The 115343-nt window shown below is 48.5% G+C and carries 99 protein-coding genes and 1 pseudogene (1 of these 100 running past the window's edge); 34 read left to right on the top strand and 66 right to left on the bottom strand.

Annotation, left to right across the window (positions count from 1 at the left end):
- Positions 1-229: 229 nt before the first annotated feature.
- Positions 230-379, bottom strand: coding sequence for a hypothetical protein (locus ADIS_RS22935; protein WP_010853936.1), 150 nt, complete (start codon positions 377-379; stop codon positions 230-232).
- An 828-nt stretch (positions 380-1207) separates the two neighbouring features.
- On the opposite strand from ADIS_RS22935, the gene ADIS_RS22285 reads away from it, so the two are divergent.
- A complete protein-coding gene (locus ADIS_RS22285) occupies positions 1208-1564 on the top strand; it encodes a winged helix-turn-helix domain-containing protein (protein WP_262493038.1) in 357 nt (118 codons plus the stop codon).
- A 32-nt stretch (positions 1565-1596) separates the two neighbouring features.
- Here the strand turns inward: ADIS_RS22285 and ADIS_RS08105 are convergent, their stop codons facing one another.
- Positions 1597-2493: an IS982 family transposase gene (locus tag ADIS_RS08105; RefSeq protein ID WP_035805222.1), complete on the bottom strand. Its 897-nt coding sequence runs from the start codon at positions 2491-2493 to the stop codon at positions 1597-1599.
- A gap of 242 nt (positions 2494-2735) precedes the next feature.
- Between ADIS_RS08105 and ADIS_RS08110 the strand changes: the two are divergent.
- A pseudogene (locus ADIS_RS08110) lies at positions 2736-3230 on the top strand (IS630 family transposase); the annotation flags it as partial.
- A gap of 216 nt (positions 3231-3446) precedes the next feature.
- Here the strand turns inward: ADIS_RS08110 and ADIS_RS08115 are convergent.
- From ADIS_RS08115 to lepA, 8 genes are all read right to left on the bottom strand, one after another.
- Positions 3447-6902, bottom strand: coding sequence for a S8 family serine peptidase (locus ADIS_RS08115; protein WP_010853943.1), 3456 nt, complete (start codon positions 6900-6902; stop codon positions 3447-3449).
- A 71-nt stretch (positions 6903-6973) separates the two neighbouring features.
- Positions 6974-7789, bottom strand: coding sequence for a DUF4843 domain-containing protein (locus ADIS_RS08120; protein WP_010853944.1), 816 nt, complete (start codon positions 7787-7789; stop codon positions 6974-6976).
- Positions 7790-7791: 2 nt separating this feature from the next.
- Positions 7792-9231 carry a RagB/SusD family nutrient uptake outer membrane protein gene (locus ADIS_RS08125; protein WP_010853945.1) on the bottom strand — a complete coding sequence of 480 codons (1440 nt, stop codon included), beginning with the start codon at positions 9229-9231 and terminating at the stop codon, positions 7792-7794.
- 5 nt (positions 9232-9236) lie between these two features.
- Positions 9237-12212 (bottom strand): SusC/RagA family TonB-linked outer membrane protein, encoded by a 2976-nt coding sequence (locus ADIS_RS08130; RefSeq protein WP_010853946.1) that lies wholly within the window; start codon positions 12210-12212, stop codon positions 9237-9239.
- A gap of 184 nt (positions 12213-12396) precedes the next feature.
- Positions 12397-14316 (bottom strand): OmpA family protein, encoded by a 1920-nt coding sequence (locus ADIS_RS08135; protein WP_010853947.1) that lies wholly within the window; start codon positions 14314-14316, stop codon positions 12397-12399.
- 3 nt (positions 14317-14319) lie between these two features.
- Positions 14320-14946: a 7-carboxy-7-deazaguanine synthase QueE gene (locus ADIS_RS08140; RefSeq protein WP_010853948.1), complete on the bottom strand. Its 627-nt coding sequence runs from the start codon at positions 14944-14946 to the stop codon at positions 14320-14322.
- A 61-nt stretch (positions 14947-15007) separates the two neighbouring features.
- Positions 15008-15892 (bottom strand): bifunctional methylenetetrahydrofolate dehydrogenase/methenyltetrahydrofolate cyclohydrolase FolD, encoded by an 885-nt coding sequence (gene folD, locus ADIS_RS08145; RefSeq protein WP_010853949.1) that lies wholly within the window; start codon positions 15890-15892, stop codon positions 15008-15010.
- A gap of 108 nt (positions 15893-16000) precedes the next feature.
- Positions 16001-17794 carry a translation elongation factor 4 gene (lepA, locus tag ADIS_RS08150; RefSeq protein WP_010853951.1) on the bottom strand — a complete coding sequence of 598 codons (1794 nt, stop codon included), beginning with the start codon at positions 17792-17794 and terminating at the stop codon, positions 16001-16003.
- A gap of 138 nt (positions 17795-17932) precedes the next feature.
- Here lepA and ADIS_RS08155 point away from each other — a divergent pair, with 138 nt between their 5' ends.
- Both ADIS_RS08155 and ADIS_RS08160 read left to right on the top strand, forming a co-directional pair.
- Positions 17933-18535: a hypothetical protein gene (locus ADIS_RS08155; protein ID WP_035805225.1), complete on the top strand. Its 603-nt coding sequence runs from the start codon at positions 17933-17935 to the stop codon at positions 18533-18535.
- 12 nt (positions 18536-18547) lie between these two features.
- Positions 18548-19066: a DUF4924 family protein gene (locus ADIS_RS08160; RefSeq protein WP_010853953.1), complete on the top strand. Its 519-nt coding sequence runs from the start codon at positions 18548-18550 to the stop codon at positions 19064-19066.
- 191 nt (positions 19067-19257) lie between these two features.
- Here the strand turns inward: ADIS_RS08160 and ADIS_RS08165 are convergent, their stop codons facing one another.
- Positions 19258-21192 carry an AAA domain-containing protein gene (locus tag ADIS_RS08165; protein ID WP_010853955.1) on the bottom strand — a complete coding sequence of 645 codons (1935 nt, stop codon included), beginning with the start codon at positions 21190-21192 and terminating at the stop codon, positions 19258-19260.
- A 61-nt stretch (positions 21193-21253) separates the two neighbouring features.
- On the opposite strand from ADIS_RS08165, the gene ADIS_RS08170 reads away from it, so the two are divergent.
- Together ADIS_RS08170 and ADIS_RS08175 are read left to right on the top strand one after the other, a co-directional pair.
- The gene (locus tag ADIS_RS08170) at positions 21254-21853 is read left to right on the top strand and encodes an acyl carrier protein phosphodiesterase (RefSeq protein WP_035805227.1); all 600 of its coding nucleotides are present in this window, start codon (positions 21254-21256) and stop codon (positions 21851-21853) included.
- Positions 21850-22299 (top strand): hypothetical protein, encoded by a 450-nt coding sequence (locus tag ADIS_RS08175; protein ID WP_010853957.1) that lies wholly within the window; start codon positions 21850-21852, stop codon positions 22297-22299. Before ADIS_RS08170 ends, ADIS_RS08175 begins: the two co-directional genes overlap by 4 nt.
- 16 nt (positions 22300-22315) lie before the next feature.
- Here ADIS_RS08175 and ADIS_RS08180 read toward each other — a convergent pair whose 3' ends face one another.
- The 5 genes from ADIS_RS08180 to ADIS_RS22940 form a co-directional block, all read right to left on the bottom strand.
- Entirely contained in the window at positions 22316-23368 is a 1053-nt protein-coding gene (locus tag ADIS_RS08180) for a M42 family metallopeptidase (protein WP_010853958.1), read from the bottom strand.
- A 78-nt stretch (positions 23369-23446) separates the two neighbouring features.
- Entirely contained in the window at positions 23447-25330 is a 1884-nt protein-coding gene (locus tag ADIS_RS08185) for an amidophosphoribosyltransferase (RefSeq protein ID WP_035805229.1), read from the bottom strand.
- A gap of 172 nt (positions 25331-25502) precedes the next feature.
- Positions 25503-26309 (bottom strand): glutamate racemase, encoded by an 807-nt coding sequence (gene murI / locus ADIS_RS08190; RefSeq protein WP_010853960.1) that lies wholly within the window; start codon positions 26307-26309, stop codon positions 25503-25505.
- Positions 26310-26508: 199 nt separating this feature from the next.
- Complete coding sequence (gene recQ, locus ADIS_RS08195; protein ID WP_010853961.1) at positions 26509-28653, bottom strand: DNA helicase RecQ; 2145 nt, start codon at positions 28651-28653, stop codon at positions 26509-26511.
- 97 nt (positions 28654-28750) lie between these two features.
- Positions 28751-30421: a hypothetical protein gene (locus ADIS_RS22940; protein WP_010853962.1), complete on the bottom strand. Its 1671-nt coding sequence runs from the start codon at positions 30419-30421 to the stop codon at positions 28751-28753.
- A 581-nt stretch (positions 30422-31002) separates the two neighbouring features.
- Between ADIS_RS22940 and ADIS_RS08205 the strand changes: the two genes are divergently transcribed.
- Positions 31003-35196, top strand: coding sequence for a DUF7507 domain-containing protein (locus ADIS_RS08205; protein WP_010853964.1), 4194 nt, complete (start codon positions 31003-31005; stop codon positions 35194-35196).
- Between the two features lie 91 nt (positions 35197-35287).
- Here the strand turns inward: ADIS_RS08205 and ADIS_RS08210 are convergent, their stop codons facing one another.
- The 3 genes from ADIS_RS08210 to rho form a co-directional block, all read right to left on the bottom strand.
- Complete coding sequence (locus tag ADIS_RS08210; RefSeq protein WP_010853965.1) at positions 35288-35689, bottom strand: hypothetical protein; 402 nt, start codon at positions 35687-35689, stop codon at positions 35288-35290.
- Between the two features lie 108 nt (positions 35690-35797).
- The gene (locus tag ADIS_RS08215; protein WP_010853966.1) at positions 35798-36781 is read right to left on the bottom strand and encodes a hypothetical protein; all 984 of its coding nucleotides are present in this window, start codon (positions 36779-36781) and stop codon (positions 35798-35800) included.
- A 502-nt stretch (positions 36782-37283) separates the two neighbouring features.
- Positions 37284-39131, bottom strand: a complete 1848-nt coding sequence (gene rho / locus ADIS_RS08220) for a transcription termination factor Rho (protein WP_035805240.1) — start codon at positions 39129-39131, stop codon at positions 37284-37286.
- 333 nt (positions 39132-39464) lie between these two features.
- Between rho and serS the strand changes: the two genes are divergently transcribed.
- Positions 39465-40742, top strand: a complete 1278-nt coding sequence (gene serS / locus ADIS_RS08225; protein ID WP_010853968.1) for a serine--tRNA ligase — start codon at positions 39465-39467, stop codon at positions 40740-40742.
- A 104-nt stretch (positions 40743-40846) separates the two neighbouring features.
- Here the strand turns inward: serS and ADIS_RS08230 are convergent, their stop codons facing one another.
- Positions 40847-41896: a dihydrodipicolinate synthase family protein gene (locus ADIS_RS08230; protein ID WP_010853969.1), complete on the bottom strand. Its 1050-nt coding sequence runs from the start codon at positions 41894-41896 to the stop codon at positions 40847-40849.
- A 185-nt stretch (positions 41897-42081) separates the two neighbouring features.
- Between ADIS_RS08230 and ADIS_RS08235 the strand changes: the two genes are divergently transcribed.
- From ADIS_RS08235 to ADIS_RS08280, 10 genes are all read left to right on the top strand, one after another.
- Entirely contained in the window at positions 42082-42747 is a 666-nt protein-coding gene (locus ADIS_RS08235) for a heme exporter protein CcmB (RefSeq protein WP_035805282.1), read from the top strand.
- 287 nt (positions 42748-43034) lie between these two features.
- The gene (ccsA, locus tag ADIS_RS08240) at positions 43035-43709 is read left to right on the top strand and encodes a cytochrome c biogenesis protein CcsA (protein WP_010853971.1); all 675 of its coding nucleotides are present in this window, start codon (positions 43035-43037) and stop codon (positions 43707-43709) included.
- A 5-nt stretch (positions 43710-43714) separates the two neighbouring features.
- Positions 43715-43963 (top strand): CcmD family protein, encoded by a 249-nt coding sequence (locus tag ADIS_RS08245; RefSeq protein WP_010853972.1) that lies wholly within the window; start codon positions 43715-43717, stop codon positions 43961-43963.
- A complete protein-coding gene (locus tag ADIS_RS08250; RefSeq protein WP_010853973.1) occupies positions 43960-44376 on the top strand; it encodes a cytochrome c maturation protein CcmE domain-containing protein in 417 nt (138 codons plus the stop codon). Before ADIS_RS08245 ends, ADIS_RS08250 begins: the two co-directional genes overlap by 4 nt.
- A gap of 38 nt (positions 44377-44414) precedes the next feature.
- Positions 44415-46943, top strand: coding sequence for a cytochrome c biogenesis protein CcsA (gene ccsA, locus ADIS_RS08255; RefSeq protein WP_010853974.1), 2529 nt, complete (start codon positions 44415-44417; stop codon positions 46941-46943).
- A gap of 77 nt (positions 46944-47020) precedes the next feature.
- On the top strand, positions 47021-47794 hold the full coding sequence (locus ADIS_RS08260) for a Rossmann-like and DUF2520 domain-containing protein (protein WP_035805242.1): 774 nt from the start codon (positions 47021-47023) through the stop codon (positions 47792-47794).
- Between the two features lie 80 nt (positions 47795-47874).
- Complete coding sequence (locus ADIS_RS08265; protein ID WP_010853976.1) at positions 47875-48363, top strand: cytidine deaminase; 489 nt, start codon at positions 47875-47877, stop codon at positions 48361-48363.
- Between the two features lie 4 nt (positions 48364-48367).
- Complete coding sequence (locus ADIS_RS08270; RefSeq protein WP_010853977.1) at positions 48368-49030, top strand: alpha/beta hydrolase; 663 nt, start codon at positions 48368-48370, stop codon at positions 49028-49030.
- A gap of 87 nt (positions 49031-49117) precedes the next feature.
- Positions 49118-50323 carry a CehA/McbA family metallohydrolase domain-containing protein gene (locus tag ADIS_RS08275; RefSeq protein WP_035805244.1) on the top strand — a complete coding sequence of 402 codons (1206 nt, stop codon included), beginning with the start codon at positions 49118-49120 and terminating at the stop codon, positions 50321-50323.
- Between the two features lie 41 nt (positions 50324-50364).
- Positions 50365-51492 (top strand): amidohydrolase family protein, encoded by a 1128-nt coding sequence (locus ADIS_RS08280; protein ID WP_010853979.1) that lies wholly within the window; start codon positions 50365-50367, stop codon positions 51490-51492.
- Positions 51493-51557: 65 nt separating this feature from the next.
- Here the strand turns inward: ADIS_RS08280 and ADIS_RS08285 are convergent, their stop codons facing one another.
- The 6 genes from ADIS_RS08285 to ubiE all read right to left on the bottom strand — a co-directional run bounded on the left by ADIS_RS08285 (position 51558) and on the right by ubiE (position 56488).
- Complete coding sequence (locus tag ADIS_RS08285; protein WP_010853980.1) at positions 51558-52136, bottom strand: FlgD immunoglobulin-like domain containing protein; 579 nt, start codon at positions 52134-52136, stop codon at positions 51558-51560.
- 502 nt (positions 52137-52638) lie between these two features.
- On the bottom strand, positions 52639-53409 hold the full coding sequence (locus ADIS_RS08290) for a ThuA domain-containing protein (protein WP_010853981.1): 771 nt from the start codon (positions 53407-53409) through the stop codon (positions 52639-52641).
- A 40-nt stretch (positions 53410-53449) separates the two neighbouring features.
- Positions 53450-54106 (bottom strand): M15 family metallopeptidase, encoded by a 657-nt coding sequence (locus ADIS_RS08295; protein ID WP_010853982.1) that lies wholly within the window; start codon positions 54104-54106, stop codon positions 53450-53452.
- A gap of 110 nt (positions 54107-54216) precedes the next feature.
- Positions 54217-54978 carry an SDR family NAD(P)-dependent oxidoreductase gene (locus tag ADIS_RS08300; RefSeq protein WP_010853983.1) on the bottom strand — a complete coding sequence of 254 codons (762 nt, stop codon included), beginning with the start codon at positions 54976-54978 and terminating at the stop codon, positions 54217-54219.
- A 65-nt stretch (positions 54979-55043) separates the two neighbouring features.
- Positions 55044-55817 (bottom strand): type IX secretion/gliding motility protein PorT/SprT, encoded by a 774-nt coding sequence (porT, locus tag ADIS_RS08305; RefSeq protein WP_035805246.1) that lies wholly within the window; start codon positions 55815-55817, stop codon positions 55044-55046.
- Positions 55763-56488, bottom strand: a complete 726-nt coding sequence (ubiE, locus tag ADIS_RS08310) for a bifunctional demethylmenaquinone methyltransferase/2-methoxy-6-polyprenyl-1,4-benzoquinol methylase UbiE (protein WP_010853985.1) — start codon at positions 56486-56488, stop codon at positions 55763-55765. Before ubiE ends, porT begins: the two co-directional genes overlap by 55 nt.
- Before the next feature lie 118 nt (positions 56489-56606).
- Here ubiE and yihA point away from each other — a divergent pair, with 118 nt between their 5' ends.
- The 3 genes from yihA to ADIS_RS08325 are packed head-to-tail and all read left to right on the top strand — an operon-like array spanning position 56607 to position 58017.
- Positions 56607-57209, top strand: a complete 603-nt coding sequence (yihA, locus tag ADIS_RS08315) for a ribosome biogenesis GTP-binding protein YihA/YsxC (RefSeq protein ID WP_035805249.1) — start codon at positions 56607-56609, stop codon at positions 57207-57209.
- 44 nt (positions 57210-57253) lie between these two features.
- Complete coding sequence (locus ADIS_RS08320; RefSeq protein ID WP_010853987.1) at positions 57254-57694, top strand: DUF5606 family protein; 441 nt, start codon at positions 57254-57256, stop codon at positions 57692-57694.
- Between the two features lie 8 nt (positions 57695-57702).
- Complete coding sequence (locus ADIS_RS08325; RefSeq protein WP_238325410.1) at positions 57703-58017, top strand: hypothetical protein; 315 nt, start codon at positions 57703-57705, stop codon at positions 58015-58017.
- A gap of 54 nt (positions 58018-58071) precedes the next feature.
- Here the strand turns inward: ADIS_RS08325 and fbp are convergent, their stop codons facing one another.
- On the bottom strand, positions 58072-59082 hold the full coding sequence (gene fbp / locus ADIS_RS08330; protein ID WP_035805285.1) for a class 1 fructose-bisphosphatase: 1011 nt from the start codon (positions 59080-59082) through the stop codon (positions 58072-58074).
- 54 nt (positions 59083-59136) lie between these two features.
- Between fbp and ADIS_RS08335 the strand changes: the two genes are divergently transcribed.
- Positions 59137-60402: an aspartate kinase gene (locus tag ADIS_RS08335; RefSeq protein WP_010853990.1), complete on the top strand. Its 1266-nt coding sequence runs from the start codon at positions 59137-59139 to the stop codon at positions 60400-60402.
- Positions 60403-60406: 4 nt separating this feature from the next.
- Here the strand turns inward: ADIS_RS08335 and ADIS_RS08340 are convergent, their stop codons facing one another.
- Both ADIS_RS08340 and ADIS_RS08345 read right to left on the bottom strand, forming a co-directional pair.
- A complete protein-coding gene (locus tag ADIS_RS08340; protein WP_010853991.1) occupies positions 60407-61279 on the bottom strand; it encodes a fructosamine kinase family protein in 873 nt (290 codons plus the stop codon).
- Positions 61263-61757, bottom strand: a complete 495-nt coding sequence (locus ADIS_RS08345) for a low molecular weight protein-tyrosine-phosphatase (protein ID WP_010853992.1) — start codon at positions 61755-61757, stop codon at positions 61263-61265. The genes ADIS_RS08340 and ADIS_RS08345 overlap by 17 nt, the downstream gene beginning before the upstream one ends.
- Positions 61758-62044: 287 nt before the next feature.
- Here ADIS_RS08345 and ADIS_RS08350 point away from each other — a divergent pair, with 287 nt between their 5' ends.
- Together ADIS_RS08350 and ADIS_RS08355 are read left to right on the top strand one after the other, a co-directional pair.
- A complete protein-coding gene (locus tag ADIS_RS08350) occupies positions 62045-62254 on the top strand; it encodes a YgaP family membrane protein (protein WP_010853994.1) in 210 nt (69 codons plus the stop codon).
- A 169-nt stretch (positions 62255-62423) separates the two neighbouring features.
- Positions 62424-63143: a thioredoxin domain-containing protein gene (locus ADIS_RS08355; protein WP_010853995.1), complete on the top strand. Its 720-nt coding sequence runs from the start codon at positions 62424-62426 to the stop codon at positions 63141-63143.
- Positions 63144-63277: 134 nt separating this feature from the next.
- Here the strand turns inward: ADIS_RS08355 and ADIS_RS08360 are convergent, their stop codons facing one another.
- The 5 genes from ADIS_RS08360 to ADIS_RS08380 all read right to left on the bottom strand — a co-directional run bounded on the left by ADIS_RS08360 (position 63278) and on the right by ADIS_RS08380 (position 67929).
- On the bottom strand, positions 63278-64318 hold the full coding sequence (locus tag ADIS_RS08360; RefSeq protein WP_010853996.1) for an aldo/keto reductase: 1041 nt from the start codon (positions 64316-64318) through the stop codon (positions 63278-63280).
- Between the two features lie 321 nt (positions 64319-64639).
- Entirely contained in the window at positions 64640-65074 is a 435-nt protein-coding gene (locus ADIS_RS08365) for a hypothetical protein (RefSeq protein WP_035805252.1), read from the bottom strand.
- A 312-nt stretch (positions 65075-65386) separates the two neighbouring features.
- A complete protein-coding gene (locus ADIS_RS08370) occupies positions 65387-65824 on the bottom strand; it encodes a hypothetical protein (protein ID WP_010853998.1) in 438 nt (145 codons plus the stop codon).
- 169 nt (positions 65825-65993) lie between these two features.
- The gene (locus tag ADIS_RS08375) at positions 65994-66428 is read right to left on the bottom strand and encodes a hypothetical protein (RefSeq protein ID WP_010853999.1); all 435 of its coding nucleotides are present in this window, start codon (positions 66426-66428) and stop codon (positions 65994-65996) included.
- Between the two features lie 205 nt (positions 66429-66633).
- Positions 66634-67929: a UDP-N-acetylmuramoyl-tripeptide--D-alanyl-D-alanine ligase gene (locus tag ADIS_RS08380; RefSeq protein ID WP_035805255.1), complete on the bottom strand. Its 1296-nt coding sequence runs from the start codon at positions 67927-67929 to the stop codon at positions 66634-66636.
- Between the two features lie 129 nt (positions 67930-68058).
- Here ADIS_RS08380 and ADIS_RS08385 point away from each other — a divergent pair, with 129 nt between their 5' ends.
- Positions 68059-70173 (top strand): T9SS type A sorting domain-containing protein, encoded by a 2115-nt coding sequence (locus tag ADIS_RS08385; RefSeq protein WP_010854000.1) that lies wholly within the window; start codon positions 68059-68061, stop codon positions 70171-70173.
- A 5-nt stretch (positions 70174-70178) separates the two neighbouring features.
- On the opposite strand, the gene ADIS_RS08390 is transcribed toward ADIS_RS08385, so the two are convergent.
- Genes ADIS_RS08390 through ADIS_RS08405 form a run of 4 tightly spaced genes read right to left on the bottom strand, consistent with a single transcriptional unit; the run spans position 70179 to position 72737 of the window.
- Positions 70179-70973: an amidohydrolase gene (locus tag ADIS_RS08390; RefSeq protein WP_010854001.1), complete on the bottom strand. Its 795-nt coding sequence runs from the start codon at positions 70971-70973 to the stop codon at positions 70179-70181.
- Between the two features lie 44 nt (positions 70974-71017).
- On the bottom strand, positions 71018-71569 hold the full coding sequence (gene def / locus ADIS_RS08395) for a peptide deformylase (protein ID WP_010854002.1): 552 nt from the start codon (positions 71567-71569) through the stop codon (positions 71018-71020).
- The gene (gene ruvX, locus ADIS_RS08400) at positions 71566-71979 is read right to left on the bottom strand and encodes a Holliday junction resolvase RuvX (RefSeq protein WP_010854003.1); all 414 of its coding nucleotides are present in this window, start codon (positions 71977-71979) and stop codon (positions 71566-71568) included. Before ruvX ends, def begins: the two co-directional genes overlap by 4 nt.
- The gene (locus ADIS_RS08405; RefSeq protein ID WP_010854004.1) at positions 71979-72737 is read right to left on the bottom strand and encodes a hemerythrin domain-containing protein; all 759 of its coding nucleotides are present in this window, start codon (positions 72735-72737) and stop codon (positions 71979-71981) included. The genes ruvX and ADIS_RS08405 overlap by 1 nt, the downstream gene beginning before the upstream one ends.
- 181 nt (positions 72738-72918) lie before the next feature.
- Between ADIS_RS08405 and ADIS_RS08410 the strand changes: the two genes are divergently transcribed.
- Together ADIS_RS08410 and ADIS_RS08415 are read left to right on the top strand one after the other, a co-directional pair.
- A complete protein-coding gene (locus ADIS_RS08410) occupies positions 72919-74547 on the top strand; it encodes a S41 family peptidase (protein ID WP_010854005.1) in 1629 nt (542 codons plus the stop codon).
- Between the two features lie 109 nt (positions 74548-74656).
- A complete protein-coding gene (locus ADIS_RS08415) occupies positions 74657-75103 on the top strand; it encodes a VOC family protein (RefSeq protein WP_010854006.1) in 447 nt (148 codons plus the stop codon).
- A gap of 179 nt (positions 75104-75282) precedes the next feature.
- On the opposite strand, the gene ADIS_RS08420 is transcribed toward ADIS_RS08415, so the two are convergent.
- On the bottom strand, positions 75283-77238 hold the full coding sequence (locus tag ADIS_RS08420) for a M1 family metallopeptidase (protein ID WP_010854008.1): 1956 nt from the start codon (positions 77236-77238) through the stop codon (positions 75283-75285).
- A 178-nt stretch (positions 77239-77416) separates the two neighbouring features.
- Here ADIS_RS08420 and ADIS_RS08425 point away from each other — a divergent pair, with 178 nt between their 5' ends.
- Positions 77417-79243 (top strand): TonB-dependent receptor plug domain-containing protein, encoded by a 1827-nt coding sequence (locus ADIS_RS08425; protein ID WP_035805287.1) that lies wholly within the window; start codon positions 77417-77419, stop codon positions 79241-79243.
- 113 nt (positions 79244-79356) lie between these two features.
- Here the strand turns inward: ADIS_RS08425 and ADIS_RS08430 are convergent, their stop codons facing one another.
- From ADIS_RS08430 to ADIS_RS08465, 8 genes are all read right to left on the bottom strand, one after another.
- Complete coding sequence (locus tag ADIS_RS08430; protein ID WP_010854010.1) at positions 79357-80130, bottom strand: DUF6503 family protein; 774 nt, start codon at positions 80128-80130, stop codon at positions 79357-79359.
- 162 nt (positions 80131-80292) lie between these two features.
- Positions 80293-81774, bottom strand: a complete 1482-nt coding sequence (locus ADIS_RS08435) for a cellulose synthase family protein (protein WP_010854012.1) — start codon at positions 81772-81774, stop codon at positions 80293-80295.
- Positions 81774-83312, bottom strand: coding sequence for a 4Fe-4S binding protein (locus ADIS_RS08440; protein ID WP_010854013.1), 1539 nt, complete (start codon positions 83310-83312; stop codon positions 81774-81776). Before ADIS_RS08440 ends, ADIS_RS08435 begins: the two co-directional genes overlap by 1 nt.
- Before the next feature lie 8 nt (positions 83313-83320).
- The gene (locus ADIS_RS08445) at positions 83321-84688 is read right to left on the bottom strand and encodes an NAD(P)/FAD-dependent oxidoreductase (RefSeq protein WP_010854014.1); all 1368 of its coding nucleotides are present in this window, start codon (positions 84686-84688) and stop codon (positions 83321-83323) included.
- Positions 84681-85439 carry a DUF547 domain-containing protein gene (locus ADIS_RS08450; RefSeq protein WP_010854015.1) on the bottom strand — a complete coding sequence of 253 codons (759 nt, stop codon included), beginning with the start codon at positions 85437-85439 and terminating at the stop codon, positions 84681-84683. The genes ADIS_RS08445 and ADIS_RS08450 overlap by 8 nt, the downstream gene beginning before the upstream one ends.
- 38 nt (positions 85440-85477) lie before the next feature.
- A complete protein-coding gene (locus ADIS_RS08455; protein WP_010854016.1) occupies positions 85478-85972 on the bottom strand; it encodes a rhodanese-like domain-containing protein in 495 nt (164 codons plus the stop codon).
- A 66-nt stretch (positions 85973-86038) separates the two neighbouring features.
- Positions 86039-87025: an alpha/beta hydrolase gene (locus tag ADIS_RS08460; RefSeq protein WP_155907284.1), complete on the bottom strand. Its 987-nt coding sequence runs from the start codon at positions 87023-87025 to the stop codon at positions 86039-86041.
- A complete protein-coding gene (locus ADIS_RS08465; RefSeq protein ID WP_010854018.1) occupies positions 87015-87884 on the bottom strand; it encodes an alpha/beta hydrolase in 870 nt (289 codons plus the stop codon). Before ADIS_RS08465 ends, ADIS_RS08460 begins: the two co-directional genes overlap by 11 nt.
- A 186-nt stretch (positions 87885-88070) precedes the next feature.
- On the opposite strand from ADIS_RS08465, the gene ADIS_RS08470 reads away from it, so the two are divergent.
- On the top strand, positions 88071-88355 hold the full coding sequence (locus ADIS_RS08470) for a TIGR03643 family protein (protein WP_010854019.1): 285 nt from the start codon (positions 88071-88073) through the stop codon (positions 88353-88355).
- Here the strand turns inward: ADIS_RS08470 and ADIS_RS08475 are convergent, their stop codons facing one another.
- The 9 genes from ADIS_RS08475 to ADIS_RS08515 form a co-directional block, all read right to left on the bottom strand.
- Entirely contained in the window at positions 88356-89432 is a 1077-nt protein-coding gene (locus ADIS_RS08475) for an agmatine deiminase family protein (protein WP_010854020.1), read from the bottom strand.
- Positions 89422-90297 carry a carbon-nitrogen hydrolase gene (locus ADIS_RS08480; RefSeq protein ID WP_010854021.1) on the bottom strand — a complete coding sequence of 292 codons (876 nt, stop codon included), beginning with the start codon at positions 90295-90297 and terminating at the stop codon, positions 89422-89424. Before ADIS_RS08480 ends, ADIS_RS08475 begins: the two co-directional genes overlap by 11 nt.
- A 232-nt stretch (positions 90298-90529) precedes the next feature.
- Positions 90530-91663, bottom strand: coding sequence for a 1-acyl-sn-glycerol-3-phosphate acyltransferase (locus ADIS_RS08485; RefSeq protein ID WP_010854022.1), 1134 nt, complete (start codon positions 91661-91663; stop codon positions 90530-90532).
- A 297-nt stretch (positions 91664-91960) separates the two neighbouring features.
- Positions 91961-92557: a 3-keto-disaccharide hydrolase gene (locus ADIS_RS08490; protein ID WP_010854023.1), complete on the bottom strand. Its 597-nt coding sequence runs from the start codon at positions 92555-92557 to the stop codon at positions 91961-91963.
- 56 nt (positions 92558-92613) lie between these two features.
- The gene (locus ADIS_RS08495) at positions 92614-93963 is read right to left on the bottom strand and encodes a Gfo/Idh/MocA family protein (protein WP_010854024.1); all 1350 of its coding nucleotides are present in this window, start codon (positions 93961-93963) and stop codon (positions 92614-92616) included.
- Between the two features lie 235 nt (positions 93964-94198).
- Positions 94199-95215: an acyl-ACP desaturase gene (locus tag ADIS_RS08500; protein WP_035805290.1), complete on the bottom strand. Its 1017-nt coding sequence runs from the start codon at positions 95213-95215 to the stop codon at positions 94199-94201.
- A gap of 174 nt (positions 95216-95389) precedes the next feature.
- Positions 95390-96277, bottom strand: coding sequence for an NHL repeat-containing protein (locus ADIS_RS08505; protein ID WP_010854026.1), 888 nt, complete (start codon positions 96275-96277; stop codon positions 95390-95392).
- A 47-nt stretch (positions 96278-96324) separates the two neighbouring features.
- Complete coding sequence (locus ADIS_RS08510) at positions 96325-97932, bottom strand: M1 family metallopeptidase (RefSeq protein WP_081634890.1); 1608 nt, start codon at positions 97930-97932, stop codon at positions 96325-96327.
- Positions 97933-97966: 34 nt separating this feature from the next.
- Positions 97967-98470: a GNAT family N-acetyltransferase gene (locus ADIS_RS08515; protein ID WP_010854028.1), complete on the bottom strand. Its 504-nt coding sequence runs from the start codon at positions 98468-98470 to the stop codon at positions 97967-97969.
- Between the two features lie 229 nt (positions 98471-98699).
- Between ADIS_RS08515 and ADIS_RS08520 the strand changes: the two genes are divergently transcribed.
- The 3 genes from ADIS_RS08520 to ADIS_RS08530 all read left to right on the top strand — a co-directional run bounded on the left by ADIS_RS08520 (position 98700) and on the right by ADIS_RS08530 (position 102766).
- Positions 98700-100148, top strand: coding sequence for an aldehyde dehydrogenase (NADP(+)) (locus ADIS_RS08520; protein WP_010854030.1), 1449 nt, complete (start codon positions 98700-98702; stop codon positions 100146-100148).
- A 10-nt stretch (positions 100149-100158) separates the two neighbouring features.
- On the top strand, positions 100159-101967 hold the full coding sequence (locus ADIS_RS08525; protein ID WP_010854031.1) for a glycoside hydrolase family 9 protein: 1809 nt from the start codon (positions 100159-100161) through the stop codon (positions 101965-101967).
- A 160-nt stretch (positions 101968-102127) separates the two neighbouring features.
- Positions 102128-102766, top strand: coding sequence for a hypothetical protein (locus ADIS_RS08530; RefSeq protein WP_035805261.1), 639 nt, complete (start codon positions 102128-102130; stop codon positions 102764-102766).
- Here ADIS_RS08530 and ADIS_RS08535 read toward each other — a convergent pair.
- Positions 102749-103489, bottom strand: a complete 741-nt coding sequence (locus ADIS_RS08535) for a hypothetical protein (RefSeq protein ID WP_010854033.1) — start codon at positions 103487-103489, stop codon at positions 102749-102751. The two genes, ADIS_RS08530 and ADIS_RS08535, sit on opposite strands and share 18 nt — an antisense overlap.
- A gap of 250 nt (positions 103490-103739) precedes the next feature.
- Complete coding sequence (locus ADIS_RS08540) at positions 103740-104564, bottom strand: helix-turn-helix domain-containing protein (RefSeq protein WP_010854034.1); 825 nt, start codon at positions 104562-104564, stop codon at positions 103740-103742.
- 312 nt (positions 104565-104876) lie between these two features.
- Here ADIS_RS08540 and ADIS_RS08545 point away from each other — a divergent pair, with 312 nt between their 5' ends.
- A complete protein-coding gene (locus ADIS_RS08545; RefSeq protein WP_010854035.1) occupies positions 104877-105785 on the top strand; it encodes a dienelactone hydrolase family protein in 909 nt (302 codons plus the stop codon).
- A 344-nt stretch (positions 105786-106129) separates the two neighbouring features.
- On the opposite strand, the gene ADIS_RS08550 is transcribed toward ADIS_RS08545, so the two are convergent.
- From ADIS_RS08550 to ADIS_RS08580, 8 genes are all read right to left on the bottom strand, one after another.
- A complete protein-coding gene (locus ADIS_RS08550) occupies positions 106130-106597 on the bottom strand; it encodes an RES family NAD+ phosphorylase (RefSeq protein WP_155907288.1) in 468 nt (155 codons plus the stop codon).
- A gap of 3 nt (positions 106598-106600) precedes the next feature.
- Entirely contained in the window at positions 106601-107146 is a 546-nt protein-coding gene (locus ADIS_RS08555) for an antitoxin Xre/MbcA/ParS toxin-binding domain-containing protein (protein WP_010854037.1), read from the bottom strand.
- Between the two features lie 166 nt (positions 107147-107312).
- Positions 107313-107480: a hypothetical protein gene (locus tag ADIS_RS22945; protein ID WP_010854038.1), complete on the bottom strand. Its 168-nt coding sequence runs from the start codon at positions 107478-107480 to the stop codon at positions 107313-107315.
- A gap of 239 nt (positions 107481-107719) precedes the next feature.
- On the bottom strand, positions 107720-108247 hold the full coding sequence (locus ADIS_RS08560; protein ID WP_010854039.1) for a hypothetical protein: 528 nt from the start codon (positions 108245-108247) through the stop codon (positions 107720-107722).
- A gap of 24 nt (positions 108248-108271) precedes the next feature.
- Positions 108272-109393 (bottom strand): membrane protein insertion efficiency factor YidD, encoded by a 1122-nt coding sequence (gene yidD, locus ADIS_RS08565; RefSeq protein ID WP_155907290.1) that lies wholly within the window; start codon positions 109391-109393, stop codon positions 108272-108274.
- A 180-nt stretch (positions 109394-109573) separates the two neighbouring features.
- A complete protein-coding gene (locus ADIS_RS08570; protein WP_010854041.1) occupies positions 109574-112795 on the bottom strand; it encodes an error-prone DNA polymerase in 3222 nt (1073 codons plus the stop codon).
- Positions 112796-112832: 37 nt separating this feature from the next.
- Positions 112833-114326 (bottom strand): Y-family DNA polymerase, encoded by a 1494-nt coding sequence (locus ADIS_RS08575; RefSeq protein WP_035805267.1) that lies wholly within the window; start codon positions 114324-114326, stop codon positions 112833-112835.
- Complete coding sequence (locus tag ADIS_RS08580; RefSeq protein ID WP_010854043.1) at positions 114319-115065, bottom strand: ImuA family protein; 747 nt, start codon at positions 115063-115065, stop codon at positions 114319-114321. Before ADIS_RS08580 ends, ADIS_RS08575 begins: the two co-directional genes overlap by 8 nt.
- Positions 115066-115271: 206 nt before the next feature.
- Here ADIS_RS08580 and ADIS_RS22950 point away from each other — a divergent pair, with 206 nt between their 5' ends.
- Positions 115272-115343 carry the 5' end (the start) of a hypothetical protein gene (locus tag ADIS_RS22950; RefSeq protein WP_202900562.1) on the top strand. It continues 84 nt past the right edge of the window, so the window shows 72 of its 156 coding nt (coding positions 1-72); it begins with the start codon at positions 115272-115274; its stop codon lies off the right edge, out of view.

Below are 115343 nucleotides of genomic sequence, written 5' to 3' on the forward strand. Positions count from 1 at the left end.
AACTCCCCATCCAGGGTATAGTAAAGGACTTTTGACAAGCCATCATCGTGAATGACCAACCTATTTTTATATCGGTCTACGGCGATACTACCCGCCCTTCCAAATTCACTGTGGCATCTCCCAAAGGATATTTGGCGTACAAAAAATTTCCATTGGTCTAAATGACATAGACCTGCTTTTGCGTCGCATCCCTCATAAAGATCCTGCCGTCATGAATCTCCATATTTTGTTAAAAATCTGACATGAGGTCGGGCGGTGTATCCCCAAGCTTTACGTACCAGACACCATCTATTACATCGGACATATTCACCAACCCGGCGCTATCTTCGGGAATACGGGTTTCGATCGGATAGATGTCTACCTTCTGCCATGACAACATGTCCGGAATAGTTTGGGACAGTACTTTTCCAGATCCGTGCCAACAAATATAGCCTCGGCCCGAGATCTCTCTTTCAATCTACGGGAAGCGACAGGGATACTCATAGATAAAAATAACAAAACAGATTTTGAGTTGGTCCGCATTGTAGCTTGATTTTTAACCCGGTATCTTTTTATCAGGCATGCCCAGCTTATCATATATCCGACGCTGATCCGCAGGGGAAATTAATCCATTGGGTAAAAAAATTTCGTGATACTCAAGCTTCTTCCGAAACGTTTTGCGGTCCATGCCATAGGCTAGGGCCATCTCTAATCTCGATTTAAATTTTGACGTGCTACCCATAGAGAAAAGTTAAAGATTGACGCGAAAATATATTAACTAACAAATGATTTAATAGCTTTTGTGACAGATACGCACGGCTCACTATTTCTGAAAGCCACAATAGAAAACAATTTACTCTGGGCCGTCAAACCTACCATCCCCTCAATACCTAAAAAAACCGCTATCATCCTAGGTAAAACCATGATCATCTCAAATATAGCTTTTACGCTTAAAACGTGCAAAAACCCTTGTCTTTTTTTCTAATATTTTTACCTATATAAAGCCTATTTATAAATTACACAAATTATCATTATCTTCCCGAAAAGACAAAAAATCATGGGAAGACCAGTGCTTAAAGTCAAGGGGTATTATCCGGAGGAGATAAAAGCCCTGATCAAAAAAGATGAACGCTACACCATTGGTTTGAGGCTTTATGCCGTTTACTAGGTCGCCCTCGGTCAACCGAGCCGGAAACTTGAGGAGCTGTATCAGACAAGCTTCAAGCAGATCACCAACTGCGTCCACCGGTTCGAGCTTGAGGGCACAGACGGGTTGAGGGACAAACCGGGAAGGGGGAGGAGACCATCTCTGTCCCCCGAGCAGATGGGGGCTTTATCGGATCTTTTGTTGGGCGAGTCTCCTGTCGGCCATGGCTATAACACGGAGACCTGGACGGGCCCTGTTCTCATAGACTGGGTTGACAAGAACTTCGGGGTCAGATTCAAGAAGGCCCAGATATACAATATAATCAAAAAGCTTGGGTTCAGCTACCAGAAGGCAAAGGGGTTCTATCCTGAGGCGGACCAAGAGGCCCAGGAGGATTTCAAGGACAGTCTAAAAAAAACTCCTGGAAAGCCCGGCTGACACGGTTTTGCTGTATTAACCTGAGTTCGATTTTAAAATAGGGCAATTTGGGTTGTTTGGACGGCGTCATACTTGATTGCCGGTTTTTTGGGGAAGAAGCAGTATGCGATCAGTCTGGATATCAAGTTGGTGATGAAATTGCCGAAGCACCTGTGTCTGGAATGTTCGATCTGGCACATGTTTTTGAGTTCGTCGTTGACCGTTTCTATGACAGACCTTTTGCGGAGCATAATCTTGTCCTTTAGTTCCATCAGCGTGTTTTTCATGTTGTTTCTGATGTTGGTTATCAGGTGAAGGCCATCCATGAACAACAATTCGGTCAATTCTTTTGAAATATCCCCTTTGTCAGCGTAAAGTTTTCCCTTAAGCTGGTTCACGAACTTTTTGCTCTTCAATGGTTCCCTGTCGTCTACATTTCCCTGGGTTATGACAAAGTTGAGCAGCTCACCTTTGTCGTTGATTACCAGGTGGAGTTTAAAGCCAAAGAAATAGCCCATCGTCGACTTGCCCACCTGGGCAATGCCCTTGAAGACCCTGTTTCTCTTGATCCTCTTGTTCTTGCATACCCTGATCGGGGTTGAATCGGCAAAGGATATACCGGTCCCCTCTCCCAGGCAACAGGTTTTCAGGAATATGGCCATGGGCAGGGAAGCCGCCTGCATGAGTTCAACAAACCGGTTGTAGGAGACAGTGTCGGGAAACAGGTGCGGCATGTGGACTTTAATATAATAGAGATAGAAATGCTTCATGTTCCTGAAACCGCCGGAATGGAACATTACCATGATGGTGATGACCTCGCTGTGGCTCATCCTAGGGGTTCTCTTGGGTTTGTTTCCCAGCAGGTGGTTTCCGACGGGTTTTTGAAATTGGATGTGGAATTCGTCGATAAGATAGAAAATTTCGGTAATTTTGTCGTCAGTTAAAGCCATGCTTGAGTAGTTAAGGAGTTGTTTTTCAGAACCTTAAATAAACAAAAAAACATGGCTTTTTCTAATTTTGGACGGATTTATTTTAAATCTAACAAAGAAAATATATGGTTAATATATTTGAATTTACCAATTGTAGATATTATTCAAATTAAATTATTCACTACTTTCACACACCTTTAAGATCCCCTCAGAACGACGGATTGGCAAGGATTTATTAATCGAACTCAGGTTATGAGGATGAGTTCTCCCTTTCAAATACCGCGACCGTAGGCTACAAATGGGGCATGGTGGGCAGCCGGCCAAAGATCATTGCCAAACAGAGGGGTACGGAAAGGCTGAGCGCCATGGGCAGCTACAACTTCGACACCGGACAGATAACGGTGTCGTTTCACAAAAAAGGCAACTACAAAAGCTTCAAGAAGCACCTCAAGAAGGTGAGGGACACATACAGTGATCAATCACGGATAACAATCGTCTTGGACAATGTCAGGTACCGCCATGTCAAGCTGCTGAAAAAATGGATGCTGAAGAACACTAAGATGGAGCTAGTCTACCTGCCGCCCTATTCCCCGGAGCTAAACCCGATCCAGAGGGCATGGTGGTATATGAGAAAGAAAATTACGCACAACAGGTATGTCCATACCATGGAAGAGAGGTTGGTGGCATTCTGGAAAATGTTCTCCCATTTTCAGAAGCCAAACGAGGAACTGAAAAGGTTTTGTGAAATTAATTATTAGACTTTATATTACTTAGTATCTTGAATCTTTGAATATCCAATCGACGTGGTAAATGGCAAACTTCTTTAATTAAAAACGAATACTTCACATCAGGTAGGCATTTCCTTTCCTCGCTAAGCAGATCGATCCGCCATACTCACATTCCTTGTAGCCAGGAAAGTGCCTTTTTACTTTTGGCTGGCTTCATTTCCCTCCAACTCCAAAAACCGATCAGCTCTACTGTTTTACCAACTTATGCTGCACGACTTCCGAACCAGCCCGAATGATCATCAAATAAAGCCCTTTTGCCTCTGGCATCTCGAGCTCATGTGTAACCTGCTGCTGGTTTTTCATGAGCTCGAAGCTGCTGACCAAGACCCCTGAACTGGAGTAAAGCCCGTAATGCACCATTCCCCGGTGACCGTTATTGATCGTGACGGTGACTTGCTTATCAAATGGATTGGGGCCTATCGAATACCCCTGTCTGGCCAGTTCCGGTTCGGGGGCTGGTTCCAGACTGGAAATCACCACCGCACTGGAGAGGCGGTTGCACTGATCGTCTATCACGGCTACTTGGTACGAACCTCCGTCGGCTGCCATCAACGTGCGGGACGTGGCATTGGGCAAGCGAACCCCATTTCTGTACCATTGGTACCTAGCTGCCGGCACCAGAGAGGTGAGTTGCGATCCGTTCACCACAATCTCTGGCTGGCGGAGGGAATTGGGTGTGACGGTAATATTTCGCTGAAAACTTCGCTGTCCTCCCGGACCACGCACCACCAAGGTAACGCTGTAAGTACGAGCGGTATTGAACATAAACGTAGGATTTTCAGCCGTAGAGGAACCAAAGTTGCCGAAATTCCAACTGTAGGAAGTCACATTTCCTTCGGTGAGGTTGACAAACTCAGTAAGTCCACCCACACAGGTAAACCTGGCTTCGAAGTTGGGAAAGAGCACATTATCGCATACTATATTGAGCCAATTTTGGCTGTTCGTAATGGTGGCACCCGGCCCCAAGTTAACAATCGCATCCCCCGCTAAGTCAACGTTGGTTACGCTCACCTGTCTGAAACAGTACTTTCTGTAAACGGGATGGGATAGGGTTGCCTTACCGTCAGACCGGATACGGGTAACCCCAGTGCCGACCTCGTCATGTAGCAGATTGGTGGCCACCCTCAAGATCGCCCCATCTGCCAGCACCAACTCAATGCCTCGGGACAGCGAAAGGGTCTGCACCTCGGTTTCTTGCTGATCCATCCTCACCGCTCCGGATCGAATTTGAAAATCCCCGATGGTACCGATGGACTCCAACACCAAGCTTCCTCCCTCTGCAATAAATCCACCGAGGGATTTCCTAGACAGGTCGCTGAAGGATCCCGAAGACCCGGTAAACCTAAACGTAAACTGGCCATCTATCTCAGCCCCCGAGGCAATATCCACGTTGCCGGCGAAATTGATCCGATCTAATCTCCCCCGTACGGAAGCATTTTGCTGCACCGATAAATTCTGTAATGATATCGCCGTTAGGTCAAAGTTAACCGTGGCATCCCTAATTTCCAGATCCTGTAGGGTTGGCGAAGAGATCACCCTCCAGCTTCCACTTTGGATACGAACACCCAACTGCTCAAAAGTTACCTGCCCAAAATCAAGTACGTTTTCATTGGTTCCTGTATTGGCCAGCACCACGCTGCCACCTCTTACCCGAGTCTGTGGGTTACTTGAACGAAAGCCGCTTTCAAGTACCAGTTCATTACCTGCCAAATCCAACTCCAGGGGATTGGTACCAAATACATTAAGGCTAAAGACCCGGGTATTTGCATTCAATACAATGCGGTTGCCCGGTACGGGACGATCGATCACGACGCGGGTTCCTGCGCCCGGCACTAATCCCGCCGGGGGACCATTGCTGGTAAGCGACCAATTGGTAGGGCTATTCCATGTCGAATTCTGGCCGATCCAGTAGAGGGTATTGACCTGGCCATCAACAACGCCTGCGGACAAGACCAAGCTGAACGGCTGCCGAGCATGCTGCAAGGTTCGTTTATGCGTAATCCGCACGGTAAACCGCTGTGGCAAGGGTGCTCGAATTTCAATCTTCTCTACGTTGTCACGGGCATTGTCCACGTTTCTTGCCGCCACAGCACTCACTCCATTGGCGGGATTTAATGACCAAGGAAAAAAAACCGTGCCATCCTCACTGATAATACGCATATCCAAGTCGTTGACCAACATGGGCGTACGGGGGTTAAGGGACGGTGCGGGAGGAGTGCCAGGCGGATCCGTCCAGGCAAGAGTTGCTACGATAGGTTCCACTCCGTCTGAAATAAAATCGAACTCATAGGATTGGCCATTCTCCAAGGTCACTTCCCTGATTACCCGAGAGGTACCGTTTTCATCGATGATCATTCTGGCAGCGGCTTCCGCATCCAGAAGACCCCAGCCAAACATGTAATCAGGCCCATCGTTCATACCTGCCTCCCTTGCGGTATGAATTGCCAATGCCTTGACGGTAGCCGACCGCATGAAACGTCCCGCATTTCGGTTTCGGTAAAGCTCTTGCAACAATAAAAAGGCTCCAGAGACATTGGGAGCTGCCATGGACGTCCCACTTAAGGAGGCATACCCGTCTCCTGCTCCGTCGTTGATGATAGAAGAACTAAATACATTCACCCCCATGGACACCAAGTCCGGCTTGATTCTACCATCGTCCACGGGCCCCCAACTTGAAAACGGACTCATAACTACTGACTGAGGCCCGGTATAGTTGGTCACCGAATTGACAGCCCCGACCACAATGTTGTTTTTTGCCACGCCCTCCGGACCAATGGAGTCTCCCGGGCCATCCGAGTCACGGGTTCCATCCCCCACGTCGTTTCGATCGTTACCGGCCGCCCACACCACGGTATAGAAAGGTTTTGCAAACGTTACCTCATCAATCTGTCTCGTTCGGTTCGTATAAAAACCGAAACGGTAGTCTTCCCTAGGACTTACGCTTTCATTGCCGGACCAGGCCCAATTGCCATTGTTATCTCTAAACCAACCCACTAGTATCCCGTAGGAGTGGTTGGATACCAAATGACCTGTCGGCAGCATATCCGGATCGTAGCCATTTTGCAGCATCTTGGAGATATCCGCATCCCAGTTGAATGCCCAACCGGTAGCTTCATTGGCCATGCCTCTTGCATTGGGATTATTACCTCGTGCGAGGATAGTACCCGTTACGTGGGTTGCATGGTTACTCAGTGTTTCGGTAGAGCCGTCAATCTGCGTTACCCGATTGCCAAATTCATTGTGGTTTGCCCTTGGGCGGGTCTGATCGTATATTCCTATCACCATACCCTGACCTGCCAAGCCAAGATTCAAGCTTCCCCCAGCCTGCAGGGCACGCGCGCCGTTCGTTATGGCCGCTGCGACATTGTGGGTGGTAAAATAGACGGGGTGGGCATTGTCGTCCAGGTATTGAAAACGGGCCTGTCGTTCAGAATCCAAATCGATGACCATGGGAATACCCAACCGCCGGGTTATCGCTGTTTTCTCCTCAACAGTCAAATTATACTGGCGCGCTTGGCGGCGTAGTCCTTCCACCACCTCCCGGCGCACTTCCAGCAGCTCGGAACGCTGTGCGTTCGGGTCTTGGGCAAAGACCTGCAGGGAGATCATCAGCAATACCCCACCTAAAATTCCTATTCTCATAACTGTCTTATGTCATTCCGCCGGCAACTATATCATGCAGGCTGGTTATCCTTCTTCGCCTAAGCCACCTCTTATGGTATTCTGGTAAGGGTGGTGACACCACTTTCCTCCGCGTCATTCCTCCAATTGATGCGAAGGGTTCCGTCAGCATTTACCCTACCGGTACCATTGAATACGCCACCCCCAAACACCACGTCGGGCTGATCGGTAATGGTAATCACACCGCACAACTCGGTGAATATCGCCGGATTATCACTCGCACCGAATACTTGGGCGTATACGCCCCCTGTAATGTCGGAGATACGGTACGTGAATGGCTCGATTTCGGTAATCGTAACTTGGGAATTGGTTGTCCCTCCTGTGCCGACATTCACTGTACTGTATCTTCCAGCCAAAGCAGAGGGACAGGATAGGCGAATTTCCACCGTAACCTTATTGTAGTTTGCACTGATCTTTGTATTTCCCGCATCCAGTATCTGAAGCACCAGGTTTGGCTCCTCGCCAGAAGCCAAGTTGCCGGTCAGGATCTCAATGGGCACCTCCACAAAGCTGGTGTTGGGCGCGATGGTCACCTGATTTTGGGGCAGACGGAAATGTACGTTGCGCACCGCAGTGGAACTTGGATCCACCCCAATGGTTACCTGAACCTGTTGGTCTATGTGGGCCCCTACCAGATTGACCCTAACAGTAGTTTGATCCACCTGATTGGCCGAATTTTGGGTAACCACTCTTCGGACGGAACCATTTGGCCTGGATGCCTCCTCAAACTCCACCTCTAATCCGGTCCAGATAATGGTAAACCCGGATTCCTCCATACAGGAAAACCCAATCAGCCCGATGAGGAGCAGTATCCCTCCCTTCGTTATGCCTTTTAATACCTGTTTCATAGCTAATATCCGGGATTTTGAACCAATCGATCGTTTAACTGAACCTGTGCCAAGGGGATATTGGACAGTATCCGGTAGTCCGTATAGGGCACTTCTTCGAAATTTGCGTGCTTTGTGATATTCAAGCCATTTCGCTTGAGATCAAAAAACCGGTGTCCCTCAAGCGCAAATTCAAGCCTTCTCTCCAGCAGGATCCGGTTAAAAAGAGCCTGTCCAGAAAGTAAATTATCAATAGGACCTAGCCCCCGCTTGGATCGCAGCGCGTTGATATCGGCACGGGCACCTGCCGGATTGGATTGATACCTGGCTTCTGCACGGATCAAATAAAGCTCGGCAGCCCGAATGACCGGGATATTCTCTAGGAAATCCCCTTTGAAGCCGGTCCACTTTCTGCTGGCGAAAACCGGCCCCTCGATCCCATCCCTGGTCGTTTCCGCCCAGCAGTTCCTACGGACATCCTGTGGTTCGTAAGCAGCCATCAATTCATTGGAAGCTGCGATGATAAATTGCGCACTCGGATCTGTATTGGAAGTAAGCGAGTTCAACGAGTTATTCACTCCATCCACACTACTCCAGTCCACCACCCGAAGCTCGAGCTCAAAAACAGACTCGGGATGGGGAGCTCTGGAAAAACCCTGTACGTATTGTCCCGCCTCCAATAGCCCATCACCGTTCGACCTGAGCCCCAACGCATTCATGATCGTGGTGGCCGCTGCCTCCGCATCCTGCATCCTGCCCCAATACAGGTATAGTCGTGCCAACAGCGTCAATGCCGCACCGGCATTTGCATAGTATACGCCCTCGGATCCTACCGGCACAAGCGGTAACAGTGAGATCGATTCCAACAGATCCGACTCGATTTGTTCGTAAACCTGGAGTACGGTAGAGCGGGCCCGGAAATCTGCATCAGAGGCCGCTAGGGTCGGCGTGGTCCTCAAAATAGGCCCCAAATCAAATCCGTTGACCTCCTTCCCCGGCTCGTATCCATACACCCGGCACAAATCGAAGTAAAACAATGCCCGCATAAAAAAGGCTTCGCCTTTGATTATGTCCTTATCGGCTTGTTCTCCCCGTACGTTCTCGTCGTCGATTCCGGCCAGTATGATATTGGCATCATTGATTCCGCCGTAAACGATACCGTTCCATAGCCCAATATGGTCTCTGTCGCCATTGGCCTCCTCGCCTTGGTAGCGTCCTGTATTCGCCACCAGCCGCAGGTTATCAGCCAAGATCTCCGGGGCGATCATCATCTGCTGGCCATAATAAGTAAATGTATTAGCCAGGCTATACATGGAATTGGCCACGGCCTGATAACCCGCTACGTCACTGAGTGCCACTTCAGGTGTCAAGCTTTGGCGGGGGGTGGTCTCCAAATCTGTACAGGAAAGCGTAGATGCCGTACAAATGATGGAAAATAATAATGCGCTCGCTTTCATCTTCATACCTATCAGAAATTCAAATTAACGCCTGCTGTTATCTGTCTTGAGTTGGGATACGTACCATAGGTATTTCCCAGCGAATTGACCTCCGGATCCAATCCGTTGTACTTGGTCAAGGTCCATAGATTGATGGCCTGCACAAAAAACTTGGCCGATTCGATCTTCGCTTTTTGGGTAATTCGCAGAGGCAGCGTATAATCCAACGTCACCTGCTTCAGACGTATATAACTTCCATCGGAAATCTGCTTGGTGGAAAACTGCTGATACCCCGAATGTCCAGGAATCCTGCCTCCTTCGTAGGGCCTGGGAACATTGGTAATATCTCCGGGTCTGCGCCAGAAAAAGGTCTGATCCACCGACTGATTATCCTGCCCGATGGATCCTGCCTGGGCGATATTATATAGGTCTTGGTTAAATGCCAGGTTACCGTATTGGTATTGGAAAAATACTTCCAAAGAAACGGGGCCGTAGCTTAGGGTATTCGATAGTCCGCCAAAGTTCCATGGCAGGGCGCTTCCTATGTACTTTTGATCGTCGTCTGAAAGGAGGTAAGTATACTCTCCAAATTGATCGAAGTACATCGGAGAACCATTTGCCGGGTTGACACCTGCAAACTCATAGGCATAATAAAAATCAACGGGCTTCCCCACAATCAGGTCGTTGCCGATCCGATCGAGCCCCTCGTACAGTTCAAGGAGTTCATTGGAGAAAATGGAAATGTTAAACGCGGTGTTCCATTTGAACTTGCCCCAAACCACATTTGTGGTTTGTAGGTCAAAGTCAACCCCTTGATTTCGAAGCTTTCCGGTATTGCGGGTAATGGCCCCGAAACCGGAGTCTATAGGGAGCTGGGTTTCAAACAATAGCCGTCTGGAATCCTTGCGCCAAACATCTACCGTGGCAATTACCCTACCGTTAAAAAAGGTACCATCTACGCCAATATTTGTAGAGGCCGCTTCTTCCCAGGTCAACAAATCGTTTCCAAGCTGGGAAAAGCGCAGGGCTCCCAAGCCCAGGTATTGACCCGAGGTGCCGACCAATGTTCTGGCGGCAAAGTTGCCAATATCCGAGTTGCCCGTGATCCCATAGGAAGCCCGTAACCTAAGGTTATCCAACCAAACCTTGTTTTGCAGGAATGCCTCCTCCGAGAGCCGCCAACCGGCAGATACGGCGCCAAAATTGCCCCAGCGGGTATTGGCACCAAATCTGGATGACCCATCCCTACGGGCGGTGATATCAAAGGTATATTTGTCTGCGTAGTCGTATTTCGCCTGTGAGAAAAATCCTGCGCGCTTGTATTCCGTAAAAAATCCCCCTACGTCAAATGGCTGTGCCGCGTTCTGTAAATACCGGAGAACAGGGTTCGGGAATCCCCGCCCGGTGGCAGAAGTTGCCTCCGATGTTTCCCCTTTGTATTCATAGCCCAAAATCCCCGAAATGGAATGGACGCCGTTGAATCGTTTGTTCACATTGAAGTTACCGTTGGCATTCGAGTTCACGACCCTCCGGTCTGTGTAGGTAGAGGAACCCCCATACGCTGAAAAGACAGGTATGGTAGATGGTCGGTTGTTTTCGTCTCTGTTGTCTGAAAAGTCTATACCTCCAAAAGCCGTAAAACCAAGCCAGGGCAGGATCTGATAGGTCATCTGCAGATTTGATACCGATTGGTAGGTCGTAGCCCTACGGAGCTCCTGGTTTACTCCCTGCACAATGTTGTATCCAAATAAATGTTCGCTTGGATACTCCGCAAACGTGCCGTCCTCATTGTAGATCGGTACATTTGGCCTGGATACAAACCCGGAAATAAAAGGGCTATTGACAAAGTTCCCCCGGTCGATAGTACCGTTTGTGATTTGTCTGGAGAGGGAAAGGTTGGCATTGATGGTGAATCGTTCGTTTGCGCGGTGGGTAAGGTTTAACCTTCCTGTAGTCCTGGAATAATCCGATCGGATGATCTGTCCCTGCTGAAAGGTATGGGATCCCGAAATAAAAAACTGGGTCCGATCATCCCCTCCTGACATGGACATATCGTAAATCTGCAGCCGACCGTCGCGGTAAAGCGCGCCGAGCCAGTCGGTGGTCTGCAACTGACGGTCACCCGGACTGCCAAAGATCTGTTCCGCTTCTGCAGGATTCAATCCCGCATTGATGTATGCTTGCCGTTTGATGGATGCCAACTGATTGGCGTTCATCATATCATAAAAAGCAATGGGCTGTACAATCCCTTCCTGTGCACTTATCCGGACATTTGTCTTGCCCTGCTTGCCTCTCTTAGTGGTAATCAAAACGACCCCATTGGATGCCTGTGCCCCATAGATCGACGCCGCTGCTGCGTCTTTGAATACTTCAATGGACTCAATGTCATTGGGATTGATGGAGGCCAAGGCATTTTGCGACCCCTGCCCGGATAGTCCCCCGGGAGCTAACTGAACGCCGTCTACGATGTAAAGAGGCTGGGTACCCGCGTTGATGGAACCCACTCCGCGGATACGAACGTTTAGGGTGCCTCCAGGCTGTCCCGACGCAGCGGTTACCTGTACTCCGGCAACACGCCCCTGCATGGCCCTATCGAATGACTGCATGGGGAGGTCTTGAAAAACTTCTCCCTTGACTGAGGCGATAGCCCCGGTCACTTCCCTTCTTGTCTGATCTCCATAGGCAGTTACTACCACTTCACTTAGAGAGGTAAGCTCCGGCTGCATCGTGATATTCAAATTGGCACGGTTGCCGATCGCCACCTCTTGGGTCTGCAAGCCCACAAACCTGAATACCAGCACATTTCGATCCTCCGGTATGGAAAGCTCAAAATTCCCATCCAGGTCGGTAATGGTTCCCTGGGTTGTGCCTCTGATTACCACGGTAACCCCAGGTATGGGCTCTCCGTCTTCGGAAGAAACCACCACCCCACGAACCGTCCTGGTTTGAGAGAACACAACCGTAGAAGCTGAAAAGAGAAAGAGCAACGCCAGTAAAGCTATCCTCATAGTGTGTTTTTTAAGGAGTAAGAATCCTACCAATATATCAAAATTAACCGCATTAATTAAAGTGTTTCAACACTTTATTTACGAGATAACTTTAGATAAAACTCAGGAAGGCAAATTGGGTTTAAAAAAAAGATAAAAGAATGTAATCGGCAAAACAAAAGAATAGCGAGACTGTTCAAAGCCACTATTGAATTACCACTTCAATTCTTCGGTTTAGTGCCCTGTTTTCATCCGAATCGTTGGGAACCATCGGGGACTTATCGCCTTTGCCAACGACGATCACCCGATCGGAGAGGATGCCCTTTTGTACCAAAAAATCCTTCACACTTTGGGCTCTTTGCAAACTGAGCCGCTCATTGTAGCCCGGATTTCCCACATTATCGGTATGCCCTTCTATGCGAATACGTATCTCTGCGTTTCTTTCCAAAAAATTGACCAATCGGTTGAGAGAGGAAACCGAGCTGCCCTGAAAGTCCGACTTATCGAATTCAAAAAAAACATTTTCAAAAATAAAGTAATTGCCACTTTCGATCGGATCGAGTGAAATCACCAGGTTATCCCGGTTTTTTAAGCTATCCTTCTCCACGTTAAAGATCTTGGGAATAAAGCCATCCCGCTCGACATATAAGCCCGTCTGTGCCTTATCCGGATATAACATCACAAACTCTCCCGTTTTTCCGTCGGACCGAAATTCGTACAGAGTACTGTCGTTATCCAGGCGAACCAAGGACAGTCGAGCATCAATAGGTAGTCCTGTCTTGCCATCCCTGACCAGCCCCTCAGTGACCAAAATCATCTCCCCTAGGTAAATCTCTCTGGGAAAATTAAACCTATACAGGAAGCTGCTGTCCAGCCGTCCCGACTGAAACAAATTTTGGGTGTAATAAGCGTAGTCCATTTGGGCCGTGATAAAAAGGGCCAATTGATCATTTTGATCATTGATCGGATACCCCAGATTTTCTGGCTCACCAAACGCGCCTCCCTCAAATCTCGACAGAAACAAATCCTTTCCCCCAAAGCCCAAATGCCCATCCGAAGCAAAAAACAGCACTTCGTTGTTGAAAAAAATGAAAGGAGATACTTCGTCTCTTTCTGTATTTATGGTGGGGCCAAGGTTTTCAGCCACTCCCCAGGAGCCATCTTCCTTCCTTCGGGAAAACCAAATATCGTTTCCACCAAATCCATCCCTGCGATTGGAAGAGAAGAAAAGAACCCGGCCATCGGCAGACAACGAGGGCTGCGAATCCCAAAAACGGGAATTGACGTTTTTGCCCATATTCACGGGCCGCTGCCAAACCCCTTTTTCCTTCTGCGATATATACAGATCGCAGCTGCCAAAGGAATCCGGCGTATCGCAAGAGGTAAAAATCAGCATATTCCCATCGGCCGAAATCGTGCAGGTACCCTCGTTAAATCGGGAATTGATGACTTGGGATATCGGCTCTGGCTCGGCCCAAGACGCATCCTCCTCCAAATAGGACACAAAAATGTCTTCATGCTCGTGATTCAGTATCCCGTCCCGCTTCGTAAACAATATTTTCTTGCTGTCCGCAGTCAAAACCGGAAAGTACTGCAGCCGAAACCGATTTAATGGGTCGGGAAGCCGCTCTTTTGTAATGTCTTTTGGCCTCAACAGCTGCTCTCCTATAAAATCCATTTGCTTGCTCCGTAGCTTAAAATGCTCGGAGCTGGTGATCGTCTCATCCAAAAACGGTAAGCTCTGCTCCATCCTCTCAATGGCAGGCTGAAAATCACCCTTTTGAAAATAGATCTCCGAAATCAAAAAACCGAACTGACCCTTGAAACGCTGCTGACCCTTTATCCTGCGCTCTCCCTTTTCGGCGATTTCCAGCGCGGCATCCGGGCTGCCTTTTCTGAGTAAAACCTGCGCGTGCCTAAGGTAAGCTTCAAAAAAATCGCTGCTCCTCTCATAGGCTGCCCGATAATTGTGCGCCGCCTCGTCCCATTGCCGCTGACCCAAAAACCGCTCTCCCTCTTCGTAGAAACGTATCGCCCGCTTGTCTATGATGGAATACTCCTGCTGGCCGATAAGTATCAACGGACAAACAAATACCGTAACACAAAGCAATAGGCGGCGTAGCATACCTTAGGGAATATTCATAAATTTATGCGTCTGTAGCGAAATCTGCCAAACGGGGTGATTTTTCGCATAAGTTATTATTTTTTCCAGTATTTCGCTAGATTTTGACCATTCAGGTTGGAGTAGCTTTACACAATTTTCCGAAACCCTCGCCGCGTGCTGCTCGGCAAAAGCAAAATCACTTCGATGATACACCACCACCTTGAGCTCATTGGCTCTTTGGTAGATATCAGGGTGCGGGGCTTTGAATTTCTTGGGTGATAAACACACCCAATCAAACTCTCCCGAAAATGGATGGGCACCCGATGTTTCCAAATTAACCTGGAATCCCTTTGCTCTAAGCAACTTGGTCAAGGGGCCCAACTCATGCATCAACGGCTCCCCACCCGTGATAACTACGAGCCTTCCCGGGTACTGAAGTGCTTCCTCGACCATGTCCTCAATACGAACCAACGGCCAACGGGAAACATCCCAAGAATCCTTAACATCGCACCACACACAGCCCACGTCACAACCGCCCAACCGTATGAAGTAAGCCGAATGTCCGGTATACCTGCCCTCGCCCTGAATGGTGTAAAATGCTTCCATCAAAGGCAGTGCAAGCCCTTGCTTCAATAATTCTGATTCCTGCATCAAATTTTTGGTAAAGCGGGTGATCGAACCGCTGTGGATACTTATTTTCTAAACGGACGGACTAGGAATAAATTTTATTCTCCGCAGCTAACAAGGTGTTATACAGCAACGAAGCAATCGTCATAGGACCCACACCGCCTGGCACCGGTGTAATAGCCGCCGCCTTGGGCGCCACCTCGTCAAACTTCACATCTCCAATCAATCGAAAGCCACTCTTTTTGCTTTCATCCGCGATTCGGTGTATGCCTACATCGATGACCACGGCACCCTCCTTGACCATATCTCCGGTAACAAATTCCGGCTTGCCCAGCGCAACAATCAGAATATCCGCCGATCTGGCAATTTCAGGAAGGTTTTGTGTGCGACTATGAGTCAGGGTAACGGTACAGTTGCCCGGATTATCGTTTCTGGCCATCAAAATACTCATAGGAGAACCTACTATATGGCTTCTTCCAATAACCACGCAGTGTTTGCCGGCAGTCTCAATACCATACCGCTTTAGCAGTTCCAAAATACCATAGGGAGTCGCGGAAACATAGGTGGGCCAATTCAACGCCATCCTCCCGACGTTTGCCGGGGTAAAACCATCCACATCTTTCTCCGGCTTGATTTTGGAGGTCACCTTTTCCACCGAAATATGCTTTGGTAGCGGCAACTGAACGATAAGTCCATCAATAGCAGGGTCTTCGTTGATACGCTGCACCTCACGGAGCAGCTCCTCTTCGGAAATCGTTGCATCCAATCGAACCAGCGTGGACTGGAAACCAACCTGTTCACAGGCCTTCACCTTGGCGCCCACATACGTTTGGCTTGCTCCATCATCCCCTACCAGCACGGCTGCCAAATGAGGGGTTTTGCCCTTCGCTTCCTTGATCTCTGTCACCCTGGCGGCTATCTCAGATTTTATTTCCTCAGCGGTTTTTTTTCCGTCTATTAAAATGGCCATCTTGTTTGTTTTTTGTCAAATGATTCAAAAAAAAGCTTCGGCGGAAGATCGGACAACGATGATTTCCCAAGTATTACCAAATAAGCTCGAAACCTTAGTGAATGATGCTTAATCCAGTTTCAGAACCGCCATGAAGGCCTCCTGTGGCACTTCTACGTTTCCAACCTGCCGCATGCGTTTTTTCCCTTTCTTCTGTTTTTCCAAAAGCTTCCGCTTACGGGAAATATCGCCGCCATAACATTTCGCCAACACGTTTTTGCGCATTGCCTTCACCGTTTCACGGGCGATAATCTTGGAACCGATCGCTGCCTGAATCGCTATTTCAAACATTTGCCTAGGCACCAACTCCTTTAGCTTCTCACAAAGCCGCTTTCCCCATTCATACGCTTTATCCCTGTGAACGATCGCCGAGAGAGCATCAACGGGTTCACCGTTCAACATCACGTCCAGGCGAACCATGTGGGATTGCTTGAAACCGATCAGCTCGTAATCCAGGGAGGCATATCCTCGGGATATCGTTTTTAACTTGTCAAAAAAGTCAAATACAATTTCCACCAATGGCATTTCAAACGCGAGTTCCACCCGTTCCGCCGTTAAGTATACCTGGTTTTTTATCTGGCCACGCTTTTCCATACACAACTGGATGACGGGCCCTACATAGTCTGCTGCGGTAATGATGGAAACCTTCACAAAAGGCTCTTCGATATGCTTAAACAGGTTGGGCTCAGGCATATCGGAGGGTGCGTTTACGATCTTGTACTGATCGTTGTTCATCAAAGCCCGAAATTGCACAGACGGCACGGTAGTAATCACCGTCATGTCAAACTCACGCTCCAACCGCTCCTGAATGATCTCCATGTGGAGCATTCCCAGAAAGCCACATCGGAAGCCAAATCCAAGTGCCGCAGAGGTCTCGGGTTCCCAAACGAGGGATGCATCGTTAAGCTGAAGCTTCTCCATCGAAGCCCTCAGCTCTTCGAAATCGGTCGTATCCACTGGATAAATACCAGCGAAGACCATGGGCTTAACGTTTTCAAAGCCTTGGATACTGGAAGAACAAGGTCGCTTTACATGGGTGATGGTATCCCCGACCTTTACTTCTTTGGCCACCTTAATACCGGAAATAAGGTAACCCACGTTACCTGCCTTCATGGTCTGTTGCGGCTTCTGCTGTATCCCCAAAATACCTATTTCGTCGGCCTCATATTCCCTTCCTGTATTAACAAACTTGATGCGATCTCCCTTGTTAATGGTGCCATTGAAAATACGAAAAATTACCTCTACCCCCCTGAAAGGGTTATAGACCGAATCAAAGATCATTGCCTGCAAAGGCTCCTCCTCATCTCCTTTGGGAGCCGGAATGCGATCCACGACGGCATTGAGGATATCTTCTATCCCGAGGCCTTCCTTGCCGGAAGCCAAAATAATATCTTCCCGGTCGCAGCCTATCAGGTCCATTACTTCATCGGCAACCACTTCCGGGTCTGCCCCGGGCAGATCGATCTTGTTCAATACGGGTATAATCTCCAAATCATGCCCAATAGCCAGATAAAGGTTTGAAATGGTCTGCGCTTCCACTCCCTGTGAGGCATCTACTATCAACAAGGCTCCCTCGCAAGCGGCAATAGAACGGGACACTTCATAAGAAAAATCCACATGGCCCGGCGTATCGATCAAGTTGAGGGTGTACTCCTCCCCCTTGTAGGTATATTTCATTTGGATGGCGTGGGATTTTATGGTGATTCCACGTTCCCGCTCCAAGTCCATATTATCCAATAGCTGATCCTGCATCTCCCGGTCTGAGACCGTGTTGGTAAACTGTAACAGACGATCTGCCAGTGTACTCTTCCCGTGATCAATATGGGCAATGATACAGAAATTTCGAATTTTTTGCATATCCATAGCGGGTGCAAAAATAGTAAATAGTTAGGGTTTTAGAATGCTAGTAAGAATTATATTCTTATCGCATCCCTTGAGTGGCAAACCTAAAATCCTTTTATTCTGTTTACAGAAAAGGCAAAATTACCCTAAATTTGACCCATGCGTTTCAGTAAGTTGAGCTATGCGATCTTTTTGTGTATGTGGGTCTGTTGCTTCCTCGCTGTAGGAGCCGAACCACTTGACAACGACGACGAAAAGGTGGCTATTACACCCAAACGAACCCTGGAATGGAAGGATTTTAAGACCGTAAAGGTAATACAGGGCAAAACCAGTATCAATGCCCTCTGTCTTAGTACCTGCGATATAGAGATCCTTAAGGTAATCCCAAAGGGAAACCACGTGATGCTGGACGTCAAGGCCATTGTAAAACACCAAAACGACCTATCACTAGTAACCGAATCCTTCTTGTCTTCCAATGACAGTGATACAAAATCTCAGGTATTGCACCACGAAAACGGCCATTTTCTGATTGCCCAGATCATCGGGTACCGCATCGTCAAAGAAGCCCAGGACTACCAGTTTCACCCCACCAATTACAAATCGCAGCTCAACCAAATCATAAACCGTCATTTTCGGTCATGGAAACAGATGGATCAACTCTATGACTTGGAGACTACCAAGCCCAGGAATCCGTCCATGCAGAAAAAGTGGGATGACTATTTTAAAAAAGAACTGGAAAAGCTGAAATCAGCCATCCGATAAACCGCCTGTTCCGTGGAATCTATTGCACATCAAAAATACACCGAGAGAATCGGCGAATACCTGCTTTACATGTACCAGATGGAGGATCTCATCCGGTCGTATCATTTTAATCTAGAGGATATCCGACAGTATGTGGTATCCCAATACCCCGTTTCGGAAGAAGAAAAGGCGAAAACCATGGAGTGGTTTGGGGATTTGTGTTCCCAAATGATAGCGGAAAACATCGAAAGGACCGGGCATTTGGCATACGTACAAAAGCATGTAGACCAACTTGCCGAACTTCATTGGCAGCTACTAAAAACAGACAGGGAATACTTCGCACTCTATCAGGATGCCAAACCCCACGTGGTCAGCCTGGTATTGGAAGCCGGTACAGCCGACCCAGGACACGAGATCCAAGTGTGCGTCCATGCGCTTTACGGCCTGTTGCTGAGCCGACTGTATGGCAAGGAAGTGCCCGAATCTATTTTAGAAGGCTCTACGCATTTTGGAAAAGTCCTTCAATACCTAGATAAGGCATATATCAGGTGAAAGTTTTATTGGCGAATAACGGTAAGGGCTAATTAGGTGGCCTTGCAATTTGACCTATCTTTGAAATGTCTACGTCGAGACTCTAGTCAAATGCGAACAAACCTCTTCTTTTTCTTTTGGCTCGCGAAGAGTTATCTCCGAAACCTCGACCGTGGAATCAGTGAGGCGATTTACGAAGGGCAAAACGCCACTCAGCTTTCGATCCATTCGTATACGCTACTGTAGCATTCTTTTTCGTCGATATAGTCGAAAAAGCGTTCGTAGAAGGGGTGGCTTGCAAGGGTTGAACTGTCCCCCACCACAATCAACTGGCGCTTTGCACGGGTTAGGGCCACATTCATCCGGCGAACATCCGATAGAAATCCGATTTCCCCTCCGGCGTTGCTCCTCACCAAACTTATCAACACGAGATCCCGCTCCTGCCCCTGAAACCCGTCTATCGTATCGATGGTCAGCTGGGACTGCAAAGAACGCAGCACCAAAAACGCATCATCTCCCGCAACCAACTCCTTTAGGTACTCTACCTGGGCACGGTAGGGAGAAATCAACCCAATATCCCGCCCTTCCTGAACAAATACCTTGGTGCCCAATCGCTTGACCAGGTCTGTCAGCAACTGAAGAATAAATCTCGCCTCTTCGTTGTTCCGTGTGCTCAAGGTCTCCTTATCGGTAAATTCCGTATAGCCGCTTCCTGCGGTGTCAATAAAGGTAAGGATTGGCTCTTCTCCTAACCGGTGAAATGCTGTATTCGGTGCGGCAAGCAGCCTGTCTTCATAGAAATACCTGCTGGAAAAACCCATGATTACTTCCGGCATACGGTATTGCATCCAAAGCATCTGGGATACCTTGGGCTGGCGCAGAATCACCTTTTCAAAAAGCGTTTCACGCAGTCCCCTTTTTGCCGCCTCTGAAGACTTGATCGTGGGTGGAAGCTGGCAATGATCACCAGCCATCACCACCTTATCGCTTACCAGCACCGGAATCCAAGTGGCAGGTTCCAGCCCCTGTGCTGCTTCGTCTATAAACACCACTGGAAAGTGCATCCCCTTGAGTACAGCCGATGACGCACCTGTCAGGGTAGTGGCAATGACCCTTGCCTGCTGCAACACACCAAAGCGGATATAATCTTCCAAAAGACCTATTTCATCCCATACCCTGCGGGCTTCATCGAAAAGCTGTTGTTTTTGGCTTCGCTCACGCACTCCGTAGTTGCGCTTGTATTTACCTGCCTGCCGTTTAAGGTCCGCGTGGGACTTTTTAAGCCGCTTCAGGTCTCGATAGGCAGGGTGCTGACCGACTTTCGCATCCATCGTCTGATCGATAATTTGATCATCCACCCTGGCCGGGTGACCGATCCGGACTGTCTCTATGCCGGTTGTCGACAATTTTTCCACCAATAGGTCAACTGCTGCATTGCTGGGAGCGCAAACCAATACCTGTACGTGACGTTTGAGCACTTCCTTCACAGCGGCTACCAACGTGGTGGTTTTTCCGGTTCCAGGAGGGCCATGAATAACCGCCACATCCCTTGCCTGAACCACGAGACGTATGGCTTCCAATTGCCCCTCATTCAAGTCAGAGGGGTATGGTTCCATAGGGCTCTCTTGCTCAAATTTCCCGGGCTGAGCACCCAGCAACACCTGTTTCAATTCCGCCAAACGTCCCGACTCCGCCCTGGAAATCCTATTCAACGCGGATTCCATCTGCCTATATGTACTTTCGTCAAACAGCAAATCTACTCCCAGCTTGCCCTCGTAAAGCCAAGCCGGCATTTCCTCGACATGGAGCGTCATCATCATGGTATCGCCTTTCACAAAGTTTACCACACCATTTATGCTATTCTTTGCCGAATCACCCTCGCCAGAGTTACAAAAAAAACACACTGATTTGCCAGATTGAAAACCATGCCCATGTCGGCTACCCAACTGCCTGACCTCCACCATGATCTTATCCGCCAATCCCGTACGAACCCGCTGTATTTGAAGCGGATAGAGACAGGTGCCCGCGTCTATCCGCTCGGCAATCGATTTACCACGCGTTTTGCTTTTGTATTGCTCCAGATCCTCCTTCCACTCTGCTTTTAAAAGATTTTTAGTGTTTAGTAATTCTTCCTGTATATTTGCCATGTTGTTTGATTACCCATCCTTTCAGTACTAGCTGTATCCAAAGTTAATTGTTTTATTCTTTGTGAATTTTCTGGCGCATGCATATTTGTCTTTTGATCATCCAGAAGTACTGGTTGGCAATTTTATAGGTGATTTTGTCAAAGGGGATCTATATGCGCAGTTTGTACCGGAAATAGTAATGGGAATCAAACTGCACCGGGAAATTGACCGTTTCACCGACCTGCATCCGTTGGTAAAGGAATCACAGCTTTTGCTAAAACCGGTTTTTGCCAGGTACTCGTCTGTGATCACCGACATGTTTTTTGACTATTTCCTCGCCAAAAATTGGCATCAACACCATACGGTGCCGTTGGAAGAGTTTGCCGAAAACACCTATAGGCTCATGGAAGCTCACAGAAACATCTTGCCAAAAAAATTCAGCGAAGCATTCAAGTACATGCAAAAAGAGAACTGGCTCGTTGCCTATGGTACCGCGGCAGGCATAAAGCGGGCCCTGACCGGGATTTCCTACCGCACTACCTTCAAATCCAATTTGGAAAAAGCCCCCTACTACCTCGAAAAACACCACAGTGAGTTTGAAGGTTATTTCAATGCCTTTTTTCCGGAATTGACTATCTTTTCTGAAAACAAATTGAAAGAACTTAAAACCCAACTACTATGATCCATTGCAGGCCCAAGACGAAAACCTATATTTCTTTGATCCTGATCGTATTGGTTTTGATTGCTGGATTGGTCTATCTTCTGTTTGATTTTTCGCGCCATCAAACCTACGGCCTCTGGTTTTATCTGATTGCCTGCCCACTGTTGACCGTCGTGTTGCTCCTGCTCCTGGTAAAAATGATGGCCGGATTCAAATTCATCTCGGCGGGAAACAACGAACTGGTTGTTCGTATTCCGCTGAAATCGCTGCGGGCCAGCTATCCCATCTCTGCCATACTTGGTTGGCAAGAGGAAGTGATAAAGGCAAATAAACGGGAATTCAAACACCTGAATATCTTGCTCGACCGCAACAACTCTTTTTCCATCAGCAACCACGAACACGAGAAGTACGAGGAACTGGCAAAATACCTCCAGAAGAAAGTCCCGAAAAAACGGATCAAAACCTGATCAGAATGCTCCTTCTTCAGTGGCTCCAGTCGAATCGGTCGACTTCTTCCAAACATGCCCGCAGCAACTCGATACTGGCGTGTATGTCCTCTTTATGGGCCATTTCGATAACCTGGTGCAGATGGCGGGTAGGGATGGAAATAGCCCCGGCTATCGCCCCTTGTTTCCCCATTCGTTGCACCCCCGCGGTGTCTGTTCCTCCCGCAGTTAGGATTTCAGGTTGCCATTTTATCCCACGCGCGGTCGCCGTCTCTTTCATAAAGGATACCATCCGGTAATCGCATATAGCTGAGGCATCCATGATTTTTATCGCCGTTCCTTTGCCCAGCTCGGTGATTTTTTCATGAGCAGCGGATCCAGGTACATCATAGGCGATGGTCGTATCCAAGCCTATGCCAAAATCCGGGTTGATCAGATGGGCAGATACATTGGCTCCGCGAAGCCCTACCTCTTCCTGTACCGTAAAGGTGGCGTAAACATCGTAGGCTGGATTATCGAGCGATCTCAATGCCTCCAACAAAATAAAAACGGCTACCCGGTTATCTATTGACTTGCAGTTAACACAGTCCCCCATCTCTATCAAGGCCCGCTCCCGGGTGATAGGATCCCCGATGGATACGTATTTTTCCACTTCTTCCTTGCCCATACCCAAGTCGATGAAAAAATCAGTGGTCTTTGGCAGCTTTTGGCGTTCTTCCTGAGTCATAACATGGATGGGCTTACTGCCCATCACCCCTATCAGATCCTGCTTTCCATGAACAATAACCCGCTGGGCGGTCAGTGTTTTGGGGTCAAAACCTCCCAAGGTATGAAAACGGAGAAATCCGTCCTGATCGATATGGGTCACGATGAAGCCGATTTCATCCATGTGCGCGGCTACCATGACGCGCTTTTTTTCGGGATTACGCTTTCCTTCTTTTACGGCGATGACATTGCCCATATTATCGACCTCAACCGTGTCCACCAACGGGCTTACCTCAGCCAAAATGAAGTCCCTGATCTGCTTTTCAAAACCGGGAGCACCGGGCAATTCACATATCTTCTTCAATAAGCCTACGTTAATACTCATGCTGTGTGTGGGGTTATGTTTTGGGAAAGCACAATATGCCAGTCAAGCCAACTACTCTTTGGGCGAACAACTCGCCGCTTATAAATAAGCCCTCACTCCCTTTCCTTCCATGTAATTCACAAAGGCCCTGTTGACCACCTTCATACCTCCATGGGTAGGGAAATTTCCCGTGAAATACCAGTCGCCCAAATGGTCTGGGCAGGAAACATTAAGGTTGGCCACGGTTTGGTAGATGACATTGACCTCCGCCTGTATCTCATCAGAGGTAATGATTTGGGCAATTTTATCGGAAATTTCCTGATCAGTGAAATTGGCGTAGATCTCTTTAACAAAGTTCTCTTCTGCATTTGGATTCGCCACGCACTTTTCATAAACCTGCTCCAGTACATACGACAAACCCCGCTCCCGAAGCAGTGCCACAGCGCCCCGGAAGGCAATAAACTCCTTCATCTTGGACATGTCAATGCCGTAACAATCCGGGAAACGGATCTGAGGCGCCGAGGAAACAATGATAATCCGCTTTGGCTTTAACTTATCCAAGGTGGTCAAAATACTCTTTTCCAGCGTAGTACCCCTTACGATGCTATCATCAATGACAACGATCGTATCCAATCCTGGACGAATCACTTCATAAGTGGTGTCATACACGTTGGCAACCATCACGTCACGGTCGTTGTCGTTGGTGATAAAGGTTCGCAGCTTTACGTCCTTGGCCACCAGCTTTTCTACCCTAGGGCGAAAGCTCAACAAATCGGCCAAATCATCCAGATGAGGCTTCCCCTCCAGCAAGACTTCCTTCCGCTTGGCACAAAGGTAATCTTCCAAGCCTTCGATCATCCCGTAAAAAGACGTCTCCGCGGTGTTGGGGATATAGGAAAAGACGGTGTTTTTGACATCAAAGTCAATGGCTTTCAGGATCTGGGGAACCAGTGCCCTGCCGAGTTTCTTTCGCTCCTGATAAATATCCGGATCCGTACCCCTCGAAAAGTAGATTCGCTCAAAGCTGCAGGATTTCTTTTCCTTGGGAGGCAAAATCTCGTACTCACCGTAAGACCCGTCTTTGTTCACTATCAGGGCATGACCCGGTTTGATCTCCTTGATCTCGCTGTACTCTATGTTAAAGGCTGTTTTAATTGGAGGCTTTTCCGAGGCGATGACCACGATCTCATCGTCGGCATAATAATAAGCCGGACGTATGCCGATGGGATCACGCACTACAAAGCTCGCTCCGTTTCCAATCAGGCCGGCCATCGCATAGCCCCCGTCAAAATCACGGCAGCTTCTGCGGAGGATACGTGCTACATCCAACTCCTGTTCTATGTACTCGGTGATGTCCTTATTGGGAATACCTCGGTACTTATCGAAAATCCGCTGGTTTTCCTCGTCCAGGAAGTGGCCGATTTTCTCCATGACCGTGACTGTATCGGTTTTCTCCTTAGGGTGCTGACCTAGTTTCACCAAGTTGCCGAAGAGCTCCTCCACATTGGTCATATTAAAATTTCCCGCCATGACCAAGTTTCGGCTACGCCAGTTGTTCTGCCTCAAAAATGGGTGGCAGGTCTCAATACTGTTTTCCCCGTGGGTCCCATATCGCAGGTGGCCCAGCCAAACCTCCCCGCTGAAGGCAACGTTTTCTTTGATCCACTCTGCGTTTTCCAAGTCTTCGTCTTTACCAATTTTCTTGGCTTTTTTGAATTTCTTGGAGATTTTCTCAAAAATGTTGGTGACTGCGTCCGACTCAATCGAGCGGTATCGGCTGATATAGCGGGTACCCGGACAGGTATTGATCTTGATATTTGCCACACCGGCCCCGTCCTGACCTCTATTGAGCTGTTTTTGCATCAATATATATAGGCGATTCGCGGCATAGAGGGGAGTCTTGTACTTATCAATGTAGTATTGAAGGGGTTTCCTAAGCCTGATCATGGCTATACCGCACTCGTGTTTGATCTGATCACTCATAGGTCTGGCGTGAAGTAATATGGGTACAAAGTTAACGTATTTTTTTAGAATTAAATTCTAGAAAAGCACAAGCTGCTTTCTCAAAAAAAAAATCAACTGCCGCAAAAGGAATTAAAAAAATTCAACTAATCTTTTTTAGGTATCGGGGAGGAATGCAACGACCTAAAAACAGCTATTCCCAAAGCGGATACCGCTCCAGGCGCACAGAACTCCCGAAAAACAAGGAAGTCGCATGCTGAAAGGAGGAAGTGAAGTCAGATACCAAAAAACGATCCGGTCGCGGGGGCAGCTCATTCAACAGCCCCTTGGAATGCAGAAAGGCCTTAACAGCCTGTGCCACTATTTCCGAGCTGTCTATTACATGCACCTGATGGGCAAAATAATCAGCAATTTGCTTTTTGATCAAGGGATAGTGCGTACAGCCCAGCACCAATGCCCGGATCTCCCGAAAAGGCTCATATCCCAAATAGGAATGGATGATCGCATCACTGACCTCGTCCCGCTGAAACCCCTCTTCGATCATCGGTGCCAACAGGGGCGTTGCCAACGCACTGAAGGCAATCCCCGCTTGCAGCGAATCAATTTTCTTGGCATATACTCCCGAATGTACCGTCTGCTTGGTACCAATCAGTCCCACATGTTGACCGCTATGATGCAGACCTAGGTATTCCACAACGGGATCTATCACATTAAATACGTGCGCCCGAGAAGCGGCGTATTCCTTTACCAACTCAAAGGCTGCCGCTGAAGCAGAGTTACAGGCAATCAAAATAAGTTTACATCCGGCCTTTAGCAGTACATCGACGATTTTTACGGAATATGCCTGAATCGCCGCCGTACTCTTGTCGCCGTAGGGCAGGTGGGCCGTATCGCCAAAATATATCAATTGCTCGGCAGGAAGCAGGTCTCTGACTGCTTTTGCAACAGTAAGTCCTCCTATACCGGAGTCAAAAATCCCAATAGGCTGGTTGGCATTCATGGCAGAAGGTGTATGAATGGTTCTTCGTCGGCTACAAAAAACCCCCAAACCTAGGGAATGGGGGCATCTGTGCAAGCAGAGAGTGAATAGATTTATACTAGGTACAAATATACAAAATATTGCCTTGTCTTATCAATCAAAGCAAAAAAGTATAAAGCCAATCGGGCAAGGTTTGCCGGTTGCCTTGCATCGCATTCTTCTATGCCCCATTCCGTTTCTTGGATGCATCGTGCGCCAATGCCAGCCTAAGTTCAAAGTAACTGAACTTCTCTCCAAAGAATTCCTTCAGCGTACGCAGCAGGCCATCGTCTTGCTTGCGGTAGGCCTCGAGTATTTCCTCTACTTCGTCCAACGCTAGGAATGCCTGCACGGAAATCTTTTTCTGTTCCACCAGATCCACCAAATGACCTTCCACCGTCCGGGGACTAAGCCCCCGTTCAGAAGCGATTTCTTGCGGCCCCAACCCCTTTTCAAAAAGACGCAAGGTTTCGACCAGGGTTCCTGCATCCGTACCCGCCCTTAGCTTGGCAGGAGTCGATGCCGCCTTTCGCTTTGGCTTTATGTTGTTTTCGACCCGATAATTTTTTACGACCCGGATAAACTCCGCTCCATACCGCTCCGCTTTTAGCTGACCCACCCCATGAATCCGTCGAAAGGATGGTAGATCCTCCGGAAAGTGGGTGGCCATTTCAGCCAAAGTCGCATCGGAAAAGACCAGGTAGGGAGGTACCCCCAGTTTTCGGGCAAGTGCAAAACGCAAATTTTTCAATTTTTCAAAGAGCCCCTTGTCGTATCGCTCCTCTCCGGAAGCAGAGGTTTTAAAGCCCTCCATTTCCAACGCCAGAAAAATCTTTTCTTTGCTTTTGAGCTTTTGCCGGGCAAGGGAAGTCAACGTCAACACCGGATAGGGCTCTCCCGCGCTCTCCATGTACCCTTCCCGTATCAATGTGCTGCCAAGGTTTTTCCAATAGGCTTCGGATTGGCTTTTGCCTATTCCATATACACTTAATGACTTATGGGCTTCCTGTACCTTGGCCGACTCAGATCCCCTCAATACCAATATCACATGACCCATCCCGAATCCTTCCCCCAGACGTACAACGGCCGAAAGAAACATTTGCGCCGGTAGGGTCGCATCGATGCGCTTGCCTTCCCGAAAACACACATCACAGTTGCCGCAGTCCTCCCTGGGTTTCTCACCAAAATACGAAAGCAAAAAACGGCGCCTGCACGAGTTCAACTGGCAGAATTGCACCATCTTTGCCAGCTTGGTCTTGGCAATCTCGATATAGGCCGGGTTATCGGAGTTTTCGACCATTCGGGAAAGCGTGACACTATCTCCGTAGCTGTAAAAAAGCAAGGCCTCGCTGGGAAGTCCATCCCTTCCCGCGCGCCCGGTTTCCTGGTAGTAGGATTCGATGCTCTGGGGCATGTTCATGTGGACTACAAACCGTACGTTTGACTTGTCTATCCCCATCCCAAAGGCGATGGTGGCCACCATGATCTTCACCTCATCTTTGATAAATAGGTCCTGATGCCTATCACGTACCTCCTTGTCCAAACCTGCGTGATAGGGAAGCGCACTGTATCCCAGGCCCGCCAACTTTCCTGCCGTCTCCTCCACACTTTTGCGCGAAAGGCAATAGATGATGCCGGAATCGCTGGAACGGTTGGCAAGAAAATCGGTGAGCTTTTGGAAGGAGTCACTGCGGAGTGCTACCTGGTAGGAGATATTGGGCCTGTCAAAGGAGGAAATAAACCATAAAGGATCCTTGAGCGCTAGTTTTTCGGCAATGTCCCTACGGGTTTGGGGGTCGGCCGTGGCAGTAAGTGCCAAAAACGGCACATCGGAAAACGCTTCCCGTAACATGCCGATCTTCAGGTATTCCGGACGGAAATCATGGCCCCACTGGGATACGCAGTGCGCCTCGTCCACCGCCACGAGTGAAAGCTTCGCCTTCTCCAAAAAGCCATTCCATCCGTTGGATCCCGAAAAAAGCCTTTCGGGAGACACGTACAGTAGCTTTACCTTTCCCTGAAGCACCTGCTCGGAAACAAAGCGCTGTTCGCTGACCGACTGGGTGGAATTGATAAAGGCCGCGGGGATACCCAACCCGTTCAATGCATCCACCTGATCTTTCATCAAGGCTATCAGGGGTGAGATCACCAAGGTCAACCCGGGCAAAACCATCGCCGGCACCTGAAAGCAGACCGACTTGCCTGCGCCCGTAGGCATCAGCGCAATGGTATCCTTGCCCCCTAAGATGGCGGCAATAACCTCCGCTTGGTTGCCTCGAAACTTGCTGTAGCCAAAAAAATCCGTGAGGACTTGCTGTGGAGTCATGCCAGAAACAGTTAGTTGGTGGATTAAACCGACAAGGTACAAAATTTCACCCAACGCGGAACCATCCGCGGCAATGGGAGCAGGTTTTGCAGGGGTATTATTGCTTGATCACCTTCAGCCGGGATACCTCGGTGCCAACGGTCAGTTCAAGCACATACATGCCCTTGGGGGCTTGCTTAAACGCATCTGCCAAGAGGCCGTTCAGGCTCTGAATATCGGAGGCCAGAATCGTGGACGCATGGGAAAAGGACAAAATACGGGCACTGATCCCTTCTGCTTCATTCAGCCTGCCGTTGTACCTGATCCGCAGTCCATCTCCCGAAGTGGGATTGGGAAAAACCTGCCAGCGATCTTCGCCCACCGACGTGGCGGGAAAACGAAGAGACAACAGCTCTGTATACGAATAGGAACCGTTCAGGTCTACCTGCCGGATGCGAAGGTAGATCATTCCTCCTGCGCCCGCCGGTACGGGAGCGGAGAAGCGGTAATGCTGTGTTTCGGTGGTGTATCCCGCCGCCTCCACCCTGCCCAAGGTGCCGAAGCCATCCAATCCCGAAAGGGAGTACTCCACCTCAAAGTGGCTGGACGAGGACTCGCTGGCAGTAGCCCATTCCGCCAGCACCGATTTTTGATCGTCTGAAAGGGATGCGGCAAAGGAAAGAAAATCGACGGGGAGAGCAATACAATCAAAAAATCCAGCCGGTTGAAACTCGGTAGTTCCTGCTCCTGTATTTGGTTGGGGAAAATCACCGCAGACAATAACCATCGACGAATTTGTAGCTACGACTCCATTTAGATCGCTTACATCCCAATCTCTTTCGGCCTCATCAGGAATATCTGTAAGGCTATTTGCACTTACACGGATATCTTGAGATATAGATACCGTACTCGAATCACGAATCAATACCCTCACTGCGCCGTTAATATCCAGGTTTCCGCTTATCGAGACGTTGGAATTCGCAAATGTATTCAGCTGCGTATTTGGACCACCTCGAAGCACAACTTCAGGCACCTGAAAGTTTCCGTACACATTCATCGCGAAGGAATTACCTCTGTAATCCAACTTTGAGTCGGAGACAAGCGTAGTCCCCGCAAGTACGTTGACTTCTACCCGGTTATTTACATCAAGTCCCCCTACAAGCAAACTGCCACCGCCTCCCACATTAAGTACTGTGGTCTGACTGGGGCTTCCTTGATTAACCAGTAGCGTACCGTTGATTTCAACTTCGCTTTCATCTTCAATGGTAAACTGAAAATTGGTACTTCCTGCTATCGATAAATTACCCCCAAACGCAAGTTTTGAATTGTCCTTCACGACCACTTCTACGTAGTTTGGCGTAAACGAAGCATTTTCCGGCATATTCATGTCATGGGCAATGACCACCCTAATCTCACAGGGATTGTTGTTATTTCCACCGCCACCTGCATTATTTCCTCCACCGCTGTTGCCACCTGCGTTGCCGCCTGCATTATTTCCTCCACCGCTGTTGCCACCTGCGTTGCCGCCGCCATTGTTTCCACCCGGATTGCCACCTCCGTTATTGCCATTTCCGTTATTGCCATTTCCATTATTACCCGCTAACAATGGTGGGAAACCGCTTCCGTTGGGATTGCAGTTTCCAGGATCCACTTTAGTCCAGCAAGCACCGTTCGTCCAATCAGAGCAATTCCCGTTGGTCGTATAGGTTTGCGCAGCGAGATCCAACCCGAAAAATAGGAACAGCGGGATCAGGTAAAAATAAATGATGTTTTTTGCGCTTCGGATCATTTTTTATGCATTTCAAATCATAAAAAACGAAATTAGCGAGAAATCACGAAACTAAAAAATACATCTTTTGGCAAATCGCTAAATGAATTAGTCTAACAATATCTACCAGCCAATAAATAAACATTATCAATTATTATAAAAATTACAAAAACACCAAAAACCAGCTACGGATGGATGCTCAAACAACCCGCATTTTTTTCGCGCTCAGGCGGATCCTGCCTAAAAAAGCTGCTTGTATTCTGATCATAGCGCTCTCTTTCAACGAAATTACCGCTATACAAATAACCAACCCAACGCATTAATTCAAGCTCATTCCCAGCCCCCACGCTAACACGTCCATACACCAACAGCCTACCCGAGCAGTTGACAAAAAAATAACTGCTTCACGCCCTTATCTATTCACAAAAATACTAAAATTTATTGATATCTTTCTGCCGGATTTTTACGGGTGCCTGTATTTTTCCATAGAAGAGATTTAGTAGTTAGTTTACCCCGCTAGCACCGGGACTCCGATGATTTTTAAAAAAGGTTTTTGCTGGTTCTTTGTAGCGACGGCTCTATGGTCGCTTTTGCCGGTTATCATGTCCCAAGCACAGGTCGACAATAGGCTACCCTTTCGACAGCGAGTTGGAAACCCTGCTCCGGAAAACAACCTTTTTCGGATTAAGGGTGATTTTACGATCATTGGAAACACCAACCTGACCCTGGCCGAATACGATGACAACAAGGAGAATTCATTGAAGGAAATGGTCTTTGTGGACATCGACCAAGATGAATCCACGGCAAACTCCTCTTCGGCAACGCTGGTGTTTTCACAGGAAAATGGTGCCGACCCTACCTGTTCTGACATTTTATACGCCGGCCTCTACTGGTCGGGCCGGGCCAAGGAGGGACTGGGATTGACTTTTGACGTACTTCAGGGATACCTTCCTGGCGAACCCCAGCATATCGACAAGGCTGTTCAGCAGCTGTATCCGTACGATAGCCTTCATTATTCCAATTTTTCCTCCTATTCCTTCTCTATGGAAGACGACATCCGAAAGCTTTTTCCATATTTTATCCTTACTTCAAAGACAGGCCTCGAGGACATCGTGTTTGAATTCAGAAATGAGGGCCCCGATAGGGTACGCGTTGGTTATGGCGGGTTCGATAACATGCAACCTGTAACCGGACTTGAAATCAGCCAAACGGATACGACCATCATCGCCACGTTTGACCAGATCACCTTTTCGGAAAACGGCATGCTTTTCTACGTGGACAAGATGACCCGCTCAGTCGGCACGGACTATGAATCGTTCATAAATGAGCACAACAGCGTAGAAGTCACCATTTCTGGTACCTTTATTCCACAAGTACCCCAGATTAAGCGGTTTGACAAGCGTAAAGTTAAAATAAAGGGGCCGTCCACCTCCGATTACACCGAAATCACCGCCTCAGGAAACCAAATCCTATTTCCTGCGGGGGAACTTCGGGATATGTATGTCGGATACGCGGATATAACCCAGTACGTAAAAAACAATGGTACAGGAATCTATACGGTTGCGGATTTGGCCTTAACGGGTGGTATGGGAGATGCTACCGGAAACTACGGCCACTGGGGCTTGGTCGTGGTGTACCAAAACCCCGCGATGCACTGGAGGGATGTAACCGTATTTGATGGGTATGCATTTGTACAGGCACTTAACTTTGCAGAACACACTGGCGAGATCGCCATAGAAGGATTCGAAACCATCAAACAGGGGCCGGTAAACTTAAAACTCGGTGTAATGGCCGGAGAAGGAGACCGGACGATTGAAGGGGATTTTTTGGAAATCATCAACCAACAGGGTGAATGGACGCGCTTAAGCCATCCCCTCAATTCCGTCGACAATTTTTTCAATTCCTCGATCTACACCCCCGTTACCAACCGGGACGGTATCTTGGTACAAAATCCCAGGTACCCGGAATTGTTGAACAATACGGGCATAGACATTGTTCAATGGGAAATTCCCAACCCAAACAACTCGATCATAGGCAATAGTCAGACATCCACCCGCTTTCGTTTTGGAACCAAGCAGGACATCTATAATATTTACGCTATGGCATTTTCGGTACGCAGTTATCTACCGGAAATCCAGGCCTTGAATCAGCTAACCGCCATAAACGGCATTCCTCCCCCGGACAACCCTTCGGTAAGGCCCGGGGAGGAGATGACCTTTAGCTTGGAAATCCGAAACAGGGGCAATGAAGAGACTTCGGAAACCCACGTCGTCATACCACTTCCTTACAATGCCACGTATGTGGATGCCCAAACGAGTCCGGCGGATCACGGGTCAATCCGGTTTGATCCGGATCTGGGGGTAGCAGGTTCGTTGATTTGGGAAATCGGACCGGTTCCGGTGGTTACCAACTCCGAGGTGCCGGTCGCCTCGATGCAGTACACACTCAGAGTTACCGAGGATTGCGCGTTGCTGGCCAATAACCAATGTGAAGCGACCATAGCCGTCCGAGGAGGTATCTATGGTACCGGAAAAACAACCCAAAGTACCTTCGCCAATATACCCTTTATCCAAGGCATTGAGGAAAATGCCTGTGCGGGCAAAGAGATAATCGACCCCTTGGAGCTAGCGCTGACAGATGTATTGGAATTTGTGCAGGCACAATGTGGAGATATGGAACTGGCCCCAGGCTTGGGCCCCATTGAACTTCCCGATTTTTGCCGGGGAGACTCGCCTGTTGATCTGAGTACCTTTATCAAGCCCACCCGTGCTGAATTTTCCATCTTTTATTTTTCAGATGAACAAAGTGAAAGCCCTTTTTACGAATACACGGTAAATACGAGTTTGATCGGTACCGATACGGTATGGGTAGCAGAGGGTCCATCGATTACCTGCACGGGCTTACGAGTGCCCGTAAGATTGAATGTGCGGCCCAGATCGCCATCACCCAACGTATTCAATCAACTAGTATGCAGCGAAGAATCCTTTTTGGGCTATGGGATCCAACACAACGGAACCTATGAATTGCTTTACTACCCAGACAACAAGCCCGAGAGCAATCCAATCTCAGGTGCCCAGTCCGTGGATTTGACAATGCCCGGAACATACACAGTCTGGGTAAGTCAACTAAAAGAGGGTGAGTGCGAGAGTCTGCGGCGCGAGGTAAAGATAGAGGTCCGGGATTGTAGTTTGTTCGGTGAGATCAACGTCAAAATTCAGCCGGACATCCAGGCATTTAGTGCTGCAGGGGAGGTGGTTGTCTATACGATAGAACTGACCAATACCGGCAAAATAATGCTCTCGGATGTGTACTTGATGGAAAGCCAAACGAATAGCGTGTGGGACATTCCGCTTTTGGAGGTGGGGGAACGGATGATTTTCACGGTTGCCTATACCATTACTCCTGACGATTTAACCATGGGAAGTCTGTACAACTACGTATATACCACCGGACATGCGAATGGATATGGCGATGTAAACAAAGAGGATTATTCTATTATATACGTATTGCCCAAGGGATTTCTGGATTTCCAGGTCACGCCCTTTGACGAAAACTGCCCCGACCAGGGCAGTCCCACCGGGAAGATTGAGCTGAAATTCCTTTCCACCCGCCAAAGCGGGAGTTACCTGATCGTAAACGAGCAGGACGGCAGTGAATACAGCGGAGGTTTTGAGCAACAAAACTTGCTTAGCGTCAACGTTCCTGTAGGCTCGTACCGTATGACCCTCACCCACCCGGACGGCTATGAGCACCGCATAAACGAGTCCTTTGAAGTCAAACAAAAAGAGTCTGTTGAGTTTGGGGTCCCAGAACCCATCGATGCTTGCCTCGCTTACACCTTCCGCCCGGATGCTTCCCTAAAACTGGCCTACACTCTCCAAGGACCCGACGGCGTCCTCATTCGTCCCAGCCAGACAAACGGCTATGAACTGGTTCAAAGTGGCACCTACACCCTATGGGGATCAGACCCTACCGGTAACAAGTGCCAAACGTCAAAAACCTTTCAGGCCACCATCAGCCAGCCGGCCAATCTGAATCTGGACATCACGCCATTCTGCGGGGACCAGGCTTTTACCACCATCCAATTGGATGCCCAAGGGCTACTGGTGCATTGGTTTCTATTGGAGGAAGGGAAGGAAGTTCCTCTCCCCTGGGCCGAAGGCTACGAATTATTATTTGTGGAAACCGAAGGAGACTATTTGGCTACCCTTACCGACCCTGAAGGCTGCCGAGTCGCAGAAGGACAGGCTTCTGTCAAAAGGGCAAATGTGCAGGCTCCGGCACTGGAACAGCTATACAGCATTTGTTCCGCTAAAAAGGTAGGGACAACACTACAAGCAGGCAGGGAGTTTGTCCAAGCGGAATGGTATAGAGAAGGTGCGTTGGTAAGCACCGCCCCGCTTTTCTCCATCGAATTGGAAGGCGCGTATACGCTGGTTGCTACGGATCAAGCAGGCTGCGAACACCGCGTTGATTTCGAAGTGGAAGACAAGTGCAAATCCACCCTGCGCTATCCCAATGCCATCGTGCCAGGTAATCCTGAAAAAGCGTTTATGTTATATCCTGACAACTTGGTCGAGTGGCTGGAAGTGGCCATCCAAAACCGATGGGGTGAATTGATTTACTTTTGCCAGGATAAAAACCCCATCTCCGGCAAAGTGTCCTCCTGTATTTGGGACGGAACTATCCATGGGCAGCGGGTCATCAACGGCTCCTACTCTGTTCAGATCCGCTACGGGATCAAGGGGCATGGAGAGGTAGTGATTGAGCGAGGGGGTATCCTCGTTGTGGATTAGTCGTCTTGGAGCACCTGCTAGGACCGGGAAAAAATGACCATTCCCTTACTACTTACTGCTCCGTTGCTTTAATTTAATCAAGCCTTTTCCCTCAATGCCTCATAACCTTTAGGTGGTGAACCTGGCTGTCTGTTGCCACCTCGATCAGGCATATGCCTTTGGGAGCCATCCGAATCTCCTCCGCCACCATAAGCGACAGGACCTCCAGGCTTTCGGCCTTTAGCACCTTACTGCCACCCCAGGATTTGAAGGTTGCCGTAATAGTAGCGGGTACAGCGGAAGGCTGCTCAAAACGAATCTGAAATTTTTCCCCATTGGTCGGATTGGGAAATGCGATGAGCTTCGCAGCAGTAGCAGAGGCATTATCCACCTGCGCACCTACCACGTCCGAATACACATACTTTCCGTCGTAGTCTACTTGCTTGATACGATAGTAAACCATCCCCTTCATCGCGGACAGTCCTGTGTCCGAAAAATGGTAGCTTGACGCCATATCTGACCACCCTACAGCCTGTACAACTTCCAATTCGATGAATTCCTGAATGCCTCCTATGGATCTTTCTAGTATAAAATGGCTGTTGCTTTTCTCCGAAGCAGTGGTCTAAGACACCTTTACTTGCTTTTGCGCGGCCATGAAAACGGCAGTTACCGATTCCCAAACCACCGGCAGGCGAACACACCCCTCTCCGTAGAAACTATCCCCCTGCCTGGATATGTTTGAACTTGCCAATTGGGTAGAATTGGGATAGTCGCAAATAAATACGGCAGATAGGTTGCTGGTGGTAACCCCGCCGCCATTGGTAGCTATTAGCGTTCCTCCCACATTTAGCTCGGAAAATTGCCCCGTTTGGATCTCTCCGTCTGGCAGGCTAACGTTCCTTACCACGATTCCCGTGCTGTTTTGGGACAGGGTTAACCTAGCCCCACCACTCATATCCAATCCCTCGTCGAGGCGAAAACTTGCTGTGTTCTCCAAGCGGAATCTAGACCCATTCGAAAAGCTGACCTGCTGACCCATAATGGCCGATGAGGTATCCTTCATGAGGACATTGCCGTTTTGTCGAACATTGGTCTTGCCTCCCACTATCAACTTCGTGTTTCCACCCAAATCAAGTAATCCTCCGGCGAGCGTTAGGTCGTTGGCTACCTCGATGGAGGCCTGCGACCCTGTAGCCGTTACTTTACCTCCGGATGAAAAGGCCAAGGTCCCTGTTTGGAATTTACCCTGCACGTTCAGCGTAGCATTGGTTCTCAAAGTGGTTTCCCCTTTAACGATCAACTCTGCTCCTTCTTCCACCGTGACAACCGGATTGCTGTTTCCGATAAACAGATCGTCTACTATCCACTTGGCACCTTTCGGAATAGTCAGGGATACGGCCCGGTCCAAACTCAGTGTGCCGCCTATACGAAGCTCAGCGCCGGATTCCATGCGGATGTAAGGGACTGTTCCGCCTCCGCTCACGGTCACATCGCCCGAAAAATCCAATCTTCCGCCGCCGGCAATATCCACCCCCGCAAATACGCCCGAGCCGAAATTGTTAACATTGGCGTTGAAGACAACATGGTGCTGAACAAGCACGGACACAGCACATCCATTGTTTTTAGATGTTGGAGGGAAACCTGTGGAATTATTTCGATCGCAATTGTTACCAACCGACCAGACAGATGCATCTTGCCAACTGCCATCTTTTACGGAGGTAAAGACCTGCGCCTGCAACGCCCCGCTAGAACCCAAAAGCATTAGCAAAAAAATGCCGGAAAAAAAGAGAGTGAATCTGTTGGTATATGGATGCTGCTGTCTCATATCTTACGCTGTTCTTATGGGTTAACCTAAGCAAACATACAGCAGATCTGATCTCCAATGGGTGTTAATCGTTAGACACGCAAAAACAGCGGGTGAACTCCCTTAAAAAAGCGTTTAAAAAATACCAAAAAGGGTTTTTGTTGCTACAAAATGCATTTTTTAATGAATGAACAGTTCATCGATCCAGACATACTATAACCGAATCACTAGCGCTTCACAATAAAAAGCCCTGCTTCGTTCGAAGAAGCAGAGCCGTTTTGATTTGAATCTATTTTTCGAAATCCTACCCGTTCATACTTATCAAAAACTCGGCGTTATCCCGGGTACCCCGCATACGTTGCAACAAGAATTCCATCGCCTCCTGAGACGTCATGTCGGACATAAGTTTCCTCAATATCCAAACACGCTGCATTTCCTCCTTGTCCATCAACAAGTCTTCCCGACGGGTTCCTGAACCAGGTACATCGATCGCCGGATAAATCCTCCTGTTCGATAATTTCCGGTCAAGCGAGAGCTCCATGTTGCCGGTACCTTTGAATTCCTCAAAAATAACCTCATCCATTTTAGAGCCCGTCTCGACCAATGCGGTCGCGATGATGGTCAGCGATCCGCCATTTTCTACGTTACGCGCTGCCCCAAAGAATCGCTTCGGTTTGTGAAGGGCATTTGCGTCCACACCTCCGGAAAGGATCTTGCCAGAAGACGGCACCACGGTATTGTGCGCACGAGCCAACCTGGTGATGGAATCCAAGAGTATGACTACATCGTGTCCACACTCCACCATTCGTTTCGCTTTTTCCAAAACCAGAGAGGCAACCTTCACGTGGCGCTCGGCCTGCTCGTCAAAGGTGGATGAAATCACTTCCGCCTTTACAGAACGCGCCATATCCGTAACTTCCTCCGGACGCTCATCGATCAGAAGAATCATCAAGTGTACTTCCGGATGATTTTCAGCAATGGCATTGGCTATTTTTTGTAATAGAACTGTTTTACCCGTCTTGGGTTGCGCTACGATCATTCCTCGCTGGCCCTTGCCTATGGGCGCAAACAGATCCACGATCCGGGTAGAATAATTATCATGCGTGGTCGTTAACCGCAAACGCTCTTCGGGAAACAACGGAGTCAGGTATTCAAAAGGAATCCTATCGCGGATCTCATCGGTTGTCTTTCCATTGACAGAGATCACTTTTATTAATGCAAAATATTTTTCCCCCTCTTTCGGTGGACGAATCTGCCCCTTGATATTGTCTCCAGTCTTCAGGCCAAAAAGCTTTATTTGGGAGGGAGATACGTATATATCGTCGGGCGACGCCAGGTAGTTGTAGTCTAGGGAACGTAAAAAACCATATCCGTCGGACATAATCTCAAGCACACCCACATTTTCGATGATTCCGTCAAAATCCTTGATGGTGACCGCTATCTTTCGCTTTGACATGAAAGGTGCCGGGGATTCTGACGCGGGGATAGGGGGTTGCTCCTCAAAATCCCTCATATTTTTTCTTCTTGGCAGCTCAGGCTCTGCTGAATGCGCAGATGCAGGCTCATGAGGGGTCTTTTCTGCTTCCAGCCCAACTACTGCCGGCCGCCTAGGTCTAAAAGTCCTGGCTCGTTGATCGTCTCCTGAGGTAGTTGCAACGGGCTTTTTGTTTTCAGCTATGGAAGGGGTACCTGTCTCCGACTCCTTTGCCGAAACGACCTCCACTTTTTCTTCTGATTTTGCTGCAACGCGATCTTCCCGCTTACGGGGACGGTTTTCGCGGGGTTCTCGAGGTGCCGGCTTGGGGTCCTTATCCTTTGCCACTACAGGCTCCGCTGACCCTTCAGTCTCTTTTGGTATTTCAGTCACATTCTGCCGCCTAAATTTCGGCTTTTCATCGCTTTTTTCGCCGGCTTTCTCACTGCCTGCATCCTGCTTTTCAGCAGGGGCCTCAGCAGATACGGGTTCTTCGATTTCGACTTTGGAAGGCTTTTTCTTAGGGAGGGCGTTCTCGGGCAAAATAGCCTGCTGATCGAGGATGGCGTAAATCAACTCATCCTTCTTTAGCGACTTAAAATTTTTCACACCAAGTTCTTCGGCTAGTTCCTTGAGCTCGGACAACAGCCTAATTCGTAATTCTTCTATGTTATACATAAAAAACGTATGGAAGTAATATCAATGATTAAGTAAGTGAGTGAGGTATATCTCTTGATTGCTGTAAAAAGGTATTCGGAATATCTGAAAATCGCCAGGAGAGGGATTTTCGACACAATGGTGCTACAATATTACAGTAACATCTTTTAAAACGCAAACATTTGCGATAATGTTACGATTCAAGCAGAATTCCAAAGGTATAGATTAATTTTTTTAAAATCCGAGTATTTTACGCATTTATGCGCGTAACGCTGATCGGCCATCTTAGGTACCTGAAGGGGAATTGCCTATCTTTGCGGCGAAATCAGAAGACTTTCCAATTTAGATTATAAAATGCTGCAAGTAACGTTTATCCGAGAAAATTTCGAAAAAGCTGCCCAAGGGCTCGAGAAAAGAAACATCCGCGAAGCGCAATCGCTGCTCCGACAGGTCGTTCAGCTCGACGATGAGCGAAAAGGTATTCAGCTACAACGGGATCAGCTCCAAGCAGAAGCAAACAGCATTTCCAAATCCATCGGCCAGCTTATGCGAAGCGGTAATCACGCAGAAGCTGAAAAGGTCAAATCCAGAACTGCGGAGATAAAGCAGCAGACAAAAGAGCTGGAAACCGCTTATAGCGAAAAGGAACTTGAACTGACCCAATTACTCTATACCCTTCCGAATATCCCGCACGAGTCTGTACCAACGGGCAAATCTGCGGAGGACAACGAGACCATTTTCACGCATGGGAACCTACCCGAATTAAGCGAGAGCGAAAAGTTGCCACATTGGGAGTTGATCAAAAAATACGATATCATCGATTTTGAACTCGGTGTCAAGATATCCGGTGCGGGCTTTCCAGTTTACAAAGGAAAGGGAGCCAGACTACAAAGGGCCTTGGTTAATTTCTTTTTGGATGAAGCACAGAAAGCGGGCTACATGGAAATCCAACCTCCCATCTTGGTAAACGAAGACAGTGGATACGGTACCGGACAGCTCCCCGACAAGGAGGGACAGATGTATTTTGCAACCGAAGATAACCTATACCTGATTCCGACAGCTGAAGTCCCCATCACAAATATTTACCGTAACGAAATCCTTCAAGAAGATCAGCTTCCCATTAAGAATGTTGGGTTTACACCTTGCTTCCGTCGGGAAGCCGGTAGCTGGGGCGCGCATGTGCGTGGACTCAACCGGTTGCACCAATTCGACAAGGTTGAAATAGTGCATATTTCCCGTCCGGACAAATCCTATGCGGCATTGGAAGAAATGAGTACTTATGTACAGAGTTTGTTAAAAAAACTGGAACTTCCCTACCGGGTCCTGCGGCTTTGCGGTGGAGACATGGGCTTTACCTCAGCGCTGACGTACGATATGGAGGTCTTTTCTGCGGCGCAGGAACGTTGGCTGGAAGTCAGCTCGGTCAGCAACTTTGAAACCTATCAGGCAAATCGCCTCAAACTGCGCTTTAGAGACGAAAATAAGAAAACAAACCTTGCCCATACCTTAAACGGAAGCGCGCTCGCATTGCCGCGCATAGTTGCCGCCATTCTGGAAAACAACCAGCATGCGGATGGAATTAAAATGCCATCTGTGCTGATCCCTTATTTGGGATTTGAATGGATACAATAAAACCGGTACGTTTTTGAACATAGGAAAACGCCCTCATCGCACTAATAGCCATGAGGGCGTTGTTGATATGGGCATAACCTCTCGGATCCTCTAACCGACCTGCCCTAAATTCCGAGCCGTTCCTGCCAAATGTTCAGTTCGGCAGCTAGATCATCCAGGACCTCGACCTGTGTGCTTTCGAGCTGATCCTCGGTACTTCTACAATTTAAGGAGATTTCCAAGCCTCTTTTTTTCAGAAAGTAGCGCGCGCCCAACTGATACTGACGCCCAATTTTCTGCTCGGCTACACGCAACCTTTCCTGTATCCAGTCCACCTCTTCCTGTTTGTTTGGGTCAGACGCGTGCTCACAAAGCCAAGCGATGATTTCGGGGTAAAAGTTACCCGCGATAGGAGAGAGTCCTGCCCCTCCATACTGGAGCGATGCGGCGGCACTCCCTATATGGGCGTTATAAATACCCAAGCCGGAACCTTCCGCTCTGTCAATTTTCGTCCGAATCTGCACTATATCTTCGGTAGTATCTTTGTGGTAAATAAACCTTTCCGAACCAACCAAGAAGTTTAGCACCGTCGGTGAAACAATACGCTTATACGGCGACGGACACTCGTAGGTACCCACGGGAATGCCTTCGGTATACTGCATGAACTGACCGAGGTGCTGGATAAGCCGCTCATCCGACTCCTCCCGTTCCGCAAAATGACTGGAAATCAAAATCACCGCGTCCACTCCCGTGTCGTAAATGCGCTTGGTAAAATCCGCCTTCGCCTGAATGCTTTCCCCAAACGACCCGGTAGAAACCACAGGAACACTCCCTCCTGTATGCTTCACCACATGATGGGTCAGCCGGATGCGCTCCTCGTCCGAAAGATGATACATCTCACTGCTCAGGCAATTGGCGAAAAAACCCTTGGCTCCAGCCTTCAGGTAATAATCCATCAGCCTGCTTACCCCATCGTAATCGATGGAACCGTCATTTCGATACACCGTGAGCATAACGGGAATAAACCGCTGCGTAAATGAATCTTTACGCTGCTCGTTGCGCAGTGCTAGGTGAGGTGACTGGGCCATTGCGTCAAGACCTAAGGTTAAGGTTCCAAAACCAAGTCCCAGCTTTGCCAAAAATACCCTCCTGGGCATAAAAACATCTGATTTCATACATGGATTCAAGTTTCTATTACACACACCGGAAACCGGGTGTCTATTGACTTTTCGTAAGTAAATTCCATTCATTAGTACTTCCAAGCCGCAAAAAAGGCCAATGTCTGCCGTTTGCAATCGATAGAATCTCTTTGCCGTGCTTTGGGAGGTTGTTTGCCGATCCTTTGTATCTTTACCGCATCATGTGGGAAGAGATCATCACGCTAGTAAAAAAAGAAGCTACCTTGGAGTGGCGCCAAAAATACGCGCTCAACGGAATCCTGCTATATGTAATCAGTGCCGTTTACATCACCTACCTAAGCGTGGGGGTAAAAAGCGGAACCCTCCAGGTTCCCACCTGGAATGCGCTGTACTGGATAATCATCCTTTTCTCCTCCGTAAATGCGGTGGCCAAAAGCTTCATTCAAGAAAGCCAGGGAAGGCAACTTTATTACTACATAATCGCATCCCCTGAATCCATTATCCTCTCCAAGACCCTTTACAACACAGCCCTAACGTGGGTGCTCTCACTGTTAGGCTACCTTGTCTTCTCAGTGGTGATGGGAAACCCCGTGCAGGATCAAACCTTGTTTCTTTGCAATTTGCTGCTTGGATCCATTGGATTCTCCGCCAGCCTCACGATGGTTTCTTCGATTGCCGGGAAGGCGGGAAACAACGGTACATTGATGGCTATTCTTAGCTTTCCGGTACTGATACCTATTTTGCTGCTGACCATACAGATCTCCCATAATGCCATTGATGGCTTGGATCGATCGGTTAGTACAGACAAGATAATCACCCTGTTGGCGATTAATGGATTGATCGGCGCATCCTCTTACATTCTTTTTCCGTATCTATGGAAAAGTTAAAAAATGCTCCGACCATAGTGCAAATCTCACCCCCTATCTTAGCCCCATTACGCTTGATCAAATAAACCCAAGAACGCTAAGGAAATAGGGATTTATACCGTACTTTTGTCGGAACGTGACCTTCCCTTGGGCGACTAATGTCCAATTTGAAAACCAAAGGAGTCAAGCGCGGATTTCCGTCTATCCAGTGGAAAGAACGGTTGTCAAGGGGAGTCCTTAGTGCAACCCCAAATGTCACGCTACTGCCGCAGGGAAGTTCATAATCGCTCAACGTCAATAATAAAAAGATGAAGGCAACTTGGTGGAAAATACTGGCCATTGTTCTGTTGGCCTACACCGTCGTCGCAGGGATATTGGCTGATGTCCCCAGACTTCCGATTCTCAACGAAACGATCCGCGCTCTGTATTTTCATGTTACCATGTGGTTTAGCATGATCATTATGCTGACTGTGGGGATCGTGTATAGTGTCAAATTCCTGAAAAACGGGCGACTGGAAGACGATGACATAGCAGTTGAGTTTACCAATGCGGCCATTCTGTTTGGTGTGATCGGTATTGTCACTGGAAGCCTTTGGGCTCGGTTTACTTGGGGGGCCTTCTGGACCAACGACCCCAAATTGAACGCCGCAGCCGTGGGATTGCTGATGTACTTTGCCTACTTGGTACTACGAAACTCGCTACCGGACATGCAGCAAAGGGCGAAGATAAGTGCTGTATACAGCATCTTTGCGTATGCAGCGTTTATCCCGTTGATTTTTATCCTGCCTAGGCTGACGGACAGTCTTCACCCCGGTAATGGGGGAAACCCCGGATTCAACGCTTACGACATGGACAGCCAACTCCGCATGGTTTTCTATCCAGCCATCATAGGGTGGACCTTGTTGGGATGCTGGATAAGTACAGTGAGGGTACGCTTTCGACAACTTGAAAGGAAATTGGAAGAAAAATTGATCAATCAATAAGACATATGAAGAAATTGCTGCTCATCCCTATGTTGATGTTGTGCCTTACCCTAAAGGCGCAGGATAAAATCGAAATCACGGGAGAGGATTACCAGAATACGGGCGTTGAAATGGCCGATCTCATGCGATCAAATGGCAAAATCTATGTTTTGGTTGGAATTATTGGAATTGTTTTGGGTGGAATTTTGGTTTATTTGATACAGACCGACCGGAAAATCACGAGGCTGGAACAACAATATAAAGAGTTATCATGAAGAAAGGGCATATAATCGGATTGGGCATCATTGGGGTGGCAATTATGATCATCATTACATCCATTGGCGATGCCAGTACCTACGAGAGCTTTACTACCGCTCGGATGCTAGCCAGCAATGGGGAAGCCAAAGCCATCCATGTGGTTGGACAACTGAAGAAAAACGAGTACGGAAAGGTAGTAGGCCTGGAAGTTGGGGAAGACAAAACCTCCTTTACCTTTTTGATGGTCGACAATGACGGAACAGAACAGCAGGTGTACTACAACGAGCCTGTCCCCGCGGATTTTGAACGGTCTGAGCAGGTGGTCGTGATTGGGTCGTACAGAACCGAGTCGCTATTTGTAGCCGACAAGATCCTAATGAAGTGCCCGTCCAAATACCAGGAAACAGACGTGCAGGCTACCTCCATGTAATCGCCTAAATTCTATCGGAATCAATCAACCCTCAGGAAATGATCAATACCTTCGTTGGTAATTTGGGGCACCTGATGACTGTGATCGCCTTTGTGACGGCCATCATCACCGCCCTTTCTTACCTTAAGTATATACATGCCTCCGAACTTGAAAAAGCTTCCTGGAGGCGATTTAGTAGAATCTCCTTTTATGTTCATGCCGTTGCCAGTGTGGGAATGGCGGTTGCATTGTTCGAAATAATTTACAGCCACCGTTTCGAATATTTTTATGCCTATTCCCATTCTTCCAAGGCACTTCCCGTCCATTACATGATTTCCAGTTTTTGGGAGGGGCAAGAGGGTGCTTTTATCTTGTGGATTTTCTGGAATGTCACACTGGGTCTCATATTGATCCATACCAATAAATTCTGGGAAGGTCCTGTGATGCTTGTATTCGCGTTGGTTCAGGCGTTTTTGGTGTCGATGATCATGGGTGTAGTGATCGGAGATCTAAAAATAGGCAGTTCGCCATTTATTCTGTTACGGGATGTCTCTGAAGCGCCTATTTTCCAGATCAATCCGGACTTTATCCCCGCCGATGGAACCGGTCTTAATCCATTGCTCCAAAACATCTGGATGGTCATCCATCCGCCAACGCTTTTTTTGGGTTATGCCTCCACGCTTGTGCCCTTTGCCTTCCTTATGGGTGGGCTCTACATGAAAAAGTATTCCGAATGGGTTAGACCAGCACTTCCTTGGGCCATTTTCTCCGCGATGATCCTGGGGATGGGTATTATTATGGGTGCCTATTGGGCCTATGTCACTTTGAATTTCGGCGGCTACTGGAACTGGGACCCGGTCGAAAACGCAGTCTATGTGCCATGGTTGGTTATGGTGGCGGCTATCCACACCATGATTACCTACAAGAAGAGCAGTACCGCCCTTAAAACATCCATGGTTTTGGTCATCAGCTCGTTTATACTGGTGCTGTATGCCACCTTCTTGGTGCGTAGCGGAGTATTGGGCGATTCATCCGTGCATTCTTTTACCGACCTGGGTCTATCCGGGCAGCTGCTTCTCTACATGCTTTTCTTTCTTGCCGTAGCGGTGTTTTTCGCAGCAAAAGAATGGAAACATATTCCCACTTCGGAAAAGGAAGCCTCGGTCTATTCCAGAGAGTTTTGGATTTTCATAGGGGCTACTACCTTGGGGTTAATGGCCTTTCAGGTAATCGTACCGACCTCCATTCCGGTGTACAATGCAATTGTCGAAGGACTGGGCGGGATTTCCAACATGGCGCCTCCTGCTGATCAGGTCGGATTCTACACAAAATTCCAACTCTGGTTTGCCGTTGCGCTAGCTCTTTTGACCGGCATAGGTCAATATTTCTGGTGGAACAAAATGGACAAAAAGGCATTGAAGGAAGCCTTGGTGACCCCCTATATTATTTCCATGGTCGTATCGGCAATCATTATTACCTTGGGCAAAGTCTATGACGTCACCTACATAGTGGTTGTGTTGGCCGGTGCCTTCACGATCGTGGCCAACGGCTCGATATTGATCAAACTGTTCAAATCACGATCGCTAAAGCTGACGGGCGGGTCTTTGGCCCATATCGGGCTCGGGATGATCCTCATCGGGGTGATGTTTTCCTCTGGGTATTCGGATACCATTTCCATAAACATGTCGGGATTAACCTATAAAAAGGACTGGGAGGATGAACTGAACAAACAAAACGTACTGCTCTGGATAAACAAGCCATTGCAGATGAAAGAATACGAAGTGATCTACCGTGGTCGCTACAAAAAACTGGTAGGCGTTCCGGGCTATGTAAAAGCTGATTTGCTGGAGTCTACGGACGGAATTAATAAGGCCACCGCCCTGGATGATATTTGGGCAAAGGACAGGTTATACCATCGAAAGGGCGATGAGGTGGATTTGGTACTGGAGCAAAACAGCTATTTCAAGGTAGAGTATTACCAAGACGGCGATTTGAAATTCACCTTGTTTCCCATGTCCCAACCCAATCCTACGATGGGGTTGATTTCATCCCCGGATTCGAAGCGGTATTTATCCAAAGACCTGTATACCCACGTATCCGCAATCAACGATTACGAGGATCCCGAGTGGAAAGATGACCAATTTGAAGGTGCCGCTCCGGGAGAGCAGTTTTTCGTCAATGATTTCGTCACCTTTTTTAAAAGTGCTGACATCGTAAACGAAGTGGATGGAATGGAACTGATGGAAGGAGACATCGCCGTGAAGGCCACCCTCATCATCAACGATTATGACGTGGAAAAAAGGCTGGAGCCCATTTTTTTGATCCGGGGCAACCAGGTGGGTAAAATTGCGCACATTGACCACGACTTAGGAATAAAGATTGAAATCGACAATATTTTGCCGGAAGAAAATAAGTTCATGTTTAAATTCAACACCTATCAGAAGGATTACGTGGTCATGAAAGCTTCCATCAAACCGTTCATCAATGTGCTTTGGTTGGGAACCATCATCATGCTGATCGGTTTTTCTGTGGCAATCTTCCGTCGATACGACGAATTTATGAAAATGAGAAACAAAGGGTTGGAGTAAAATTTCAATTCTTATTCACTATCTTGAAAGCCCCAGCTTATGACTGGGGCTTTCTTGTTTGAAACCTTTTCTTGACTATGGAGTGTAAAATAGCTCTTTTGGGCACCGGAAACGTGGCCTGGCACCTAAGTGCTGCGTTGGAAAGTGCAGGACATACCATCACGGAGGTCTACGGACGTTCCTTTCAACAGGCGGAAAAAATAACCGAAAGATTATATGCCTCCGAGCCTACGGACAACCTTGATTTCTCCGGCAGTGAGGCAGAGTTATTCATCTTGGCTGTGGCTGACCAGGCAATTGCACCCTTGGCAGATGCCGTGATTCTGCCGGAAGGGAGTACACTCGTTCACACAAGTGGCAGCATGCCGTTGGAAATTCTGGCCTATAGTTCCGCAAGCTACACCGGTATATTCTACCCCCTTCAGACCTTTAACAAATACCAGGCGATTGATTTCTCGGATGTCTCCATCTTGTTGGAAGCAGATGATCCAGGAACGCTTAAAAAACTTCGAAAGATAGCGACAAGCTTAAAGTCCCCCCATTATACCGTAAAGTCAAGGGATCGGAAAGCGGTACACGTGGCGGCCGTATTTGCCAGTAACTTTACGAACCACCTAATCGGCATTGCGGAAGAAATCATGGAACGGCAGGGGTTGGATTTCGAAATGATGAAACCCTTAATAATCGAACAAATCGGCAAAACCTTGGAAATAGGTGCGAAAAAAGCTCAGACAGGCCCTGCAATCCGAGAGGACCTGGAGACACTGGAAAGCCACCATCAATTCCTTCAGTACGACGAACACCTCGCTGAAATCTACCGTTTGATCACTCAGCGAATTTTGGATTCTTAACCCACCCGAGAGGCTTGCTGCTCCTTTCACAAACAAATTGGCAACATCGACGTTTTTCAAGAATCCCTCTATGCTAAGCTATGGCTCCTAAAAAAACCTATATCACCTGTGAACTGACCGAACTGGACCTCTCGGAACTGGATGCAACCTCCCAAAGCCTGATTTCGGAGGCGAAGCAAGCCGCCGAAAGGGCCTATGCTCCCTATTCCCAATTTTTGGTAGGGGCGGCCGTTCTCCTGAACAACGGAAAAGTTTTTGCGGCAAACAATCAGGAAAATGTTTCATTTCCCGTAGGAACCTGTGCCGAACGCCTTGCACTAGGGTATGCACATGGCCTTGAACCCGACGCCAAGCCCGTCAAACTAGCTATCGTGGCCCGACGGGCGGAAGAACCTACCCGATTTGCAGCAGTGACTCCCTGCGGCATGTGCCGGCAATGCATCAGCGAATACGAGGTCAAATTCAAGCAGGAAATCGAAATTCTGATTCTTACTCCCAACCAGCGCGTACTGGTCGCTGATGGCATCAGACAATTTCTGCCTTTTAAATTTGAGGACCTCAACCACTGAATCTATGGATGGATTTCACCGAGCCGCCACCCGATTTTCCTTCGAAAAGAACTACCTTGCTGCAACGAAGCCTACCGGTAAGGAATCAGACCTTTGGTTAGTTCTCCACGGATATGGGCAATTGGCTCCCTATTTTCTCCATAAATTCCGGCACCTAGTCGCACCCGACCGACTGATTGTAGCACCGGAAGGCATAAACCGGTTTTACCAGGAAGGCTATTCAGGAAGGGTGGGCGCCAATTGGATGACTTCCCATGAACGGGAGAATGATATTGCAAACTGCAACCACTACTTGGATGGGGTCGTTAACGATTGTCTGGAACAGATTGGACCTGCTCCACGCATTCATCTGCTGGGGTTTTCCCAAGGAGCGGCAACCGCCAGTCGATGGGTGGCCCATACAAGCCACCCAATCACCTCCTTAACGTTATGGGGAGGTGGTTTGGCCCATGACCTTGATCTGGACACCTTTCGGAAAAAGATTTCCGCCACGAATATCTTTTTGGTAGTAGGCCGTCAGGACACTTTCCTGACACCCTCAAAAATACAAGAGCAGGAGGCCTTGTGGAAACACCTACAGCCAATGCATACATCTACCATACAGTATGAGGGTGGGCACGAGCTAATGCCCCACGTGCTAGCTGATATTTTTAATAGGTGTGTCTAATTGGCCCAAATTCAATGGGCTCTGCTGGGCGGTTATAGAAAAATCTTATTACCTTGAAGAGCCAATTAACTTATATTCGTAAAAAACATGCGCAAAAAACCACCATCGTTGATTTTTCTGCTCGCCCTGCTGGGGTTTCAACTCGTCGGCTGTCGGAGCACCCCGGATGAAGATACCCGAAAATGGTACAAAGGTAACCTTCATACCCATTCCTACTGGAGTGATGGGGACGAGTTTCCGGAGGTCATCATGGACTGGTATAAATCCCACGGATACCACTTCGTAGCGCTTACCGATCACAATATTTTTGCAGAAGGAGAAAAATGGATCACGTTAAATGAGGACAGTGTTTACCAGCAAGCCTTTCAAAAATACCTGAAAAAATACGGTGACGAGTGGGTCAGCTACAAAGAAGAAGAAGGTAAGACACTGGTGAAACTTAAAACATACGAAGAATATGCGCCGCTTTTTGAGGAAAAGGAACGCTTTTTAATGATTCCAGCCCAAGAAATCTCGGATGGATACAAGGGCAAACCTCTTCACCTAAATGTAACCAACCTGGACAAAATATTCCTTCCCACGGGCGGAGAAAGCGTAGCCGAGGTGCTTCAAAACAACATTAACGCCGTGCTGGAACGGAGGAGAGAAACCGGCCAACCCATGCTTGTCCACATCAACCACCCCAACTTCCGTTGGGCCATTACGCTCCAGGATATCGTCAAACTAAAGGGTGAGCGTTTTTTTGAAGTCTACAATGGCCATCCACAAGTGCACAACATGGGCGATGGACTACGCATGGGAACCGAGCGTATGTGGGATTTCATCAATATTGCCTACATCCAAAAAGAGCAGCCACTCCTTTTTGGTCTGGCAACGGATGACAGCCACAATTATCACCTCTTCGGAAGAGAATTCAGCAATTCAGGCCGGGGCTGGGTCATGGTTTTGGCCGATTCGCTTGAACCGGGCAGCCTGATTGATGCCTTGGAAAACGGTGATTTTTATGCCACAACCGGTGTAAATTTGGACAAAATCCAATTTAAGGACAATGTGCTCTACGTGAAAGCCACAGAAGAACCAGGAGTAACCTACACGATCGAGTTTATCGGGTGTCAGAAGGGCGAACGTGAAACGGAAGTATTGGCCAGTACAGAAGGGGCCGAAGCCTCCTTTAAGGTCGCCCCGGACCATCTCTTTGTGCGTGCAAAAATAACCTCTAGCCGAAAGCAGCAAAACCCGGTAGAAGACATGGTGTACGAAATGGCCTGGGTCCAACCCGTGCAGCCTGAGTAGCCAATTTGTAAAAATCAGTTCTTTACATTTCCAATCTAATCATGCGTTTTATCCCTATATGCCTTACGCTTATTCTCTCTTTCGGAACGGCGATTCAGGAGGCTGTCTACGGGCAGCAAATGGATTTTGAAACCTATGATCCAAAATCCACCTTGGTGGTTCCCGAGAATCCGCTATACCGGGCCAAGTTTCCATTTGTCGATATCCATAGCCACCAATCAAATGTAACCCAAGAGCGGATCAACTTCCTGCTGAAAGAGATGGGAGAGCTTAATATGGCAGTTATGGTCAACCTTAGCGGCAAGTCATTTGCCCGAGGTCGGAGCGAAATAGACGCCCAAGAATACATGAACTCGATGATCAGGCGGTTTAACGGCGTGGCACCGGGCCGCTTTGTGGTCTTTACCAATCTCTCTTTCGAAAATTTTGGCAGTGCAGACTGGACAAAAAAGGCCGTCGCCGAATTGGAGACCGACGTCAGGAATGGGGCAAAAGGATTGAAAATCTTTAAAAATCTGGGGCTTTCGGTTCGGGATATCAACGGCAAGCGTGTACCTGTCGATCATCCTCACTTGGATCCTATATGGGCAAAATGCGGTGAACTGGGAATCCCCGTATTGATCCATTCGGCAGATCCGGCGCCGTTCTGGGAACCGATGGATTCGCAAAACGAACGATGGCTGGAACTAAAAATACATCCAGGCAGACGTCGAGGTGTCGATAACCCAGCGCCCTTTGAGCAAATTATCGCCGAGCAGCACAACGTGTTCCGAAAACATCCAAGAACAACCTTTATCAATGCCCATATGGGCTGGATGGCCAACGACCTGGACCGAGCCTCCAAACACTTGGATACCTATCCCAATGTGAATTTCGGTATCGCTGCCGTGATCGCCGAGTTTGGCCGGCAACCGAAAAGGGCCAGGGAGTTTTTTATCAAGTACCAAGACCGGTTGCTTTTTGGCAAAGACTCTTATAACAAGGAGGAGTTCTTTACCTATTTTCGGGTTTTGGAAACAGAAGACGAATACTTCCCCTACTATAAAAAATACCACGCCTTTTGGCGTATGTATGGGTTGGGTCTGCCGGATGATGTGCTGAAGAAAGTGTATTACAAAAATGCCCTTCGGATCATCCCAAACATGGACCGTAGCCTTTTCCCCAATTAGATACTAAATAATTATTGCCCTCTCCCAACCTCGGTTTTAAGGATGTGGGAGAGGGGCCTTTTTGGTCAGAAATAAAAGGTCTTTGTGTTGCCATGGACATCCTTTACCTTCATATATACCTTGTCTACGGTAGTGTCAGCTAACCGATAGTCTCGTTGAAAACCCGCATATTGTTTTACGTAATCTCCTTTGATTTCTCGCTGCGTGTTGATATCGTAAAACGTTACCTGGGTTCCAGGTTGTTCGATCCCTACCACCGTCAGCGATATTTTCCTTGAACCCACAGCCTTTGCATAGGCAATCAACTGTTTTTCCATTGGTTTCTTGGAAGAAATCGAAAAGGCAATGGACACGTCTTTGCTTTGTACCTTGACAGAATATTCACCCTCTGGTACCTGCGTTAGGTTAAAGGGTACCGAAACCGCCTCGTTGGCGCGAAAAGAAACCCGATCGATCAATTTGCCTTTTTCGTTGAAGATGCTCACAACGAACTTACCGACGGGTTCAGTAACAAATAGACTGAATCGCTGGTCTTTTGACTTTACATAGACTATTTCCTCGAGGTTTTTTTCAGGTGGCAATGGATGGGAAAATGAAAAGGAGACCGATGCAAGAACGAGCAATGATGTGATGAGCGTTTTCATTTGATGATGTGTTTAGGTTGAAATGTTCCGTTTGTTTTTATTGGCTTTATGCCAATGCCATTCCACAAAATTTCTTCACCTAAAAAGCCTATTACTGTTAGTCAATAATTCGATAGTGCGAAGCCACAAGGCAAAATAACAAAAGCCATGACGCCGGCCACATCCTGTTCCAAAATCGAACACAATGGTCATCAATTGTTCTTCAAACAGTACACAATTCGCGCAAAAATCAAAGAGAAGAACTCGTCTTAAGGTTGCATGCGATTAAAAAAATATTAGAAAATAATTTACCCATAAGACACTAATTAACAATTGCTTAACAACCAAATATGGTCAAAAACGAACACTTTGATGTCCCAGTTTGATACATCGACGGATGTCGAAAATAAGGAGTGGTCTTCGAGGTATGGGTCATATAGCTCGGTAGTTGACAAAAAAACCGCGTAGGCAACCCGAAAAAAAGTCACCTACGCGGCTATAAAAAAGGATAGGTCTATTTGCCCTAGAATGGCCGTCCCAAGGCGGCATACCAAATGCCTCCCAATATGTGCGTCAGGAAAGACTCATCCTTAAATGCTTCGTCCGTGTGTCCCAATCCGGTATAGAACACCCTTCCACCATCGTAGACATGATACCAGGAAATCGGATGGTCAACCATCCCCATGGATTCCCCATTCCGTTGACCCACATCGTACGAGGTCTCATCCAACTTCACGAGGACATTTACGTTTTTATTGAAATTCTTGAATGCGTACCACTCATCTGTCATCAGCCAGTTTTCCTGCAAGTGGTAGGTAGAAGGATGGTTTCTATTAACCACCTTTAACCTGGCTGTTTGTTGATGGGGATGATAGGCAAATTGCGCTCCGATCAGGTCATTGTACCACTTCCAATCGTATTCTGTATCGGTAGCACTGTGTATGCCCACCACGCCTTTGCCACTACGTACGAATTCCTGAAAGGCCGACTTTTGCTCCTCGTTGAAAATAGTACCCGTAGTACTCATAAGTACAATTACGTCATACTTCTCCAATTTTTCTTTGGTAAACTCCGCTTCATCCTCAGTTGTATAGACCTGAAAACGGTGCTTGGAGGCCAATTGCTTGATTGCCATCACCCCATCGGGAATGGATTGATGTCGGAAACCTTTGGTCTTGCTAAAAACCAATGCCCTAAACTGGCTTTGCGCGTGGCTCTCAACGGATTGAAGAAAAACCAATGTCAAGGCCAGAAGGCCAAAGCATAATGTCTTAAGTCGAAAATTAGTGCTCATAAATCGGGTTATTTTGAAAGATGGGTCGATAATACAATTATTATTCTACAATGTCGAATTTTTCAGCTGCAACTTTTCTGGAAAATGCATCAAAATGCCACCATTCGGAGCCTATTCCCTTGAATCCGGCACCGTTCATCACCTCCCTAAGTAGCTGACGGTTTTGGATATGCGTCTGTGTAATCTTCCCCTCCCGGAGCATCTGATCTTCCCTATCCGGGTAGGCCGGGTACCCAAAAAAGTCATAATGGGTCCCCATATCCAACGGAACACCGGATCCTTTGGAGGCGAGCGTAAGGTCTACTGCCACACCATAATTATGCAGGCTGCCACGACGGGGATCCGCCACGTAAAGAGGCTTAATGCTGTCCGGCTTATCCAAACTATCCCACAGAATCCACTGCACCGACCTCGGACGAACAGCATCATACACCAGAAAGGTAAGGGTAGGATCGCGTTGTTGGAGCAGTTCATGTGCCACTTTCAACATTCCTGCCACCTCGGGTTGAAGGTAGGCCGTTTGGAGCTCCCCGTAGACATCCATCCCAAAGAAATTATCCGTGGACGAATACTTCAGATCCACCCATACATCAGGAATCACTTCCTGAACATTTGCCAATCCCGCCGCTATCAAACGCTGCTCCAACTCTCCGGGAAGATGCCCGGCCGCACCCTCCTCAGGGCCGTCAACGGCCAACGCCGGTAGTTCCTTTACCTCGTAGCCAGTAACATTGCTGACCGCCTCCGAATCAGCAGACCTGTGCTGACTGCACGCAAGCAATGCAAGTAAAAAAATCCCAGCGTACCTCACTCCGAATTCCTATTAAAAACGGTGGCACTGCCTTGGGCAAGAGGCAATAGCAGGACATCTGCCATAACCACGTGCTTGGGGCGGGTAACGGCAAAGGCGATGATTTCCGCCACATCATCGGCCGTCAAAGGATCAAAACCCTGATATACACCGGATGCCCGCTCGGTATCTCCCTTAAACCGGACGAGGGAAAACTCGGTCTCCACGGCACCGGGGTGTATTCCCATGACTTTAATCCCATGGGGATTCAGATCGATGCGCATTCCCTTGGTCAGGGCATCTACCGCATATTTCGATGCACAGTAGACGCTGCCCTTGGCATACACTTCTTTACCAGCGATGGAACCAATGTTGATGATCTGACCGCTCTTTCGATCGACCATTCCGGGAATGATCTTACGGGAAACATAGAGTAAGCCCTTCACATTGATGTCCACCATCGCATCCCAGTCCTCCACATCGCCCTGATCGATCGTGTCCAGCCCATGGGCGTTGCCGGCATTGTTTACCAGGACTTCTATGGGCTGCCATTCGACTGGCAACGAATCAAATGCACTGATTACCTGTTCCTGATCACGCACATCAAAAACCAAATACCTGAAAGGAATCTCCGGAGACAATTTCGTGGATAATTCTTCGAGGCGATCCTTTCTTCTGCCACATGCCAAAATCGCATAGTCTTCTTTTGCCAGGTGGAGTGCCGTAGCCCATCCTATGCCGGAAGTAGCCCCGGTGATACATGCTATTTTTCTTTCCATCCTTGAAGGTAAAAATTTCCGGAACGGGAAAAAACCAAGGCATTAAAAAATTATGTACGGCATATCTACTGGAAGTTGAGGTATAAAGTGATGCTTTTTCGTCGAATATCGTCAATTGCCTCCGTCACACGGGCGTCACCAAATCCGGGTCGGTACAGATTGGTCAAGCCATGGGAGAACCGAATCTCAGGAGAAAATTTAAAAAACTTAAAATACAAATCGAAACCCATCCCCATTTCCAAGGCCACATCCCTCCCTCTTAGTACTATAGGATCTTCATCGGCTTCCTCCTGGTTTTTGGTTCGGAGCTGCCCGTTCAGTCCGCCGATAAAAAACATGCGGGTATTGTTAAAACGTTCAGACTTGTACTTGAAGAGAAGGGGTAATTCCACCAGTGTTTCTTCCGTCATCAACGAAATCGTGTTGATCCCGGCGCCGCCGGTGGTATTGGTTCCATCTGTAAAGACCTGTAAGTCCGTCTTGTACTCGTAAAACGCTACTTTGGGAGTCAGCAGCACATTCAGCTGATCGTGTATACGGGTAGTGACCAAAAAACCTAAGGCGAAACCTGGCGAATAAGAAGGCATGACCGCCCTTACATTCGAAAGGCGGGGATGGGAAGGATCCATAAAGGCCTCTGAATATTTCACACGAAGTGTGCTGTTATGGGCGGCCAAAAAGAACCCATAGGAAAGAAACTGATCGTCGTTTCCGGAATGGTGAAAGGTTATATGGCGTTCTTGAGCAAGTAATCCATTGGAAATCAGAAAAATAAAGCAAGCGGCTATTGCTTTTCTCCTACATAAATCGAGCTGATTCCAAATGTGAGTTCTTTGCATCTTGTGTTTTTAAAGCCTACCTTCTCAAGGATATCCATAAAGGCCTTCCCGTCTGGAAATACCTGAACCGATTCGGGGAGATAGGTATAGGCTGCGTTATCTTTAGATACTACCTTCCCAATTTTCGGCAAGATATATTTAAAATAAAAATTATAGGCCTGTTTCATTGGGAATTTTTTGGGTTTGGAAAATTCCACGATGACCGTTTTGCCTCCAGGCTTCAGCACCCGGTACATGTCCGCTAACCCCTTCTCCAGATTTTCAAAATTCCTGACACCAAATGAAACGATGACAGCGTCAAATTTATTTTCCTCAAAAAGCAACTTTTCGGAGTCACCGAGCTGAAGCTCGATGCGGTCGTCCAGTTTCCGTCTGGTGAGTTTTTTTCTTCCTTCCGCAAGCATCCCCTCAGAGATGTCGACGCCAATCACCTTGTCGGGATTCAATGCCAAGGCCTCTATCGCGAAATCACCGGTACCGGTAGCAATGTCCAATATCAATTTCGGCTGGTCATCTTTCAACAACCGAACCGCTTTCTTCCTCCAAACAATATCAATACCAAGGCTTAGGACATGATTAAGCAGGTCGTACTTTTTACTGATATTGTTAAACATATCAGCTACCTGCTCCTTCTTTCCGCCTTCTTTATCTTTGTAGGGAACTACTGTCATATCTTCTAATTAGTCTGCAAAGGTACTAAGTAAACCCTAGCTACCGAAAAATGTTAAAGAATTATTGGTAGTCTTGGATTAACGAGAAAAGGTTACCTTTGTGAAAAATTTCAGTGAGATGATCAAGCAGGCCAAATTTTTAATCAGCAACACAGACTACAAGAAATGTCCCTCTCCGGATAAGCCTGAGTTTGCTTTTATCGGCAGATCAAACGTAGGCAAAAGCTCGCTCATTAACATGCTTACCAATAATAAAGGGCTGGCCAAAACTTCCGGTACACCGGGAAAAACCCAATTGATCAATCATTTCATCGTAGATGGAAACTGGTACCTCGTTGATCTTCCGGGATATGGATTTGCAAAAGTGAGCAAATCACTGAAAGCAGAGTGGGACAAAATGATCAGGGAATATCTTACCGAGCGGGAAAATCTGGTCGCTGTTTTTATTCTGGTAGACAGTAGACTAGACCCCCAAAAGCTTGATATCGACTTTGCCCTGTGGTGCGCCGAACGAGGCATCCCGTTTGCGCTGGCATTTACCAAAGCGGACAAACTGTCCACCAGCAGGATAAAGGAGAATGTAAACAAATTTCTTGCTGAGATGAAAACCCTCTTTGGTGACGTACCGGATTATTTCGTCACATCGGCAGAAAATGCGATGGGAAAGGAAGAGTTTGTTGCCTACATCGAAGAAAACGTTGCGGAATTTTACAAACGATAAAAGATAAACCAACCAACTTATTTGTACCTAATTACTATCGACCTATGGAATTTAAAGAAATTGCGGCTGTATCTGGAAAGCCAGGCCTTTACAAAGTACTTAAACCCAGCAGAAGTGGGGTGATACTGGAATCGCTGGACGATAAAAAGGCAAAACTGGTCGTCGGCACCAGTCAGCGGGTATCCCTACTGAACGAAATCTCCATCTACACCACGACCGAAGAAGGCTCCACCCCCCTCCACGAAGTTATGAAAACCATCGAACAAGAATTTGCAGGAGATACCGGCGTGGAAGCTGCGGATAACGACGAGCTAAAGGCCTTCCTCAAACACGTGCTGCCAGACTACGATGAGAGCCGGGTGTACGTTTCGGACATCAAAAAACTGATCAACTGGTATACGATTGTGCGTCAACAGGCTCCGGAGGTACTTCAGGAATCTACCGACGAAACCTCGGAAAGTGGCGATGGTTCAGTGGAATCGTAAAGCGGTCAGTGGAAACTGACCTAGCACCATTGCTAGCTGCCTGTGCAGTAGACCTCCAAGAGAGGCTGTCGCTTCCCGAGGTACCGAAATCCGGAACCAGGGAGGAGTTAGCCTCTCTGATTTGTCCCCGCATCCAACGGCTACTGGATCGGGATATGGAAAGACTTTTACAACTCTGCTATCAAATCGACCTTGGTGAGGAAAAACTAAAAAACATACTCTACCACACACCAGTGATGACGATGGCCATGGAGCTAAGTCTGGCACTGGTGGATAGGCAACTGCTCAAACTTCAACTAAGGGCAAAGTACCGGAATGAATAGCCAAATCAACGGCATACCCTTTTGATTTTTAAAAAAAGCCGGCTTCGACACTCGCTACAAGTGGGTATGCAACTCTTCTACCAACTCCCTCGAACCGATAAACAGGGGAGTCCGCTGGTGTAAGGATTCCGGCTGAATATCCAAGATGCGTCTGCGACCGTCTGTGGCCATTCCTCCTGCCTGCTCTGCCAAAAAAGCCAATGCATTCGCTTCGTAAAGAAGACGGATTTTTCCGCTTGGGTTTTTAGTAGAGGATGGGTATAAATAAATACCTCCTTTCAGCAGGTTGCGGTGAAAATCAGCCACCAAGCTCCCAATATACCGGGAAGTACGGCCTTTTCGTTTGCAGGCGTTCAAAAACTCAACAATCCCCAAACCCACCGAAGGAGTCAGACCGTCGTTGATAGTGAAAATATCTCCCGTTACCGGTGCCTGAATAGCGGGGTGCGAAAGGAAAAATTCCCCAAGTGAGCGCTCGTAGGTAAAGCCGTTGACCCCAATGCCCGTAGTATATACCAGCATGGTAGAAGAGCCATACAACACGTAACCAGCCGCAACCTGTTGGCTGCCTTTTTGCAGGACATCCTGCTCGGAAATGGGAGACCCTTGGGGAGTAACCCGCCGATAAATGGAGAATATCGTACCGATGGACACATTGACATCTATATTGGAAGACCCATCCAGCGGATCAATGGCCACCACATACTTTCCGGTTTTGTTCTGTAGATCGATTACCTCATTTTCCTCTTCCGACACCACGGCACACACCTCCCCCCCTTTTGTCAAGGCTCGGGTAAAACGGATATTGGCCACCACATCCAGCTTTTGTTGCTCTTCGCCCTGCACATTGGTATGCCCAAAAGCGCCTGTCACATGACTCAGCCCAGCCCTGCCTATTTCTCTGGCAACAATTTTTGAGGCAAGGGCAATGTCACGTAGCAGCTGGGAGAGCTCACCCGTGGCGAAGGGGAAATCAGCCTGTTTATCCTTGATGAAACGGTCCAGGGTAACTCCCACTGTATAACCCAGCGGCGAGATGTCTTGTGTGTAAGGCTTGGTCTTCATAACTTTGTCGGAATTTACAAAAAAAATCCCAAGATCTAGTCCCTTTTTGTCTGCATGGTCCAACCTTTCATCTTCAAATTCGGTGGTGCTTCTGTCCGAGATGCCGTTTCTTTTCAAAATGTCGCCAGTATTCTCAAAACCCACTGGAAAAACGGACTCGTGGTGGTGGTATCTGCATCCGGGGATACGACAGACTACTTGGAAGAAATTATCGAGAAAGCCTTTTCCCAGCAAGACTTCGACCGGGAAATCGCTGAATTGGAGGAATACCATATCGGGATTTGCACGGGATTGTTTCCCTCCGGTCACAGCGTATTCAGTCAGGTTAACAACTTATTTGTTCAATTGAAACGAAAGCTGGTTAGCGATCACAAAGGGCAGGGAAAGGGATTCCTCTACGATCAGACTATTGTGTTCGGAGAACTGTTATCTACCCGCATCCTACACGAGTACCTATGCCAATCAGGTCTTTTCTGCCTTTGGCAGGACGCCCGTGAACTGATCGCCACCGATTCGAGCTTCAAAATGGCAAAAGTGGACTGGGTAGCGACCATGCAGCGGTGCCGCAAACTTCTTATTCCAGCACTGGAAAAGTGCCCGGTGATCACCCAAGGTTTTATGGGCAGCGATTGGATGGGAAACACCACCACGTTGGGCCGCGAAGGATCGGATTTCACTGCGGCCATTCTTGCCGTCAGTACCGGTGCAAAGTCTGTTTCAATCTGGAAAGACGTAGCAGGAATACTAAACGGCGACCCGGATATTTTTCCCGATGCCATCAAGTTCGATTATTTGGATTTCGAAGAAGCCGCCGAAATGACCTATTTTGGTGCCAAGGTGATACACCCCAAAACCATCAAGCCGCTCGCCAAGCAAAAGATCCCCTTGTTTGTAAAGTCTTTTGCGAATCCGGATCAACCGGGAACAGTGATCGGCAGCTTCGAGGATCATCCCAAAATCCCCATTACCGTCATCAAACCCGACCAAGTCTGGATAAGCTTCCGTGTCAGGGATCTTTCCAAAGTGGGGGGGTTTCATTACGAGGAAATGTTTAAAACTGCCAAGTCATTTAACTGGACGGTGAATATGCTGCAAAGTACCGCGGTAACCCTTCACTTGGTGATAGACCAATCTGAACTGATTCCGGAAACATTTCCAACCTCGCTAATGGCTACGTTTCACATCCAAAAAATGGAAGGCCTTAAATTGGTCACTGTAAAAAACTACGGAGATGACCACGAAAAGATTTATCGGGATGCTTCCGAAGCAGTTTTGTTGACCGAAAAAAGCCCCAATACGCTGCAAATGCTGATTAAATGATCACTCACGAAAAACGGTCCACAATCCTAAGAACTCCGGGCAAATAACCAGCCCCAAAGAGGTTTAGGTGTACCAATAAGGGATAAAGGTTATATACATCCATTCGGTCATCAAAGCCCGGATCCAATGGAAATACGTGGTTATAGGCCTCATAGAAAGCAGCATCAAAGCCCCCGAAAAGTTTGGAAAAGGCAAGATCCATTTCTCTATGGCCGTAATAAACCGAAGGATCGATTAAAGCAGGGTTCCCTTTTTCCGTGGACAGCACATTACCAGACCATAGGTCCCCATGCAGCAAGGAGGGCCTTTCGTTCGGAAATAAACCGGCAAACCGAGGATAGATGGACTGAACTTTTATTAGGTTTTCCTTCGAAATCAATTGGTGCAGGTATGCCCTGTGCAACATAGGTTCCAGGCGTTCCTCCACAAAAAAAGTGTTCCAATCAGGGCGATAGGTATTCCTTTGGGGAAGGTCAGCAATGTAATTGGACACCTCAAAACCAAAATTGCTAACGGTGGCCATGTGCAGCTCGGCTATCCCCTCCCCCAACTCAGACCAGTAGGTTGGTACCCGCTTCCCCTGCACCAACCACTCCATCAGAATGTAGTGACTTGTACCTACCTTCCCGTACCCATAAACCTCCGGCACCTTTAGTGAGGTGTGCCGACCGATCAGCTTTAATCCACGTGCCTCCTCACCAAACTGGCGACTTTCCACAACCGTGCTTACCTTCAACAAAAAAGCCCCACGGGAGGTATCTAATAATATGGCTTGATTTGCATGACCCGAGGCAACCAAGGCGAAGTCCGGTACATCGATCTCTTGCCCAAACACTTCAAAAAGAATAGACTCGAAGTCCTCACTCGGGTTTTCCATTGACACGTGGATGGTTTTCCAACACGGACAAAAACTGGTCAATGTAGCTATCCAAAATCTGGTACACATTTTCGAAACCTTCTTCTCCCCCATAATAGGGATCAGGAACATCCTTTATAAAGGAACCGGCAGAAAACTCGCCGAGGAGGTGTACATGACTTACCTTCAATTTATGTCGATGGGCAAGCTTAAGGGTATTTTGGTAATTCGAGGTATCCATGGTAATCAGGTAGTCAAAATCCCTGAAATCACTTCTTCGTAGCTGACGACCCCTGTGGTTGATCGGAATCCCATGCCTGTCCGCGCACGCCAACGTACGCTCGTCGGGGAGCTCTCCTATATGGAAATCAGATGTCCCACAACTATCCGAGCAAATACGCCCGTTTAATCCTTTTGCCGTGACTTTGGCATTGAATATCGCCTCTGCAAGCGGAGATCGGCATATGTTCCCCAGACAAATAAATAAAACCTTGATCATGAACGGGTGTTTTGTAAAAGCAGAGAGTCCGGAAAAGCAATTCCAAAAACCGAACCAAAAATAAAATTAATCAATTTCCCAAACAACCCACACGAATCCGCCAATTATTCGTCCAAGTTCCACCCACTCTGCTCAATCATCTCCCCCCGATTTCAATCCGAAAAGGGCCAAGAATCTTAGCTATGTGACAAAAGTAACTGATTACCAATTAGGATGTTCCAACATTTGTAAAAGGAAAAGCCCTATGTCTAGAAAAGTGGGCTAAATCAACCAAAATCTCAAACACCATGAACACCAACATTGGAAAACTCGACAAAGTGATTAGGCTTTCAATTGCCCTGATTATCGGCCTGCTCTATTTACTGAACATTATCACTGGAACGGTTGCCATCGTATTGGGGGTAATAGGTGCTTCTATGCTTATTACCTCTTTGGTTGGCATTTGCCCCCTCTACAGCCCACTGGGTATCAACACCTGCAAAAAACAGAAAGCCTGATTTTGTGCCTATCTGTGACCTTGAATATCTCGGGTCTGGAATAGCGTAAAATCATAGTGTCTTACCAAATGCTTATTAAATCCCCCTAAAATCAACTACCTTAGGGGGAAAGAAACGATCATTTCCCGGAGTACCGACCGGAACGCTGATATAAAACATAGTTACACATATGCACCGATTTGTATGGGGGCTTTTGATTTTCGCCAGCCTCAGTTGCTCAACGCGCCAAGAAGAAGGAAAAGACCAGAATCAAGAAAAAATCGAGCTTTCCGCCGAGGAGTTCAACGAGCGGATTTCAAAAATTCCTGATGTGCAATTGGTTGATGTTCGGACCCCGGAGGAGTTTAGGAAAGGGCACATCGAAAATGCCGCCAATGTAAACATCAATGGCGAACAGTTTCGCGATCAGATACGGGCGCTGGACAAGTCAAAGCCGGTATATATTTATTGTCTTAGCGGTGCCAGAAGCAAAGCAGCTGCAAATTTTTTACGCGATGATGGCTATGAGAATGTATATGAAATGCCAGGCGGTATAATGGAGTGGAGAAGCAAAGACCTGCCGGAAACCATCTTGGAGAGTAGGGAAAGCGGAGGGATGACACTTGCCGAATACCGGACCATGTTGCAGACAGATAAGCTGGCGTTGGTTGATTTTTATGCCACCTGGTGTGCTCCCTGTAAGAAAATGAAACCCTACTTGGAAAAGATCTCGGAAGAAATGGCTGACAAGTTAACGCTTATCCGCATTGACGTCGATAACAATCCGGATCTTTGCAAAGAACTTGGGGTTTCGGCTCTGCCCGTATTGAAATTGTATAAAAACGAGGATGTTATTTGGGAACACAACGGCTACATTGACGAGGATGGGGTACGAGCCCAACTGAATTGACGAATGAACCGGGGTGCGCGAGAATCTAATCGCTCCCTGTCAAATCCCAATCATAAAATCCTTTTCAAGAAAAAGCGGGAGACCACTCAGCATGGTTTCCCGCTTTTTTTGTCACCTATATTCACGACTGCTGTTCAGTAAAACGTAGGAGTCGGGTTCAGGGATTTGTTTTTCCACTGATGCCAATAGGGATAGGGAGGTGGTACCTCGCTGGCAGCGTCCAGACGTTGTACTTGTTCCGCTGTGAGCGACCACCCTGCGGCGCCCAGGTTTTGCTTCAATTGCTCCTCGTTTCTGGCACCTATGATCACCGAAGCGACCGTTGGGCGCCGTAGCAGCCAATTGATGGCAACTTGTGCGATGTGTTTATCAACTTCCTCGGCTATTTCCTGCAATACCTCTACCGTACGGTAAAAGACTTCCTCTTGCACGACCATGTCGGGAATAGGACTGCCCCCCTGTGCAATTCTGCCTTCCGCAGGGATTGGCTTGTTCCTTCCATATCTCCCGCCTAACCGACCAGCAGATAACGGAGACCAAACGATGGCATCTACCCCTTGATCCAGTCCCAGAGGCATAAGTTCCCACTCGTAGTCACGATTCGCCAGTGAATAATATACCTGATGTGCTACGTACCGATTCCAACCGTAACGGTCTGAAATGGCCAGAGATTTCATCATATGCCAGCCCGAGAAATTTGACGCTGCCAGATACCTGACCTTCCCGCTTTGGACCAGATCATCGAGTGTACGCAAGGTTTCTTCCACAGGCGTGTTACCGTCAAATCCATGCATATGGTAGATGTCGATATAGTCGGTGCCCAGACGCTTGAGGCTTCCCTCAACCTGACGCAGGATGTGAAAACGCGAGGAGCCCTGATTGTTTGGCCCCTCACCAAATGTAAAGGTGGATTTGGTGGACAAAATCAGGGAATCCCTACGTTTTCCGGCAATGGCCTTACCAAGCAGCTCTTCCGCCAAGCCCCCCGAATATACGTCCGCCGTATCAAAAAAATTAACGCCCGCGTCCAGGCATATATCCACCAGTCTACCCGCCTCTTCCACTTGGGTATCGCCCCAAGCTTTGAAAAAGGCATTTCCACCGCCAAAGGTAGCGGTTCCAAAACTCAATTCGGGCACCTTGAGCCCCGATGCACCGAGAAAACGATATTCCATAATTCAAAAGATTAGTGTAGGTAAACAATACCCGAAAAATACCCGATTTGTTCGTCCATTCCTAAATACCAACGAACTCAAGGAAATAATTTTTGGCGTTAATCCCTAAATAATGTGAAAACGGGAGCCCTATTCAACCCTGATTAAAAAATCAAGGCTGGAACCTAAAGCATACTATAAACACCTGGGCTAGTCCGTTTTGGGAAAACTGGGCCGTCAATAATCTGCTAGCCGGAAGAATCACAGGTACTTTGAACGAAAAAAAAAGACGTGAGGCGGAAACCTCACGTCAGACGTTAGTTGGTTAAGTTAGGCTAATTTCTACCGAACCATGTAGAGTGGCCATCTGCCCTCCTGTCCACGGTCTCTATTTAGAACTACGACGTTGTCAACAACGACTTGATCCCAATAGATGTTCATTATTTTTCTCACAACATCGTTCTCGCCCCGAAGAACATTGAGTGAATACAAACCTGGCTTCAGTCGGTTGAAGTCAACCAATACTTCTTTCTGGCCTTTATTGGTCACCTTAAACTCATATACGAGACGCTCTGCATCGTCCCTAACCCGTACCACTACTGGAGTGTCCATAGGAAGGGTGGTAACATCAAGCTTTGCATACTTCCCTTTCTTATCAACAGGGGTCAACAAATTCTCTGGATTTACATCGATATTCGTGCCGGCGAAGCCATGGAAAGCGGCTCCCAAGAAAAGCACAACGATCATAACTGCGGAGTTTTTCAATAACGTTTTCATGATTTTTTTAATTATGGTGTTTGAATAATGTTGGTTTACTGATACTTACGATAAAGATGTATGCAGGTTACATTGATATGTAAAAATTATTAAAAACATGTATTGTTTTCTTTATGTATGTAATACAAACTAAATTTTCACCATAGAGACGTCTGCATATCACCCTCTCTACGACTTCTTTGTTCAAGAAACAACTCGCCGAAACGGCAAGAGCGAACGACGCATTTTCCCTGGCATACAAACTAAAACAATGCTTAAAAAAGAAGCGAGGCATATGCCCCGCCCGGGTTCCTGCGAGCTTTAAGTACAGGGCTATTGTGGAATGGCAAATAAAGGCCAATGGCCCTCTTGCCCGCGGTCTTCTTCCAGAACGACCACACTGTTTACGGTAATTTCATACCAGTATAAAGTCAGGTTCTTCCTAACCACATCATCCTCTTCCCTGATGATAGTAACGGAGTAAATTCCCGGCTTCAAGTGATTGAAATTTACCAATACCGCTCGTTGACCCTTATTGACCACGTCAAACTCGTATACAAGGCGCTGGGAGGAATCCCTCACCCGGACAGCCACCGGCGTATCCATAGGTAGGGTCGTGACATCTAGTCTTGCGTATCTACCGTCTTTGTCTACCGGTGTAAGGATGTTATCCGGATCCTCATTCGCAGCTGCCCCTGCGAATCCCTCCTGACTAGCTCCGATAAAAAGCAGACAAAACAACGTAGCAAAATTTACTATTAACACTTTCATAGTTCTATTTTTATGGTAATTAACTTATGTTGGCCTACTATAACTTACGATAATCAGGTAGTAAGGTTATTACATTTACGAAAAAACAGATAATACCAGCCCACTTATATAAAAAAAGGACGCAAAGCATTCGCTCTACGTCCCCAGTAAACTGACTGTTAAAGATCGCTTATTTCATCATGAAGAAAGGCCAGTATCTTTCATTTCCCCTGTCCCGGCTTAAAGCCATCACATCATTCACGATGACCTGATCCCAGTGGATGTTCAATACTTTTCTGATGACATCATTTTCTCCCCTGAGTATATTCATCGAATAGACACCAGTCTTCAATCGGTTGAAATCAACCACCACTTCCTTTTGGCCCCTATTGATCACATTAAATTCGTAAACCAAGTTGTCTACATCGTCACGAACCCTTACCACCACCGGTGTATCCTTAGGAAGCGTGCTTACGTCAAGTTTCGCATATTTCCCTCTCTTCTCTACAGGCTTCAGCAGATTCTTGGGATTGTCCGGATTTGGTGTATGGGCAAACCCTTGAAAGGAAACCCCTAAAAACAATGCTACAATCAATACGGCGGAATTTTTCAATAACGTTTTCATGATTTCTAAATTTTGGTAACTGAATAATGTTGGTTCACTGATACTTACGAATTGAGTTCTTGTAGGTTACCATGATATGCAAAAATTATTAAAAAAATGTTTTAAACTCTTTATTAGAAGTATTACTTACTAAATTTTTGTCTCTAAAAAACTGCCTCTCGAATTTAACAGCCCTCCGGAGTCAAAAAACCTAAAGAATATCCACCTAGATACAGTCCAGAAGCGTTTCCAATTTCATACCCCTACTTCCTTTGATCAAAATAAGGTAATCTTCCAATTTGGAATCCAAAAGCCAATTTCGGAGAGAAAAGGGATCAGGGAAATAGAGCGCGTTAGGCACCATGGGTATAGCATGCTGAACCAGTATACCACTGAGGCAGATCTTGTCAATGGCCATCCCTGACAGCTTTTCCCCTAATTTGGCATGCTCCACTTCTGCTTCATCTCCGAGCTCCAACATGTCTCCTAAAATCACCATTTTGCGTGCCTTTCCTTGCATTTTTTCAAACGCGGTCAGGGCAGCTTCCATGCTGGATGGATTGGCATTGTAGGCATCCAACAAAATTAGATTGGAACGCTTCTCCATAAGCTGGGACCGCATATTGGACGGAAGGTAGGAAGCCGCCGCCAAGGCCGCCGCCTGGGGGGATATTCCGAAAAATTTACCAACCGCAATGGATGAAGCAATATTGTCAAAATTGTAACTTCCGATCAGGTTTGAATGAAAAACTTTATCAAAGCCCTCCACCCGAAAATGAACAAAGGGATCAGCGGAAATTAGCGTCACTCCGCAAAAGGAATCCGCTTCCGGAAAAAGAACGGGGCTCTGGAACCTCCGAATCATGTTGGAGAATACGTCTTGGCGCGTATTGACAAATACCTGCCCGCCGGTAGATCGTAAATGTTGAAACAACTCGGTTTTGGTTTTCAACACTCCCTCGATTCCTCCCATTCCTTCAAGATGCGCCTTGCCAATATTGGTGATCAGGCCGTGAGTGGGATTTGCTATTTCACATAGTTCATGGATATCCCCCTGCTTATTGGCCCCCATCTCGATGATGGCGAGCTCAGTATCTGCACTCATCTCCAACAGAGTCAGGGGCACCCCAATGTGGTTGTTCAGATTTCCTTTCGTCGCCAGTGTACGGTATTTGCAACTCAAAACGGCATTCAACAACTCCTTCGTGGTCGTTTTCCCATTGCTCCCGGTCAATCCAACTACCGGAATGGAAAATTGGTCGCGATGATGCCTCGCCAGCTTCTGAAGGGCCACCAACGCATTCTCAACCAGTATACAGCGGGGGTCATTGGACACCAAAAAAACCGGATCGTCAATGACTGCTGCCGAGGCACCCTGGTCAATTGCCTGACGGGCAAAGGCATTTGCGTTGAAATTCGGACCCCTCAGGGAAAAAAACACCTTACCTTCGGTGATCTTTCGTGTATCTGTACAAACGCCCGTAGAGGCAAGGAAAACTTCGTAAAGTTGCTGTATATCCATGGCCTAAACCAAGTTGGGATAGTGGGGAATTTGAGGCACCAAAAACCCTTGCTGCCTTGTGTGGAATAAAAACAAAAGTAATATATCCCCCTTTCAAAAAGTATCGTTTAACTTTAAAAATTAAAAGCTATGCGCGTCATCCTCGCCTCTTTTGCCTTTTTGTGGGTTGGCCTAGTCCAAGCGCAGCAGATTTACCGCATCCTTTCGCCCGGGGATGTAACAATTGCCGGATCTAAGCTTTCCATGCCTTTTGCCGGTGGAATCAACGCCGCACAGATCCAAACAATGGACGCAGACGGGGACGGAAAAGAGGAATACATCGTATGGGATATCAATGCCCGTATGGTTTCTGTGTTCAAGGAGGAAAATGGAAATTTCACCCACCTTCCCGAGCTTTCCTATGGATTTCCGAGGGATATCAGCGGGTTTATGGTATTGGCTGATTATGACGGAGACGGGAAAAAAGACCTCTTTACCAGTTCTCCCTTCGGCATAAAGGCCTATAAAAACGCATCTACTCCTACCCAGCTGCGTTGGGAGGAAGCCCAGCCCTTCCTTAGATTGGACAATGGCTCCAATGTTACCGCCAACAGCTTGGATATTCCGTTATTGCTGGATTTGGATGGCGATGGAGACCTGGACATACTGACCTTTAACTTCGCCACGGGCGACTACTTGGAGTACTACCGCAATACCAGCATGGAGCGAAAAGGCACAGCGGATATTGACGGATTTGCCAGTGCCCAAGTGCGCTGGGGAGGTTTTGAGTTTTGTAGCTGTGGCGTAATCTCTTTCGGCAGAACCTGCACGGGTCAGCCGATCGCCCAGGCACCTGCGGGACTGGAATCTGCCCGCGTAGAACATGCCGGAGGGCACTCTATGTTATTTCATGATTTTACCGGTAACGGTGCCCGGGACCTGTTGATTGGGCAAGATGAATGCAACACCCTTTATTTCCTTCCCAACAAAGGCACTGACCAGCAGCCAATTTTCGACGAATTCCAAACCGAATTGCCTGGAATTGGCCCGTTGCCCCAATTCCCCCTGTTCCACGCTGCCTATTTCGTAAAAGACCAACTGTTGATCGGTACCCACAGTTCCGAACCTTCCTTTCCCTTTGGGATCGACTTTTCGGCAAGTATTTACCAGTTTTCCTTTGAGGAAAATGCTGAAAACCCACTCACCGAGCGTTTCTTACAAGAGCAGATGATAGACTTTGGCGAAAATGCCCGCCCTTTTTTCCTGGGAAACCAACAGATGGGAAACCTGATCGTGACCGCTAACCAGGTTCAAAACGGAAGAACAACGGGAAAGGCCTTCCATCTTCAGCTAATAAACCGCAAATGGGAAATGGTTTCGGATGATTACCTTTCCCTCTCCAGGTTAAATCTACGGGAATTGGCCGTGCAACACTTTCGGTCGCATTCCGGTACCGACTGGCTAGTGGTAAGTGGGGACGAAATGGTCAATGCCATCCCGGAGAAAAAAATTCTCTGGACCGAAGCGGACAACCCGGAAAATTTTCGGACAGCGAGCCTTCCGTCTTTTGTTATACGGGGGGTAGACCAACCCTATTTCTTCAGCCATCAGGGCAACGACTACCTTTTGCTAGCAAGGCAAACCGGTGAATTAGTGCTTTTCAGGGCTATTTTTGGAACCAGCCTTACGTTTGAGCTACTGGAACGCAACTTCCTGGGCTTTTCAGACAACCCCGTAAATCGGGCACTTTCGGTCACGGTAGTGCAGGGCCCAGCACCCTTTCTTTTCGCGGTGGACCAACGGGGCATTCTAACCAAAATCGAGAATTTCATGACCACCCCAATCAAAACGGAGGTCCTGGTTTTAACCGGTGAAGACCAGCTTAGGGAATCACGTTTGGGAAGAAATACGTGGATTACGGCACTGACCGATCCCTTTGCAAAGGGAGTAGATCTGATCCTTGGTACGCGTGCCGGCGGCCTAATGTACCTGAAAGATATCACGGAAGGGTTGGGTTCTCCCAACGAAGCCCTTCAGGTAAGAGTGTACCCCAACCCTGCGACCACCCGGGTATCCATTCTTGTAAACCGTGACGCAACGGGGGAAATTATCGATTCAGCTGGACGGAGGGTAATGACGGGAATACCGCTATCGGCAAACCGGGAAAATCTTCAGGAACTTCAACAACTAGCCCCTGGATTGTATGTTCTCTGGGTGTTTGCCGGAAATGAAGCCTCCCACTTCAAGCTCATGATCCATCATTAGGAGAACTACGCTTTCAACTCAAAATCATCTGCATCTTTCCAGGCGGGGAATTTATCCCTGTAATCCAATAAACTGGATGCGTCCAAGGTTACCAATAAGGTCTGCTCCTGGGTTCCCACAAACCCCAAGGTACTGCCTTTGAAATCGTAAACAGCAGAATGTCCAAGGTAAGCAATCCCGTTACCATCTACGCCTACCCTATTGACTCCAAGTGTATAGCACCAGTTTTCAACAGCCCTGGCTTTCAGCAGTATGTCCCAAGCCTGTACCCTGGATCCAGGCCAAGAGGCTATATACAGCGAGAGATCATATCCGAAATCTCCCTGTTGCGAAACGCGGTTGCGGGACCAAACCGGAAACCGCAAATCATAACAAATCTGTGGCAACACGTTCCACCCCTTCACCTGAAAAACCGGCATTTCCGTTCCCATCGAAAAATGACTGTCCTCACCGGCCATACGAAAGAGATGTCTTTTGTCATAAAAGGTCAATTCTCCCTCCGGCGTTGCCCAGAGAAGCCGATTAAAAAACAAGTCCTTTTCCCGTACAATGACACTGCCGGTAACGACCGCCTTGGTCTGAGAAGCCATGGCCTTGAGCCACTTGCAGGCATCGAGGTTCATTGGCTCCGACATATTGGCCACGTCCATGGTAAATCCGGTCGTGAACATCTCAGGCAGGACGATCAGGTCTACTTGTTCTCCAATTTGCCAGATCTTCTCCTCAAACATGGACAAATTAGCCGTTTTATTATGCCAATACAGATCGGATTGTATGGCCGCAAGTTTTAAATCCTTCATGTCAGGAAAACCAACTTTTTCGTGTTGAAAAGAAACCTTACAAGCTACAGGGGGAAAAGCATCCGATAATCCGTAGAAACCCTCCCCTTGCTTATTTCAAGAAGTTTACTCTTCACCATCCGTCTCTTCAACCCCTTCAGGTAGTCCACAAACAAGATCCCTTCCAGGTGATCGTATTCGTGCTGTATTACCCGTGCCGTTAATCCGGAAAACTCCTCTTCTCGAAGGTTCCAGTCTTCGTCGTAGTATTCAAGCGTCAGTTTTTCGGGACGAAAGATCTCCGCCCTAACTTCAGGGATGCTCAAACAGCCCTCCTCGAATCCAAATTCGTCTCCATATTCGTCCAGGATGATGGGGTTTATAAAGGCCCTTCTCACACCCTTCTCTTCTGATTCGTCATCAAGCATGAGGTTACTGTCTATTACAAAAAGTCGGATACCTTTGTTTATCTGGGGAGCTGCAAGCCCCACTCCACTGGCATGTTCCATCGTCGCGAACATATCTTTGATCAGCGGCTTCACGTCTTCTCCTTCGGCAATTTCCGTCGCTTCTTTCTTCAGGATGGAATGGCCATATGCCACAATCGGATATATCATTTTCTATCTAAGTAGGTCTGTAAAATAATGGTGGCACTGATTTTGTCAAGGTTGCCGGCTTTTTCCCTTCTATCTTTCTTCTTGCTTCCCATGGCAATCATGGATTGCATGGCCATTTTGGAGGTAAATCGCTCATCCACCAATACGACCTTCTTGTCAGCAAAGATGTTGGCTAGCTTTTTCTGCATTGTGAGCACTTGTTTCGTCATATTGGTATCGGTACCGTCCATGGATTTTGGATACCCAAGAACCAAGGTTTCTACTTCTTCTCTGCCACAATAGGCCTTCAAAAATGTCAACAAGGTATGGGTGGGAATCGTTTCCAATGGGTTTGCCACTAACTGCAATGGATCCGTCACTGCCAAACCTGTTCGTTTGGTCCCAAGGTCAATCGCCAGTACTCTACCCATTAGTTGGACTTAATTTTTTGAAGGAGACTTCGCTTGACTTCCTTTTCCAATTCCACCGCTTTGGGAAAAAGCAGATCATTTTCGATCTTGGCATGGATGATGAGCTCCTGTTCGAGTTTTTGGAGTTCATGGTAGAGCACCCGAATGGCAATCGGTGCATCTTTTTTCAGAGAATAATTGGCGGTAAGCTTTCGGATACCTTCCATTTCATCATCATGGGCTTCGTGTTCCTCGGCAAGATCCATGATCGACGCCATTTCGAATACCATCAGCGCTTTCTGAAGTGGAAGGTTATTTCGCTCTATTTCCTGCAAAAATCGGATTCGCTCGAACAGGGTATCCTCCTCCTCATGGATGTGGTGTATAAAGTCGTCGGCAAACAATGGAAACAGGAGGCGCAAATCTGCTAGGAGCGAATCGAAGGAAGGGTTGCTGGTAATACCGGCTACCATCGTGGAGAGAAAGGGCAACTCCTGCCGCATAAAATACCTGTGCTTCTTCTTCAGGTAACCCACCAACACTTCGATGGGGTGAAGGTACAGTTCCTCTGTGGAGGGGTCGGGAGATTTCGCCCAGCTCTCCAATTCGGCAACTACTTGGGAGGGGCTGACTTTGAACTTTCGGCATACATCTTCCAGGGAATCGCTCTCAAACTGAAAAAAGCTGATTCCAAAGTAGTGGAGAACAGCGGCAAAAACATGATTTTCACTTACCAGATCCCCAATGCTCTTTTTATATATATCACTGGATGAAGCCATTCATACAAAAGTACAAAAAATCTTGCGCAAAAATAGTGCAGTCAGGGACCGAAAATTAATTTGTTGCGTTAAATAAAACGAAACACCGAAAATATCGGTTTAATTATAAATATGAATATTTTCTGCTTAAATTAACAACCGCAGAAGTATCCACCATTGTAACTATAACGAAACAACTAACGTGAGCGAAGTAAAAAACACCAAAGCGCAAATAAGGCTCCCCATTCTACTTTCGATCGGTGTAGCCGCAGGGATCTGGTTTGGGGCCACTTTCGCCGAACCCAAAAACGACAGGAATGATCTGAAGTCTGCAATATACAAACTCCAGGAAATCATCACCTATATCAACCGCGATTATGTAGACAGTGTAAATACCAACGAACTGGTAGAATACGGAATCGAAAAAATGCTGAATAAGCTGGATCCGCATTCGAGCTACATTTCTGCCAAGGACGCCAAACTGGCGAAATCCCAACTTGAAGGAGAGTTTGACGGTATTGGCATCGAGTTTGGCATCCTTAGGGACACCATTTATGTCGTTTCCCCGCTTACCGGAGGCCCATCCGAGCGATTAGGGCTGTTGCCCGGTGACCAGATAATCACGGTTGACGGAAAGACCGTTGCGGGTATCGGTGTTACCAACCGGGATGTTTTTGATCTGTTGCGGGGTCCGAAGGGAAGCGTAGTAGATGTGGGTATTAAACGAAAAAATGCTGCCGACATGCTGGATTTTTCCATTACCCGTGACAAAATCCCCCAATACTCCGTGAACGCCTCCTACATGATCGACGATGAGATTGGGTACATCAAAATTACCCGATTTGCGGCCAATACCCACGAGGAGTTCAGAAAAGCCCTCACAACCCTAAAAGCCCAAGGAATGTCCAAGTTGATGCTGGACCTTCAGGGCAACCCGGGTGGATACATGGGGGCAGCCATCAATATCGCAGACGAGATTCTGAGCAATGAAGCAGTAATCGTATCCCAAGAGGGTAAACTCAAACGATACAACCAAAAGGCACGTGCCATGCGGCCTGGCGCATTCGAAGACGGATCAATCATTGTGCTCATCAATGAGGGTAGTGCATCAGCTTCCGAAATTGTGGCAGGTGCCGTTCAGGACAACGACCGAGGCCTGATCGTCGGACGTCGGTCGTTTGGTAAAGGATTGGTTCAAATGCCCATCGATCTCTCTGACGGAGCGGAATTGCGGCTGACCATTGCCAGGTATTACACGCCATCCGGTCGATCTATCCAAAAACCCTATGGTGAAGACGAGGAAGATTACAGCATGGACTACTTCCGCCGACTGGAACATGGCGAATTCTTCAGTGCCGATTCCGTATCCTTCAACGACAGCCTTCGATATGAAACAGTAAAAGGAAGGACAGTATACGGCGGGGGAGGCATTATGCCCGATTACTTTGTGCCTTGGGACACCACCATGTCTAGTCCCTACGTGAACAGGTTGTTCAGTTCTGAAGCATGGAGAGAATTTATTCTTGACTACCTCGATCGAAACAAAAAAGTATACTCAAACATGAGTTTTGATGACTACTACCATAAATACGAAGTCTCTGATGCCATGTTGAACGAGTTGATCAAGGTAGGTGAAAAGAACAAGGTTAAATTCGTAGAGAAGGACTTCAACAAGTCCAAGCCTTACCTCAAAACCCTGATAAAAGCCCATATGGGAAGAAATCTGTATGACGAAAATGCCTTTTATCGAGTCATCAACGATATCAATGAGATTTACCAACAGGGCTTAAAATTATTTGACGAAGCTACTAAGCTCGCGTTTGCCGAATAAGAGGTTCTGTCTCCGATATCGCACCAATAGGCCGGGATCATGCTATTCCGGCCTTTTTTTGTACCTTTAATGGCTGAATCAAACCATTACCGCCCAAAAAAGACCGGAAATGAAATTAAAAATCACTTGTACTACGTTTGTTTTGCTAATTTCTATGATGACTGCTTACACGCAAACCAAAATCAACCACGTAGCGATCTACGCCAAAGACATCAAAAAAAGCGGTGAATTTTATGAAAACATCGTTGGATTAAAAGAGATCGATGAGCCCTTTAAGGACGGCCTTCATATTTGGTACGATATGGGCATGGGCACTTCACTCCATGTGATCGCAAGGGAACACCCCTGGACAAATCCAAGCATTGAAAAAGACAACCACCTATGTTTCAGTGTAGCAGATTTAGATGGATTCATCAAAAAGCTCAGGGACAACAAAATCCCGTATGAAGACGCCCGGGGGAATGCCGGTAAAGTGAACATTCGACCAGATGGTATTCGCCAAATCTACATTCAGGATCCCAGTGGCTATTGGTTAGAGATCAACGATGAGTATTGAGGTGCGAACGTTTTTTGGAAAAGAGGCTGTTCAAAAAGAGCGGCCTCTTTTTTTGGCATATGGTCGATTTCCGGCTTCGTTGAAAAAAACCGTCCATCTTTAGGAAACACAAAAGGAGATGCCTCCATGTGTGACACCTCCTCTTTTGGTATGCAGTACCCTAGGTGATAATCCGAACACTATTCATAGATCCGGTTGGGCCAGCTATCATTGCCCAAGTTGATATCGGGCAGAATTTTATCCGGATCCAGCACCACCTTGGTCACCTCCTTGGTGGTACGGTGTAGATAATTCCATTGATTTCCGCGCTGCCATATTTCCACAGGCAGTTTCACCCGATCGGTGCTACCATCTGCATAGGTTATTTCCATCAGCACAGGCATGGGTACCCCACCTTTGTTAGAGAGCATGACCACGAAGTTGCCTCCATAAGGCACGACATTATCTATCGCAAGGTCGATGTTTTCTGTCCCAAAGAACCAACTTTTCCAAAACCAGCTTAAATTCTCACCCGATACATTTTCCATTAGGTTAAAAAAATCATTTGGCTGTGGATGCTTATAAGCCCAGGTTTCTATATAGGACTTAAAGGCATAGTCAAATCGATCAGGCTCCAAAATATACTCCCTCAACATCAGCAGCCCGATAGCCGGCTTCATGTAGGCAATCATGCCTAGATTGGAGGTGTTCGCTACATCCGGATAGGTGTCAATTCCCTCCCGTGCAGGGTTGGAAAACCAGTTTAGGTACCTCCGGGTTTGATTGAGATTGGAGCCATACTCACCGTTGTTAAACTCCAGGCTACTGTAGTGGTTGATAAAGGTATTGAATCCCTCGTCCATCCACGCATACCTTCTTTCATTGGTACCCACTATCATCGGAAACCAGTTATGACCAAATTCATGATCGGTTACTCCCCATAAGGACTCTCCCTTGCTTGTGTAACTGCAGAAATTCAACCCCGGATACTCCATACCGTTGATATCGGAGGCAACATTCACCGCTACAGGATAGGGATATTCATACCATCGGGCAGAGTAGTGCTCGATCGACGCTTTGGAATATTCGGTGGAGCGTCCCCAGGCATCCTTCCCGTCGCTTTCAATGGGGTAGGCCGATTGGGCCATCGCCCTTTTTCCGCTTGGGAGATCAATCTTGGCCGCATCCCAAATAAATGCCTTGGAGCTGGCGAAGGCAATGTCCCGCGCATTTTTTATACTGAAATGCCAAGTAAGCTTGCCTTCCTGTTTTGGCCGGGAAATCTCCGGTTTGTTCACTTCGTCGGGACGCACGATATAAACGGTGGTGTCACTACGTGCGGCGAGACTCATACGCTCCTGTTGTACCCGCGTCAGCACCTCCTTTGGATTCAACAATTCCCCGGAACCTACTACGATGTGGTCATAAGGAACGGTCACCTTATACTCAAAATCACCATAACCCAAATAAAACTCTCCCGCTCCCAGATAGGGCTCTATATTCCAGCCTACCACATCATCAAACACCGCCACCTTGGGATACCATTGGGCCAATGCATAGATCTGCCCGTCCTTTACCCCAAGTCTACCCATACGATCCATACCCTTTTGGGGAACTTTGAACTCAAAATCCATGGAGATAATCGCCTGCCCACCTTTTGCTGGAATAGGTTCATCCAATACCACCTGCATACGTGTGTCCGTAATTCGATAGGTTGTAGACACCCGGCTGTTTCGCTTCGTCAGTTGCGCCCGTACGTTGGAAATTTCATAGCCTCCATCGGTGTCCCCGTTGTATCTATTGCCCTGTATAGGTGTGGTCAACGTACCTCTGGAGTCTGGCGTAAAGCGATTTTGTTCCAAATGCAACCAGATAAACGGCAACTCCTCCGGGCTGTTGTTGATGTAAGTAATGGTAACTTTTCCCTTGAGAACGTGTGTATTTTCGTCGATCTCCGCTTCTATGATGTAATCGGCCCCATTTTGCCAATAGGATGGCCCGGGTTTTCCGGAAGCGGTTCGATAGGCCGATCCTTGCCTATAGGTAAATTCATCAAACAACGGTTGATTCGTCTCCGGCTGATTCTGTGCATAGCCCCCAATCGGAGATACGCATGCCACGATCAACAGGGATATTCCCAGCAACAATTTTCTCATAAAATCGATTGATTTGGTTTAGCACAAAGCTAACAAGACTGGGTCAAACGAAAAAATACCTGGCAGCGGAATGATTTATAGTGAGCGATCCTTTCAAACCATAACCCACTATTTTGACAACGGCCTTGTTAATGTGGTGGATTCAAAAGTTCTTTGTCCCGAAATTGACCTAACCACCATGAAAAAATTTTGCTTATCCGTCTGCCTTTTGTCTCTCCTAGGAGCATTGAAGGCCCAAGTGGACACCACTTCTATCGCCCTAGATGAGGTGGTGATCAAGGAAAACCGTCTAGAAATCCCATTTGCCAAAAGCTCCCGCAACATTGCCGTCATCCACCGCAAAGAAATAGAAACTGCTCCCGCCCGTAGCCTGCAGGAAGTTTTGGCGTTTACACCTGGCGTCGACGTTAGGCAACGGGGGGTTAGTGGGGTCCAAGCCGACGTGGGTATACGGGGGGGCTCTTTTGAGCAGACGCTCATGCTGGTGAATGGAATCAAACTAACCGACCCCCAGACCGGCCACCACATGATGAACATACCGGTGCCCCTTGGCAGCATAGAGCGGGTAGACATCCTGAAGGGTCCGGCTTCACGTATTTATGGTCAAAACGCCTATACAGGCGCGATCAATATCATTACAACCCTGCCCGACGAAATCGGGCTTCAGGGAGGAATCTACGGAGGTGATTTCGGCATGCGGGGAGGAAACCTTCAAGTGGCCCTGCCGGTAGGATCCTTCAAGCAGAGTTTCTCCCTATCCCACGATGCCTCCAATGGTCACTGGTACAACTCCGATTTTGTGGTGAACAACCTTTTCTACGAAGGAGGTATCGACCTGAACGACAGCCATGAAATCAAGGCGTTATTGGCGTTCACCTCCAGAGAATTTGGTGCAAACGGCTTTTATACCAGTGCCTTTCCCGATCAATGGGAGAGCATCCAAACCTATTTGGGAGCCATTAGCCATACCTACGATGCCCGCAGGCTTTGGGTCAACACCCGCGCCTACTGGAGGCGAAACGAAGATGAATTCCGCCTCTATCGCGAGAATCCTGCTTTTTTTCAAAACATCCACACCACTGACGTGACTGCCCTTGAGATAAACGGACGTTACCAGTCGAAGGCAGGCACGAGCGGGTTTGGACTAGAAGGCAGATCCGAACAGATCGATAGCAATAACCTTGGCAATAGAGAGAGAACGCTTATGGGGGTATTTGCCGAGCATAAAATCGCCTTTCTCTCCAGGGGAGATCTCCGGGCGGGGGTTTATTCCAATTACTATTCCGAATATGGTTGGCGGCATTTCCCCGGTGCCGAAATCGGCTATGAACTTAGTGACTTGGTTCGTCTGTACGGAAACTATGGCGTCAGCTTCCGGATTCCCACCTACACCGACCTATACTACGTAGGCCCAACCAACATCGGCAACGATGCCCTGGAACCAGAAAAAGCCATCAATTATGAGGCAGGGATCAAATTAGGTGCCCAAAACCTTCGAGCCGAAATCGTCTATTTCAACCGACATACCAACAACTTGATAGAATGGGCCCGCGCAGATGCAGCCGATCCGTGGCAACCTCAAAACTTTAACGAGGTAACCTTTCAAGGCCTCGAGGCTGGGCTTCTTTATCGCTTTACCAATTCAGGAGAGGGCCTACGGATCGAGGAGGCTTCGCTGTCTTATAACTTCATTGATGCCAACCTGGTAGAGCGGGAAGGGCAGGAAACACGATACGCCCTAAACGCCCTTCGCCATCAGCTTATCGGCGGCCTTCGAACCTCCTATGGCCCTGGTATCGAACTGAACCTCAAAACCAGGTACATAGAACGTATGATGTTGGATCCCTATTTTTTGCTGGACGCCCGCCTGGATGTACATCGCCTGAAAAAATTAGGCTACTTTGCCGAGTGCTCCAATATCACCAATGCAGACTATATAGAAGCAGGAACGGTACAAATGCCGGGCAGGTGGTTTCGGGCAGGGGTCAACTTCCGAATAAGATAAGGGTCTCGGCAATTGCAACGAATTCGGAAGCATCTTCGGATTGCCTATGTTTGCCCGTAGAGGTATGATCAAGGCTTGGGAAAGGGAACCAGTTTCCTTTCCCTATTTCACATCTACTTTACCAAATCCACGCGGATGTTTTGCAACTCAATCTCTGAAAGAAGTTCCAGCTTTCGTTCTTTGTAGAGCGATTCCAAATCCTCTAAATGGGCAGTCTTGTCTTTGGGCTTATAGTTTGCGTAGTCCTGAAGAATCAGCCCACCGACCAAATGCTGCTTTGTGGCCTTCCGAAACCTAAGCCCTCCTCCATCTGTAAAATACAGGTAGGCCAAGTAATCGATCCGGTTGGTTTCTTGATTTACCCAATAGAGAAATTCATCCTCAAAATCTTCACCTCCTCCCTCTTCGGAGAAAGTCACCTTCACCACATAATAGGTATTTCCCTCCAGCTCCGTTTCGCCTAGGTAGGACTTGAATACCGCCTCATCATTTAGCCCGTAGGGCAAAAACGCGAAATAAGCCACCGAATTAACCGAATTGGAAAAAGCCTGTACGCGCTCATCCGGCAGGTCAACCGGTTCTCCATTGACTGTTCTGACAAACCCCTGATTATCCAATACGTCCCTGACAGATCCCGTGGAGTCTGTGAATGCCCTTACATACCGAAAAGCATCGGGTGACTTGAACAACTCGTATGATCGATCCCTAAAATCAAAAGAGATCATACTTTGCTCAAACAACCTCCCACCGTGTGCTTCTATTGCCGCATTTAAGATCCGCTCTGCCTCGGTCTGCTGGCGACAGGAGGTCGATGATAAAAAGACCAGACAAACAATTGCCGAAAAGAGCCACAGTCTGGCGTACGCGGTAAACACGGTTTTTTCCATACGTCTGCAATCTATAAGTTGTAGGTCAGAATTTATCCCCAAAAGATCTACCTAACAGAAACCCAAGGTTCCTCAAAGCGGACACCCAAATCAGGCCATTTCCTTTTCGGGGCGGGTGCAGCTCAACCAAAAGGGCAGGCCCGATTGAGGAGGGGGCCCTTGCTATCGTCCCGTCGACGACCATCTACTTCCGAAGACGGACGTCAGGCCTACTATCCAGAAACCTACTGCTAACATACTGTGAAAAAGTAACATTTCATAGGCTTGTACATAAAGAGAGGCACCAACGATTGCCGAAAATACGCCTGCCATCAGCAGTTCGAAATAAGTCCCCAAGGGGACACTTCGTGAATGATAGAAATTATCCTTCCAATTTAGCTTCCTTTCCTTCAAATTGTATTTGGGGGTCCGGATAAAAGGAGATTTCCGACCGCTCAGACCTTCCCATACAGCCAATCCATTATGAATACACAACCCCATGGAGACAGAAAGAAACAATGGCAACTCCCAAATAAACCTCAGGCTGCTTTGCTTCGAGTCCTTTTGAACGCCGACATTCCCCACAAAGTAAACCGCGGCGATCACCACAAACCCAAGCAAGAATACAGCCGCTCCCTCAAAAATCCGCGATGATAGCATTTCTCGGTGAAATGCCCACCAAAGGGGAATACTGCTAAGCGCAACCAGAAAGACCGCAACAAAGACGACCGAATTAAGCAAATGGGCAGTAGCATGCAGACGAACCCGCCAAGGGAGTGGCGCTTCCCAAACCCGGCCCAAATGTTTGGCGGCACATTCCGCACCGCCCTTCGTCCACCTAAACTGTTGAGACTTGATGGCAGACATGACCGGTGGCAGTTCTGCTGGCGAAGCAATGTCCCCTCGGTATACAAACTTCCATCCCCGCTGCTGTGCCCTATAGCTCAGGTCAAGGTCTTCCGTCAGCGTATCCGACTCCCAATTTCCTGCATCCAGTATGCAGGACTTTCGCCAGATCCCTCCTGTACCGTTGAAATTGATAAAGGCTCCCAGCACATTTCTGCCTATTTGCTCTACGCTAAAATGTGTATCCAACGCAAAGGCCTGTAGCCGAGTAAGTAGGGAAAAATCCTGGTTGAGATGGGTCCACCGGGTTTGCACCATTCCCACCCGAGGATCTTGAAAATAGGGAAGCGTCTTGCGAATAAAATCCGGATCGGGCACAAAATCGGCATCAAAAACCGCCACAAACTCCCCGGTCGCGCTTTTCAACCCAGCTTTAAGGGCTCCTGCCTTAAAACCTTCCCGATTGGATCTCCTTAGATGGAAAAAAAGAGTCCCCGGATATTTCTTGATTTCATCGGCAATCATTTCAGACGTGCCATCTGTACTGTCATCGAGCACCTGAATTTCCAGCTTTCCCGCGGGATAGTTAAGTCGGGCAGCGGCAGCTAGCAAACGCTCCACCACGTATTGTTCATTGAAAATGGGAAGCTGAAGGGTTACGTTGGGCAACTCGTCGTCCCTGACGGGATTAACCTCTACGGGTTTGTTGTTTAGCCCCCTGAAGTACCCCAGCAGCAGATGGGCTTGGGTGAGGCTGTAAAAAAGCACGAAACACATCGCCACCAGGTATACCCCCAAACATATGTAAACCAACAGCATCAAGGCTTAATCGAAACAGAATGGTTACCTATCATAATGGGAGCTTCCTCTGTTCTCCCGTTTTCAGATTTATTCTCCAACTTAAGGACGCCACGTGGGCAAACCGATGCACAAACCCCACAGCCTACGCAGGAAGCCCTTACAATGGCCTGTCCCCGTTGCGCATACCAGCGGACGTCTATGCCCATCTCGCAATAGGTAGAACAATTGCCGCAGGATATACACTGCCCACCGTTGGTGGTGATGCGAAACCGGGACTTAAACCGCTGCACAATGCCCAAATAAGCCGCCAACGGACATCCGAACCTACACCATACCCGATTCCCCATCAGCGGATAGAAGCCCGTACCAACCACGCCTGCAAAGGCAGCACCTATCAGGAATCCATATATCGAGTGGACTTGATCGGTGGCGTCCCGGAGCAACTGAAATTGCGTGAAATAATTGGCAAGCGTGATAGCAGTCATCACCACGGCAAATACCAACACCCCATGTACCATATACCTTTCAATTTTCCAAGCCATGAGGGATTTGTCGGAAAGCTGTCGGTAGGGATCTCCCAAGGTCTCGGCCAGCCCCCCACATCCACATACCCATGAGCAATACCAGCGCTTTCCATAGAAGTAGGTAAAAATGGGAACGCCGATAACGATCAGCAAAATACCCCAAAACAACATAAATAAACCCAGCGTGCCCGACGCCAGCATCCCGTCCAGTCGGTAGTCGAAAAAGAACGAATAATCCAAGGGCCAGATATTCTTAAAATCATGCCAGGGTTTATTCAACAGAACCAACAGTTCAGGGATAAGAAAGGCAAAGGAAAGCTGGAAAAACATCACCGAGGCGGTTCGAATAGTTTGGTATGCGTTTCCCTTGTATTTACGAAACATCCTGACCCCCATCACCAGGATGGCCAAGGTGTACACCAACCCATATAAAAACCACTGGCTTGCCGGATTTCCGGATAGAGCTAAGCTGATCGGATCCACCATGATCACGAGATTGGTCAAGTACTCCGGAAACCAATACAAGGCGATGTAGAATATGATTAGCCAAGAGCCCGTCACAATACCCAACAATCCCCTAGATGTCATCGAAGAATACTGAATACCGTCGTTTTTGACTCCGGGGGGCTGGTTTCTATACAATGGGATAATGTAAAGCAAGGCACCGATTACGGCCAGTAGTACAGAGGCTAAAAAATAACCCATCGGTCGCTTCTGAACCGGCCCGACGGCTGCTGCCTTCGTCAACGGAAACGCATAGTTGTCCCAAATCACCTCATCCCAGCGTTGTTCGGTCTTCATACGATCATTGTAACCTGAAAAATACCTTTGAAAATCACGTATAAAGGCAATATTGGACGGATATTCCCTGTCATACATGGGCTCCAAAAGTTCGGTCATGACGGAGTGATGCTCCGCTTTTACCTCTTGGGCCACCGTTGTCCTCTCCAAGCGATAAGAACCCAGAAAGGGCAAAACACTGAACAACGCGAACGCCGTCACAAAAACCACTAGCCCTGTCTTTTGTATCATACTCGTGCTCATTTTCCAAAAACCCACTGAAGCCAGGATTTCCGGCTTCTTTTTACTTGAATTCCTGTTTGGCTGATGAACGCCCTACGCACCGACCCACAACTAATCCGGTAGAACTCCGCATTGAAGCTGGCTTCCTCCAAACTTTCCAACACTTGCTCTACCCGCCACGCATTGGTGATCGCTTGATCAAAAAACACATGGTCAAGCCTCCATCCGATAGCATGTATACCCATAAGGATCCTGCTGTCTGAACGGTACACAAAACGCATCGCCACGGGCTCCTTTTCGTGTTGCCAGTAAAAGCTATCCACCTCTTCGAAGGGGCCAGAGGGAACCGATCCGTAAACTTGATACTCCAAATCAAAGAACTTGGCCGAATTGAACCAAGGGCCGGGCTTATAGGGATTTCTCTCAGACCTCCCCAGATTTCGTCCCAAGACTTCTCCGTGCATGCGTCCCGTATACCAGACCTGCTCGATCCGCCGTCTGTCAGGACCAACAGGCTTCTTAAATTCCGCACAGTCGCCTACCGCATATACATCTGGAATAGATGTTTCAAAGCAATCGTTTACGAGAATTCCCTTGTTTATTTCCAAGGTGGACCCTTCGTTGGAATCCTTCTTCAGGAACCCAATGTTAGGCACAACGCCCACCGTCAGGCCCACAAAGTCACAGGAAATCTCTTCCCCTGCGGTCGTTTTGACGGCAGAAACCCTCCCATCTATCCCGGGAAGAACAGCCTCCAAGGAGGTAGAAAGACGGAGATCCACGCCATGTTCACGAATGTGATTCCCTACCATACTCCCCTCCTCGGGAGGAAGCACATCTCCCCAAAAATGGGATTCGCGCACCAGCATAGTCACCGGAATCTTTCGGGAACGCAACATTTCTGCCAGTTCCACTCCGATCAAACCTCCCCCCACGATTACCGCCTGCTTCGTATTTCGGGTATTTTCTTCCAAAAGAGCCAAATCCTGAAGGGAGTATAATCCCTGTACTCCATCCAGATCCTCTCCCTGCCAGCCATACACCGCTGGCTTGGATCCGGTAGCCAGCACCAGCACATCGTATCCCATACGCCTGCCATCCTGGAAAACCAGCTCCTTTGTTCCGAACTCCACCCTATATACCCACTCTTTCACCAAAGAGATCCGGTTTTTATCCCAGAACCAATCCTCGTAGGGCTTTGTATGTTCCCACTTCATATGCCCCATGTAAATATACATGAGGGCTGTCCGGGAAAAAAAATAGAGGGACTCTCCAGACACCACCGTAATGGAAGCCTTCGAATCATTCTTCCTGATATACCGCGCGCAGGTAACGCCGGAAATGCCGTTACCCAAAATAACGATGTGTTTTTGTCCATCACTCATTTAAACGCCAATCATAGGGTATGTAATTAATCTTGGCACGTTCACTCATCTTTACCTGTGAATAACGATTCAAATAAGCCCCCAAACTACCTGATTTGGTAAAATCCCCCTTAAACCATGAGAACAGTTCCGAAAGCTCCGCTTTTTCTTTCTGTATCCTATTTCGCTCGGGATCGTTAATGAACCGCCTCGCTGCCCGTTCGAGCTGGGCTTCCAGTTTATCCGCCACATAGGCTTCATTGGCCAGCAGGGGACAGGAAAAAGAGGCACAGTTGATTGCAAAATGGATGCGGGGCTCATCAAATTCCTTTCGAAGGATCTTGTGTTCGATCTCATCAAGCGAGGCTTTTTTACCACCTATCGAAAAAAACTCCAAATGCCACACCGTGTTTATCAACGGGATGTTGAGTTTTGGGCCTATATCCTGAATGGTCTTGACCGGGTAGTGATCGATGATCAGTTTGACCGTAAAGGCGTTATAGGCATTGATCCAGTAGGCAAGCTGCTCGTCTATGGACCAGGAACTCCGGTCGGGAGGATGTGTACTCAACAGATCCAAATAGGAAACCAGCAGATCCTTGTTCCGAATAAAACCCGGATAATCAACCGTGCCATCCTGTCGCACGTGCTCTTTCAGTAGTCCATCAAATATCTGGTGGCTGGGGGGATTGGTCCCCTTCATCCCAAGGGAGGAAGTTCCACAGGATGGTGGGATCCAAAGAAGCCAAAGCAGCAGAAAGAATTTCACCATAGCCAAAATTACCAATCTACCCGGAAATCCCTGCCATTTTAATAGACCTTTTCTGCATTCTTTACCCAAACACCCCAGGAACGGCTGTATGCATGAACCTTTCGGGTGGCACCCTGATCGTTGTATACCGGATATCCTTCATTGACCCAATGGAAAATACCACCGTACAGGTTATATACCTTTCCAAAGCCCGCTTCCATTAGACGTTTTCCTATCTCCTGGCTCCTTGCGCCAATGGAGCAATAAACCACTACGGGCGTGTCCTTGGAAATGGAATCTACTACACTGAGATCAAAGGTATCATACCCCACCCACTTGGCAGACGGTAGATGGCTTATCCTGTACTCCTCCATTTCACGGGTATCCAGCAGGACTGCTTGATTCAACATTTCCTGATCAGACGGATATACCAGTGGAAAATCGGCATCATAAAATGCTTTCAGCAAAGCCCTATACGCCAGACTTTGCCCATGGGATTGCTCTGAAAGCAAAACCGTCCCGGCAAACAAAACCAGAAAAAGGGAACACTTCATGCTAGGGCAACCGATCGGGGGGTTGTATTGTTTTTTCTGAAAGATACAAATGCCACCCCATAAACGTCAAAGATATTCGCCCAAAAATCGGTCTATATAGAACTGACAGTAAGCGTTTACCTTTTTGGATAGATCCATCGTGTGGGGCCAGCCATGGAGGCGATGGTAATCGTAGGGTACACCTGCATTTCCCAACCAAACCGCAAGCGAATCTGCCTGGGAGACAGGGACCACGGAATCGATCGTCCCGTGGAATATCAAGGTGGGTGGCAAGCCCGGACGAATATAAAACCGGGGAGAAACCTGTCGGTACAAATCCGGACGCTCGTCGTATGTAGCCCCTAAAAACGAGATAGGTTCACCTCTACCCCTCGCTTCGTCCGTGGTAAGATCCGTGGGGCCATATAAGTTTACAATGGCCTTGACCTCACTGCTAAGTGCCCCTGCCTCACATTGCGGTTCAAAGAGGGGCTCTTCCCCAGCATAGCCAACCATCATGGACAGGTGTCCACCTGCTGAGCCCCCGATCAACACCATGCGTTCCGGATCGATCCCAAACTCCTCTGCGTGTACCTTTAGCCAACGAACCGCACAGTTAACATCTTGGACGGCTGCCGGAAATTTGGCTACTCGGGAAAGGCGGTAGGAAACCGTGGCCGTAACATACCCTTTTTGGGCATAATCGATCAGATAGGGCAGGTAATCCGAGCGCTTACCCGTCTTCCATGCCCCGCCATGTATAAAAACCATCGTGGGCTTTGGCTCATTTCCTGCGTCACGTAGCCGGTAAACGTCCAGCTCCAGTTGCAGGGTATCCACGGTCTTGTAGACCCTGTTTGAAAACACCTCCAACTCCTCGGGAATCTCGGGATTTCGGTCGATAAGTTTCAAAGCACCTACGCCATAGGCCAGTTTCATGGCCGTTTCGTTCCAAAATCCTCCAGGCGCTTTCAGCTCCCGTCCATTTCTTGGTGTGGAAACACATCCCTGCAAAATGTGGACTGATACCGTCCAGAAAATACCAAAGAAAATCAGTCTGTACTTACAATTCATGGCTACGGTTTGTTTCTACAAATTCCCTTACCCGGCGATAGGTCTTGGAGGGTGTATAAAGGAATTGTACGATCATTGGGATGTGTTTTTTTCGTTTTTGCAGGTAAAAACCGGGCTGAGGCGTATAGGGCGCATGGGCTTCCATAAAGCGATCCGCACCGTGGAGTATGCTTGGCTCCGTACGTCCTCCCACCATAATCATCATAGGCGGCATGGCATCATGCAAGTGGTACATCGGCGAGGCGTCCCTCCACACCTCCGGACTATCGGTAAAGGTACGGTTATGGGACGTTCCGGGTGCGTTATTGGCCTCCACTAAATAGGTAAACATATCCAATCCAGCAGGATCGATCAAAACGGCTCCGCGAATGGGATTGGAGGCAACCCCTATGGAGTCAAAGTATTCATCCCGTACGCTGATAAGCGCTGCCAGGTGACCTCCGGCAGAATGCCCCGATACAAAAAGGTTATTTGGATCCCCACCGAAATCCCCTATATGACGATGGGTCCAGTCTACGGCCTTGGCAGAAGCTTTGCCCATCGAATGGACCTTGTAGGTGGGACTAAGCGGATAGTCAATGATTACAGTGACGTAACCCTTTCTGGCAAACCGCCTACCGAGTGGAATGTATTTTTCTTTGTTTCCGGATCGCCAACTACCTCCATGAATAAACAAAAGCACCGGGTAGGGCTCACTCTTCACTTTCTTGGGGGCGTATACGGTCAGTTGCTTCTCGGGCAATTCATCCAAAAAACCCTCCTCCATATAGGGTATGTCCGGATGGATAACGATGGATCGAAACGAACACGCTTCCAAAGCAAGTAATCCCAAGAAAAAAACCGCAAAATAACTGCGCATAATAACAAGATTAGTATGCAATAATACGGATTTGGAGGGATTTTGTACCATCCCAATAGCTCGGAAACAACCAAGTAGCAATACATTCCCAAAAGCAAAAACAATGAAAAGGGACATTGCTGGGCAAAAAACCAAAACCAAACCCCTGCTAGCAAAGTTGTAAATGCCAAAAACAACAACCGTCAAATGAAAGAAGACCTTTTAGGCGAGCTAAGCCGGGAAGACAAGGATCGAATCGTGGAAATGGCCTGGGAAGACCGCACACCATTCGACGCGATAGAACGGCAATTTGGGGTTGATGAATCAGCTGTGATTACACTTATGCGGCGGGAGCTGAAACGAAGCTCTTTTGAAAGGTGGAGGGGGCGTGTACAGGGAAGAAAATCTAAACACGAGCTTTCCTCCCTATCAAACCGTTTTAAATGCTCGCGTCAACGCAGCATCACGCAAAACAAAATCTCGAAACGGTAGCTACACCTTGGGCTCCTGCTGACTCAGGCAATGGAAGGATCCTAACCCCCAGATGATATCCAGCGAATCTACACCCACTACCTTGCGATCTGGAAAACACCGCTGTAAAAGTTCCAATGCCCTGTCGTCGTTTTTGTCCCTGAATGTGGGTACCACGACGCAACAATTGGCTATATAGAAGTTGGCGTAACTTGCAGGCAGACGGGTGCCTTCGTAGACCACCGGAGATGGCATGGGCAGTTCCACGATCGAAAGAGGGCTTCCATCTAGCAGACGAAAGGATTCGAGCATTTTTAGGTTTTCGCGCAAAGGCTCATAATTCGCGTCACGCCTATTTTCCTCCACCACCGTCACCACGGTTTGGTCACTCACAAACCTGGTAATATCGTCGATGTGTCCATCGGTATCATCCCCGATGATCCCGTCCCCCAACCATAGAATCTGCTTGACACCATAGTACTTTCGGAGATAATCCTCAATCTCCGATTGGCTTAGGTGCGGGTTTCGGTTAGGGTTCAACAGGCAAGACGTTGTGGTCAGCAGCGTGCCTTTGCCATTGAAATCCACAGAGCCTCCCTCCATCACAATGCCAGGGCTGACGTAGGGAAGCCCAAGGTAATTGGCTATCTGCTCGGGAATTCGGTTATCCAGATCATAGGGTGGATATTTATCCCCCCAGGCGTTGTAATTCCAGTTGACTATTACCTTTTTTTGATCAGCGGCTGGATTGACCAAAAACGCCGGCCCATGGTCCCTGCACCAGGCATCGTTGGTTGGAAAATGGTGGAAAGTGATATTTTGAAGATTTACGCTTTCTTTCTCCAGGCAGGACGTTGCGAACTCCTCCATGGATCGATCCCGGACCATTATCCTGACTGTTTCCCCTGCTGCCACATGACCGATAAACTTGCTGTAGGGCGCGTAGATGGTTTGTATTTTTCCTGGCCACGAAGCTTCCTTGTGTGGCCAGCTCAGCCACGTTGCCTCATGCGACGCATATTCCGCCGGGAAATAATACCCTTGATCTGCCGGGAAGCCGCCGGTTACCCCTTCCGTTTGATTCGTCTTAGGATTCATCCAAATATCGATTTAATAGGGGGCTGTAACTGTCTATGCGCCTGTCGCGCAAAAATGGCCAGTGGGTTCGGTATCGATCAGATCCTTCAAGTGAAATCTCCACCACCTGAGCAGTCTCCGCTTCATGGTCGGCCTGAAACTCCACCCTCCCAAACGCGTTGCTTACAAAGGAACCTCCCCAAAACCTCATATCACCTTCAATGCCCACGCGGTTTACGGAAACCACGGGAACCCCATTGGCCACCGAGTGGGACCGTTGAATGGTCTGCCAGGCCTGGTATTGGTCTTGATTTGTCTGCGGATCCTGATCCTTGTGCCAACCGATGGCCGTAGGATAAAAAAGAATATCAGCACCCATTAGCGAAGTTATCCGGGCCGCTTCGGGATACCATTGATCCCAACAGATAAGCACGCCCAAATTCCCAAACTTGGTCTTGAACACTTTATAACCCAAGTCGCCAGGTGTAAAATAAAATTTCTCGTAATAACCGGGATCGTCAGGGATGTGCATTTTGCGGTATTTCCCCAAATAAGTTCCATCGGCATCCAACACCGCCGTGGTATTATGATAGAGCCCTTCGGCCCTTTTTTCAAACAAGGAAGCAATAATTACCACCCCCAGCTCTTTGGCCAAAGTGGAAAGGACTTCCGTAGATGGGCCGGGAATAGCCTCTGCCAAGTTGAAATTGGCATAATCTTCCACATCGCAAAAGTACAGGGATCGGAACAATTCCTGAAGGCATACAATTTGGGCACCGTCTTGGGCAAGCTTTCGAACCCCCTCTACGGTCTTTTGCATATTTTGAGCAGGATCAGCACTACATGCCAACTGCAGGAGCCCTACCCTTACCAATTTATTCTTCATGTATCTATTATTTTTCAGCGGTAAATGCCCACCCGAAACAATGCAGTCGGACAGGGTTCCCGCTTGGTTTACATTTTTTCTTTGCCGAAGGAATGTATCATGTCTACCGGCTCTTTTGGGTCGACTCGATGCACCTGGTTATGGGTTGCCATAGCGTTTTAGAATATTGCCAGCCTGACCCACCAGCAAGGCCTACCATCCGATCGGCAGACCTTGGGCAATTTCACACCCCTTAGGAGATTAGCACTCTTTGCTTGTTGAAAACAGGGTTTGCATACATCGCCAAAAAACTTTGTACTGCCACCGGGTTTTCCTTATCCACACCGGCTCGAAACCTCCTCTCAAAAGCGGCCTTATCTTCCGGCGTATAATGGCTGATGTATTCATCCGAATTGTTGAGGAGATCCACGGCAACGTAGTTGGTGGGCCAAAGTTGGAAATTGGAGATTATCACACGGTCTATCTCTTCTGCTATACGCTGCATTTGTCGGTTAAGCGAAGATTCTTCCCTGAAAATGACGTCAAATTCCCCTTGGAGCACTTCCCCTAGTGCAATATGGATACGTTTCTTTTGGCCCATAATGCCGCTTAGGAGGGTGCGAAAATCCTCGTTTTTGTCTTTCACGTAGGCTTCAGAACGGGCCTTGGCGAGCAATTCCGGCATCTTCTGCAAATCGGTGGGATCGTTTTCGTAGGAAATTGATACAGGTACAATCTTTAGGCGTTTGAAATAATCCGAAAGATTGCCGTCCTCACATCCCATAGAAAGCATCTTTAATACGCCTTTTTGGGTAAGGTCATTGCCATCCTTCGTACGTCCCTCCCGCTGTGCTATCCAAACGGAACGGTTTTCATAAAAGATGGAATCACGTATATACTCCGAATTCAATTTGGAACTTTCGAGCATAGCCCTCGAACTCAGGCCACGGTGAACGATAAAGCTACGGGTCAACTTGGCCAAGGCACGTAAAAATGGCTTTTTCACCAAATTGTCCCCTATCGCCGATGTAGTCATCTTGCATCCGTGTTCATACAAAACAGCGTTTAGCAAGGAGGTGTCCAAGATAATATCCCTATGATTGGAAACAAATAGGTAAGCCGAGTTCTTCTCCAGCTTGTCAAAGCCCGAGGTCGTCAGTCCTTTCGCACTTCTTTCCAATACGCGAAGTACCGCCTGATAAATGAAGTTGACCTGAAAATCCCGGATGGAGTGCGTTCGCAGTAATTGGCTTCGCCATTCCTCATCGGGCACATCTGGGAAAGTGAAATGCATAATGGCCTTCATCATAGGATGATCCGCATACTGCGCCAATGCGTCGTTTACTTCACTATCGTAATAAGGTCTTATTGCTTCAAATTTGGACATACGTATCATTTTACGAAGCCGCAAATTACAAAAAATGATTCAGGTAATTGGTACCGCTGTAATAATAAGTACGGAATAGTCCTACTTTTACGGCCAATCACCCTTTCTATTCCCTACCGGACTACTTTATTCGAGCACGCCAATATTAGACAGCTATGCGGTAGCCGTCAAACACAGGGAAGAGGACGGACTAGTCAAGCGCGATGTGATAATTGCGTGGAAGTTCGCTTGGCGATTTAAAAAGAAAGCCGACCGTCAAATTGACGGTCGGCCCTATATACGTTTAAAACAAGTTTTTTAAAGCTGCTTTAACCTCAAATTCCTCCAGGAGATCTTCAAACCTCCTCCGCTGTGGATCTGAAGGGCAATCTGCCCTTCTCCCTGACCGATTTTCTCGTCAGAGTAATCAACCATTTCCACGCCATTCAGCCACGTGGTCACCCGGTCACCCTGAACCCGTACTTTGATGTCGTTCCACTCGCCAAATTTCAGGTGCTTGTCTTTTTCAGGATCGGGCTTAATCAACCATCCCCTTCCATAGGATTCGTAGATCCCGCCGGTATCGTTGCCTGGAGGGGCTACTTCCACCTGCCAGCCCGAAACCTTAGTTCCTTCAAAGGTGGAGCGAAAGAAAATCCCGCTATTGCCATCCTGATCCTGCTTGAATTCGGCTGTAAGTTCAAAATCCTTGTAATTTTCCGTTGTGCCAAGATATCCGTACTCTGCGTCAGGACCACTCTCCGACACCAACACGCCGTTTTCGACGTACCATTTTTCAGTACCATAGATCTGCCATCCGGACAGGTCTTTGCCATTGAACAACTCAATTTCATCCGAAGCCGCGCAGCCCATCATCATAAGCACTGCGAAAGCCATAAACAAATTTCTCTTCATCTCAGGTTGTTTTTCTTTTAGATTATTTCTTAAAGGTATGTATTTGGATCTTAAATTTACACTAATTTCATATTTACCGGATCCCAAGCGATAAACTTGTCCTGGAAATAACTGTCGTTGCACAGCAACGCAGGCGCTGCCGCCCTAAAACCAAATACAGGGTCTTCCACTACCCCCCCGTTTTCCCGGATCGCCGTGAAAAACTTCCCGAAATGGTCGTAGTGTGCCCCTTTGTATCCCGACTCTACTTTATAAACCATCTCCCTCGGGGGCAACATTTTCTTCCTGACCTCAGCCCCCTGATTCATGCGGGCCTGTTCTTCCAGAAAGGGATCATTGGACGCCGCACTTTGATTGTTTTTCACCACTACCTCGTCCCATTTCACATCCATGGATCCTTTGCTTCCTACGATTTTTAGATAGGTGGATCCGCTGGTGCCATCCACAAAGTTACAACGCAGAGATAGATTAAATCCGGGATGCTGAGGGCTGTCCGGATAATCAAACATCCCCAACAACACGTCCGGCACCTCTCTGCCATCCTTCCAATAACGAAGGCCTCCCATCGCAGATATTTTCGTGGGTCCCATGGAGTTGGTTATAAAGTGCAGGCTGGTAAACAAATGGACAAAAAGATCACCCGACATGCCAGTACCATAATCCAGGTAATTTCGCCAGCGGAAAAACCGAAGCGGATCAAAAGGTCGATTCGTGGTATTTGAAATGTATCGTTTCCAATCTACCGTTTTCTCTGACCCATCCGGCGGAATGGCATATTGCCAGGCCCCCTCAGGAGAGTGACGGGCCCAAAAACCCTCTGCGTAATTGATGTCGCCGATCGCACCTTGTGCCAGCAGTTCCTTGGCCTTCTCATTGCCCAGTGATGAGATACCCTGACTACCTACCGTGAAGATCTTGCCGGACTTTCTCCACGCATCGATCACCTCATGCCCTTCTTTTACCGAATGCACCATGGGCTTCTCGCAGTATACATGTTTGCCGGCATTTAGCGCGTCGATGCTTATCTGCTTATGCCAGTGGTCCGGGGTGCCAATGATGACGGCATCCACGTCACCTCGCTTGAGCAGCTCCTTATAATCGGTTGTTGTAAATAAGCTGTTGCCCCATTTTTCTTTAGCCCGATGTAGCCTGCCCTGGTACAGGTCGCAAACCGCGACCACTTGCACATGCTGATGCAATAGGGCAGTTGAAAGATCTTCGGAACCCATGATGCCCGCGCCTATCAGGCCCAATCGGATCACCTGATTCGCTGGATGCGCAGCTTGACGGTGTAAAATATGGAATTCAGTTAAACTATTGGCAGCCGCAAGTGAAGAGGGGACCACCGCAGAAGCAGCGCTTGCCAAGCCCAACTTCTTAAGAAAAGACCTTCTATTGTTATCCATAGATCGCATTTAGGTTAAATTACGCTACAAGATACGAATAATGTTTTTTAAATGATAAATTTTTTAGCGAGTGAAGCCCACTTAATGTATTTTTTACACAAACTTACTCACCGCACTACGTTGCGGTACAAGGCACAAAAAGCTTTAAACGTCGGACAGGTCTAAAAATGGGTAGCTAAAAAAAAGCGGGAGGATTCCATCCCCCCGCTAGGCAATTAAAATAGGATCTAGCCAATTAAATGGGCTTGATTTGACTTAGCCATGCCAAATTAATCTCGTCGGGAACCTTCATCCGCTCCGCCAACCTCTCATAACGGGCAGACAGTCCCGCCAAGTATTCCTGGGCTTTCGACGCCACGTCATTCAAACCCGTGGCTGTTTCCACGTTCCAGAGCTTAACAAGGTGGTCGATGATCCGGGCATAATCCCATCCGGTATATACACCGATTTTTTGTGTGACCGCCGAGAATTGATCAAAAATACTCGGGTTAGGCCCTCCCTTGCCCATTAAAACAGCCGGCATCACAATCTGCTTGCGCATCATCTTTTCAAATGCCAACATGGCCCCGTTGGGATCAATTTCGAAAATCCGCGTCATAAAGGATTTGTAGGCCTTCTCATGCCTTGCTTCATCTCCAGCTATCTGTTTGCATATTCTCCCAAGCACCAAGTCACCGGCCTTGTCGGCCAATTTGCCCGTATTCACATGGGAAATCTTCGTTGCACGCTCCTGAAAGGACGTATAGATGATTGCCTGATAGGGATCCTTTTCAGAGCGTGGATCGAATCCATTATAGATCAATCTATGTATGGTCTGCTCTACCTGGCGCATATCGCACCTACCCGAAAGATACAGGTACTTATTCAACAGATCTCCGTGGCGGTTCTCCTCTGCTGTCCATGCCCTTGTCCACCTAACCCAACCCTTGGGGCTGGTCAGGTTGCCGTCCTCATTCACCCCCTCCAACATGTTAAAGTAGGTCTGATAGCTTGGCAACGCCTCCTCCGTGATCATGTTTCCCACGAGGGAAGTGATGATCGTATCGGGGATGCCTGCTGCCCGCTCCCTGAGCAGCTTTACCTGATCCAGTGCATCCGGCTGGGCCATATCCGGCAGAAAATCCGTAGGTTGCCAACAATCGTCGGGATCCATCAAAGTGGAATCCACCGTGGCACTTACCAATTCATTTAGCTGACTTACTACCTCGGCGTTCTTTTCTACCTCGTAGTTTATATTATCTGATTTACTCATAAGCAACATGTTATTTCGACTTTATTTTGCGGAATCGACTGTAGGCTAAAAAGTGTACCACAAATAAAGCATTTTTGGCGATAAAATTAAAATGTTTCGTTTTCCTCTATAATACCACAACAAACAGTTGCTGGTTATAATTCAGTAAAGCCTCATCCTTGGTGCACAAAACCATCAAAATCTATAGTCAAGGCGATAAGCCACTACCTTATTCTTGAAAAACGTAGGCACCAAAACGATGTTTTCTCCCGGAATAAAGCCGACATCAGCTGTGTTGGATTCCTCTGCACTTGTGTCTAAGAGAAGGGTCTCCTTGCCATCCCGAATTAGGTATATCTCGCCTTTCCATCGAGTAGCCAAAAAGGTGTTTTCGTCAAGCAGAATCAATCCGTCGCCTCCAGTCACTACATCGTTCAGCAGCTCGAAGGTTCCGTCAGACCGGTACATCTTCAACCCCTCGGCATCCAGTCCATAGAGAACCCCATCCGGGCCCACACGTAGACCATTGATATTTGGCTGATTATCAGTAAAAACACGTATCGCGCCATTTTCGAAGTACAGAATCCGGCCGGCTCGCATATCCGAGAAATAAACTCGCTTACCGTCTGTATCTGCATCGTTTAGAAACTGGGCGTTTTCAACCTCGTATCTGTTTAGGATTTCTCCGGAAGCCAAATCAACTTCCACCAAGACATCGACGTCCGTAACGTACAACTTGCCGTCCATTACGGTCATTCCCTTAGGTGCATGCAACCCTTTTACCCACTCCCTTTCGACGATCTCACCATCTCTGGAAATGATGGAAATGGAACCAACACCATCCTTCTCCGCAGGACCTCCCTCGATATTGGCTACATAAATCTTTCCATTGGAGGGCTCAAAGTGTACCGACTCGTTGGTGATCAGATCAGCAGCAGTCTCCCACAAAAAGGTAAGTGACGGTTCGACAGCAGTGGATGCTTCCTCTTCGATAACTACCTGATCGGATGACGGAGACCCGCAAGCGACTACCAAGCCTAAAGCAAAGACCATAAATAACAAGAAAACAGGGGATTTTTTCATGTTTTTCGTTTTTCTACAAATTTACTTCTTTCTTTTCAAAAAAACATTTATTTGCGAAGCAAGTACCAGTTTCTCGGGTCAACCACTGGAGCTGAATTATTGACTACCTGTGTGGGGGTACCGGAAAGCACTAAGATTTCTATACCCCGATCCGTCTCCACTTCCACAGGAAGCGAAAATCCAATCCCCTGAAAAACAACCTCGTAAACTCCCTTTCTCTTCCTGTTTATCTTTACTTTGGGTAATTTAGCCCCATATAAATAGTATTCCAGAAACTCCCTGAGCTCCTCTCCCGATTCGGCCTCCAAGAAGGAAATGAGCTCCTCGGTGGACACTTGGTTGGCATAGGTAAATTCATCATGTTCGGCAATTCGTTTCAATAGCGGGAAAAAACGATCATCCCCCAAAATAAACCGGAGGCTGTGCATGATATAGGCACCTTTGGTATAGACGTCTGGGTGGTATGCATCATCGGAGAGGCTCTCCCTGGGACCCACCACCGGTTTCTCATTACGGATCCGCTTCTTGGTATCGGCTACTTTCTCGTGGTAGGCCGACTCACCTCCGTGATGCAAATAAAACAACCAGTCACCATAGGAGGTGATCCCTTCGTGAATCCAATAATCCGCCCAATCGGCAATGGACACCTTATTGCCAAACCACTCGTGGCCCAGCTCATGGTGAAGAAGATGATCATACCATACATCCCCCATGCGTACAAATTGGTAATTGTTGCCATAAGCGTTGATGGTTTGATGTTCCATCCCCAGGTACGGTGTCTCCACTACTGCCAATTTTTCCTCTGGAAAAGGATAGGGTCCGAAAAATAGCTCATGGGTCTGCGCACTCTTTTCCAACACGTCCAGAAGCATAGGGGCCTTGTCTTTATTTTCCTCCAGCACATACACTACCAGTGGGAACTCCTTTCCCGAAGCCGAACGAAAGGTCTTGGACGCTTCGTGAAACTTCCCCATCGTGAAATTGACATTGTAATTCATGATCGGATAACGGGACTCCCAGATATAAGTGATCTTCTCACCCTCCCGAAACGCCTCCTTCAACAGCCCATTTGCAGCAACCATATAAGGATCCGGAACCGTAATTCGGAGCAGGACGCCATCACGGGGTTTGCTCACGGGGTGATCCAGGCAGGGCATAAAGACTTTCCCTCCTTCATTTTGGGATGAAAGTCCCATCCAATGATAGCCCAGATCGTCCTTTTCCCAGGTAAACCCACCTATCCAAGGGGGTCTGACGGCGATGGGCGTTCGCCCTCCATAATACACCGTCACGGAAGTGGGCTTGGATCCTCCCAAAAGAATATCCAATAAGCCTTTTCCATGGGAGAAGGCAAGCTCGTTGCCATCCGCCTCAACCTTCGTTACCGTGTAGGCATCTACCAACTGCAGACGTAGCCGATCCGTTTCCTGAAGATAGCCCAGTGAAAGCGTTGCACTGCCCGATAGTACCTGCTCCTCCGGTAAAATCTCCAGATCCAACGAAATCTTGTTCACCTCAAAAGTGGCCTGCACGCTGTCCAAGGGACCGCCCCAATTCCAGTTGTGCTGCTGTGCATAGCTACCGAAGCCCGTCGTTGCAACCACAAAAAACAACCCCACCGTAACTTGGCACACAATACTTCTAATGCTCTTCATAGGTTTATAAAATGTAGTTGTTGGTATCTCAAGATCATAAGATAAGCTCGTATTTTTGTTCTCTGAGAAGAACTCCAAATGAATCGGACGACTCCTCCAAGACCAACTCAAAGCCTGCCTTTCGGTACATTGAGGCTGCCTGGGTCAGCTTATCACTGGTCCAAAGGTAAACTGCCCTATAACCAGCCCTCCGACCATGCTCCAAACAGGAAAAAAACAACAAGTTGCCCAGCCCAAGTCCTCTAACAGATGGATCAACCACGAAATACCGCAGCTGCGCCTGATCGGGAGATCGGTGGACAAGAGAGATGAACCCCACAAGCTCCCCACCCTGCTCAGCAAGCCATACTTGATCCAATCCCGGTTTAAAATGTTTGACAAAATCGGAAAAGGTCTCCGCTACGTATCTTTCAAATCCCAGCCCAAACCCAAACTCCTCATAGTATAATTTTCCGTGCAGCCGTACAACCGCGCCGATGTCTCCAGGAAGAAGATGTCTGCGAATTCCAATATCAGAAAGGCAACTAGACGAGGACATAATAATGTGTAGAGGTGGCTGTCTGCCTACCGATCGTCAAAGCTACGCAATTCGGATAAAGCTGGCAATAAACAGACCCAAGAACGGAACGGCGGAGAAAGGTTCGCAAATGATCGCCCGTTCCTTTGCTTGATTCTGGGATATCGCCTAACTTGAACCTTCAAATAGATGAATACCAAAAAAATCACGCTTGATCCCTAGTGTGAATCACCGTAAAACCAACTGAACTATGTCATTGATACATGAGACCATGGGCAAAGCCCAACAGGCCTTTTTAACATTCAAAAATGCAACCGGAGCCGAAAAGGGGGCATTTTTAGAGGCCATAGCCCAACAAATCGAGCTTATAAAGGAGCAACTTATTCCCATCGCGGCGGCTGAATCGAACTTACCCGAAGGACGTATCACAGGTGAAACCGGACGCACCTTGGGACAGATCCGCTTGTTTGCGGGTCTGGTCAAAGAAGGAAGCTGGGTAGAAGCAACCATAGATCAGGCCGATCCGAACCGAGCACCTCTGCCAAAGCCGGACATCCGACGCATGCTGCGTCCGCTGGGGCCTGTCGTGGTCTTTGGTGCAAGCAACTTCCCGTTGGCATTTTCGACAGCAGGAGGTGACACCCTATCGGCATTGGCAGCAGGGTGTACAGTGATTTACAAAGCACACCCCGCACACCCGAAAACATCCCAAATGGTAGCTGATGCCATACGCTCAGCTGCAAAGGAGACCGGGATGCCCGAGGGGGTCTTTCAACACATAGAAGGGGGCGTGGAAGAGGGACAGGAGCTGGCTGCGCACCCGGTGGCAAAGGCCATAGCCTTTACAGGTTCCTTCCGCGGCGGCAAGGCACTTTTTGACACAGCCAATGCGCGCAAAAACCCCATACCTGTTTTTGCGGAAATGGGAAGCGTGAACCCCATCGTAGCATTTGAATCCAAACTCTCCGCAAACCTCGAAGAGTTGGCAGCTACCTACGTGGGATCTCTTACCTTGGGAGTGGGACAGTTCTGTACCAATCCGGGGCTGATCTTTGTGCCCCATGCCCTTGCAGACCGCTTTGCCAGTGAAGTAAGCAAAAAAATGGAGAAAATAGCCAAAGCACCGATGCTGCACGAAGGCATTGCCCAAACCTATTATGCCGCATTACGCCGGCTGAGCGATAACGGGAACCTCTCCTGGGTTACGGTGTTCGACAGCGAAGATGTGCTGCTGGCGGCCCCGGCTTTTGCCCGGGTATCCGCTCGGGACTGGATGAAAAACAGCGATTTCCAAGAGGAAGTATTTGGGCCGTTTGGTATCATGATTACCTATGAACATCTCGACGAACTGACCGAGGCCATAGAAGCCTTGCACGGACAGCTGACATGCACCGTCTGGGCTGAGGAGTCCGAAATTGCTGCCCACAAGGCGTTGGTCAGCCAACTGGAAGAAAAATGTGGCCGTTTGCTGTTCAAGGGTGCGCCAACCGGCGTAGAAGTTGGCTACGCCATGCAGCACGGGGGGCCCTACCCCTCTACCACAGACAGTAGGTCCACGTCGGTGGGCGTATATGCCATCAAACGGTTTGCACGACCGGTGGCCTACCAGGATATGCCCGCCGCGCTGTTGCCCGAGGAGCTCAAGGACAACAACCCTCTCCGGATATGGAGAACCGTGGATGGGAATTGGCAGCAATAACCCAAAAATTATGACCATGCAAAAACAGCTTTGTTTGTTTATCATGATTATCCTGGGCACCGATTTATGCGCCCAGGATTCTCTTTATATACGGGTCAACCAACTGGGATACCTCCCGGAGGACGTTAAAACAGCCTTGGCATTCTCGAAAAGAAAAACCCGCGAGCGGATTTTACTGATAGAAAAGGTAAGCGGTAGGGAAGTGAAAGAAATATCCCCCAAACCCATCCCGTCTGCGTGGGGTGTATTTGACCATTTTTATGCGCTTGACTTTACCGATATTACCGAAGAGGGTGCCTATTACCTCAAAGCTAAGAAATCAAACCACCGATCCGCTGAATTCCAAATAGGGGCTAAGGCTTACGGCCACTATCAGGAGACCCTATTGGCATTTATGCGGCAGCAGCGCTGCGGCTACAATCCGACACTCGATATGGTATGCCATGCCAAAGACGGAAGGAGCTTCTACGGACCTGTACCCGACAGTACGTACTTCGACCTCAGCGGGGGCTGGCACGATGCCGGAGACCAGCTCAAATACCTGATCACGGGAAGTTATGCCACCGCACACATGCTAATGGCCTATGAACTTTATCCAGACCGCTTTGGGGATACCCACAACGCACTAGGTCAGCCCGGCAGCAATGGAATCCCCGACATCTTGGACGAGGCAAAGTGGGGATTGGATTGGATTCTAAAGCTCCACCCGCGGGAGGATATTCTATTTCACCAAATTGCCGACGACCGTGACCACCGGGGATTCAAGATTCCCAACAAGGATAACTCGGACTACGGGTGGGGAGAAAACGAATATAGAGCGGCCTACATCGCCACCGGCGAGCCACAGGGCCTAGGCAAATACCAAAGTGAAGCCACCGGCCTAGCCAACTTGGCAGGACGCAGTGCCGCCGCCATGGCCATTGCCGCACGGATCTGGAAAGAAAAGTTGGATGATCAGGCCTTTTCGGAAAAATGCCGGAAGGCTGCGATTTCACTGTACGCCCTAGGTAGGGAAAAGGAAGGCTACCAACAGGGGAACAGCTACGGGGCACCCTATAGGTACAACGAAGAAACCTGGGCTGACGACATGCAGTGGGGTGCAGCCGAACTCTATCGCCTGACCGGGGAAAAAACCTACCTGGAACAGTCCACGACCTATGCACTGCAAAGCGCAAACGCAGATTCCTGGACAGTACGGGATACCGCCTCGCATTATCAGCTCTACCCGTATATAAACATGGGGCACTTTGCACTGCACCAAGTGGCGGATAAAGACCTGAAAAAAACATTAGAGGGATACTATCGGGATGGGATAGAATATACCCTGAAACGGGCAAATACCAATCCCTACCACATCGGAATCCCCTTCATCTGGTGCAGCAATAATTTACTTACCAGCCTGATAACCCAGGTTATTCTATATGAAAAAATGACCGGAGATACGCAATACGAACCTTTTCTGACTGCACAAAGGGACTGGCTATTTGGCCGAAACCCGTGGGGAACCTCCATGTTTACTGGAATTCCCGCAGAAGGGGAATATCCCAAAGACGTGCACACCAGCGTCTACGTGATGCTTGGGCTGGATGTACCTGGAGGTTTGGTGGACGGCCCCATATACCGCAGCATCCATGACAAACTCCTGGGCCTGACGCTAAACGATCCCGATGAATTTGCCCATGTGCAAAACGACCACGTGGTGTACCACGACGACGTTGGCGACTACAGCACAAACGAACCCACTATGGATGGAACCGCCGGAGCCATCCTCATGATGGCCCACTTTGGCATGCCGGCAAGTCCCCCGCCTGCCAAATAGAAAAGTAACGGATGTATCGGCAAAAAGAACCTTCATCGTACCGTGAATCATGGGAAATGAATGCAACCTATGGTTTGACCAAAAATAATTCCCTGAACATCAGTAGCCAAACTGGAGTTATATGACTAAATTAACGGAATAATACACCGCTACGCTGTTCATGATTCGCTTACATTTCTTTCTCCCCGTATTTCTTTTGCTTCTAGCGGCCTGTGAAAGAGGCCAGGAAGAACCGGATACCCGTATGGAGGAGGAGGTTTTTTTCCAGCTGTTTGTTGGGGAAGAACGCTTTGAATACAGATACCGACTACCTGAAAATTACCTGAGTGTAGAGGGAGGAATGGGATTTGTGGAAAAAAAATCAGATGCCGATCCCCAAAACTACCTGGTCTACGTCAACCAATTGGATGTGCTTTTGGTGGATGTGGATGGACATTGCACCATCAGTCCCAGTTCCAATGCCTGTTTTTTTGCCAACTTCATTTTCGCGCCCCAAGCAGGCACCAAGCAAAACACAGGCATCGTCAGCTTTTTGGTAGGGAACTATGTCCTCAACAAGCAACGGACAAACGACCCCGCGATGGATGTTTTTTTTGAAGTGGAAGTAACCCGAACCAGCCAAGAACAGCGCCTGATGGAAGGCTCCTTTCGCGGAAAACTCTTCACACGTATACCGAGTGGAAGAATACCGGAGACCACGCCCCGGATGGATGTACATGGCAGCTTTCGGGTGGGAATGATCGGAAACCCAGGCGAACTTAACCTGCCCAAAAACAACCGGTTACTTCAAACAAGGTGAGCGGAAATCAGTATCCATTACCAAAAGGATAAACGCCAGTAACGCCGGGATCTCCTCCCAGTCAAAGGGCAACACATCCTGGGAGTGTGCGAGTGCATCGCGCAGCTTGCCCACATCCCGCATGCGATCGTCAAAAACCTTTCTGCTTAGTTGATCCCCGAACAATTTGTACCTTTTTTCCTTCGAAAAAACAGATCCCAGATCCGCCAAATGAAGGCAATGAACCACATCTATCTCTTCCGACCTGGACCGCTTCATCCGGTAAAGCTTACGGGCAGCCGCCAATCGTTCCCGGGACAGACTTTTCTCCCACTCCGGCACCAAACTGCGCACCATTTCCTTTAATACCGTCTCCAACACACTCACAAACCCAAACAGGGCCAATCGAACGGGGATTTTGTCCAAGTCACTACGGGTGGCAATATGCGTAACCCTTCCCCCACTCCGCAAAAACACCCTCCGTTTCGCTGCTATATGGGGAAACACCTGCAAAAGGGGAGCTTGAAGGGAAAAAACCGCATCCACAGGGATCTCCACAAGCCGATCATCCCCCACATCAAATTTCATCAGGCCGGCAGGAATAGCCACTACGGCAGTCTGAAAGTTGTGGTTTGCCATCTCGGAGAGGTAGGTCTCAGGCTTAAAAACCACCAACTCCTCAGCGATGGCACGTACCGGCAGGTGGTTTTTGAAAAAATCAAACAGCTCATGAACCTCATTCATAGGTTAAAAATAGCTATTCTGATCCTAGGAGAGAAGAGGTAGGCGCTAAATTTCAGAATGCCTGACCCACAACTCCACACCGGCGGAGGTGGTTATCAGGTCATACCACCAAAAAGGCTTACCGTTTATCTACTAGATAGCGTATAAACTAGCGTCTGCAACCCAAAAAAAAGCGGACGGGAAGGGAATTATTGGACGGTATGGGCAAAAATCCTTCCAGGTAACACCCCAAACAAACAGGCTTGGGATATTAGGAGACCTGGGGATCGATCTTATTTTTTCGGTGCCAGTGCACTATCCCCGATCCTCCAAATTCCCGGTATACCAAGACAATCAACGCTACTTCAAACAGAGTAAGAAAAAGCAACCCCGGAAGAGCAAACACCACCGTCATAAACGATATCCCCGTCAACACCCCCAACGACCCAGTGATTACACAAAGGACATCGTTTGGACGGGCACGTTGTATAAAGCTAATGGCAAACAACAGATAGAGTAAGCCGGTCACCAACGACCTTAAAATAAGTCCGGATACCACCTCTGTCTCCAACCAGTAAGTCAATGCATCCTCTAACATAAAAACACCTGTGCTACAAACCAGAAGAAATGTTGTCACCTTCATCAGTCGATCATTCCATCTATCCGCCAATTTGAAAAAGGCGGCCATAAAAAATGCGAAAAATATCAGGACGCCCATTTTCAACAACGCGTACCACAGCGCAAACCCATCCCAAAAGCCACTCTCTCCCATGAAGAGACGTATATCAACCCCAGACTCTAGGATGGCAAGTATGAGGTAACCAATACCCACTGCATAGGCATACCGCAGCCAAGAGGTTTCGATGGGCAATTCACCCTCCATATCTTCGGAATGGAGGTTGCCGACCTCGGAGGGATCCACCTCCAAAGCCTCCAAAATGGCCTTTACAGTATACGGACGTGGGGTCACCTCCCCCGCTTCTATTCGCTGGATTGTGCGGACGTTGATATTACACCGCTCCACCAACTCTTCCTGAGTCATTCCTTTGCCCTTTCTCCACACCTGGATCATATGGCCCAATTGGGGTTGCTTCATCTGCGTAAAATTTTGTTTGACCATGGCAAATTGGAACGATTTACCCAAATATAGCCCGAAAAAGAAGAGGATTTCACCCGACATTTACCCGACATTGAGGGAAAACCCCAACTAGTACGCAAATACACTAACCGAACCCTCCCATTTCCACAAAATCCACTAACTTGGATAACCAAAAGCCTCCTCCCTATGAGCAATCACACCCATAAGAACCGCTTAAGAAACCCACTAATTTATTTTTTCCTTCTAGGCATGCTTATAATTGAAGCGTGTACCCCTTCCACCCAATCCGAAGCTAACACAAACGACGAAATGAGCTCAAAGACAGCACGTAGAACCAAACTTTATGAATTATTGGGGAGAATGCCTGATCGTGAAAGACCCCTTTCGGTAGAAGTGGTTTCGGTCACCGAAACCGACGGCATGGTGACCGAAAAATGGCTGATGGACCTGAACGGGATCGAGAAAGTGCCTGCCTTCTTCACCAAGCCTGCCAACGCCAGCGGCAAAATCCCCCTGGTACTGTTTAACCACTCCCACTTTGGCCAGTATGCGGTCGGAAAGAATGAATTGGTGATGGGCAGAAAGGAAATGCAAGCCCCACCTTATGCCAAAGCCTTGGCGGATGAAGGCTATGCGGCATTTTGCTTGGATGCCTGGGGATTTGAAGAACGATCCGGAAGGGCAGAGCTGGACATTTTTAAGGAAATGCTGTGGAAGGGCCAGGTGATGTTTGGAATGATGGTATATGACAACCTTCGGGCACTCGACTATCTCCAGACCAGGGAGGACCTCGATGCTGAACGGGTCGCCACCATGGGCATGTCCATGGGCAGCACCATGGCTTGGTGGCTGGGGGCCTTGGACGAGCGCATCAAGGTGGTGGTAGACCTCAACTGCCTTACGGACTTTCAGACGCTCTTGGAAAAAGGGGAGCTTCGCCGCCATGGCATCTACTATTATGTACACGACCTCCTCACACACTTTACGACCTCATCCATCAACGCGCTGATTGCCCCACGGCCCCATTTTGGGCTTGCCGGAAGATTCGACCCCCTCACCCCACTGGAAGGGCTGGAAATCATCGACGCAGACTTGAAGGAAACTTACGAAAAGGAAGGGGCTCCCGACGCCTGGAAACTCAAAATCTACGATGTGGGACACGAGGAAACCGCTGAAATGAGAGCCGATATCCTGGCGTTTCTACGGAAGTGGCTCTAAAAAACAGGTCGATATTTGTGGGATTGATTGTCGCGGGAATTGGGATGACACGTTTGCATAGCCCTGGTAGGCTATTTCTATGATTATCGCGCCATTGGTGCTTGGGTGGAGCTGGCCGCATGATTCCATGGCACGTTAGGCTATGCAAGTGCCCGTCGCACCGTTGGTGCTTAGTTAATTATCAGCACCAACGGTGCAAAATCAGTAGCCTTGGGCAACGCCCAAGGTAGCATGCGAAGATGCCACCCAAGCGCCAAAGGCGCGGAATCAGTAGCCTAAAGCATCACCCCAATACACCCTTATCTGATAAGGACAAATGGCACCAATCCACAGAAGCGCGATCATCAGCCCCCAAGCTTGTACGCAAACTTGCGGGTATCCACCACCCGCAACAGCTCCTGTATACCAGGAAAGGAGGGATTGATCAATAAGTTATGCTCTTCCGGATAAAAGGACTCATGTAACCGCGCAGAAGGAACCTTGAGAAAGGGAAAGGTATTTTGCATCAGCCACTGCCTGCCAAAATCCTGGGTGGCCCTGCCATGCGGCAATATGTCCCAATCCTCCGGAAGGCTGCTCCTTTCCAGTGTACCAATCAGGCTATCGGACGGGATCTCATACACAACTACATACCACGGATCGGTACCAGCAGAAGTTCCCTTGATACACAGGTACTCCAACGCCGCCAAGGCTGCCGAACTCGCCGCGTAGATCATGGGCAACCCTTTGGGATTCCACCTTCCGCCAGACAGGGAACTGCTGTACGGCGCTTGGTGGTACCTCTCCGACATCATGCGGTAATACGTCAACATGCGCTAGAGGAAATTGCCGTAGTGGAGGGCATCTACCGCCTCATGCACCAGCTCTATGCCCGCCATGGAAAGCATCAGATCCACTGGCTTAGCTTGACCTAGGGATAAATTGGGTGTGTGCAGCCAGGATTTGAAGTGGGATTGCCGACCAAAAACCTCCATACCCTTCCTGATGGCCTCATCGATCTTAAAGAACTGGTAAGAACCCGGCGTACCTATCAGGCTCGCAGCAGACCACCTGGATACCGTGCTCGGCGAAACGGCCGCTGCTTTGGCCACATCCACCATCTTCAGCTCCAAAAAATCAACGATGGGAGAAATCTCGGCAAATGTAAGGTTCTTTTCTAGGTGTGCCGCCACATCAAACATACTGTGGACCTCCCTGAGAGAAACCAAAAAATACCCATAGCCTCTCTTTACCTCATAACTAACCCGATCTTCTCCCCTCCGGACGACAAATGTATCGGCATAGCCATACTCCCCTTGGAAATCATTAAGGGCGGTAACATCCTCTTGGGCCGGGGGCATGTATTTCTTAACCTTTGCCATAATTAATTTCATTTGATAAACAAACATACATCATTTGAAATAAATTTACAAATTATCCCCCCATTTTCTGGCCACTCTGTCGAGATAATACCTCACAAAAAAGAGTATCGGACGGGCAGCCCAACACTCCTTTTAGAGATCAACCGGTTAGTAGAGCCTCCATTTATTAGGCACCAGTCGCCAATCGTCTGCCCAGAATCACTGCTGAGATAGTCATGGATGTAAGCAACAGCGCAAACAGCCTAAGGGAGATCTCATCCACGACGTAAGCGTAAATTGTGGTGAGGATGAGCAGCACAAGGATTATCAGTAGAATCAAGTCAAATTTTACCATGACAAACGAACGTTCGTAATACAGTATCTTGCGCCAAAATACGGCCGATCCGGTGAAAAAAAATTTCAGTGGCCCGTTTTTTATAGATGAAAATCGGGTTGAATTTATTTGAAACTATGATTCAAACAGTTCAATAACCCTTTTAATCACTTTTACCGGTAACATATCAACCAAAAAAAAGAAGCTGCTCATGAAAATGAACAGCTTTTCTTCTAACTCAAAAACAAAACCCGAAAAGACTAAACCTCAACACTAGTCTCCTGCGCCACTCTGCCATCAATACTCGTACCGGGGGCAATCTCTGCATTTTTCCCCTTCTTGGTAAGGAAGAGAATACAAACCAACACACCTAGCAAAATGGCTGCGGTTTGTCTGTCTTCTCCCTCTTCAAAAATCCTAGTGCTTGTAAGCCTAACTTCAGAACCATCAACCGCCTGAACGGATTTCACTTCTACTTCCACAGATCCCTCTTTCCCGAGTCCCTTAGCTTTCTGTACCCGGACTACTTGCCCTCTGGCAGGTGCACCACGTCTAATTACCGTTTGCCCACCAACCTTCACATCGTCTCTGACAAAAAAATCGATCGTTTGACCTACTGTCAGGTTTGCTGAAGATATCCCGCTAGAATTTTCAAGGGTAACAACTGTTCCTGCCGGAATTTTGACAGTTTCATAACTTCTGGGGATAAATGACATATTCAGAATTGAAAATGCCAAGAAGAAGCAAACAACTTTAATTCCCTGATTGTTTTTTAAATTTTTAATCATTTTGTTTTAAAATTTAGATGGTAACTAATTAAAAGAATATTTCATTTTTGATTTTAAATTATTTTTCTTGAATTCATTTTTTCTTTTGGCTGCTTTTACACCACCTGAAATGGAGCCACTGTAAAAAGTGAGAGCGAATATACCTGACAGGACTCCAACCCCCTTATTGCCAACATCAAAACTTGTATAGGCTGCGTAGCCGAGCAAACCAGTAAGAATAGCCGCAGAAAAACCTGTCACTGTATGTCCCGAATACAAATAGCCTCCCCCTGGAAAAACACCTAATAACCCGGCAACTGCTGGCCTTAAAAAGCTCAAATCAGCCAATTCATTGATGATTTGAGTATTATAACGCACATAATCAGCATAGGCGTAATCAGCAGTGATATTGCCATACGATCTCAACGCCGCATTATAATCATCGGCATATGCATGAGCAAGCCCGCTAAACTCATCTGCCTTTTGAAATTCACCATCTGGCCATGCTGAAATGACATCGACAGCCTTTTCAAACTGGCCTAGCTTAAACCAAGCCTCTGCCACCTTAATATTCAAAAACGGATCTCCCTTCAGCTCCCCGGGAAGATAATTGGCATGATGAAAAATAACCTTCTCATATTCCGCCAAACCGAACAATGCTCTGTAATGGTTAATCTCCAGAAGCCTCCTGCTATTGAAATCCCCACTTATAAGAATCCGATGGTATTCGTAAATGGCTTCCTGAAAATATCCCTCATCAATCAATTGCCCCAAAAGCATCAACGAAACATCGGGCACAGTGTCCTTAACAGAAAAAAGCCTCTCGGGCTTAACCAAAAGCTCCTCCATTTCATATCCTGAGACTACGGAATCCAGCAATTTAAACTCCCCATTCATCATCACACCAGGGTAGTAGGAATGCTCATGCCCACACCTTAAAAGCCTATCTGAGGTCAAAGCCAAAGCCTTAAAAACTCCATGGCTCTTAAAAGCAGACATAGCGTAATTAGAACAACTTGGATGCATTGGGCACTTTGTAGGCCGAATATCGCTGATATAATTTTGGTAAATAGCATAAACATTGCCCACACTTTCAGTCTGTGCGAAAGCATCAACAAAAAAAACTCTACTCATAGAGAAAAGGAAAAAAACTAATGCCCCTCTCATTTCTTTTGATAAATTAAACCTAAAACAATTTTTTTATAAAGCCTGAAAAACAATACTTAGACACAAATGTATGAAGTATTCCTACTAAATCAAGCAACCTATTTTATTAATTTACATTTTTCAAAAAACAAATATCTCTAACGCCATTAGTCCGACGGGAAAAATTCAATCAAATTAATATCACTTAAAATCCCTGGAAGGGAAAAGTTCTCCCTGCACGGGTTTGCCCAGCGTAGCCGGCGGTTTGGCACCCGCCTTAGCAGAGCCGGCACGCACCGGCTTTTCCACCGAACCGATATTGCGTGCATCGGGATCTACCCGCAACAGGCTGTTCAGGTTGTGGCAGGAGCGCACCACCACGTGGATCACCTCCCCTTCTATCTGCACCTTGCCCGCCACCATCAGCAGCTTGGACTGCAGGATCACCGGGCGATACTGCTCAAAGGTCTTGGCCCACACCACCAGATTGGCAAAGCCCGTCTCATCCTCTATGGTCACAAAAAGCACCCCTTTGGCCGTCCCGGGGCGTTGCCGCACGGTAATCAGCCCACAGACCTTCACGAAAGCCCCATCCTTCAACTTGCCCAAGAGGCCCGTGGGAATCACCCGTAACTGGTCCAGCTTTTCACGCACAAAGCTGACCGGATGCGCCTTGAGCGAAAGCGTGGTGGCCGCATAGTCGCGCATCACATGCTCCATGGGGGACACCTCTGGCAGGGCGATCATTCTTTCCTCCGGGGTCTCCAGCACCTGCCCCTCAAACACCCCCACCGGTCTGCCCTGCAGGGCCAGCACATCCCACAGCGCCTGCCTGCGGTGCAGCCCCATAGAGCGGAACGCATCCGCATCTGCCAAACGCTCCAAGGCACCCTTGGGCACTCCCACATGGATCAGCTCGGTGACGTGGGCATAGGGCCTTGTCCGATGGGCTACCAACCGCTCCATATCTTCCTGCTGCAACCCCTTTACATGCCGAAAACCCAACCTGATGGCAAAGTACTTTCCTTGCCTTTCCTCAAACACATTATCCCACAGGGAGCGGTTCACGTCCACAGCCCGCACCTCCACCCCGTGCTTGCGGGCATCCGTCACGATCTGGGCCGGCCGGTAAAACCCCATGGGCTGACTGTTGAGCAAGGCCGCCGCAAACACATCCGGGTAATGGTATTTGAGCCAACAGGATATGTAGACCAGCAGTGCAAAACTGGCCGCATGGCTCTCGGGAAAACCATAACTGCCAAACCCCTCCAACTGCCGAAACACCCGCTTGGCAAACTCCTCCTCGTACCCGCGGGCCACCATGCCTCCCACCAGCTTTTTCTCGTATTGGCTCACCAGCCCGTGGGCCTTGAACGTCGCCATGCTACGGCGCAGCCCGTCTGCCTCGGCAGGGGTAAAGCCCGCCGCCACGATGGCAATCTCCATGGCCTGCTCCTGAAACAGCGGCACGCCAAGCGTCCGGCCCAGTATCTCTTCCAACTCTTTGGAGGGATACTCCACCGGTACTTCACCCCGCCTCCTCTTCAGATAGGGGTGCACCATATCCCCCTGTATGGGGCCCGGCCGCACGATCGCCACCTCAATCACCAAGTCGTAAAAGGTTCGGGGCTGTAGCCTTGGCAGCATGGACATCTGGGCGCGGCTTTCTATCTGAAACACCCCCAGGGTGTCCGCATGGCTGATCATCTCGTAGACTTCGGGGTCGTCCTGGGGAATGTTGGCCAGCGTAAGCTCCCTCCCATAATGATCCCTCACCAGGTCAAAGGCCTTTCGGATGCAGGTAAGCATCCCCAGTGCCAGCACGTCCACCTTCAAAAAGCCCAACGCATCGATATCATCCTTGTCCCATTCGATGCAGGTACGGTTGGCCATACGGGCATGGAGCACCGGACACAGCCTGGCCAGCTTGTCCCGCGTGATCACAAACCCACCCGTATGCTGCCCCAACTGACGGGGAAAACCCATGTATTGCCGGGTAAGCGCCAGCGTCTTCCGCAAGTGGGTATCTCGGGGATCAAACCCCTGTGAGGAAACTTTTTCGCCTTGCAGCCACTCCTCCGTAAGCTCATGCCCCGACTTGGCGAGCCGATCCACCGTATCCAGCGACATGCCCATGGCCTTGCCCACATCCCGCACGGCACCCTTCCAGTGCACCTGGGTGACAGTAGCCACGATGCCCGCCCGGTCACGCCCGTATTTTTCATAGATATATTGCATCACCTCCTCCCGCCGCTCGTGCTCAAAGTCCACATCGATGTCCGGGGGTTCGTTGCGGGCATCGGACATAAACCGGGCAAAGAGCAGCTTAAATTTGGAAGGATCCACCGAGGTAATGCCCAGGCAATAGCAGACCACCGAATTGGCAGCCGAACCCCTTCCCTGACAGAGTATACCCCGATCCCGGGCAAAACGCACCAAATCGTACACGGTAAGAAAGTACGACGCATATTCTTTCCGAGCGATAAAGTCCAGTTCATAGACAACGTTCTCCCGGATACTTTCCGGAAGCTGTCCCCCAAAGGCCCTCTTGGCCCCTTCCCAGGTCAGCAGCTCCAGTTCCTCCTGTGGACTGCGCCCTTCGCTGGTGATCTCCTCGGGATACTGATATTTCAATTGATCCAGGGAAAAAACACAGGATTCGGCTATCTCCAGGGTGCGCCGCAGGGCAGCCGGATAGTCCCGAAACAGCCGGAACATCTCCTCCCCGGGCTTGAGGTAGCGTTCGGCATTGGGGTGCAGGCGAAAGCCCGCACTTTGTATCGTGCACTTTTCCCGAATGCAGGTAAGCACATCCTGCAGGGCCCGCCTACCCGGCGCATGGTAATGCACATCGTTTACGGCCACCAGCGGTATACCCAAACGTTGCTCCGCAAGAAGCAGCCTATGCATGCGCTTGTGGTCTCTGCCCCCGTAATAAAAAGCTGCGCCAAGGGAAAGCCGATTGCCCAAAGCCTCCTTGTATGCTTCCAATGCGGCATAAAAATCCGGGGAAAAATCCAGCTCCGCATTCAGCTCTGCCGGCGGCACGGCAACAAACAGGATCCCCTCCGCATATTCATAGACATCCGCGCGGTACAGGTGGCACACCCCCTTCTCTGCCCGCAGGTTGCCCACCGTAAGCAGTGAGGAAAGGCGACCGTAGGCCTCCTGATCCGTAGGATAGGCCAACAGGCTGGGGCCGTCCAGCAGATCCAGCCTGCAGGCGGGGATAAAACGCAGGCCGGACTCCTTGGCTGCGGCATGGGCACGGACGATTCCCGCCAGCGTATTGCGGTCGGTCACCGCCACCCCGCCATACCCCAGTTGCTTGGCCCGCCACACCATCTCCTCGGGATGGGAGCCTCCCCGCAAAAAGGAAAAGTTTGTCGTTACCTGTAGTTCTATATAATCTTGTCCGCGCATTACCGTTGGTCTGTCTTGTTCAAAACCGGCCGTCTACCTATGGGAAAAAGCCGTGCAAAAACCACCTAGGCTCCCCATTGCCATACAGCCCCAGCCGAAAGAGCCAATACCTGGCCCCCGAGGGATCCTCCACACAGTAGTAATCGCGGGGAGGGCCGGTCTGCAGCCACCATTCCTGCTCTATGCGCTCAGGTCCGTCGGCTTTGGCCACCTGAATGATCTTGCCCTGATGCCTGAAATGCACCGGAGGGTAATCGGGCAGGGGCACCATCACCTCGATGGGCTCCGGTTTAGGCAGCACATGCAGGGGACGGGGCGCGTCGGGCCAAGCGGTGTCGGACTGCTCGTCCAATGACTCCGCAGGACGGATGGAACGCTCGGGCCAGTGGTGCTCTTGGGGCAGGTAACGGTGTATGTGTCCAGCCCCCACCTTGGCCTCCACCCGGTCCAGCAGCTCGGCCACGGCAGCAGGATCTCCGGAGCGGTGCCACAGCTGCTCTTGCGGGCTGTGCACTTTTTCCACCAACAGCCCCTCCAGGGTAAAAAGCTCTATGCCCATCGCCGGCTCAAAGCTGGGGATCTTCAGCACAAACAAGCGGAACAGGTGCTCCGGGTTATGGGAAGCCCTACCCGTGCCTATGCTGATCTGCACCGTTTTCCCGTCCACTCGCAGCCCACTGAACACCGCCTTGCGCAGGCCCCTTCCCTCCCGGGAAAGACGCTGGCATAACCTATCCAGTAAATGTTGTAGAGCTATCTCTATCCCCTTTCGCGTGCTGATGGGCTCCAGGCAGGGCAGTTGCTCCTCATACGGAACCCGGGGCTGCACCGGCGTAAAGGGCTCCTGCTCCGTGCCCAGCGCCTGCCCCAGCCGCCGCAACAGGCCCTCCCCAAAACGCCGCCGCAGGGTAGGCAGGGGCATATCGATAAACTGTCGGATCTGGCGAAACCCGAGCTTCTGTAGCCCTTCCAGCACAGGGGCTTCCAAACGCAGCGCACTGGGCGGCAAAGACAGCAAGGCCTCCCGCTGCCCTCCGGCACCGACAATGCACCCATCTTCCTCCCCGTAGCGCGCCAGTGCCCAGGCTGCACCGATGGTATCTGCTATGGCCGCACGCACGCGGTAGCCCTTGGCCCCCAACTCAGCCAGCACCGCCTTCAGGTAGGGCCGCTCCCCGCCCCAGAGGTGCGGACAACCCGAAATATCCAGCACCAAGCCGGACGGGGGATCCGGAGCCGCATAAGGCGTATAGCGCAGGCTCCATTCCGCCAAGCGATACAGCAGCTTATCTCCCCAGCCAGGCTTCTCAGCCAAAACCTCCAAGGTGGGATAGATAGCACGGGCGTCTGCCACGGCCGTACCGGGATGGACACCAAGTGCCAAGGCTTCTCTACTGGCCGCCCGCACCACCGTCCTCCCCCGCTCGGGAGCTGCCAACACAAAGGCCTTTCCCTTCAGCTCGGGCCTGCGTATCGCCAGCCGGTCGGTGGTCAAGTGGCAAAACCACAGGGACAGAAAACGCCTAGGCATAGCGGCGCCCCTCCTGTGCGCGCTGCGGGAATACTTCTTTCCTGGACAAGGAACGAAACTCCGGTCCCCTCCACGCCAACTCCCAAGTCCCGGGCCTGCCATTCCGTACCTTCAGCAAGTCTACCCGCCAGGTAGGGAAACCCACTCCGGGCATTCCCTCCTCCACCTGACTGGGAAGGGGAGCCACCTTCCAGCGGGTAGTGCAGGCGGTGGCGTGCAGGCTTCGGGGCTGATGGCGGTGCAGAAAGCCCGTGACCCGGCTGCGCTCCACGGCCAGTTGCAGGCGTTGGGAATCGGCAAAGCTCAGCTCCCGGAGTTCTCCCACCACCGCCGCCAGTGCGTCGCATTTCAGGGCCTGCTCCAGCGTCCAGAGCACCTCCTTTTCGGAGGACAGATCCACAAACACCACCCGATCCGGATCCAGGCCAAACAGCCGCATGCCGGGTGGAAACACCCGCCGTCGGTTGCCTATCCAGAGGCAGAAGCCCCCTTTGCGGAGCAGCATGCCCAGCAGGGAGGTGATAAATCCCTGGGTGGCTGCCGCCTCGGGAGCAGTGGTACTGACAAACTCGTGGTTGGCGGCAAGGGGAAACACATGTCCCGGAAAGGCGGCCTGCATGGGACCAAGCGCCAGGGCCGCATTCCCGCGCTGGGCTTCCCGGGGCAGGGAACCCTCCAGTGCCATGACTTCCTGCCGCAACTGCCGCAGTCGTTCTATTTTCTCACATACCTGTGCCATACCCAAAACCTTTCTATTGACACGTTTTATGTCATTTTACTGACTATAATAATATCATAAACTAGGCAGAATTGCAAAAGGTTTTTTGGGAGAAAGTAGGGGGAAGTTTGCGGTAAGCACAGAAGGATTCCATGCAGAGGCACTGTAAATCAATACTCTAAGGTAAAAAATCCAAGGGGATTTTTAGACCACTGTCCCGGACCAACTTGTGCTATCCGGTGGCTGCGGGTGAGGTGCTGGAGATAGGAAAATTCCACGCCTACACCAGTCGCCAAATC

The sequence above is a fragment of the Lunatimonas lonarensis genome, assembly GCF_000390185.1.
Classification (GTDB): domain Bacteria; phylum Bacteroidota; class Bacteroidia; order Cytophagales; family Cyclobacteriaceae; genus Lunatimonas; species Lunatimonas lonarensis.

Bases quoted from the DNA above. Each gene is read 5' to 3' on its own strand.
- porT (WP_035805246.1), bottom strand. From the start codon at position 55,817: ATGCAAAGAACTCACATTTGGAATCAGCTCGATTTATGTAGGAGAAAA.
- ADIS_RS08275 (WP_035805244.1), top strand. From the start codon at position 49,118: ATGCGCAAAAAACCACCATCGTTGATTTTTCTGCTCGCCCTGCTGGGG.
- ADIS_RS08490 (WP_010854023.1), bottom strand. From the start codon at position 92,557: ATGAAGAGAAATTTGTTTATGGCTTTCGCAGTGCTTATGATGATGGGC.
- ubiE (WP_010853985.1), bottom strand. From the start codon at position 56,488: ATGACAGTAGTTCCCTACAAAGATAAAGAAGGCGGAAAGAAGGAGCAG.
- ADIS_RS08285 (WP_010853980.1), bottom strand. From the start codon at position 52,136: ATGAAAACGCTCATCACATCATTGCTCGTTCTTGCATCGGTCTCCTTT.
- ADIS_RS08540 (WP_010854034.1), bottom strand. From the start codon at position 104,564: ATGAAGCAACCCCAATTGGGCCATATGATCCAGGTGTGGAGAAAGGGC.
- ADIS_RS08340 (WP_010853991.1), bottom strand. From the start codon at position 61,279: ATGGAAAACCCGAGTGAGGACTTCGAGTCTATTCTTTTTGAAGTGTTT.
- ADIS_RS08505 (WP_010854026.1), bottom strand. From the start codon at position 96,277: ATGAAAAAATCCCCTGTTTTCTTGTTATTTATGGTCTTTGCTTTAGGC.
- ADIS_RS08485 (WP_010854022.1), bottom strand. From the start codon at position 91,663: ATGTCCAAATTTGAAGCAATAAGACCTTATTACGATAGTGAAGTAAAC.
- ADIS_RS08510 (WP_081634890.1), bottom strand. From the start codon at position 97,932: ATGAAGAGCATTAGAAGTATTGTGTGCCAAGTTACGGTGGGGTTGTTT.
- ADIS_RS08375 (WP_010853999.1), bottom strand. From the start codon at position 66,428: ATGAAAACGTTATTGAAAAATTCCGCCGTATTGATTGTAGCATTGTTT.
- ADIS_RS08120 (WP_010853944.1), bottom strand. From the start codon at position 7,789: ATGAAACAGGTATTAAAAGGCATAACGAAGGGAGGGATACTGCTCCTC.
- fbp (WP_035805285.1), bottom strand. From the start codon at position 59,082: ATGAAGACCAAGCCTTACACACAAGACATCTCGCCGCTGGGTTATACA.
- ADIS_RS08525 (WP_010854031.1), top strand. From the start codon at position 100,159: ATGACCATGCAAAAACAGCTTTGTTTGTTTATCATGATTATCCTGGGC.
- ADIS_RS08335 (WP_010853990.1), top strand. From the start codon at position 59,137: ATGGTCCAACCTTTCATCTTCAAATTCGGTGGTGCTTCTGTCCGAGAT.
- folD (WP_010853949.1), bottom strand. From the start codon at position 15,892: ATGGCCATTTTAATAGACGGAAAAAAAACCGCTGAGGAAATAAAATCT.
- rho (WP_035805240.1), bottom strand. From the start codon at position 39,131: ATGTATAACATAGAAGAATTACGAATTAGGCTGTTGTCCGAGCTCAAG.
- ADIS_RS08455 (WP_010854016.1), bottom strand. From the start codon at position 85,972: ATGAAGTGTTCCCTTTTTCTGGTTTTGTTTGCCGGGACGGTTTTGCTT.
- ADIS_RS08290 (WP_010853981.1), bottom strand. From the start codon at position 53,409: ATGAGCACTAATTTTCGACTTAAGACATTATGCTTTGGCCTTCTGGCC.
- ruvX (WP_010854003.1), bottom strand. From the start codon at position 71,979: ATGGGTAGAGTACTGGCGATTGACCTTGGGACCAAACGAACAGGTTTG.
- ADIS_RS22940 (WP_010853962.1), bottom strand. From the start codon at position 30,421: ATGATCCGAAGCGCAAAAAACATCATTTATTTTTACCTGATCCCGCTG.
- ADIS_RS08460 (WP_155907284.1), bottom strand. From the start codon at position 87,025: ATGAATTGTAAGTACAGACTGATTTTCTTTGGTATTTTCTGGACGGTA.
- ADIS_RS08250 (WP_010853973.1), top strand. From the start codon at position 43,960: ATGAAGAAAGGGCATATAATCGGATTGGGCATCATTGGGGTGGCAATT.
- ADIS_RS08180 (WP_010853958.1), bottom strand. From the start codon at position 23,368: ATGAGTATTAACGTAGGCTTATTGAAGAAGATATGTGAATTGCCCGGT.
- ADIS_RS08130 (WP_010853946.1), bottom strand. From the start codon at position 12,212: ATGAGGATAGCTTTACTGGCGTTGCTCTTTCTCTTTTCAGCTTCTACG.
- ADIS_RS08205 (WP_010853964.1), top strand. From the start codon at position 31,003: ATGTCCCAAGCACAGGTCGACAATAGGCTACCCTTTCGACAGCGAGTT.
- ADIS_RS08210 (WP_010853965.1), bottom strand. From the start codon at position 35,689: ATGGCGTCAAGCTACCATTTTTCGGACACAGGACTGTCCGCGATGAAG.
- ADIS_RS08430 (WP_010854010.1), bottom strand. From the start codon at position 80,130: ATGGAAAAAACCGTGTTTACCGCGTACGCCAGACTGTGGCTCTTTTCG.
- yihA (WP_035805249.1), top strand. From the start codon at position 56,607: ATGATCAAGCAGGCCAAATTTTTAATCAGCAACACAGACTACAAGAAA.
- ADIS_RS08235 (WP_035805282.1), top strand. From the start codon at position 42,082: ATGTGGGAAGAGATCATCACGCTAGTAAAAAAAGAAGCTACCTTGGAG.
- ADIS_RS08470 (WP_010854019.1), top strand. From the start codon at position 88,071: ATGAAAGAAGACCTTTTAGGCGAGCTAAGCCGGGAAGACAAGGATCGA.
- ADIS_RS08520 (WP_010854030.1), top strand. From the start codon at position 98,700: ATGTCATTGATACATGAGACCATGGGCAAAGCCCAACAGGCCTTTTTA.
- ADIS_RS08345 (WP_010853992.1), bottom strand. From the start codon at position 61,757: ATGATCAAGGTTTTATTTATTTGTCTGGGGAACATATGCCGATCTCCG.
- ADIS_RS08125 (WP_010853945.1), bottom strand. From the start codon at position 9,231: ATGAAGATGAAAGCGAGCGCATTATTATTTTCCATCATTTGTACGGCA.
- serS (WP_010853968.1), top strand. From the start codon at position 39,465: ATGCTGCAAGTAACGTTTATCCGAGAAAATTTCGAAAAAGCTGCCCAA.
- ADIS_RS08380 (WP_035805255.1), bottom strand. From the start codon at position 67,929: ATGGATATACAGCAACTTTACGAAGTTTTCCTTGCCTCTACGGGCGTT.
- ADIS_RS08350 (WP_010853994.1), top strand. From the start codon at position 62,045: ATGAACACCAACATTGGAAAACTCGACAAAGTGATTAGGCTTTCAATT.
- ADIS_RS08105 (WP_035805222.1), bottom strand. From the start codon at position 2,493: ATGGCTTTAACTGACGACAAAATTACCGAAATTTTCTATCTTATCGAC.
- ADIS_RS08515 (WP_010854028.1), bottom strand. From the start codon at position 98,470: ATGTCCTCGTCTAGTTGCCTTTCTGATATTGGAATTCGCAGACATCTT.
- ADIS_RS08155 (WP_035805225.1), top strand. From the start codon at position 17,933: ATGCGTTTCAGTAAGTTGAGCTATGCGATCTTTTTGTGTATGTGGGTC.
- ADIS_RS08465 (WP_010854018.1), bottom strand. From the start codon at position 87,884: ATGCGCAGTTATTTTGCGGTTTTTTTCTTGGGATTACTTGCTTTGGAA.
- ADIS_RS08245 (WP_010853972.1), top strand. From the start codon at position 43,715: ATGAAGAAATTGCTGCTCATCCCTATGTTGATGTTGTGCCTTACCCTA.
- yidD (WP_155907290.1), bottom strand. From the start codon at position 109,393: ATGAGAGGGGCATTAGTTTTTTTCCTTTTCTCTATGAGTAGAGTTTTT.
- ADIS_RS08475 (WP_010854020.1), bottom strand. From the start codon at position 89,432: ATGAATCCTAAGACGAATCAAACGGAAGGGGTAACCGGCGGCTTCCCG.
- ADIS_RS08265 (WP_010853976.1), top strand. From the start codon at position 47,875: ATGGCTCCTAAAAAAACCTATATCACCTGTGAACTGACCGAACTGGAC.
- recQ (WP_010853961.1), bottom strand. From the start codon at position 28,653: ATGACTCCACAGCAAGTCCTCACGGATTTTTTTGGCTACAGCAAGTTT.
- ADIS_RS08175 (WP_010853957.1), top strand. From the start codon at position 21,850: ATGATCCATTGCAGGCCCAAGACGAAAACCTATATTTCTTTGATCCTG.
- ADIS_RS08370 (WP_010853998.1), bottom strand. From the start codon at position 65,824: ATGAAAGTGTTAATAGTAAATTTTGCTACGTTGTTTTGTCTGCTTTTT.
- ADIS_RS08165 (WP_010853955.1), bottom strand. From the start codon at position 21,192: ATGGCAAATATACAGGAAGAATTACTAAACACTAAAAATCTTTTAAAA.
- ADIS_RS08115 (WP_010853943.1), bottom strand. From the start codon at position 6,902: ATGAGAATAGGAATTTTAGGTGGGGTATTGCTGATGATCTCCCTGCAG.
- ADIS_RS08320 (WP_010853987.1), top strand. From the start codon at position 57,254: ATGGAATTTAAAGAAATTGCGGCTGTATCTGGAAAGCCAGGCCTTTAC.
- ADIS_RS08300 (WP_010853983.1), bottom strand. From the start codon at position 54,978: ATGGAAAGAAAAATAGCATGTATCACCGGGGCTACTTCCGGCATAGGA.
- ADIS_RS08425 (WP_035805287.1), top strand. From the start codon at position 77,417: ATGAAAAAATTTTGCTTATCCGTCTGCCTTTTGTCTCTCCTAGGAGCA.
- ADIS_RS08500 (WP_035805290.1), bottom strand. From the start codon at position 95,215: ATGAGTAAATCAGATAATATAAACTACGAGGTAGAAAAGAACGCCGAG.
- ADIS_RS08390 (WP_010854001.1), bottom strand. From the start codon at position 70,973: ATGAAGGATTTAAAACTTGCGGCCATACAATCCGATCTGTATTGGCAT.
- ADIS_RS08530 (WP_035805261.1), top strand. From the start codon at position 102,128: ATGATTCGCTTACATTTCTTTCTCCCCGTATTTCTTTTGCTTCTAGCG.
- ADIS_RS08435 (WP_010854012.1), bottom strand. From the start codon at position 81,774: ATGCTGTTGGTTTACATATGTTTGGGGGTATACCTGGTGGCGATGTGT.
- ADIS_RS08135 (WP_010853947.1), bottom strand. From the start codon at position 14,316: ATGCTACGCCGCCTATTGCTTTGTGTTACGGTATTTGTTTGTCCGTTG.
- ADIS_RS08480 (WP_010854021.1), bottom strand. From the start codon at position 90,297: ATGAAGAATAAATTGGTAAGGGTAGGGCTCCTGCAGTTGGCATGTAGT.
- ADIS_RS22935 (WP_010853936.1), bottom strand. From the start codon at position 379: ATGTTGTCATGGCAGAAGGTAGACATCTATCCGATCGAAACCCGTATT.
- ADIS_RS08405 (WP_010854004.1), bottom strand. From the start codon at position 72,737: ATGGCTTCATCCAGTGATATATATAAAAAGAGCATTGGGGATCTGGTA.
- lepA (WP_010853951.1), bottom strand. From the start codon at position 17,794: ATGGATATGCAAAAAATTCGAAATTTCTGTATCATTGCCCATATTGAT.
- ccsA (WP_010853974.1), top strand. From the start codon at position 44,415: ATGATCAATACCTTCGTTGGTAATTTGGGGCACCTGATGACTGTGATC.
- ADIS_RS08355 (WP_010853995.1), top strand. From the start codon at position 62,424: ATGCACCGATTTGTATGGGGGCTTTTGATTTTCGCCAGCCTCAGTTGC.
- ADIS_RS08580 (WP_010854043.1), bottom strand. From the start codon at position 115,065: ATGGCACAGGTATGTGAGAAAATAGAACGACTGCGGCAGTTGCGGCAG.
- ADIS_RS08570 (WP_010854041.1), bottom strand. From the start codon at position 112,795: ATGCGCGGACAAGATTATATAGAACTACAGGTAACGACAAACTTTTCC.
- ADIS_RS08555 (WP_010854037.1), bottom strand. From the start codon at position 107,146: ATGGCAAAGGTTAAGAAATACATGCCCCCGGCCCAAGAGGATGTTACC.
- ADIS_RS08440 (WP_010854013.1), bottom strand. From the start codon at position 83,312: ATGATACAAAAGACAGGGCTAGTGGTTTTTGTGACGGCGTTCGCGTTG.
- ADIS_RS08360 (WP_010853996.1), bottom strand. From the start codon at position 64,318: ATGGAATATCGTTTTCTCGGTGCATCGGGGCTCAAGGTGCCCGAATTG.
- ADIS_RS08560 (WP_010854039.1), bottom strand. From the start codon at position 108,247: ATGATTAAAAATTTAAAAAACAATCAGGGAATTAAAGTTGTTTGCTTC.
- ADIS_RS08575 (WP_035805267.1), bottom strand. From the start codon at position 114,326: ATGCCTAGGCGTTTTCTGTCCCTGTGGTTTTGCCACTTGACCACCGAC.
- ADIS_RS08185 (WP_035805229.1), bottom strand. From the start codon at position 25,330: ATGAGTGATCAGATCAAACACGAGTGCGGTATAGCCATGATCAGGCTT.
- ccsA (WP_010853971.1), top strand. From the start codon at position 43,035: ATGAAGGCAACTTGGTGGAAAATACTGGCCATTGTTCTGTTGGCCTAC.
- ADIS_RS08550 (WP_155907288.1), bottom strand. From the start codon at position 106,597: ATGTTGACGTATTACCGCATGATGTCGGAGAGGTACCACCAAGCGCCG.
- ADIS_RS08495 (WP_010854024.1), bottom strand. From the start codon at position 93,963: ATGGATAACAATAGAAGGTCTTTTCTTAAGAAGTTGGGCTTGGCAAGC.
- ADIS_RS08260 (WP_035805242.1), top strand. From the start codon at position 47,021: ATGGAGTGTAAAATAGCTCTTTTGGGCACCGGAAACGTGGCCTGGCAC.
- ADIS_RS08420 (WP_010854008.1), bottom strand. From the start codon at position 77,238: ATGAGAAAATTGTTGCTGGGAATATCCCTGTTGATCGTGGCATGCGTA.
- ADIS_RS08535 (WP_010854033.1), bottom strand. From the start codon at position 103,489: ATGAATGAGGTTCATGAGCTGTTTGATTTTTTCAAAAACCACCTGCCG.
- ADIS_RS08140 (WP_010853948.1), bottom strand. From the start codon at position 14,946: ATGCAGGAATCAGAATTATTGAAGCAAGGGCTTGCACTGCCTTTGATG.
- def (WP_010854002.1), bottom strand. From the start codon at position 71,569: ATGATATATCCGATTGTGGCATATGGCCATTCCATCCTGAAGAAAGAA.
- ADIS_RS08230 (WP_010853969.1), bottom strand. From the start codon at position 41,896: ATGAAATCAGATGTTTTTATGCCCAGGAGGGTATTTTTGGCAAAGCTG.
- ADIS_RS08415 (WP_010854006.1), top strand. From the start codon at position 74,657: ATGAAATTAAAAATCACTTGTACTACGTTTGTTTTGCTAATTTCTATG.
- ADIS_RS08450 (WP_010854015.1), bottom strand. From the start codon at position 85,439: ATGGTGAAATTCTTTCTGCTGCTTTGGCTTCTTTGGATCCCACCATCC.
- ADIS_RS22945 (WP_010854038.1), bottom strand. From the start codon at position 107,480: ATGGTAAAATTTGACTTGATTCTACTGATAATCCTTGTGCTGCTCATC.
- ADIS_RS08365 (WP_035805252.1), bottom strand. From the start codon at position 65,074: ATGAAAACGTTATTGAAAAACTCCGCAGTTATGATCGTTGTGCTTTTC.
- ADIS_RS08280 (WP_010853979.1), top strand. From the start codon at position 50,365: ATGCGTTTTATCCCTATATGCCTTACGCTTATTCTCTCTTTCGGAACG.
- murI (WP_010853960.1), bottom strand. From the start codon at position 26,309: ATGAATGCCAACCAGCCTATTGGGATTTTTGACTCCGGTATAGGAGGA.
- ADIS_RS08545 (WP_010854035.1), top strand. From the start codon at position 104,877: ATGAGCTCAAAGACAGCACGTAGAACCAAACTTTATGAATTATTGGGG.
- ADIS_RS08270 (WP_010853977.1), top strand. From the start codon at position 48,368: ATGGATGGATTTCACCGAGCCGCCACCCGATTTTCCTTCGAAAAGAAC.
- ADIS_RS08445 (WP_010854014.1), bottom strand. From the start codon at position 84,688: ATGAGTGATGGACAAAAACACATCGTTATTTTGGGTAACGGCATTTCC.
- ADIS_RS08385 (WP_010854000.1), top strand. From the start codon at position 68,059: ATGCGCGTCATCCTCGCCTCTTTTGCCTTTTTGTGGGTTGGCCTAGTC.